At 42.6% G+C, this 115,343-nt stretch carries 93 protein-coding genes, 1 tRNA gene and 1 pseudogene (2 of these 95 running past the window's edge); 53 read left to right on the top strand and 42 right to left on the bottom strand.

The genetic code is table 11. The annotated features are described in order from the left end of the window. The 3 genes in view from FEK29_RS04400 to FEK29_RS04390 are tightly spaced (at most 25 nt apart) and all read left to right on the top strand, a layout consistent with a single transcriptional unit that may run on beyond the window. Positions 1-1,617, top strand: the 3' portion of a protein-coding gene (locus FEK29_RS04400) for a hypothetical protein (protein WP_138257157.1). Its footprint begins 30 nt before the window's first position; the window shows 1,617 of its 1,647 coding nt (coding positions 31-1,647); its start codon lies off the left edge, out of view; the stop codon is at positions 1,615-1,617. A gap of 25 nt (positions 1,618-1,642) precedes the next feature. Beyond that, entirely contained in the window at positions 1,643-3,130 is a 1,488-nt protein-coding gene (locus FEK29_RS04395; RefSeq protein WP_138257156.1) for an APC family permease, read from the top strand. Between the two features lie 3 nt (positions 3,131-3,133). Continuing rightward, on the top strand, positions 3,134-4,585 hold the full coding sequence (locus FEK29_RS04390) for an aldo/keto reductase (RefSeq protein ID WP_138257155.1): 1,452 nt from the start codon (positions 3,134-3,136) through the stop codon (positions 4,583-4,585). A 5-nt stretch (positions 4,586-4,590) separates the two neighbouring features. Here the strand turns inward: FEK29_RS04390 and FEK29_RS04385 are convergent, their stop codons facing one another. Continuing rightward, entirely contained in the window at positions 4,591-7,716 is a 3,126-nt protein-coding gene (locus tag FEK29_RS04385; protein ID WP_138257154.1) for a WD40/YVTN/BNR-like repeat-containing protein, read from the bottom strand. Between the two features lie 90 nt (positions 7,717-7,806). After that, a complete protein-coding gene (locus tag FEK29_RS04380) occupies positions 7,807-9,843 on the bottom strand; it encodes a helix-turn-helix domain-containing protein (protein WP_240042659.1) in 2,037 nt (678 codons plus the stop codon). Between the two features lie 252 nt (positions 9,844-10,095). Between FEK29_RS04380 and FEK29_RS04375 the strand changes: the two genes are divergently transcribed. The 11 genes from FEK29_RS04375 to FEK29_RS04325 all read left to right on the top strand — a co-directional run bounded on the left by FEK29_RS04375 (position 10,096) and on the right by FEK29_RS04325 (position 21,325). After that, positions 10,096-10,701, top strand: a complete 606-nt coding sequence (locus FEK29_RS04375) for a hypothetical protein (protein ID WP_138257153.1) — start codon at positions 10,096-10,098, stop codon at positions 10,699-10,701. Between the two features lie 29 nt (positions 10,702-10,730). Beyond that, a complete protein-coding gene (locus FEK29_RS04370; RefSeq protein WP_138257152.1) occupies positions 10,731-11,321 on the top strand; it encodes a hypothetical protein in 591 nt (196 codons plus the stop codon). Further along, positions 11,318-12,013, top strand: coding sequence for a DUF4386 domain-containing protein (locus FEK29_RS04365; protein ID WP_240042658.1), 696 nt, complete (start codon positions 11,318-11,320; stop codon positions 12,011-12,013). Before FEK29_RS04370 ends, FEK29_RS04365 begins: the two co-directional genes overlap by 4 nt. Before the next feature lie 167 nt (positions 12,014-12,180). Further along, positions 12,181-12,945 (top strand): DUF6090 family protein, encoded by a 765-nt coding sequence (locus FEK29_RS04360; protein WP_138257151.1) that lies wholly within the window; start codon positions 12,181-12,183, stop codon positions 12,943-12,945. A 108-nt stretch (positions 12,946-13,053) separates the two neighbouring features. Next, positions 13,054-13,917 (top strand): alpha/beta hydrolase, encoded by an 864-nt coding sequence (locus FEK29_RS04355; protein ID WP_138257150.1) that lies wholly within the window; start codon positions 13,054-13,056, stop codon positions 13,915-13,917. 370 nt (positions 13,918-14,287) lie between these two features. Then, on the top strand, positions 14,288-14,881 hold the full coding sequence (locus FEK29_RS04350) for an ankyrin repeat domain-containing protein (protein WP_138257149.1): 594 nt from the start codon (positions 14,288-14,290) through the stop codon (positions 14,879-14,881). Between the two features lie 19 nt (positions 14,882-14,900). Beyond that, the gene (locus FEK29_RS04345; RefSeq protein ID WP_138257148.1) at positions 14,901-16,037 is read left to right on the top strand and encodes an acyltransferase family protein; all 1,137 of its coding nucleotides are present in this window, start codon (positions 14,901-14,903) and stop codon (positions 16,035-16,037) included. 15 nt (positions 16,038-16,052) lie between these two features. Then, entirely contained in the window at positions 16,053-17,090 is a 1,038-nt protein-coding gene (locus FEK29_RS04340) for a serine hydrolase domain-containing protein (protein WP_138257147.1), read from the top strand. Positions 17,091-17,100: 10 nt separating this feature from the next. Further along, entirely contained in the window at positions 17,101-17,526 is a 426-nt protein-coding gene (locus FEK29_RS04335) for a hypothetical protein (protein ID WP_138257146.1), read from the top strand. Between the two features lie 192 nt (positions 17,527-17,718). Further along, positions 17,719-18,354 carry a transglutaminase-like domain-containing protein gene (locus tag FEK29_RS04330; RefSeq protein ID WP_138257145.1) on the top strand — a complete coding sequence of 212 codons (636 nt, stop codon included), beginning with the start codon at positions 17,719-17,721 and terminating at the stop codon, positions 18,352-18,354. A gap of 106 nt (positions 18,355-18,460) precedes the next feature. Further along, the gene (locus FEK29_RS04325; protein ID WP_205123386.1) at positions 18,461-21,325 is read left to right on the top strand and encodes a PQQ-dependent sugar dehydrogenase; all 2,865 of its coding nucleotides are present in this window, start codon (positions 18,461-18,463) and stop codon (positions 21,323-21,325) included. Between the two features lie 58 nt (positions 21,326-21,383). Here FEK29_RS04325 and FEK29_RS04320 read toward each other — a convergent pair whose 3' ends face one another. Continuing rightward, the gene (locus tag FEK29_RS04320) at positions 21,384-22,286 is read right to left on the bottom strand and encodes a helix-turn-helix domain-containing protein (RefSeq protein WP_138257144.1); all 903 of its coding nucleotides are present in this window, start codon (positions 22,284-22,286) and stop codon (positions 21,384-21,386) included. A gap of 159 nt (positions 22,287-22,445) precedes the next feature. Here FEK29_RS04320 and FEK29_RS04315 point away from each other — a divergent pair, with 159 nt between their 5' ends. The 11 genes from FEK29_RS04315 to ablB all read left to right on the top strand — a co-directional run bounded on the left by FEK29_RS04315 (position 22,446) and on the right by ablB (position 32,325). Then, on the top strand, positions 22,446-22,919 hold the full coding sequence (locus FEK29_RS04315) for a cupin domain-containing protein (protein WP_138257143.1): 474 nt from the start codon (positions 22,446-22,448) through the stop codon (positions 22,917-22,919). 15 nt (positions 22,920-22,934) lie between these two features. After that, entirely contained in the window at positions 22,935-23,711 is a 777-nt protein-coding gene (locus FEK29_RS04310; protein WP_138257142.1) for a hypothetical protein, read from the top strand. A 314-nt stretch (positions 23,712-24,025) separates the two neighbouring features. Further along, positions 24,026-24,589, top strand: a complete 564-nt coding sequence (locus FEK29_RS04305) for a DapH/DapD/GlmU-related protein (RefSeq protein ID WP_138257141.1) — start codon at positions 24,026-24,028, stop codon at positions 24,587-24,589. A gap of 17 nt (positions 24,590-24,606) precedes the next feature. After that, positions 24,607-25,845, top strand: a complete 1,239-nt coding sequence (locus tag FEK29_RS04300; RefSeq protein ID WP_162850206.1) for an esterase — start codon at positions 24,607-24,609, stop codon at positions 25,843-25,845. A gap of 29 nt (positions 25,846-25,874) precedes the next feature. Continuing rightward, positions 25,875-26,882, top strand: coding sequence for an amidohydrolase family protein (locus FEK29_RS04295; protein WP_138257140.1), 1,008 nt, complete (start codon positions 25,875-25,877; stop codon positions 26,880-26,882). 208 nt (positions 26,883-27,090) lie between these two features. Beyond that, positions 27,091-27,951 (top strand): sigma-70 family RNA polymerase sigma factor, encoded by an 861-nt coding sequence (locus tag FEK29_RS04290; RefSeq protein WP_138257139.1) that lies wholly within the window; start codon positions 27,091-27,093, stop codon positions 27,949-27,951. Between the two features lie 8 nt (positions 27,952-27,959). Continuing rightward, a complete protein-coding gene (gene rpsU, locus FEK29_RS04285; protein WP_138257138.1) occupies positions 27,960-28,157 on the top strand; it encodes a 30S ribosomal protein S21 in 198 nt (65 codons plus the stop codon). 424 nt (positions 28,158-28,581) lie between these two features. Beyond that, entirely contained in the window at positions 28,582-29,397 is an 816-nt protein-coding gene (gene proC, locus FEK29_RS04275) for a pyrroline-5-carboxylate reductase (protein WP_138257136.1), read from the top strand. Then, entirely contained in the window at positions 29,390-30,178 is a 789-nt protein-coding gene (gene proB, locus FEK29_RS04270) for a glutamate 5-kinase (RefSeq protein WP_138257135.1), read from the top strand. The genes proC and proB overlap by 8 nt, the downstream gene beginning before the upstream one ends. Continuing rightward, positions 30,175-31,374 (top strand): glutamate-5-semialdehyde dehydrogenase, encoded by a 1,200-nt coding sequence (locus FEK29_RS04265; RefSeq protein WP_138257134.1) that lies wholly within the window; start codon positions 30,175-30,177, stop codon positions 31,372-31,374. The genes proB and FEK29_RS04265 overlap by 4 nt, the downstream gene beginning before the upstream one ends. Positions 31,375-31,476: 102 nt before the next feature. After that, the gene (ablB, locus tag FEK29_RS04260) at positions 31,477-32,325 is read left to right on the top strand and encodes a putative beta-lysine N-acetyltransferase (protein WP_138257133.1); all 849 of its coding nucleotides are present in this window, start codon (positions 31,477-31,479) and stop codon (positions 32,323-32,325) included. A gap of 10 nt (positions 32,326-32,335) precedes the next feature. Here ablB and FEK29_RS04255 read toward each other — a convergent pair whose 3' ends face one another. The 4 genes from FEK29_RS04255 to FEK29_RS04240 all read right to left on the bottom strand — a co-directional run bounded on the left by FEK29_RS04255 (position 32,336) and on the right by FEK29_RS04240 (position 37,339). Then, positions 32,336-33,595 (bottom strand): NAD(P)/FAD-dependent oxidoreductase, encoded by a 1,260-nt coding sequence (locus FEK29_RS04255; protein ID WP_138257132.1) that lies wholly within the window; start codon positions 33,593-33,595, stop codon positions 32,336-32,338. Position 33,596: 1 nt separating this feature from the next. After that, positions 33,597-34,604, bottom strand: a complete 1,008-nt coding sequence (locus FEK29_RS04250) for a 4-hydroxyproline epimerase (protein WP_138257131.1) — start codon at positions 34,602-34,604, stop codon at positions 33,597-33,599. 69 nt (positions 34,605-34,673) lie between these two features. Continuing rightward, entirely contained in the window at positions 34,674-36,398 is a 1,725-nt protein-coding gene (locus FEK29_RS04245) for a DUF885 domain-containing protein (RefSeq protein WP_138257130.1), read from the bottom strand. A gap of 11 nt (positions 36,399-36,409) precedes the next feature. After that, positions 36,410-37,339 carry a dihydrodipicolinate synthase family protein gene (locus FEK29_RS04240; protein ID WP_138257129.1) on the bottom strand — a complete coding sequence of 310 codons (930 nt, stop codon included), beginning with the start codon at positions 37,337-37,339 and terminating at the stop codon, positions 36,410-36,412. Between the two features lie 140 nt (positions 37,340-37,479). Here FEK29_RS04240 and FEK29_RS04235 point away from each other — a divergent pair, with 140 nt between their 5' ends. Continuing rightward, positions 37,480-38,325 (top strand): AraC family transcriptional regulator, encoded by an 846-nt coding sequence (locus FEK29_RS04235; RefSeq protein ID WP_138257128.1) that lies wholly within the window; start codon positions 37,480-37,482, stop codon positions 38,323-38,325. A 74-nt stretch (positions 38,326-38,399) separates the two neighbouring features. Then, positions 38,400-39,095 carry a head GIN domain-containing protein gene (locus FEK29_RS04230; RefSeq protein ID WP_138257127.1) on the top strand — a complete coding sequence of 232 codons (696 nt, stop codon included), beginning with the start codon at positions 38,400-38,402 and terminating at the stop codon, positions 39,093-39,095. Here the strand turns inward: FEK29_RS04230 and FEK29_RS04225 are convergent, their stop codons facing one another. From FEK29_RS04225 to topA, 15 genes and pseudogenes are all read right to left on the bottom strand, one after another. Continuing rightward, positions 39,096-39,278 carry a CPXCG motif-containing cysteine-rich protein gene (locus FEK29_RS04225; RefSeq protein WP_138257126.1) on the bottom strand — a complete coding sequence of 61 codons (183 nt, stop codon included), beginning with the start codon at positions 39,276-39,278 and terminating at the stop codon, positions 39,096-39,098. A gap of 12 nt (positions 39,279-39,290) precedes the next feature. Further along, positions 39,291-39,962, bottom strand: coding sequence for a hypothetical protein (locus FEK29_RS04220; RefSeq protein WP_138257125.1), 672 nt, complete (start codon positions 39,960-39,962; stop codon positions 39,291-39,293). A gap of 32 nt (positions 39,963-39,994) precedes the next feature. Beyond that, positions 39,995-41,356, bottom strand: coding sequence for a TolC family protein (locus FEK29_RS04215; protein WP_138257124.1), 1,362 nt, complete (start codon positions 41,354-41,356; stop codon positions 39,995-39,997). Continuing rightward, positions 41,356-44,631 carry an efflux RND transporter permease subunit gene (locus FEK29_RS04210; protein ID WP_138257123.1) on the bottom strand — a complete coding sequence of 1,092 codons (3,276 nt, stop codon included), beginning with the start codon at positions 44,629-44,631 and terminating at the stop codon, positions 41,356-41,358. Before FEK29_RS04210 ends, FEK29_RS04215 begins: the two co-directional genes overlap by 1 nt. Beyond that, complete coding sequence (locus tag FEK29_RS04205) at positions 44,631-45,761, bottom strand: efflux RND transporter periplasmic adaptor subunit (protein WP_138257122.1); 1,131 nt, start codon at positions 45,759-45,761, stop codon at positions 44,631-44,633. The genes FEK29_RS04210 and FEK29_RS04205 overlap by 1 nt, the downstream gene beginning before the upstream one ends. Positions 45,762-46,314: 553 nt before the next feature. Next, entirely contained in the window at positions 46,315-46,446 is a 132-nt protein-coding gene (locus FEK29_RS18155; protein ID WP_262710125.1) for a hypothetical protein, read from the bottom strand. Between the two features lie 780 nt (positions 46,447-47,226). Beyond that, complete coding sequence (locus FEK29_RS04200; protein WP_138257121.1) at positions 47,227-48,102, bottom strand: leucine-rich repeat domain-containing protein; 876 nt, start codon at positions 48,100-48,102, stop codon at positions 47,227-47,229. 155 nt (positions 48,103-48,257) lie between these two features. Beyond that, entirely contained in the window at positions 48,258-50,168 is a 1,911-nt protein-coding gene (locus tag FEK29_RS04195) for an ABC-F family ATP-binding cassette domain-containing protein (RefSeq protein WP_138257120.1), read from the bottom strand. Between the two features lie 161 nt (positions 50,169-50,329). Continuing rightward, positions 50,330-51,382 carry an NAD(P)/FAD-dependent oxidoreductase gene (locus tag FEK29_RS04190; protein WP_138257119.1) on the bottom strand — a complete coding sequence of 351 codons (1,053 nt, stop codon included), beginning with the start codon at positions 51,380-51,382 and terminating at the stop codon, positions 50,330-50,332. 77 nt (positions 51,383-51,459) lie between these two features. Then, on the bottom strand, positions 51,460-52,347 hold the full coding sequence (gene porN, locus FEK29_RS04185; RefSeq protein ID WP_138257118.1) for a type IX secretion system ring subunit PorN/GldN: 888 nt from the start codon (positions 52,345-52,347) through the stop codon (positions 51,460-51,462). 63 nt (positions 52,348-52,410) lie between these two features. Continuing rightward, positions 52,411-53,970: a type IX secretion system motor protein PorM/GldM gene (gene porM / locus FEK29_RS04180; RefSeq protein ID WP_138257117.1), complete on the bottom strand. Its 1,560-nt coding sequence runs from the start codon at positions 53,968-53,970 to the stop codon at positions 52,411-52,413. A 59-nt stretch (positions 53,971-54,029) separates the two neighbouring features. Next, entirely contained in the window at positions 54,030-54,680 is a 651-nt protein-coding gene (gene porL, locus FEK29_RS04175; protein ID WP_138257116.1) for a type IX secretion system motor protein PorL/GldL, read from the bottom strand. Between the two features lie 78 nt (positions 54,681-54,758). Next, a pseudogene (gene porK / locus FEK29_RS04170) lies at positions 54,759-56,124 on the bottom strand (type IX secretion system lipoprotein PorK/GldK). 120 nt (positions 56,125-56,244) lie between these two features. Then, positions 56,245-57,402: a formimidoylglutamase gene (locus tag FEK29_RS04165; protein ID WP_138257115.1), complete on the bottom strand. Its 1,158-nt coding sequence runs from the start codon at positions 57,400-57,402 to the stop codon at positions 56,245-56,247. A gap of 67 nt (positions 57,403-57,469) precedes the next feature. Next, positions 57,470-59,959 carry a type I DNA topoisomerase gene (gene topA, locus FEK29_RS04160; protein ID WP_138257114.1) on the bottom strand — a complete coding sequence of 830 codons (2,490 nt, stop codon included), beginning with the start codon at positions 59,957-59,959 and terminating at the stop codon, positions 57,470-57,472. 175 nt (positions 59,960-60,134) lie between these two features. Between topA and FEK29_RS04155 the strand changes: the two genes are divergently transcribed. Next, positions 60,135-63,281 carry a VPS10 domain-containing protein gene (locus FEK29_RS04155; protein ID WP_138257113.1) on the top strand — a complete coding sequence of 1,049 codons (3,147 nt, stop codon included), beginning with the start codon at positions 60,135-60,137 and terminating at the stop codon, positions 63,279-63,281. 195 nt (positions 63,282-63,476) lie between these two features. Here FEK29_RS04155 and FEK29_RS04150 read toward each other — a convergent pair whose 3' ends face one another. Then, complete coding sequence (locus tag FEK29_RS04150) at positions 63,477-64,745, bottom strand: LVIVD repeat-containing protein (RefSeq protein ID WP_138257112.1); 1,269 nt, start codon at positions 64,743-64,745, stop codon at positions 63,477-63,479. A gap of 229 nt (positions 64,746-64,974) precedes the next feature. Between FEK29_RS04150 and miaB the strand changes: the two genes are divergently transcribed. The 14 genes from miaB (at position 64,975) to rodA (ending at position 79,985) form a co-directional block, all read left to right on the top strand. After that, complete coding sequence (gene miaB, locus FEK29_RS04145) at positions 64,975-66,420, top strand: tRNA (N6-isopentenyl adenosine(37)-C2)-methylthiotransferase MiaB (RefSeq protein ID WP_138257111.1); 1,446 nt, start codon at positions 64,975-64,977, stop codon at positions 66,418-66,420. 113 nt (positions 66,421-66,533) lie between these two features. After that, positions 66,534-67,805 (top strand): sigma-54 interaction domain-containing protein, encoded by a 1,272-nt coding sequence (locus FEK29_RS04140; RefSeq protein WP_138257110.1) that lies wholly within the window; start codon positions 66,534-66,536, stop codon positions 67,803-67,805. A gap of 71 nt (positions 67,806-67,876) precedes the next feature. Beyond that, positions 67,877-68,398, top strand: a complete 522-nt coding sequence (locus FEK29_RS04135) for an LptE family protein (protein ID WP_138257109.1) — start codon at positions 67,877-67,879, stop codon at positions 68,396-68,398. Positions 68,399-68,400: 2 nt separating this feature from the next. Next, on the top strand, positions 68,401-69,303 hold the full coding sequence (locus FEK29_RS04130) for a hypothetical protein (RefSeq protein WP_138257108.1): 903 nt from the start codon (positions 68,401-68,403) through the stop codon (positions 69,301-69,303). Between the two features lie 5 nt (positions 69,304-69,308). Next, entirely contained in the window at positions 69,309-69,668 is a 360-nt protein-coding gene (secG, locus tag FEK29_RS04125; protein WP_138257107.1) for a preprotein translocase subunit SecG, read from the top strand. A 144-nt stretch (positions 69,669-69,812) separates the two neighbouring features. Continuing rightward, positions 69,813-70,091: a co-chaperone GroES gene (locus FEK29_RS04120; RefSeq protein ID WP_138257106.1), complete on the top strand. Its 279-nt coding sequence runs from the start codon at positions 69,813-69,815 to the stop codon at positions 70,089-70,091. A gap of 117 nt (positions 70,092-70,208) precedes the next feature. After that, on the top strand, positions 70,209-71,840 hold the full coding sequence (gene groL, locus FEK29_RS04115) for a chaperonin GroEL (protein WP_138257105.1): 1,632 nt from the start codon (positions 70,209-70,211) through the stop codon (positions 71,838-71,840). 491 nt (positions 71,841-72,331) lie between these two features. Next, positions 72,332-72,781 (top strand): GAF domain-containing protein, encoded by a 450-nt coding sequence (locus FEK29_RS04105; protein ID WP_138257104.1) that lies wholly within the window; start codon positions 72,332-72,334, stop codon positions 72,779-72,781. A 91-nt stretch (positions 72,782-72,872) separates the two neighbouring features. Further along, positions 72,873-74,405, top strand: coding sequence for a bifunctional phosphoribosylaminoimidazolecarboxamide formyltransferase/IMP cyclohydrolase (gene purH, locus FEK29_RS04100; protein WP_138257103.1), 1,533 nt, complete (start codon positions 72,873-72,875; stop codon positions 74,403-74,405). 56 nt (positions 74,406-74,461) lie between these two features. Then, positions 74,462-75,490 (top strand): rod shape-determining protein, encoded by a 1,029-nt coding sequence (locus tag FEK29_RS04095; protein ID WP_138257102.1) that lies wholly within the window; start codon positions 74,462-74,464, stop codon positions 75,488-75,490. A gap of 39 nt (positions 75,491-75,529) precedes the next feature. Next, the gene (mreC, locus tag FEK29_RS04090; protein ID WP_138257101.1) at positions 75,530-76,351 is read left to right on the top strand and encodes a rod shape-determining protein MreC; all 822 of its coding nucleotides are present in this window, start codon (positions 75,530-75,532) and stop codon (positions 76,349-76,351) included. Continuing rightward, the gene (mreD, locus tag FEK29_RS04085; RefSeq protein WP_138257100.1) at positions 76,341-76,850 is read left to right on the top strand and encodes a rod shape-determining protein MreD; all 510 of its coding nucleotides are present in this window, start codon (positions 76,341-76,343) and stop codon (positions 76,848-76,850) included. The genes mreC and mreD overlap by 11 nt, the downstream gene beginning before the upstream one ends. Continuing rightward, positions 76,847-78,715, top strand: coding sequence for a penicillin-binding protein 2 (mrdA, locus tag FEK29_RS04080; protein ID WP_138257099.1), 1,869 nt, complete (start codon positions 76,847-76,849; stop codon positions 78,713-78,715). Before mreD ends, mrdA begins: the two co-directional genes overlap by 4 nt. Continuing rightward, positions 78,705-79,985: a rod shape-determining protein RodA gene (gene rodA, locus FEK29_RS04075; RefSeq protein ID WP_138257098.1), complete on the top strand. Its 1,281-nt coding sequence runs from the start codon at positions 78,705-78,707 to the stop codon at positions 79,983-79,985. The genes mrdA and rodA overlap by 11 nt, the downstream gene beginning before the upstream one ends. Here rodA and FEK29_RS04070 read toward each other — a convergent pair. Continuing rightward, positions 79,982-80,794: a DNA/RNA non-specific endonuclease gene (locus FEK29_RS04070; protein WP_138257097.1), complete on the bottom strand. Its 813-nt coding sequence runs from the start codon at positions 80,792-80,794 to the stop codon at positions 79,982-79,984. The genes rodA and FEK29_RS04070 overlap by 4 nt on opposite strands. A gap of 65 nt (positions 80,795-80,859) precedes the next feature. On the opposite strand from FEK29_RS04070, the gene FEK29_RS17875 reads away from it, so the two are divergent. Genes FEK29_RS17875 through msrA form a run of 3 tightly spaced genes read left to right on the top strand, consistent with a single transcriptional unit; the run spans position 80,860 to position 82,037 of the window. Then, positions 80,860-81,030, top strand: coding sequence for a hypothetical protein (locus tag FEK29_RS17875; RefSeq protein WP_161595308.1), 171 nt, complete (start codon positions 80,860-80,862; stop codon positions 81,028-81,030). A 13-nt stretch (positions 81,031-81,043) separates the two neighbouring features. Then, positions 81,044-81,505, top strand: coding sequence for a peptide-methionine (R)-S-oxide reductase MsrB (gene msrB / locus FEK29_RS04065; RefSeq protein ID WP_138257096.1), 462 nt, complete (start codon positions 81,044-81,046; stop codon positions 81,503-81,505). Beyond that, positions 81,498-82,037: a peptide-methionine (S)-S-oxide reductase MsrA gene (gene msrA / locus FEK29_RS04060; protein WP_138257095.1), complete on the top strand. Its 540-nt coding sequence runs from the start codon at positions 81,498-81,500 to the stop codon at positions 82,035-82,037. Before msrB ends, msrA begins: the two co-directional genes overlap by 8 nt. Before the next feature lie 46 nt (positions 82,038-82,083). On the opposite strand, the gene FEK29_RS04055 is transcribed toward msrA, so the two are convergent. Further along, positions 82,084-84,228, bottom strand: coding sequence for a carboxy terminal-processing peptidase (locus tag FEK29_RS04055; RefSeq protein WP_138257094.1), 2,145 nt, complete (start codon positions 84,226-84,228; stop codon positions 82,084-82,086). Between the two features lie 189 nt (positions 84,229-84,417). Here FEK29_RS04055 and surE point away from each other — a divergent pair, with 189 nt between their 5' ends. From surE to FEK29_RS04030, 5 genes are all read left to right on the top strand, one after another. After that, positions 84,418-85,194: a 5'/3'-nucleotidase SurE gene (gene surE, locus FEK29_RS04050; RefSeq protein WP_138257353.1), complete on the top strand. Its 777-nt coding sequence runs from the start codon at positions 84,418-84,420 to the stop codon at positions 85,192-85,194. Beyond that, on the top strand, positions 85,191-85,475 hold the full coding sequence (locus tag FEK29_RS04045) for a hypothetical protein (RefSeq protein WP_138257093.1): 285 nt from the start codon (positions 85,191-85,193) through the stop codon (positions 85,473-85,475). The genes surE and FEK29_RS04045 overlap by 4 nt, the downstream gene beginning before the upstream one ends. A 1-nt stretch (position 85,476) precedes the next feature. Next, positions 85,477-86,595 (top strand): lipid-A-disaccharide synthase, encoded by a 1,119-nt coding sequence (gene lpxB / locus FEK29_RS04040; protein ID WP_138257092.1) that lies wholly within the window; start codon positions 85,477-85,479, stop codon positions 86,593-86,595. 69 nt (positions 86,596-86,664) lie between these two features. Then, the gene (locus tag FEK29_RS04035) at positions 86,665-87,240 is read left to right on the top strand and encodes a C40 family peptidase (RefSeq protein WP_138257091.1); all 576 of its coding nucleotides are present in this window, start codon (positions 86,665-86,667) and stop codon (positions 87,238-87,240) included. A gap of 1 nt (position 87,241) precedes the next feature. After that, on the top strand, positions 87,242-89,260 hold the full coding sequence (locus FEK29_RS04030; RefSeq protein ID WP_138257090.1) for a ComEC/Rec2 family competence protein: 2,019 nt from the start codon (positions 87,242-87,244) through the stop codon (positions 89,258-89,260). Positions 89,261-89,262: 2 nt separating this feature from the next. On the opposite strand, the gene FEK29_RS04025 is transcribed toward FEK29_RS04030, so the two are convergent. Continuing rightward, entirely contained in the window at positions 89,263-90,762 is a 1,500-nt protein-coding gene (locus FEK29_RS04025) for a peptide MFS transporter (protein ID WP_138257089.1), read from the bottom strand. A gap of 26 nt (positions 90,763-90,788) precedes the next feature. Beyond that, the gene (locus FEK29_RS04020; protein WP_138257088.1) at positions 90,789-92,954 is read right to left on the bottom strand and encodes a S9 family peptidase; all 2,166 of its coding nucleotides are present in this window, start codon (positions 92,952-92,954) and stop codon (positions 90,789-90,791) included. A gap of 207 nt (positions 92,955-93,161) precedes the next feature. Here FEK29_RS04020 and FEK29_RS04015 point away from each other — a divergent pair, with 207 nt between their 5' ends. Continuing rightward, positions 93,162-94,478 (top strand): hydroxymethylglutaryl-CoA reductase, degradative, encoded by a 1,317-nt coding sequence (locus FEK29_RS04015; protein ID WP_138257087.1) that lies wholly within the window; start codon positions 93,162-93,164, stop codon positions 94,476-94,478. Beyond that, positions 94,479-95,384, top strand: coding sequence for a GYDIA family GHMP kinase (locus FEK29_RS04010; protein WP_138257086.1), 906 nt, complete (start codon positions 94,479-94,481; stop codon positions 95,382-95,384). Positions 95,385-95,431: 47 nt separating this feature from the next. Here the strand turns inward: FEK29_RS04010 and FEK29_RS04005 are convergent, their stop codons facing one another. From FEK29_RS04005 to FEK29_RS03935, 14 genes are all read right to left on the bottom strand, one after another. After that, positions 95,432-97,552, bottom strand: a complete 2,121-nt coding sequence (locus tag FEK29_RS04005; RefSeq protein WP_138257085.1) for a peptidylprolyl isomerase — start codon at positions 97,550-97,552, stop codon at positions 95,432-95,434. Between the two features lie 143 nt (positions 97,553-97,695). Continuing rightward, entirely contained in the window at positions 97,696-98,982 is a 1,287-nt protein-coding gene (locus FEK29_RS04000) for a hemolysin family protein (protein WP_138257084.1), read from the bottom strand. A gap of 198 nt (positions 98,983-99,180) precedes the next feature. Then, entirely contained in the window at positions 99,181-99,786 is a 606-nt protein-coding gene (gene lptC / locus FEK29_RS03990) for an LPS export ABC transporter periplasmic protein LptC (RefSeq protein WP_240042657.1), read from the bottom strand. A gap of 1 nt (position 99,787) precedes the next feature. Further along, entirely contained in the window at positions 99,788-101,158 is a 1,371-nt protein-coding gene (locus tag FEK29_RS03985) for a tetratricopeptide repeat protein (protein WP_138257082.1), read from the bottom strand. Between the two features lie 39 nt (positions 101,159-101,197). Continuing rightward, positions 101,198-102,484, bottom strand: a complete 1,287-nt coding sequence (locus FEK29_RS03980) for a porin family protein (protein WP_138257081.1) — start codon at positions 102,482-102,484, stop codon at positions 101,198-101,200. Further along, positions 102,485-103,213 (bottom strand): type III pantothenate kinase, encoded by a 729-nt coding sequence (locus FEK29_RS03975; RefSeq protein WP_138257080.1) that lies wholly within the window; start codon positions 103,211-103,213, stop codon positions 102,485-102,487. A 44-nt stretch (positions 103,214-103,257) separates the two neighbouring features. Beyond that, on the bottom strand, positions 103,258-104,991 hold the full coding sequence (locus FEK29_RS03970; RefSeq protein WP_138257079.1) for a hypothetical protein: 1,734 nt from the start codon (positions 104,989-104,991) through the stop codon (positions 103,258-103,260). Then, positions 104,981-107,194: an NfeD family protein gene (locus tag FEK29_RS03965; RefSeq protein WP_138257078.1), complete on the bottom strand. Its 2,214-nt coding sequence runs from the start codon at positions 107,192-107,194 to the stop codon at positions 104,981-104,983. Before FEK29_RS03965 ends, FEK29_RS03970 begins: the two co-directional genes overlap by 11 nt. After that, a complete protein-coding gene (locus FEK29_RS03960) occupies positions 107,191-108,465 on the bottom strand; it encodes a BatA domain-containing protein (RefSeq protein WP_161595307.1) in 1,275 nt (424 codons plus the stop codon). Before FEK29_RS03960 ends, FEK29_RS03965 begins: the two co-directional genes overlap by 4 nt. Before the next feature lie 9 nt (positions 108,466-108,474). Beyond that, the gene (locus tag FEK29_RS03955; protein WP_138257076.1) at positions 108,475-109,371 is read right to left on the bottom strand and encodes a DUF58 domain-containing protein; all 897 of its coding nucleotides are present in this window, start codon (positions 109,369-109,371) and stop codon (positions 108,475-108,477) included. Positions 109,372-109,378: 7 nt separating this feature from the next. Continuing rightward, positions 109,379-110,383: an AAA family ATPase gene (locus tag FEK29_RS03950; protein ID WP_138257075.1), complete on the bottom strand. Its 1,005-nt coding sequence runs from the start codon at positions 110,381-110,383 to the stop codon at positions 109,379-109,381. Positions 110,384-110,399: 16 nt separating this feature from the next. Beyond that, complete coding sequence (locus FEK29_RS03945) at positions 110,400-111,020, bottom strand: DUF4159 domain-containing protein (RefSeq protein WP_138257074.1); 621 nt, start codon at positions 111,018-111,020, stop codon at positions 110,400-110,402. A 97-nt stretch (positions 111,021-111,117) separates the two neighbouring features. After that, on the bottom strand, positions 111,118-112,434 hold the full coding sequence (locus tag FEK29_RS03940; RefSeq protein ID WP_138257073.1) for a TldD/PmbA family protein: 1,317 nt from the start codon (positions 112,432-112,434) through the stop codon (positions 111,118-111,120). Positions 112,435-112,460: 26 nt separating this feature from the next. Continuing rightward, positions 112,461-114,101 carry a TldD/PmbA family protein gene (locus FEK29_RS03935; RefSeq protein ID WP_138257072.1) on the bottom strand — a complete coding sequence of 547 codons (1,641 nt, stop codon included), beginning with the start codon at positions 114,099-114,101 and terminating at the stop codon, positions 112,461-112,463. A 374-nt stretch (positions 114,102-114,475) separates the two neighbouring features. Between FEK29_RS03935 and FEK29_RS03930 the strand changes: the two genes are divergently transcribed. Further along, a tRNA-Phe gene (locus FEK29_RS03930) sits at positions 114,476-114,548 on the top strand. A gap of 777 nt (positions 114,549-115,325) precedes the next feature. Here the strand turns inward: FEK29_RS03930 and FEK29_RS03925 are convergent. Next, a protein-coding gene (locus FEK29_RS03925; RefSeq protein WP_138257071.1) for a hypothetical protein crosses the window boundary here: on the bottom strand, positions 115,326-115,343 show its 3' end. The gene runs 285 nt beyond the window's last position; 18 of the gene's 303 nt are visible here — the last part of the coding sequence; its start codon lies off the right edge, out of view; the stop codon is at positions 115,326-115,328.

Below are 115,343 nucleotides of genomic sequence, written 5' to 3'. Positions count from 1 at the left end.
TTTTCCTTCCTACTTCTAACCACATTTTTTGTTCTCTCTTTACATGCGCAAGACTCCGGCAGTTCATACGAGGATTTGACCGCTTTTTTTAAGGAGTGGAGAACCTTTGAAAACCCTCCTTTGCGGGATGGCGCACCGGATTACACCCAGGAAACCTTTGACAAAAGATGGCCGGCATTCCAAACCCTACATAAAAAGTTGCAGGAGATGGATACCACAGGCTGGTCCATACCCGATCAAGTAGATTGGCGTATCGTAAACGCAGAGATGAACGGCTACGACTTTAACCATCGCATCTTGAAACCCTGGCAGCGCGACCCCGCCTTTTATGCCACCATTTGGACGGCACGAAGCGATGTTCCCGCACACGAAGGGCCAACGCATCACGCCATCATAGATCTTTGGACCTATAATTTTCCGTTGGATAAGGAACAACGCACCAAATTATTGGCGCAGCTAACGGTCATTCCGCCCTTGAACGAACAGGCCAAACTTAACCTGACCGGGAATGCCAAGGACCTTTGGATTGCCGGAATTCGCGATATTAAAACCCAGAGCAAAAACCTGGAAGATATGAAGGAGCTCCCCGGAATATCAAAGGACCGAAAAATAGTAAAGGCCATAGAAGAAGCCATTGCTTCTACGAACAATTTAGCAAGTTGGTTGGAGGCCGAGGCATCCAACAAAACCGGGCCATCCGGTATTGGGAAGGAAAATTATACCTGGTACCTACAAAACGTGCATTTGGTGCCTTTGACCTGGGAAGATGAAGTCATGATCTTAAAACGGGAACTTTCCCGAGCTTGGTCGGCCTTAAAACTCGAGGAGCATCGCAATAGAAACCTACCCAAATTGACCGATGCCAATTCCCCCGAGGAATACGACCGTCGTGCCAAAGCTGCCGCAAAAAGCCTTCTGGATTTTCTGGACAAAAACGAAATGGTCACGGTAAAGGATTATTTTGAACCCGCATTAAATGCACATCTTGGCGGTTTTGTACCCCGGGAAACCCGCAACTTTTTCTGGATTACGGCGCATTATGACCAACGGCCCCTATACTCCCATTTTTACCATTGGTTCGAGCTGGCACGTATGGATACTGAACCGCATGCCAGTGAAATCAGGCGAACGCCCCTCTTGTACAATATTTTCGACTCCCGTAACGAAGGTACGGCCACGGCCGTAGAGGAGATGTTCATGGATGCGGGACTGTATGACGATTCCCCTCGCTCTAGGGAAATCGTTTATATTATGATAGCCCAACGAGCCGCAAGAGGACTTGGTTCCCTGTATGCCCATGCCAATATGATGACCATGGAAGAGGCCGGGGGCATTCATTCTGAATATACCCCACGCGGCTGGATGAAGACTGAAAAGGAATTGTTGCTTTTTGAACAGCATCTCTACCTGCGGCAACCTGGCTATGGCACCAGCTACATTACCGGAAAATATCTCTTGGAAAATACAATGGCCGAATACGCCCGAATGAAAGAAGCCAAAAATGAACCTTTTGAAATGCGCGCCTTCTTTGATGAATTGAATTCGGTGGGAAGTATTCCCATTTCCTTAGGCCGATGGCAAATGACCGGTGTAGAAAATTACTTAGGGCAAGAATAGCGATAACTGTAAATTTCCTATCGTAATGTTCAATGCCAAACCAAAGAAACTGGCCCGCCAAATGGGACTATTGGCCCTTACGGCCACGGGTGTATGTTCCATGTTAGGTGCTTCCATCAACGTGGTGCCCTTTATGATCCAACGAAATGTTCCCGGTATTGGGCCCTACGTTTTACCAGCCTTTGCCTTTGCTGCCATACCCGCATTGTTTGCCGCTTTGGCATATGGAATTTTGGGTTCGGCCATGCCACGGGCCGGTGGCAGCTACATTTACGCCAGCAGGGGTCTCAACCCTTACCTAGGTTTTATTGCCAGTTTTTCGCAATGGTTCGGGCTTTCGATTGTCATTGGGGTCATTGCCTATGTCACCGTTCCCTTCATCAGGGATGTCACCTTGGCCTTGGGTTGGGAAGGAACCTCCCAAAGTTTGGAAATTGGATGGATCAGGGTGACCATCGCCTTGAGTCTCATTTGGGCCTTTGTAGCTATCAACATCCAAGGCATTAAGAGTTACGAGCGCATTGTCCTGCCTATGATGTTCCTCATGTTCGGTTTGGGAGGAATTGTCATCGTTGCAGGTTTGATTTATGATGCATCGGATTTCCTGCTAGCGCTTGAAAACAACACGGGAACAACTTTTGAACCGACCGAGCATACCGATTTTGACTGGCGCATATTCCTATCGGCCGCAGCCCTATTATTCTCCAGTTTTATCGGTTTCGACTCCATCGCCCAGGCAGGTGGGGAGGCCAAAAACCCGACAAAATCCCTTCCCACGGCCATTCTTCTAGCCATTTTTGGTGTGGGGTTGTTTTACTTTTTGTTCGCCGCATCGGTATACCATATCGTTCCTTGGAGCTATGTGGCCCAGGAAGCCATGGGTAAGGACATTTCCGCGCCGGGCCTTTTAAGTTATGTATTGCCCTCTGGTCTGGGAATCGCCATTTTGGCCGGAGCGGCTATTGCCTTGATCAATGACCTGCCGGCAATGCTTTTGTCCGTCTCCAGATTGATGTTCGCATGGGCGAAGGACGGTATTTTTCCCAAGGCCGTTTCCAAAATACACCCTAAAAAGCAAACCCCGCACGTTGCCCTTTGGGCGGCAGGAGGCATGGCCAGCATCGGGGTTTTGGGCTCCCATTTTGCGGGCGATTTCTTTTTGGGCATCGATATCATGGTCACTTCCATGATGGTGAATTTTTTATTGATGTGCATTACTTTGGTTTCCATCGGAAAACTAAATCCTGAAATCGCAAAGCGAATTGGTGTCCTGAAAAATAGAACGATGCAGCTTCTCATAGGCTGGATGGGTATTGGATCGTTATCGGCCTTTTTGATCATCCATACCTATAAGGATATGATGGCGGAGACCAAAGCTTGGTATTTTCACTCCACCCCCATTTGGGGCATCGTCATGGGCGTGGCAAGTGCTATCTTTGTCTATAATTGGGTCCGACTGAAAAAAAATGAACCCCTTTTGAAAGAACGATTTTTACAACTTCCCGAAGAATAAAACATGCAAAAAACGATAGCGTTAGCGGATGGTCTGGAAATTTCACGTGTAGTGACCGGACTTTGGCAAATTGCCGATATGGAACGGCACGGAACTACCTTGGATCCCGTGGAAACGGCTAAATACATGCAACCATATCTGGATGCCGGACTGACTTCCTTTGATATGGCCGACCATTACGGCTCCAGCGAAATCATTGCAGGTACTTTTAAAAACAACCTTACAGATAAAAACGCTGTTCAACTTTTTACCAAATGGGTACCCAAACCGGGGAAGATTACCCGAGCGGCTGTCCGTGAAGCGGTCAATACGGCCCTGGAAAGGATGCAGCAGACTTCCATTGACCTCATGCAATTTCATGCATGGTACTATCCAAATCCCAGTTGGTTGGACGGGTTGATCTATTTGAAGGAACTAAAGGACGAAGGGCTCATAAAACATTTAGGCGTTACCAATTTTGATGCGGCCCATTTGCGCATTGCGCTTGCCAGCGGCATTCCCATTGTGAGCAATCAGGTATGTCATTCCTTGATAGACCAACGTGCCCTAGGAAACATGGCCGCGGTCTGTAAGCAATACAATGTAAAATTATTGGCCTTTGGCACATTGGCTGGCGGATTTCTGTCGGATAAATGGTTAGGAAAACCAGAACCTAAAAACGAAGAGCTAAAGACCTGGTCACAAATGAAATACAAGCGCTTCATAGACGCCGCCGGAGGATGGGAAGCCTATCAGCACGTGCTAAAAACCGTACGCACGGTGGCGGACAAACACAAGGCCTCCATTGCCAATATCGCTACTAGGTACATCCTTGAGAATCCGGCCGTGGCCGCCGTAATCGTTGGCGCACGTTTAGGCGAAAGCGAACACATACACGACAACCGAAACATGTTGGAAATCACCTTGGACAGCTCCGATATGGAAACCATCAAAAATGCTTTGAAGAGGTTAAAAATGATTCCTGGCGACTGTGGGGACGAATACAGAAAACCACCATTTTTAACGGCATCCGGCGACCTCAGCGACCACTTGGAAACCATTCCAAAGGCATTTACCCCAGTTAAAACCGGACACAATCGCGAACAGATTTTTAGCGGCACGGAATGGGAGGAATATGCGGGATACTGCAGGGCCGTAAAAGTGGATAACAGGATCCATGTATCGGGGACGACCGCCACCCATGGCAGCCTGAGAATAGGCGGAAACGACCCAGCCGCTCAAACCCATTTCATCATCGATAAAATTGAAGGCGCCATCACCTCTTTTGGGGGTACCTTGGCCGATGTAATCCGTACCCGAATTTTTGTAAACGAGTTATCCGATTGGGAAGCTGTGGCCCGCGCGCATGGGGAGCGGTTTAAAGACATCAATCCAACAAATACCTTGGTGGAGGCCAAATTGGTAGGCGAAGGCTATATGGTGGAAATTGAGGCCGAAGCGGTTTTAACTAGATAAGACCACTACTCCATTTCCCATTTTAAATCGGATTTTTTTATTTCCGATACAAAGTCCTGCCACTCGGTTTTCATAAAATCGTCCACCTTTGCAGAAAAGTCGGAAATTAGGTTCGTAGCCTGTTCCAAAGTCTCCCAATGTTGCTTTGTAGGCACCGTGGTCTGTGCCGCCGCAATCTGTAGGACTTCCCGAATTTTTGAATAGGCCGATGTTTCAAAGGATTGCCAAGCCCCCACCTGGCGTTCCGGTCGCGGGGTCTGCCCTTTTGCTTTTAAGGCTTTTAAACCCGTATTCATTCGGTCGATTTTTCGTTGTAAGGAAGCGTTCGATTTCCCCGATGCATCTGAGACTAGCTTAAGTAGCTTTTCCACCTTTTTCTGCTTTTCATTAATGGATGTAAGTTTCCCTGAAATCCGTTTTACTTGCTCATCGGCCCCTTTTCTGTAGTTGTACAACTGCCGGTCTACTTCCTCGTCCAAATCGAAACGTGGATCAGAGATTACCCTTACTTTTGTAGTATCGGATACATTTCCATACTTCAAGACGATGGTATAGTCTCCCGGCAGCACGGGGATATCCCTAGAAAAATCGTCCGTCCAGGAACCTGGTAGGGAACTTGACTTTTCGTCCAATTTCCAGATCACGTAATTCAATCCAACTTTGAAATCTTTGGTTTCCACCGAATTGATGTTATTGCCTTGATGATCAAAAATATCGGCCTTAATTATTTCACCCTGCTTGGGTACTTCCGAAAGGTAAAAGGGGATTTCGGTTTTTTGAAAGACCTTGTTCTCGCCCTCAAAAGTGGTGTGGAACCCGGTCCAAATATTCCCGGGCGGATTTATAAATAGTCCTTTGACCTGTACGGCATCGTTCATGGGTAGGGCGGTCAATCCCTCTTTCAATCTGTTCCCGGCAATTTCACGTAAAGACAACAAATCGTCCAGCACCCAAATGGCCCTTCCAAAAGTTCCTACAATTAAGGCGGATTCCGTTTCCTGAATTTTTAAATCCATGGTGGAAACTGAGGGAAAACCGTTTTTAAACTGTGCCCATGTTTGGCCTTCATCGGCACTGATCCAAAGTCCATGCTCCGTCCCCAGAAAAACCAGATTGGGTTCAACGGGATCTTGGATAACGGTGAGGGCATACCCACGTACCGTTTTACCGTTTACCATTCGCTGCCATGTCTTACCAAAATCATCGGTCCTAAAAAGATAAGGCGCATAATCGCCCTTTCTATAATTGTTCACCAACATCCAAGCGGTTCCTTTGTTATAGGTCGATGCCTGAATCTGTGCAATCCACCCTTCTTCTGGCAAATCGGTTACATTGGAAGTGAGATTGGTCCATGTCTTTCCACCGTCCGTGGTCAATTGCACCTGACCGTCATCGGTACCTGCCCAAATCAATTGCTTGTCCAGCGAACTAGGGGCAATCGTTAAAATAGAAGAATAGCGTTCCGCCCCGGAAATATCCAGGGTGAGTCCGCCGTAATCTCCTTTTTGGTATGCCGGATTATTGGTGGACAGGTCCGGTGAGACAACCTTCCAAGTGGACCCTTTGTCCGGAGTAAAATGCACGAACTGGGAACCGTAGTAGGCCGCATTGGGGTTGAACGGGTCCCGTGCAAAACCAGCGTTCCAATTAAAGCGCAGCTCAGTTTTTAGATCGGGGCCGGGCGGTTGAATGCTTACGTAATAGCCTGTCAATTTATCGTACCGATACAAATTTCCATTCTGTGAGGAACCGTAGCCAAATCGGGAGTTGTCCAAATCGGGCGAAATGTCAAAGCCATCGCCCCCCACTAAATATTGCCAATACAGGGTACGGATGCCCCCGCGTTTCCAGGTATAGGCCGGTCCGGACCAGTTGCCATTGTCCTGCATGCCACCATAGACATTATAGGGGCGGTCGTTATCCACACCTACATGGTAGAACTGTGCCACGGGAATGGTCTCCGGAAAATACCAGCTTTTGCCATGGTCATGCGTAATACCTAAACCACCATCGCCCCCAATGATAAAATGCTTTGCATCCTTGGGATTGACCCAGAAGGCATGAAAATCGGCATGGATTCCCTTGGTTTCGTCGGCAGGAATCATGGGAATCGTATCAAAAGTCACTGCACCATCATAACTGACGGATAAGGGCTGATAAATATTATAGACTCTATCTGCATCCTCTGTATCCACCGCCAAATCCTGAAAGTAAAAAGGTCGGTTATTGGCGAATTTGGGCGTATCATTGATGATTTCCCAATGCACTCCTCCATCATCGCTGCGGTAAATGGCATTTTTTTTCGCCTCTATCTTGGCATACATCCTATTGGGGTTGGAAGGGGCGATCGCCAGCCCGATTCGTCCCAAATCGCCAGAAGGCAGGCCTGCATCCGCACCCAATTTCCTCCAGTTTTTTCCTGCGTCCTGGCTCACAAAAAGTCCGGAACCTTCCCCTCCCGATGTAAAATAATACGGGGTGCGTTCGTGCTCATACAGGGCCACGAACAACTTTTTGGGATTCCTGGGATCCATAACCATATCCGCAACGCCCGATTTTTCATTGGTATACAGTATTTTTTTCCAATGGGCACCGCCATCGACGGTTTTGTATAGCCCCCTATTTGGGTTGGCGGTAAAAGGGTCTCCCATGGCACCTGCGTAAATAGTATTTGGGTCGTTAGGGTCAATGATAATCCTGTGGATGGTCTTGGTAGCTTCCAGTCCCAAATGCTTCCAACCTTTTCCTCCGTCCTCGCTTTTGAAAATTCCCATGCCCAAGTTCATGGAATTTCTAGGATTTCCTTCACCCGTACCTACCCATACTATATCGGGATTGCTTTGCTGTATGGCCAAGGCCCCAATATTCTGTGTTGGCTGGTCATCAAAAACGGGTTTCCATGCAGAACCGCCATTCTCGGATTTCCATACCCCACCGGAGGCGGCCCCCACATACATGATATTTGGATTTTCGGTTACCACATCAATGGCCGTTATCCTGCCACTCATATTTGCAGGCCCCACGTTCCTAATTTTTAGTTTCTGGAGTTTTGAAAAATCGATTTGTTGGGCAATGCACGTAACTATAAAAAAAGTAGAAAAAAGAAGCGTAAAAAGTGATTTGTTGGCCATTGGAATTATTGAGTTAAAAATCAAAAATAAACCATCCAAAACAATTCAGATGCACATTATTGATCTCCTAAAATAGGATTTCAGATTTAACTAAAGTAGACCTTCGCTTTCTAAGGTTTTTTTGAGTTTTGACTGGTTATCCCAAAATCGATCTTTTATCTTTTGCATAATGACTTGAAAATCAGAATGATTTTTCAGTGGTTGAATCAGTGGTTCATCTTCAATTAATAAAAACCAATAGAGATAATTCTCTGCTTTGGAAAATATTCTAAGCTCTTCGACTGCCTCATTGATCTTACCTTCATAAGCGTATTTCCAAACGAGATTTACACTTTTATAAGTTGATTGATCCCCTTCGCAGTATTCAGAGAAATCATTAAACAGTTTCTCAGCTTCCTTGTCCAACCCCATCTCTTTATAGACCTGTGCGATTTTGACGTTTTCCTGCTGATAAATATCCAGTCCATTTGCTTCCCTGGCTTCCACAAATTTTTTAAAATAGGAATAGGCACTGTCATAATTTTCCTCAATGTAGTACAACTTCCCTATGTCCTGTAAAATATCCAGACGGGTAGTATCCTTCTTCCATTCGTTTAAAAGTAAATTCCTTGTACGCTTAATATTACCATCTTTGGCAAATAGAATAAATGCCTTTAAGTGCGGAGCAAAGTAGTTTTCAGCATTATAATCCAGCGACTTGTTGATATATTTCAAGGCTTCATCTGGAAATCCTGACGATACAAGGGCATTGCTTAGCTGTAAATACGTGTAGCTCTGGGTAATGGAATCACTCGCAACGGTAAGCTGAACCCCTTTTAAGGCATATTCCAGGTATTTATTGGTATTGGGAAGCATATGTGAGTAAAATTCCGCCAGCATTTGTACCGCCAGCGATGAATTAGGATTATACTCCAATGCCTTATCAAGATGTGGCAAGGCCAAATGGTACTCCTTTGTTTGTATATAGTAGAAGGCCTTGGCGACCAAACTTTCGGCAGATTTTGAATCATATAGCAAGGCCTTATCCGCAAAGCTGTTTATCTTTTCGGTGTACTGTTTCTCAAGTTGCGACATTTCGAGCAGATAGTATGAAATAGCGATGTTGGCATAGGCCAGGGCAAACTCCGGATCCTGCTCTATGGCTTTTTCAAATAATGCAATGGCCTCTTCCAACCCTTCATTAGTGCGCGAATAATAAGGATCCAATGCTTGTAGATAGTAATCATAGGCCAATAGATTGTCAGTTGGTATTTTTTCAATCTGCTCCAATTCGGCCGGTGTCACGATAGCTTCAATGGCATCTGCGATTTTCTTGGCCACATCGTTTTGCAATTCAAAAATGTCCTCAACTTCACGACTGTACTGTTCGGACCATATAGGCGTGTCCGTTGTTGCATCTATCAATTGTACATTTAGCAAAACGGTATTTCCAACTCGTTGACCACTACCCTCTACCAAATAGTTCACATGGAGTTCCTGTGCAATCTCCTGCACATTTTTTTGGGTTCTTCTATATTTTTCGACGGAAGTTCTACTGATAACCCTCAAATCCTCAATTTTTTGAAGATTGTTCAGCGCCGATTCCATAAGCCCGTTTACAAAATAAAGGTTAGTAGAATCACTACTCTCATTATTAAAGGGAAGCACAGCAATGGATTTCTCCAATATCACCGATTGATTTTGCTCTTTTTTGGAAATAAAAAAATAAGCGGCCATGATTAGCAAAACTCCAACAATGGCAACAACCGGCCAAAAATAACGCCGTTGCCGACCGGTATCTTGTTGTGGGGGCAAGGACAACTCTGTCTCTTTATGTATTTCCCCTGGAGAAAAACCATATTGTTCCCTAAAGCATTTTATAAAGTATGAGGTACTTCCAAAACCTACTTGATACGAAACCTCGGATACCGTTGAATCGGATTCGTTTAACAAGTTCATGGCCTCTTCCAATCTAATTTTACGTATAAATTGACTTGCAGATAATTGGGTTTCCTTTTTTATTTTCCGAAGCAAATTGGACCTGCTCATGTGCATGGCATCCGCCAGTTCGGATACCCCAAATTGTTCATTAGATAGGTTTTTGAGAATTATGTCCCTTGCTTCTTCTAAAAAGGTTGACCTGTTCACAGATTGGATACAATACTTGTTTTTACTGCCCCTAAATTAGAAAAAATGTAGGGAACCAAGGTATTTCCTTGAATCGCCTATCATCACAGGCCAAACACCATATTGCGTCATATTTTATACCGTTGCGCCATAGTTTTTATACCCTCCTGAAACTTGATATGTTCTTCCGCATAACTAGTAAACCTTGCATCACAGCCTCATCGACCTTTGTAATATCAAAGAAATCATATAAAAACCTTTAAAAATTTATGCATGAAAACAATCAAAAAACAAATTATGTTAAGAATGGCCATTACTGCCCTTACCTTAATTACTACAATTTCTTATGCTCAGAAGAATTCAGCTTCTCATAACAATTTTACCAGAGATGGCTTTATGTTCGAATTTGGCCTTGGAGGTGGTGTTATTAGTATTGAAGATAGTGGTGGACTCCGAAACTTTGATGATAGTCAAGGTGGTGGTACTTTTCCGGAATTAAAGTTTGGTTACATGTTGAATAATAGTTTGGCGATTACCATTTCTTTACCTGGAATGATTTACACGCTTGATGAAAATGATAGGGACTTTGGTGGTATAATACCTTCTGTTCAGTATTGGATAAAGGATAGATGGTGGGTACATGGCGGCGCTGGTTTAGCCATAGATTCTCCTGCTCTCTACGATATCAAGGAAAATGTTAATGACGATTGGAATACAGGTATAGCGGCAATGGTTAGTACGGGTTATGAAGTCTACAGAAAAAACAAATTTGCATTAAATGTGCAATCCAAACTGCTTGTTGGTGGTGTAAAGCTAAACAATGACATTGACAGAGAGGTTGTGCAATTTAGTTTGGGAATTGGTTTTAGCTGGTTTTAATTAATAAGGAGTTTTAAAAAGTAAAGAAAATGAAAAGTCTATTTGTAATACCATTGGCATTAATGATTCTTTGTGCCTGCAATGACCAATACAATACAAAAACCGAACAACCAACACCGGCTGATTATACGGCAGGTGAAAAATGGATCTGGAAATACAAGGGTGTGACTACTGAAGGAGAAGTACGCTCAGAAGGAACAGATACAAGGGTAGTCGTAAGTTATGATGGAGTTTTAGGAATGACTATCGGTAAAGATACCATTCCAATTGCAGAAATTGCTAAACCAGATGACAGTGAAACACCAAAGTACGACTGGCCTCTTGAAATTGGCAAAAAGTGGAAATATGAGAATAATTGGACTAGTCAGGATGGAACTACCGGAAATCAAAGTCAAACTGCCGAAGTACTATCATTCAAAGAAGAAACAGTGGAAGCTGGAACTTTTATGGCATACACCATTAAATATTCTGGCAAGACTACCAATTCCAGGGGTTACAATGCAAATGAAACAGAAGTTTGGTTGTATGCTCCTGCCGTGAAAAATTTCATAAAACTAACCCAAGACCAAGGTGAATTTCACTACGTAGAGGAATTAATCGAATACTCAAAACCTAAATGAAAGCAAAAATGATTGTAAATAATGAACAAACACGTATGATTAAGATAGCGAGAACAACCGGTATATGGTATTTAATGATGGCTATTACAGGAATTCTAGGATTTATGGTCTTTCATTCTCAAATATTCGTATCCGGTAATCCTGAACAAACGCTATCGAATTTGGTAGCATTGGAATCGACTGCAAGAATTAGGTTACTGTTAGAGTTTGCTATCGTACTATCACAGGCACTCACCGCTGTTTGGTTTTTCAAATTATTTAAGGACAATTATGAATGGGAAGCTTGGACGCTAGGTATATGGGGCATGGTGAATGCCATAGCCATAATGATAAGTGCAATTTCAATAGCCTCAGCAATAGGTATTGCAAATTCCGATATGAGTATTACGGAAGACAAAGTTCTACTAATTCAGATACTTCAACATATGATTTCAAATGCTTGGGGAATTGGTGGTCTATTTTTTGGGCTTTGGTTATTTCCAATGGGATACATTGTTATTAAGTCAAAAAGGTTGCCTATCTGGTTAGGAAGAGTTCTTATTTTAGGAGGTATAGGCTACCTGATTAGCACTGTTATACGCTACGCAGGAATTGATTTTAGCTTCAATAGATTTCTTATGCTACCCGCAACCATTGGAGAATTCTGGATGATAGGATATTTACTAATTTTTGGAATAAGGCCAATCAACTAGAAAAATTAAACTAAAATGGCATATAACATTGGTTAAAAAACAAACGGTTGAAAGTTTTAAGTAAAGATTGTGACATTCGACAAAAATCAGTTCTCGGATGAAAGATTTACGGTTCTAAAACCGCACTTTTCTTACTAGAGACCATTGCGGCTAATTTGAGTTAACCTATGAAATTATTTAGAAAAATTCGGCATAGGTTAATATTAGACAATAAGAAAACGCAGTATCTGAAGTATGCGTTAGGCGAAATCGTTCTAGTAGTCATTGGAATTTTAATTGCCATACAGATAAACAATTGGAACCAGTCAATTAAGGATAAGGATTCCTTACATGAATATTTGACTAAAATTAAAACTCATACGGCTGAATATATAGAACAACTAGCAGGATTAACAAAAGGTCGAAAACAAGTTGCAGATATCTGTAAAGAAGCCCGCAATAGCATTTTAAATAAGACCGAAAAAGAAAATCTTTTTTTATTCAAAGTAAGTGGGGCTGCTTTTGCCGATTTCTATTTCAAACCAAATTCAGGGGGGTATGAATCTTTGAAAAACTCTGGTTTTTATGGAAAAATAAATAATACCAAACTTGATTCACTATTGGCTAAATATCATGGTTTAGTGGATATCATAGCGGAAAATGAGCGAAATTACAATCAATATGCCGTGTACCAAGAAAATTATCTCGATTCGCAATTCGATAGGTCACTTATGTTGGCTTCTGCGTTTATGCCATTGGATTCCTTAGCAACCAAAGCCACACCTCTATCTGAATATGACGAAGCATTTATCGAGTTTACAGCAGAACCTGCTTATAGAAATGTTATAAGTCTAGCTGCGTGGCAGTTTGATACGATGATTGAACAATATAGCGAGTTAACAGAACTAGGACATCTCATAATAGAAGAAATTAATACGACAACCGGTGACTAAAAAAGAAAATATAATCCTAAAAAAATGGGATACTGGCCACAAATTGAATACAATCTGTTGAATTATAAAAAACAACAACTGTATTGATGTAGCAGCCTACAAAAAATCATGAAGACACTCTTCAAAACAGAACAAGGAAAACAAGCTATTTTAAGTCTATATGATGAAAAGCTAAAGGAACTCAAAATTGCGCATAAATTTCTGAAGGTGAATACATCTTTTGGCGAAACAAACGTAATTGCAACTGGCAATTCAACTAATCCACCAATAATTTTGGTGCATGGCTCAAATGGCTGTGCACCAATAGCTTTAGAAACGTATCCAAACTTACATAAAACACATCGAGTATATTCTATTGATGTTCTGGCTCAACCAAATAAAAGTGCTGGCACCCGTTTGAGTATGAAAGATGATTCTTATGGAAAATGGATGATTGAACTAATCCAAAATCTAAATTTAGACTCAGTAGCAATGGCAGGTTTCTCCTTTGGCGGATTAGTGATTTTGAAAACGCTTGAATACAATGAAAGTAGGATTACCGGAGTCTATTTGTCCGCCCCAGCTTACATCGTAAATGGCAATCCATTAATAGCATTGTTCAAAATTTTCATTCCGATAAAACGATACATAAAGACTAAAAAACCAAAATACATTGAGAAGTTTTTAACGGAACTATTCACCGAAAGGGATGAATTTGCTTTCAAATTCCTATCAAAAGTGTTTTTGGAGTTTGACATGGACTTCACACCAGTACCCGTGATTGATGCTAAGAATGCTGCCAATATTAAAACGCCGATTACAATTTTTGCTGCCCAGCATGATATTATTTTTCCCGGTAAGAAAATGCTAAAAAGAGCAAAAAGGATTTTTCCATCCTTGACATTGGATAATTTACTAATTGATTCAAAACACGTTCAGAGCGAAAACCAAAACCGAATCATAGAAGAAGTAATAATTAAAAATCCAATTTAATTTACTTTGACCTATGCCTTTCTGGACGTACAGTATGGCTTGACCATTAGCATCGTATTAATTCAATTGGCGCTCAAACGAAAGAAACATTTAAATCATCAATCATACCGAATGTAGCAGAAGTGAAAAAAGACACTATCCCAATAAGTGTGCAAATAGAAAATTATGGGTAATTCCAGTATTTCCTCTAATAGCTTACCACTGGGTCATAAATCCTGCATTGCGTCATAATTTATATGAATTCGCCATAGTTTTTATCCCCTCCTGAAACTTGATATATGATTCCGCATAGCTTGTAAACCTTGCTTCAAGACCTCATCGACCTTTGTATCATCAAATAAATCGATTAATAATCTTAAAACAAAAAGTCATGAAAACAAGTTCTTTCAAATCGTTTAAAAACAGAGTAGGTATCTCCGCTCTTATGTTAGTATTCTTAACAGGATGTGGCGAATCGGCCAACAAGGAAAAAGTAACAACAGCTGTTACCAATGAAAAGAGCGTCCCTAAACCTACTATGGACCTACAGACGGCCATATTATCGAATAATGCAGAAGTAGTTGAACAGCACATTGCTTCTGGAACGGACATCAACAAAAAAGACGCCATGAGTGGTTCCACACCGTTGATTACCGCAATAACTTTTGACAAGGGAAACATTGCTGCAAAACTAATAGATGCGGGAGCTGACCTGTCCCCAAAAAATAACGATGGTGCTTCTGCGTTACATGTTGCCGCCTTTTTTGGACGGGTAGAAATGGTGCAGCTTTTATTGGACGCCAATGCGGATACATCCCAACGAAATAACTTCGGAGCTACCGCTAGGGAATCTGTAATGGGTCCTTTTAAGGAAGTTAAGCCCATTTATGAAATGTTACAGCAACAGTTGGCTCCCATGGGCCTACAGTTAGATCTTGCCGAAATAGAAAAAACACGTCCAGTCATTGCAATAATGTTGCAATAGGACATTTTAATCCACTACAATGAAAACACAAAGAAGATACGACATTGATTGGTTACGGGTCATTGCTATAGGCCTACTTCTAATCTATCACATAGCGATTGTTTTTCAACCTTGGGCCATGTTCTTGGGATTTATTAGAAGTGAGAATTCATGGGAGGGTCTGTGGAAGCCCATGAACATGCTAAATGTCTGGCGCATTCCATTCTTATTCTTCGTTTCCGGTATGGGTGTTTATTTCGCTATGAAAAAACGTACTTGGAAGCAATTAGTTTGGGAACGTTCCAAAAGGATTCTTTTACCTTTTCTCTTTGGAATCGTGGCCATTACACCGCTTCACATGTATATTTTTCAAAGCTTTTACAAAATTTCCCTAAACTATTTTCCACATATGGGCCACTTATGGTTTTTAGGAAATATCTTTTGTTATGTGCTACTGCTTATGCCGTTATTTTTTCTGCTAAGAAAACTCGAGAATGGTACGTTTCAAAAAGTACTGTCCAAAGTGATGAATCATCCTTTGGGACCACTAAGCATTGCCCTTTTCTTTATGTTGGAAACGTATATACTACAACCTCAACCCTTTGCGATGTACGCCCAAACTTGGCATGGCTTCTTTTTAGGATTGCTCGCTTTCCTTTTTGGTTTTATGTTTATGTACAGCGGTACTAGTTTTTGGAAAACCGTCTTACAATGGAAATGGGGGTATTTTGGCTTGGCTGCCATATTATATGCGATTCGATATTCCGTTTTTGCCACCGAAGCACCAGGGTATTTAATGTCCCTTGAATCTATAAGTTGGATTCTATGGGTATTTGGAATGGGTTATGGCTATTTAAATAAACCTAGCAAAACGCTTATATATTTAAGTCAAGCTGCATATCCAGTCTACATTGTTCATATGTTCGCTTTGTATTTGGGAGCATTATTAATTCTACCGCTGGATATACCTGTATCCGCTAAGTTTATTATCATTACAATATTCACTATGGCGGTCTGCTTTTTAATCTTTGAATTCCTAATACGTAGAATTCCATTCGTAGGGCCTTTATTCGGATTGAAATGGGATATGAGACCAAATCCGAACAAAAAGCTACCTGAAATACAAAACACTTTCGATAACGAGAACCTTAAAACGGGAAATGAATCCCTATCTTAAAGACTTATAGTTAAAATGATGAAAAAAAAGGCTCATACTATTTTTAGAATCGTATTGCTTACGAGTACTGCAATCTCCTTGTTTTTCGTACCATGGTCTATTGTTTGGGCCTGGATAGTTCCATTACCAAATTCGGTACAGGAACAAGTGGAAGAGGCTTTGGATAGAGGGTTCGATGGCATCATAGTCTATGTGGATAAAGCCGGTGAATTACCAAAAACGTATACGGCCGGTTGGCATGATTGGGACCATACTATACCTGCACGAAAGGATGCCTTGTTTAAAATTGCGAGCGTAAGTAAGCTTTACCATGCCGTAGCAATCGCTAAATTGGCAGAAGCCAAGCAGCTATCCTTGGATAAAACCTTGGCCGATTACTTTCCAGAATTAGAGGGCAGAATCGAATATGCCGATAAAATTACCCTGCGCATGATGGTCCAGCACAGAAGTGGCATTCCCAACTACACCGATACATTTAATTATTGGGCAAACCCAAAAGAAACATCCGAAGAAAACCTAGCGTTGATCTTGGATCAACCGGCTACTTTTGAACCCGGAAAAGGCTACGAATACAGCAACACCAACTATTTGTTACTATCGGAACTGATTAAAAAAATAACCGGAGAAAGTGAGTTTCATTATTTCAAAAGGGAAATCTTAAACCCTCTAAAACTTAAAAATACCTTTGCATCTGTTAATAATGTCGATCTCGATGATGTTATGAGTGGTAGGTATGAGGGTTATAATACCGACTTAAAAACGGATGACCAAGGTATGGTCGCAACAGCGGAGGATGTGGGTATCTTTTTAAGGGCCCTAAATGACGGCACGGTATTTAACGGTGGAGAGCTTGAAATCTATGCCTCTATTTATGAATTTGACCATACCGGATTGGTACCAGGATACCAGACCATAGCTAAATATTATGAAGATATGGATGCCGTAATCGTACAATTCACCAATACCACTAATTTTAAAGGGTATAATTGGAATATTTCCGAAGTCATATATAATCGAATCGTAAAATTAGTGCGTCGTGGACATACCGAATAAAACTTTGAAGATGATTACGGCTATTGTTTTTGTTCTAATAGCGATAGTATTAGGAATCATTTTTTACCTGGACGTAGAATTTCCTACTGGGCTATCAAGCTATTTTAAAAGGGAATATTATGGTCAGTTTGGGCCTTTGGCACTATGCGTAGAATTGTTGGTCGCAGGAATTTATCTATTTACCGGTAACAAAAAGGTTAATTTTACCTTGGCCCTATTTGGTTTCTCGGTCCTGATGGATTTTCTTTTTAATGTATTTGGTGTCTTTCCAAGTATATTGCCTATGTATGCCAAAATCATGTTTCTTATTTGCGCGGCTTGGTCCTTTTGGTTGGCTTTTACAGATAGTTTTGATCTTGGACGTATTTCATTTTGGGGTGCTTTGATGAGTTTTATATTAGGTAATATTGTGGAACTATTTTTTAATTTTTGGTGAAACAAAAGATTAAATTATCACGATAGATTAAGAAAATAGTCTTATCAAAAAGTATCCCACTACCCCACGATTCCAATCGTGGGGTGAAGAAATCTGCTTGTGTAAATCTGTGGACAACCAAAAAGCGTTCGCATGGGAGCTTGCGGTCTTTGGAACCTAACTTGCTTACTTTTTTTAAATTTACGGATGCTTATGAACTACCTAAATTCGTCCTACTTCTTTGATTTTAATCACGATATCATCCAAGGTATCCTCAAGGAATCCCTTGCTGACGGACATTCCAATAGGGAAAAAGCCATTACCTTGTATACCCTTGTCAGGGATGGGTGGAAATACGACCCGTATCACATAAGCCTTTCAAAAGAGAATTATAGATCCAGTATCATAGCACAAAAACCCACCGGGAACTGCGTAGAAAAATCCATTCTATTGATATCGCTTTTACGGGGGGCCCGCATTCCGGCCAGACTGCATTTGGGCAAGGTGAAAAATCATATTGCCGTAGAGCGTTTGACCCAAAAATTTGGTTCAAACGAATTGACACCCCATGGGATGGTCAATGCCCTTCTTGATGATACCTGGCTTAAAATGTCCCCTACCTTTAACAAGTCGCTCTGCGAAAAATTCAATGTTCCCCCATTGGAGTTTGACGGTGAAAACGATTCCTTTTTACAGAAGTACAATAATTCTGGGAACTTGTTCATGGAATATACGGAAGATTATGGTCATTTTGAAGACGTTCCCTTGCATTTCATGAGAAGGAATATTGAGGAACATTACCCTCATATCTTCAAGGCAATTGAGGGTAAGACCGAGTTTAAATTATAAAACTTTCATAAATCTTTGTTAAACCAAGTGTTTACAGGTTAAACAGAAAGTGTTCCAAATACATCTTTTATTTACATTTAGTCCTTACCAACTCAATTCATAACCGATGCAAAAAGATTCAAAAAGCTGTAAAACCATGGTTTTCGCGTGGTTTAAACTCTCGTTAAGTTCCTTTGTTCTATTGGTTGCCTGCAATGAAAAACCGGTTGCGGACCTTTCAAAACCGGAAGAAAACAGGTTTACGACCACCGTTTTAACGGAACCCGGCGAATTGGACGAGCCCATGGCATTCACCTTTATTAACGATACGGAAATGCTTTTGGTAGAGCGAAAAGGAGGCGTCAAATCCTTCAATACGGATACCAGAATCGTCAAAACCGTGGGGAATGTTTCTGTGAATACCATCTACACCAACAAGGAAGGCCAGACCAGGACCGCTGAAGAAGGCTTGATGGGCATTGTCGCCCATCCGGATTTTGCGAACAATCACTGGATTTTTATGCTCTATGCAGACCCTGTTGAACCCAAACATGTTTTGGCTCGATGGGAATACAGGGATGGAAAGCTACTGGACGATACCAAAAAAGTGGTACTGGAATACCCTGCCCAACGCGAAGTATGCTGCCATACGGGGGGTGGAATGGTATTCGACAAAAATGGTAACCTGTTCATGACCATCGGTAATAATACGGCAAACCCGCCGCAAGGTACATCCAATCTGGACGAACGTCCTGGACATGAAACCTCGGACGACCAAAGAACGGCCGGAAACTCCAACGACCTACGAGGGTCTATTATCCGCATTCACCCAGAAGATGATGGTTCCTATACTATACCTGAGGGCAATCTCTTTCCGGAGGGTACGCCCAAGACCCGCCCAGAAATCTACACCATGGGGCATAGAAACCCATGGAGAATTTCCATCGATAATGAAACCGGATTTATTTATTGGGGCGAGGTAGGTCCGGATGCCTCCGAGGATTTGGACCAAGGACCCAAAGGTCATGATGAATTCAATCAGGCCAAAGGTCCAGGATTTTTCGGGTGGCCTTATTTTATTGGGGACAACAAGCCGTATGCCGACTATGACTATGAAACCGATTCCATTTACGGCTATTTTGATGTTGAAAAACCGATGAACACCTCTCCAAACAATACGGGTATTACCGAGTTGCCCCCACCACAAAAGGCATTTTTCTGGTATCCTTATGGCTATTCAGAGGAATTTCCACTATTGGGCAGTGCCGGTAGGAGCGCTACCGGTGGGCCGGTGTTCCGCCAAGCGGATTTCCCTGCATCGGACAAACGCTTCCCCGCCTATTATGAAGGCAAATGGTTGATTACGGAATTTATGCGCGGGTGGATCATTGCCGTAACGATGGATGAAAATGGGGACTATGTATCCATGGAGCCTTTTTTACCCAAAGAGAATTTCTCAAGTGCCATAGACATGCAATTTAGTCCGGATGGGGACCTGTACGTATTGGAATATGGCTCTGCATGGTTTCGAGGCAATGAAAATGCCCAGATCAAAAGAGTACAGTACAATGGAGGCAATAGGATTCCGATCATCCAGGCCAGTGCGGATAAAAAAGCAGGTGCGGTACCACTTGAACTAAATCTTTCCTCGGAAGGCACCATGGATTATGACAACGACGCGTTATCCTATCAATGGACAGTGTCCTCGGATAGTGGCTTTTCCCAAAGTCTGGATGGCCCAAATCCTAAAATCACCTTGGAAGATGCAGGTATCTATACCGTAAACCTACAAGTGACGGATAGTGAAGGTAACAGTAACGAACAGCAGTTTAAGGTGACCGCGGGTAATGAACCGCCAACCATTGAATTGGTAATTGTGGAAGGGAATCAAAGTTTCTTCTTTCCGGACAATCAGCTTACCTATACTATCAAGGTTTCGGACAAGGAAGATGGCTCCGTATCGGATGGTGGCATCAAGGAGGAAGAAGTAGCCGTCAACTTCGACTATGCACCGGAAGGTTTTGACCCCATTGAAATTGCGCAGAACCACGTGAGTACGGATGAATGGATCACCCTCTCAAAAGGAAAGGCCCTGATCGATGAAAGTGACTGTCTTTCCTGTCACCGCGTGGATATCCGCTCCATTGGGCCCAGCTATCAGGAGGTTGCGGCCAAGTACAAGAACGATATCCAGGGGCAAAAGGAAATTGCCCAACGGATTATCAGTGGTAGCGTTGGAATCTGGGGCGAGCATGCCATGAGCGCCCATCCGGACCTGAGTGAGCAAGATGCGGCATTGATCGTGGACTACATAATGGGCCTCAACGATCCGGAACAGGAAGTTAAAAGGATACCGTTATCGGGAAGCTATATCACATCTGTACCGCAAAAAGAAAATGGAAAAGGTAGCTACCTCTTGCGCGTAGCCTATACGGATAAGGGAACGGAAAAAGTGCAATCGCTCACTTCCGAAAAGATCATCGCCTTGAGAAATCCCGTCATAACCTCGGAACAATATGACGAAGCGGAGGGTACCAAGTTGTTGATAACACCTAGCAGGGCCCTGAAGATGAACAGGAACGGCGGATGGTTATCCTATAAAAACATCGATTTTACAGGTATTGCAGAAATGGTCATCAATGCGGAGGCCTCCACCCGTACCAAGGACATTGGCGGTATTATCGAAGTACATTTGGATGCCCCGGACGGACCTTTGGTCACGACCACGGAAGAAATAGCGCCGTTGGAACTGAACTTTAGGGAGGAATTACAACGCCTTAGAAGCGAGTGGGAAGCTGGAGGGAAAAAAGGCCCGGAACCCAGTTTTAGGTCCGTAATGGCCCTTGCCCAAAAAAGCATCCCGGTGGATGTGAAGGATATAAACGGTTTCCATGACCTCTATTTGGTGGTCAAGAACCCAAATGCCAAGGAAGGGGAAATGCTCATGCAGATAAATACCTTGGAGTTCAAGAAAAGTACAGAGGCTTTGTGAAGGAAAAAAGTAGATCAATAAAAAAGCAAGCTTTCCAGCTTGCTCTTTTTTTTGGTCGTTAATTTAACGACCGAAATTCCTTTGGCGAATACCCTACTTGCTGTTTGAACAAACGGCTAAAATGTTGCGGATACTTAAAGCCCAGTTCGTAGGCAATTTCACTCACCGATTTGTTTGGGTCAAAGACCTTGCTTTTTGCGACGTCAATCATTTTTGCCCGAATGTACTCTTGTGCGGACTTCCCTGTTTCCTTTTTGACCAAGTCACCAAAATAGTTGGAGGATAAATGCAACTGATCCGCAAAATATCCTACCGAAGGCAATCCATATTTTTGGGGTTTTTCAGAGGTCAAATAATCGCGAAGCAAAGAATCGAACTTGCTTAGGGAACTTTGATGCGGAACTTCTCGGGTCAAAAACTGTCGGTCGTAAAAACGAAGGCAATAATCCAATAACAGTTCAATATTGGAAACGATCAATTTTTTACTGTGTTTGTCCATATTTTGCTCCAGTTCATATTGAATTTTGTCAAGCACGCTCAAAATTAGTCCGCGCTCCCTCTCAGATAAATGAAGCGCCTCTTTAACGGAGTAGGAAAAGAAATTATATTCGTTCATTTTTCGGCCCAATTCGCTTCCTAGTAGCAAATCAGGATGAAATATCAGCGCATAACCTTTGGGAACATAGTCCGGGTCATACGTGAGCTCCACCTCTTGCCCCGGTTCCATAAACACCATAGAGCCTTCATCAAAATCGTATTGGCCGCCACCATATTTTATCTTGCAGTTTTGGGCCATTTTCAAAAAAACGGCATAGCAATCAAAGCGTAAACGATTGAAAGAATAATCTGGTTGAGAAGCAGTTTTCTCATAGTCCAAAATACCAACCAAGGGGTGATCAGGTTTGGCACTGCGCCATTTGAAATAATCTGCCACAGTTTTGATTTCAAGTATGTTTTCCACGGAATTAAATTTTAGTTAAAGATAAACGATTGGTTTACAGATAATCAAGTGAGACTACCAAAATCAGTAATACGGGTATGTATATCCGTAATTTTGGTAGTACTTGGCTTGCCATCCTTAGATATTTTTGCACTGATAGAAAAATTAAATTCTAGAATTATGAAAAAAATAATTTCCTTCTTCATCTTTTGTGCCTTTGCAAGTATTAACGCCCAAAATTCAACGTATTCCATTTCTTCTTACCTCAACGAGGGGAATAAGGCACCAAATACCCATTATATTGGCGAAGCCTGGTTAAACGGAATCATTCACGATGATGCTGATTTGGGCTACAACATTACCAAGGCAACCTTTAAGGCAAATTCAACTTTGGATTGGCATAAACACGCATCTCCCCAAATATTGATTTATGTAGAAGGCGAGGGGTACTACCAAGAAAGAGGGAAGGAACCTGTGGTGCTTAATAAAGGTGACATTATAAAATGTGATAAAGATGTGGAGCATTGGCATGCTTCTACCAAAAATAGTGATGTAACCTATTTGGCACTTTATGGAGGTGATGCACCTACCACTTGGACCGAAGTGCTGACCCAAGAATATTATGATATGGTAGCCAAAAAACTAAGTAAATAAGTCCCAGTACTAAGGATGAAAAAAATCTGTAACCTGTTCATACTTTATTTCCTTTTTGCCTTTTCAAAAGTCTTCTGCCAAGAATCCAAACCTTTTTTGGACGAGGTACGGGGGACTATAAGCCTTACCCATAACGGTATTGCCCTAGTACCTTCCTTCTCATTGGGAGAACCGGCCTTGCTGGTCGATTTAAAGTTCAGAAAAGGTCGCTTTAGTATAGAACCGGATCTGCGTTTTGCACTCGAGGGCAAACCTTGGAGCATGCTTTTTTGGTTTCGGTACCAGGCCATTGAAAAGAAACGGTTCACCTTGCGCACGGGAATCCATCCGGCTCTCAATTTTAGGACCATTGAAATCCTACGGAACGGAGCCTCAGAAAATATTTTGGAGGCCAGAAGGTATTTGGCCGGGGAGCTGGTGCCCAATTACCAGATTAATGACAACTGGAGTGTGGGCATGTTCTATTTACACGGTCGCGGTTTTGACGAGGGCACAAAGCAGATCAATTTCCTGGTTTTGAACACATCGGTTTCCAACATTCCCATTTCGAACGACCTGTATCTCAACTTCACGCCACAGGCGTATTACCTCACCCAAGACGACTTACAGGGGTTTTACACGGCCGGATTCCTTACCCTGGGGAAAAAGGATTTTCCGTTATCGGTTACCGCCATCGTAAACAAGGCCATAGATACTGAAATTTCGCCCGAAGATGATTTCATCTGGACGGTACTGCTGAATTACAGTTTTGATGGTTCCCGAAAGAAAAACCAAAGAAACAGGGGTTTTTAACCGTACATTCAATGGCGATACATGTACCAGCGTGGTCCCATTTTTCTTGGGCTTTTTTTTGTATCGTACTTTTTATTGTCTCAAATTGAGACTTTAACATGGAATTGACCTAGATTCTTTAAATTAATCACTACATTCCCCTAATTTAATTTGTAAACTGACCGATTATTTCAATACAAACCGACAAGCTTTCAATCTTTTAACAATTTGAAAGTCATTCGGATACACTTAGGTAATGAACTATTACGGGGATATCCGCATCCACCTTCTTGGGTGCTGAACTTGTTTGAAGTACGAACACTAGCAAAGGGAAAATGAACAAAAAAAACATATTCAAACGATTGACTTCCGGCGAGGTTATCCCCATGGACGACCCCGATTATGGTGCTATACGGGAAATGGTCAACAGAACCAAAAAACTGTCGAATCAACTGAACCGGGCAGACCATGTGGACGATATCCGCAGTATCCTAGGCGAAATCATCGGTAAAAAAGTAGATGACAGCACTACTTTGTTCACCCCCTTTTACACCAACATAGGTATCAATATTACGTTGGGAAAAAATATCTTCATAAACCACGCCTGTAGCTTTTTGGATTTGGGCGGTATCGAAATTAAGGACGATGTGATGATCGGTCCCCGGGTAAACATCACTTCGGAAAACCATCCCACGGAAATTGCGACTAGAAAAAGCATGGTTCCCAGTAGAGTAATCATCGAGGAAAATGTATGGATCGGTGCCGGAGCTACCATCCTACCTGGGGTAAGGGTAGGAAGGAATTCTGTTGTGGCCGCCGGCGCTCTGGTAAATAAGGATGTTCCTCCCAACACGGTTGTGGGGGGCATACCGGCAAAAATTTTAAAGAACTTAAATTAACCCATAAACCTTTAAAAATGAAAAATGAAAATCAAAAACCCAAGGTTGCATCCGAGGTAAAATCCCTTAGAAGATACATGTATTTTTTCATGGGAATCTTGATGACGGTCCCTTCCCTGATTCGTTCGCAAGAAGTAGGACAAACCGAACGATTGGTATCCCCGGAGCTAAATGAAGATCGCTCCATTATGTTTAGAATTAAGGCGCCACAAGCCGAAAGTGTTAGCTTATCAGGGAATTGGATGCCCATGGTACCCAATGGGGAACAAGGCATGACACGACAAACCGCACAACTTACCAAGGACACAAATGGTGTATGGTCTGTGAAATTGGGCCCTCTGGAACCTGAACTCTACACGTATACCTTTAACGTAGACGGGGTTACCACTATAGACCCATCCAACCTTAAAGTGGCCAGGGACGGTATTTTTAGAACCGAGAGCGTGTTGTATGTGCCCGGGGAAGCATCGGATCTTTATTGGGCAAAAACAGGGCCCAAGGGAAGTGTTCACCAAATTTGGTACGATTCCCCTACCCTTGAACTTACACGACGTATGTTCGTCTACACACCGCCCGGATATATCAGTTCCAATGAAAAGTATCCCGTGCTGTATTTATTGCACGGTGGCGGGGGTGACGAGGAAGCGTGGCCTACCCTTGGTGTGGCCCCAGTAATTTTGGACAACCTTATCAACAGTGGAAAAGCGGAACCCATGATCGTAGTCATGACCAATGGAAACCCGTCACAGGCATCGGCACAGACCATCACCCCCAAATTGCCCAATGTGGATGTTTCCGGAAGGGGCATGGCCAGCATGCTGTTCGAAAAAAGTTTGGTAAACGATGTCATTCCTTATATCGAAGCTAATTTCAAGGTCAAGGCAGATAAAGAAAATAGGGCGCTTACGGGTCTTAGTATGGGCGGTTTGCAGACCATGAATACTTCCTTCGCCAATCCGGACCTTTTCAATTATATCGGCGTGATGAGCATGGGTTTTGCGGATTTAAGCCGATTTGGCATCGAAGTGGACCACTCCAAACGTGCCGAGCAAATCTTGGCACTAAAAGAAGCAAACCCAAAATTATATTGGATCGCCTGTGGAAAAGATGATTTCCTATACCAAAGCGTGGTCACCATGCGCGACGAATTGGACAAGCATGACTTTGACTATATCTATAGGGAAAGTACCGGAGGACATACTTGGACCAACTGGAGAATATACCTTTCAGAGTTTGCCCCGATGCTATTCAAATAATTGAACCTTATAACCTTTACACCAAAAGTATGAATACAATATATAAAAATTACAATCCTAATTTACTTGTCCTATGTTTTGTTCTTGTATGCTACACAGCAGTTCTAAATGCACAAGAGACAAAAAAAAGATTGCCCATTATTGATGTCCATGTCCATGCCATGAAGGCAAATCCCAATTTCGCCTCTGAAATGTGTCCATGGTTTCTCAAGAGTATGCCGGGGAGTGGCCCCAACCAAGATGGACCATCGTTCATAAGTACTGGATGTGTGGCTCCACTAAAACCTGCTAAAACCGATGCCGAAATGCAAGAAGCCATTCTTAGGGCGAACAAAGAATTGAATATTACCATGGTAGTAAGTGGCGATGCCGATATCATCCATAGATGGCACAGTGCCGCACCGGACAGAATTATTCCGTCCTTGGGAATAAGCAATGCCGAACAAATGTCGGTGGAAGCCTTCAGGGATTCGCTCTCCAATGGTTTTTATAAGGTTATGGGCGAGGTAGCTCCACAATATCAGGGAATGTCCCCAAGCGATATGTCCTTGGATGAATATTTTGGTGTTGCCGAAGAACTCGGTATTCCCGTAGGCATCCATATGGGAACTGGAGGTAACGGCATGGCCAATATCACTTCGCCTAAATACAGGGCTTCTCTCGGCCAACCCTTTTTATTGGAGGATATGCTGGCAAGGCATCCAAAGTTAAAAATTTGGGTCATGCATGCGGGTTATCCAATGGCAGACCAGATGATCGCTTTGATGGGTGCCAACGCCTACGTCTATGTAGATCTGGCCGGCTTCATTTGGAGCTATCCGCTTGAGGAAATTCATGCCTATTTAAAAAGATTGGTACAGGCAGGTTTTGCCAAAAGGATTTTATACGGTACGGACCTTATGATATGGCCCGGTCTGCTGGAAACTTCCATTGGGGTTATCGAAAACGCAAACTATCTTTCTGAAGAACAAAAGCGAGATATCCTATTTAATAACGCCGTTCGCTTTTTCAATCTGGACGCCACAATGTTTGAATAATGTAAGCTATTTTTAAAAGAAGCCAAAACGCTTCCCTATAAACAAAAAAAGATCAGAATTCAAAATTTCTGGTCTTTTTCATTTAAAACGTGCCATTATCATTTAATTATTGACTGATTTGGGTCAATTTCAAAGGTTTTTCACCATTTATTTGGATTTTTTGATAAAAGGTGTAGGTTATAAAGAAGTCATAATCTAAAACACTTTTATGCGTCAACTAAAAATCACAAAGCAAATCACCAACCGAGACACCAAGTCGCTTGAAAAATACTTTCAGGAGATCAACAAGATCGATTTGATTACGGCGGACGAGGAGGTGGAATTGGCCCAGCGAATAAAGCAAGGGGATCAAGAAGCTTTGGAAAAATTAGTAAACGCCAACCTTAGATTTGTCGTCTCCGCCGCAAAGCAATATCAAAATAGGGGCCTAAGTCTAACGGATTTAATAAATGAAGGAAATCTAGGTCTGGTCAAAGCGACCAAAAGATTTGACGAGACCAGAGGCTTCAAATTCATTTCCTATGCAGTATGGTGGATCAGACAGTCCATCTTACAGGCACTTTCCAAAAATGGGAAATCCATAAGGCTGCCCCAGAATAAAATCGCGACAAATACCAAAATCTATAAGGTATATTCCTCCTTGGAGCAAAAATTGGAACGCCCACCAAACTCCTCCGAAATTGCTTCGGAACTGGATATGAGCGTACGTAAAGTGGAAAGCTCCATCAAAAATTCAGGTCGGTCATTATCCTTGGATGCCCCCTTTAAGGAAGAAGAATCATCTAACCTTTACAATGTACTATCATCCAAGGATGCGAATAAACCGGATGAGAAAATGATGGAGGAATCCCTCCAAACGGATTTGAAAGATGCGTTAAATAGCATACCGGATAGACAAAGAGACGTTATTAGGCTATTCTATGGTATTGGAAAGGAACCGCCTATGAGTCTTTCGGAAATTGGCGATTTGTTTGATATCACCCGCGAGCGGGTACGACAGGTACGTGAAAAAGGATTGCGTGCACTCAGAAATAAGTCCAGAAATAAAGTATTAAGAACCTATTTATAAAAAAGAATATGCTAAAGATTGAAGTAAAAGAAGGAGAATCCATTGAGAGAGCCCTAAAACGGTATAAGAGAAAATACAGAAGAACCAAAGTATTGGATAAAATTAAAGAAAATCAATATTATACCAAACAATCTACCGAAAGGAGAGAAGCTCTACAAAAAGCTGAATATAAGCAACAATATTTATTGGAGAACGAAGACCAATAACACATTTTTGTCAATTGTCATATTTGTTTGTTTACCTCAAAATAATTGACAACCTAATAACTCCAGCGGGTAATAATTACATATTAAGTACCTGAAAATCAATATAACAAAAGCTTAACATGGTCAATTTGTATAGACCGTGCAGAATCTTATGTTATATCTGAACTTATATCAAAGAATACAATTATAATGAAGATTATTTACATAAAAAGAGAAAGTAATGTGAAAGAAGTATATAGGACCAGATTGGGTAGGTTGAATTCAAAGGTAACCTGTATAAAAAAGTATTTTTTAGGGATGCCTTTTAAAACCGTTCACAAGTATACCCATACCTTTTTTACAAAGAAAAATAGCAATGTAGAAAGAATGCTATTTGTTTAACCGGAATATCCAATTAACAATTTTATAAACAACAAACTATCTTATGAAAATTTTAGTCATTGGAGCTGGAAACATGGGACTTACCTATGCAGAAGGCATGTCCAAATCCAAACTTTTGAAAAGGAGAAACATCATGGTATTGGACACCTCCGAGGAAAAACTGGAAGAATTACGGAAAGAAGCCAAATTCGACATTTTTAAGGAATTGTCAGCTTGTGTGCCGCAGGCAGATATAATTTTTATTGCCGTAAAGCCGTATCATGCAGACGGTCTCATGATGAAAATGGAACCTTTGGTAAACGAGGGCCAAATAGTCATCTCAATAATGGCCGGGGTAACCATCAAAACGATTAAAGACTTAACAGGATTAAAAAAAGTGGTACGTGCCATGCCCAACCTACCAGCCAAAATAGGGAAGGGCCTTACCTCCTTTGTAGCATCAGAAGAAGTATCCAAAATAGAACTTTTAACGATTGAAAGCCTTTTGGATACTACTGGAAGATCCATTTTGGTAAGCGACGAAAATTTCATCGATGCCTCAACAGGAATATCAGGTAGCGGACCTGCCTATGTGTTTTATTTTATGCAAAGCATGATGGAGGCAGCATTGAAAATGGGATTTTCAAAAAATGTATCCAAAGTTTTGGTAAGCCAAACCTTTACGGGTGCCATTGAACTATTCAATCAAAACGACCTATCCCCAAATTCTTGGATGGACAAGGTAGCCAGCAAGGGAGGAACTACCCGGGCCGCCTTGGACAGTATGGAGAACAACAACGTAGGTGAATTGATAAAAGAAGCGGCATTCGCTGCATTTGACCGTGCCGTGGAACTTGGAAAAGAAAAATCGTATGTATAAAGAGTTAATAGTGGTAAAAGTTGGTACCAATGTTATGACCAACAAGGACAATAGAATTGTGCGACCGGTTCTGAGAAACTTGGTTGAGCAAATAGCGACATTGTATGAGAGGGATATCATTACGGTACTTGTTTCCTCCGGATCAGTAATTGCCGGAAAAGAGGTTCTGGGAAAATCCAATATTGAGGACAGGACTCAAAGACGGCAGGTGTATTCTGCCATAGGGCAGCCCAGGATGATGCGTTTGTATTATAATATATTTCACGATTATGGAATGAAATGTGCCCAGGTATTGCCCACAAAAAGGGATTTTAGCCCAGGCGTACACAGGCAAAATATGATCAATTGCTGTGAAGGTCTACTTTCAGAAGGGGTGATTCCTATCGCAAACGAAGATGACGCGGTATCTGTGACCATGAGCATGTTCTCAGACAATGATGAACTTGCAAGCCTTATTGCCCAATTGTTGAATGCGGACAAGTTAATCATACTTACCGATATAGACGGTCTCTATACTGGAGATCCAAACGCCCAGAACAGTAATCTTGTGGAACACGTAAAACCGGAAGAAAATCTGGACAAGTATATAAAGGACAATAACAAACGGGAAGAGGAAGGCCGTGGCGGTATGGGTTCCAAACTGGATTACGCGCAGCAGGCGGCTGCCAAGGGCATACCCACCTACATTGCAAACGGAAAAAAGAACGACACGATCATAGACATCATCGATGGTAAAAATGTAGGTACCAGAGTAACCTTAGAAGAAGAATTAATAAAATGAAACTTTTGACTACAGATAAAATAAACAACGTTTTGGACAGCATGATGCGACTGTTGGACCAAAATAGGGAAAGCATCATCGAAGCAAATAAAAAAGACCTGAGTCTCTTTCAGAAAGAGGACCAAGCCATGTTTGATCGACTTATTGTTACCAACACCAAAATTGACGGTATGATCCAGTCGATTCGTGAGGTACAAAGTCAGGAAGATCCAGTCAACAAACCGATTTCCACAAAGGTTCTGGACAACGGTTTGGAGATCACCAATAAAACGGCCCCTTTTGGTACCATTATGATTATTTATGAATCCAGACCAGATGTAACCATTGAAGCAGCCGTGCTAGCGTTCAAGGCAAGTAATAAAATACTCTTGAAAGGTGGAAAGGAGGCTTTGCACAGTAATACTATACTGACCCAATTATGGCACCAGGCCCTGGAGGAAAACGGCCTTCCAAAGGATTATATTCAATTGATGACCTTGAATAGACAGGAAACCCAGGAATTCTTAAAAAACCCTACGGAAAAATTGGACCTCATCGTACCACGAGGTGGCGAAAGGTTGATCAATTTTGTGAAGGAGCATGCCAACTGCGCCGTCCTTGTCAGCGGACGAGGAAACAATTTCCTGTATGTGGACGCTACTGCCGACTGGGAAAAAAGCATCAAGGTAATCATGAACGCGAAGACCGATAAAATTTCGGCGTGTAATGCCTTGGACAAAATATTGGTTAACCAGAAAATCGATAACTACGAACAAAAACTGACGGAGCTGTACAATCTATTGAGCTACAAAGGTGTTGAAACGTGGGTGGACAAAACGGTAGGCAAGACCTTGACATCTGCCAAACCTATTACGGACGAATCCATGTGGAAAGAAGAATTTTTGGCCATGAAATGCTGCTTGGCAGCCGTGGATTCCTTAACCGAAGCAGTATCCAAAATCAACGAACATTCCGGAGGGCATTCCGCCACCATCATGACCAATGATAAAGGAAGTGCCATGCGATTTATGGAGGAGGTGGATTGCGCGGCGGTCTATCAAAATGCTTCCACAAGATTTACGGATGGCGGTCAGATGGGCGTAGGGGCGGAACTTGCCATCAGTACGGACAAGCTGCACCACAGGGGACCTTTGGGATTGGAACAATTGGTCACCAATAAATATTACGTTTTTGGCGACGGTCAAATAAGGGAATAAGAAAAAATTCAAGTTCAAAGTTCAAGTTCAAGTTCAGGTTCAAGTTCAAGTTCAAAGTTCAAGTTCAAAGTTCAAGTTCAAAAACATAATTAAATCCTACAAATGTTTGAAACAATAGAGAATATTGAGGGCGCGACCATTTATCATGGGGAAATCCATAATCGGATTTATTTATCGGAAATAAATTCCGCAAAAATCGATGCGATTTTGCCAAAAATGACGGAATTGGCAAAACAGCGGAAGTATGATAAAATCTTAAGCCGCGTCCCTGAAAATGCCATCACGCATTTTAAATCAAACGGTTTTACTATAGAAGCAAAAATACCCGGATTGTACAATGGAAAGACCACAGGCTATTTTTTGGCGGACTATTTGAACAAGAACAGGCTCCAATGTGATAAAAAACAGTTGAAGACCATTGAAACCGTAAAGAGAATAGCGATGGCCGCCAACAAGCCCAATGAAAATCCGCAAATGGGTATCCCCGAAGGCTATGCCATACGAAAACTTGGGACAGCGGACTTTTCCGACTTGGCAACCTTACATGAAAAGGCCTATAAATACCATCCGAAGCATATAAAAAAAGTACATGATTTTGAGGCATTGGAGGAAATGGACCATCAATTTCATGGGCTGTTCGTTAAGGGTGAACTTTTGGTGTGCGCGATTTTGAGGGTACATACCACAGAGGCAAATTTGGAGATTGTAGATTTTGCAACGCATCCTGACTATAGGGGCCAAAACCTTTCCTATTACCTGGTGCAGGAAATCAAAAAACTTATGAACGTCGAGAATTGCACCACCATTTACGCGTTGGCAAGAGCCACTTCGTACGGGTTGAACATTACATATAGCAAACATGGTTTTAAGTTTGCCGGCACCCTTACCAACAATGCTTTTGTTAGGGACGCAATGGAGAGTATGAACGTTTGGTACTACAATCGGCTTTAAATTTGTAAGCCTATCCAAACTTCCTTTCCGGATCAAAAGGCTTTATATCCATGGAGGTCCCCTCGCCTTCCATAACTTCCGAAATCAGTTTTCCCGTGGCCGGGCCCAAACTCCACCCCATCATGGCATGGCCTGTAGTGATGAAAAAGTTATCGAAGGCCTTCATCTTGCCTATGTAGGGCAATCCGTCGGGCGAGACGGGACGCAGACCACATTTGGCACTGTTGATTTCGGCTTTGGTTATTTCAATAGAAGGATAAAATTTCCTTACAGCTTCCGCAATGGCCTCTACCCTATCCAAATTAATGTCGTAGTTTACACCCGAAAACTCCATGGTCCCGGCAAAACGGGTAAATCCGTCCATAGGCGTAATCGCCACTTTGGCTTCCATTAAAATCGCCGGCAATTTTATTCCCGTAGGCCGATGCACATCGATGCAATACCCTTTTCCCGCCTGTACCTGTAGGGTTAGGCCCAGTTGTTTTACCAAATCATTGCTCCAGGACCCCGAAGCCAACACCACGTTATCGGGTTGATAGGATTGCTTGTCGGATTGAACGGTATGGATTTTACCGTTTGTGTAATCAAACTTGGTTACTGCTTCCCCATAGTTTATTTGAACACCGTTTTGTAAAAGATAGTCCTTCATTTTGGCCATGAAAACCGTGGGCGTGGTGTGGGAATCGCAAAAATAATGCAGGGCTCCCTTTCCTATGACTTCCGTGTCCCCATGCAACTTCCTTAAGGCATCGGTTTCCAAGTGGGTAACCTCCAACCCAAAGCCTTTGGCGGTTGCCGCCACTTTTTTCTCGGCATCCCCATAGGCATCGGTCTGATAGATCATGAGTAGCCCCTTTTTCTCCAGATGGAAGTCCCCCAAATCCCCGGATTCCTTTATTTCATCGTACAACTTGGAACTCAAAAGATTGATGTCCTTGATGATGGGCGCGGCCCTGTCTACTTTTTCTTTTGTGGAAGATTTATGAAAGGCCCAGGCCCATTTAAAGAAATCGATATCCCAGCGCGGCTTGATATAGAACGGGCTTTTAGGATCCAACATCATGGACAATCCTTTGGTAATCACCCCGGGTGCCGCCATGGGAACAATATGACTTGGCGTAAGGTATCCGGCATTTACAAAGGAGGCCCCTAGGCCGCCCATGGACTGTTCCAAAACCGTGACCTGATGCCCTTTTTTGTGCAGGTAATAGGCCGAACAAAGCCCCATTACACCAGCACCGATAATCAATGTCTTTTTCTTCTCCGCCATATTATATTACTTGGAATCCAAAAGCATAGGGGTCCGCTTCATCAATGGTAATTTCATTATAACCATACTGTCTCGCCCACCCTTTTATGCTTGGTACGATGCCCGTAAAATTACCAATTTTACATTCCTTTTCAGCCATGCCGATGAATTTTGAACCGATGATACTTTCATGCACAAACTCCGCTCCAAGCTCCAGTTTTCCTTTGGCATACCACTGGGCCATGCGCGCCGAGGTACCGGTACCACAAGGGGAGCGGTCAATCGCCTTATCGCCGTAGAACACGGCGTTTCTGGCCGTGGCATCGGGTGAAATGGTGGTGCCCGTCCATAGCACATGGCTCACATCCTTGATGGACGGATTCTCTGGATGCACAAATTTTCCAGGATATTTCAAGTTGATATTCTGTCTGAGCTCCCGGGCCATTTCTATCAATTGGGAGGCCGAATAATCCTGCAATCCAGAAAAGTTCTTCTGTGGGTCAAAAATCGCGTAGAAATTTCCGCCATAGGCCACATCAAAAACAAGTTCTCCCAAGTAACTGGAAGAAACTGTCAAATCCGATGCCGCCAAGTAAGAACCTACGTTGACCAATTTTACCCACTCCACTTTATTTCCGTTCTGTTGGTAGGTCACCTCCACCAAACCTGCCGGGGCTTCCATGCTAATCTTACCGGGCTCTTTGGGAACCACAACGCCCTCTTCAATGGCCATGGTTATCACGCCGATGCTGCCATGCCCGCACATGGGAAGGCAACCACTTGTTTCTATAAAGACGATGCCAAAATCATTATCAGGATTGGAAGGCGGATATAAAAAGGCACCGCTCATCATATCATGTCCCCTGGGTTCGTACATCAGTCCCTTTCTGATCCAGTCATACTCCTTCATAAAATGGAGTCGCTTTTCGCTCATATTCGCCCCCACCAAAGTAGGTGCACCTTCAACGACCAGCCTAACGGGGTTCCCACAGGTATGGCCGTCAATACATTTAAAAACATGCTCTTTCACTCAATTTCTATTTTGTTGGATATGCTGGAATTTGTACCCTCGAAGTTCGTTCAAATTTATGGTTCGCTCCTAGGATTTTTTACTTTTGATATAATCGTTTACCCTTCTTTCCAAAATGGGCAAGGTCACCGTACCCTGACCTAAAATTACCTCGTGAAACTCCCGGATGTTAAAGTCGGGACCAAGCTCTTCTTCCGCTTTGGTTCGCAATTCCCGTATCTTCAGTTCGCCCATTTTGTAAGATAGGGCCTGCCCGGGCCAAGCGATATATCGGTCGGTTTCTGTATTGATTTCATGTAAGGAGAGTGCCGTGTTGTTCTTCATAAAGTCCAGGACCTGTTGCTTTGTCCATCCTTTGGCATGAATGCCCGTATCCACGACCAAACGGGTTGCGCGCCACATTTCATAGGTGAGCTTCCCGAATTTTTCGTACGGTGTCTTGTACATACCCATTTCATCACCCAAAAACTCCGTGTACAGGGCCCATCCTTCCCCAAAGGCGGAGAGATACATGTTTCTTCTAAATTGGGGAATACTATCGGACATTTCCTGATTGAGGCTCCCCTGCAAATGATGTCCGGGAACCGCTTCGTGAAGGGTCAAGGACGGCAAAACGTACAAAGGCCTACTGTCCAACTTATAGGTGTTCACCAAATAATACCCCGGTTCCGTGGGACTGCGAGAGCCGGAATACCTACCGCCCGTATATTTGGGTGCCAGGGCATCGGGTACTTTTTTGACCCCGTAAGGTTTTCTGGGCAAGGTGGAAAAATAGGCGGGTAATTTTGCGTCGATTTGCTTTGCGATGTTTCGGGCCTCCTTTAATAAGTCCTCGCCATCGGTCACGTAAAACTGTGGGTCGGTTCGGAGAAACTCCAGAAAATCGGCAAAACTTCCCTTGAAACCGACGGCCTTTATGATTTCCTCCATTTCGGAACGAATCCGAGCTACTTCTTTTAGACCGATTTGATGCACGTCCTCAGCGGTATAGGTATCGGTCGTGGTGTAATAGTTTACCCTGTTCTGATAGAGTTCCGCTCCCCCGGGCGTATCGGAAATACCAAACGTGTTCCGAGTATTGGGCAAGTATTCCGATTCAAAAAAGTCCTTTATTTTTTTGAAGGTTGGTACGACCGATGCCTCAATGGCCACTTTGGCGGCATTCAATATGGAATCCTTTTGTACTGTTGTCAGCGATGATGGGAGGTCCTTAAAGGGGCCGTAAAATGCATTGTCCGAAGTGTTTTTAGTGATATGTTGGTTGTAGGTGGATTCATAACCCTCAAAAATCACCTTGGGCTGGGAAACCTTTTTTTCTAGGGCCATTCGCAATACCTGAAAATGCTCCTCCGCAAAGCGTGGCATATCATTAAGCGCGTTCAAATAATGCCTGGCACTTTCATAATCCCGTATTGGCCGAATACGATAATTGAGACTGAGATGAAAACCTTGGTCGGCTTGAATGGGGTTTAAATAAAGTCCGTGTTTGTACTCGTCTACCCTATTTTGGAGACTAAATTTCAGCAGTTCCAGGGAAATCATTTCGGTTTCGGAAAGATTGTCCGTTTCTATCGATTCCAGTTTTGCCAGTTGTTCCGATGCAAAATCGGCATCCTTTTTAAAAACTTCGGGCAAGTATCGGCCTAAGGGAAATTCGGTTCGGTCATACAGTTCAAACGCCTCCACCTCCCCGATGATTTTTTCCAAGGCTTCCTTTTGGGCATACATCGGACTTGCATACAATACGATGCAAAAAACCAAGATTAAGATTCGCCTAACAGATTGTATTGCCATAACCCCTATATTTAAACCATTGCTTCTTCCAAGTGCAAATAGTCCGGCAATTGGGGCCTGTTTGCCATCCCGATCTCGATAATTTTCAGCACTCTTTCCCGCTCCGCACCCTGTAAGGGTAGTCGGGGCGCCCTAACGTTCTCTGTGCCTATTCCCGTGGCAACTTCGGCCAACTTAATATTCTGTACCAACTGTGGATTGATGTCCAATTCCAGTAAGGGCAGGAACCATCGGTAGATTTCGAGGGCCTCCTTAATCCTTCCGGCTTTTGCCAATTTGTAAATGGCGACCGTTTCCGCGGGGAAAGCACAAACCAGTCCGGCTACCCAGCCTTCGGCACCCATTAAGAGACTTTCAAGCCCAAGGGTATCCACCCCGGTCAGAATTTTGAGTCGTTCTCCAAACCGATACTTTATACGGGTAACATTGGAAATATCACGCGTACTTTCCTTTACGGCGGTGATGTTTTTTTCCTCCAACAAGGTGTCGAACATATCCAGGGTCACCATGATACCATAATCAATGGGGTTGTTATAAATCATGATGGGCAAATCCGTGCTACGTGCCACCTCTTGAAAATAGGTCACCGTCTCAAAATCATTGGCCTTGTAACGCATGGGGGGCAGCATCATAAGGCCCGATGCGCCGTTCTTTTCAGCCGCTTTCACGGCATCTATAGCTCCTTGGGTGGTCTGTTCCGCAATGTTGAGAATCACCGGTACTTTTCCAGCCACAATCCCAATCGTCCTTTTTAACAAGGTCTCCTTTTCCGGTCCGGTCAAGGTACTCGCCTCGCCCAGGGTGCCACCTAATATGATACCGTTTACACCGGCAGCCAATTGGGCCTCGATGTTCACCTGGAACATATCCAGGTCCAATGCTCCATCCTTTGTAAATTTTGTAGTAACCGCGGGCATTACCCCACTCCATGAAAATGCCATAACTCAATAATTTTGTTTCCTTAAAATTACATAGACCGGGTACAACGCCCTAATTGCATCTTATCCAATTTCAGTATTATATTACCCCTAAATTTAATAACGAATAGTATAATGTGGATAATTTGGACTACTTTCATAAAATGAAAGTACTGCCCTTTGTAATCCCAAAATCGCCCTCGGAGAATTTGGTCTTCCAGGTTGATGAGGAAATCCGGTTCTATGATAAACTCCATCAACATGAAGAAATACAGATAAGTTATATTGAGCGGGGTACCGGAAAACTGGTCTTTATGGACGGAATCCATCCATACAGCTCCAACGACCTTTTTGTAATAGGAAGTGCCATTCCCCACCTGTTTAAAAGTGAGGATATTAGTAAGACCCCTTCCAAAATGTACACCTTGTTCTTTACCAAGGATTCCTTTGGCGATAATTTCTTCCGTTTATTGGAACTACAGGATATACGGATGTTTTTTGACAAGGCACAACATGGGTTTAGGGTGTTGGAGGAGCAAAAGGAACTCGGTCAATTTATTAAGGGGATGGAACCTAAAAATAGATTCGACCGATTCCTAGGCTTGTTGCATCTACTGAGCAAATTATGTGGCCTTCCTAGCCAAACGCTCTCGCTATCGGCCACAACGAAGGTGCGAAGTTTGGACGAAGGGGAACGGTTGCAGCGCATCTTTGATTTGGTGATCCAAAATTTTCATAGGCCCATACCTTTGGAAGAAGTAGCTTCTATAAGCCATATGACAAAAAATTCCTTTTGTAGGTTCTTTAAAAAACATACCAACAAAAGTTTTATGGATTTTTTAATCGAATATAGGGTGTCCCATGCGTGCCAGCAATTGGTGCTTTCCACCAACCTGTCAATTGGCGAAATCTCCGAAGCCTGTGGTTTTCAAAATCAGTCCAACTTCAATAGACAATTCAAGGCCGTAAAAGGCGTATCCCCATCTTCTTACAAAAAGAGCTTTGAATAGCAATTTTACATTGAAAAATCACCGTTACCATTTTTGGGTAAATAATCTTAAATTACCCTTTGAAAAATGACCTTATGAACACCTTAGAAATGAAACAATTATATGCGTTCGCCATCCTTTTATGTATTGGCTCGTTAACATTCGCCCAAAAGACCAATACCAAGACCCTTGAAAAGTTTACGGAACTGAAGATCTACGACCGAATTGTAGTTTCCTTGGTAAAAAGCAATGAGAACAAACTAGTAATCACGGGAGACGACCGTGACGAAGTGGAAATATCCAATAAAAACGGACTTCTAAAAATCAAGATGGAGTTTGGCAATTTCATGGACGGCGATGAGGCCAAGGGCACCTTGTACTATACAGAAGACTTGACCTTGTTGGATGCAAATGAAAATGCAAAAATTATTTCTGAAGAAACCTTCAAGGGTTCCAAAGTCGAAATAAAAGGGCAGGAAGGTGGAATCATTGACCTAAAGGTAGATTTGGAGGAGGTCTATGTACGTTCCGTATCCGGAAGTGAAATAACCCTAACGGGAAGCAGTAAAAAACAGGAGGTTTCCGTAAATACGGGCGGAAAGGCCTATTGCAAGGATTTGAATACGGAGATGACCGAAGTAACCGTGATGGCAGGCGGTAGGGCCGATGTCAAAGCCACGGAGGAAGTAAATGCCAAAGTGAAGGCCGGTGGATCCATTTACATCTATGGAAAACCGAAAAATGTGAAAAAGGATAAAGTCTTCGGGGGTAAGATTCAAGAAATGGATTAGTTATTGTCCGATTTCCCTGGCTTCAAAACCCACCAATGCATCGCCCTGAAATTCCGGGGTCACTTCAATGGGGTTACAACATACCTCACAATCCTCAATATAGGTCTGTTTAGATACGGAAGGATCCATAAGCATGGAAACCTTTTCCCAACAATAGGGACATTGAAAAAAGTGTTCGTACAGAACTTGGTACGATTAATTCCCTTTAAGTCTTTTGGTCAATTCCTCCAAGGTCATCCGTTGCACCAGACTTTCCGCATTGGAACTGAAAATAACCTGATTCCCCAATTTAAGCTCCAATTCATCCTCCTCCCTATCCAAGAATAGGTCTGAAGCTTTGGCCCTGATTTCCTCAAGTTTAATATCAAACCGCTTTTTTAAGGTAATATCGCCATCCGTGCGCGCCAGTTCAAAGCCACTGTAGTCGAACAATCTTTTTAGGCCACTAAAGAATTTGATGCCAACAAAAACGAGTCCCGCCATGGCAAACTTGACGGCCAGGGTAAAAACGTCTATTTCATCGCCATTCACAAAGGTCATTACGAGGTTCACGACACCGTTGACGCCCAAGAAGAAAATAATGAGCCCCAAAATGACCGCAAAGACATCGGTCAAGGTCGCGGTTTGGGTCCTGGTTACCAAAAATTTATTGTCGGTTGTTTCGGCCTTAAAACCAAAATCCTTCAAAAATTCAAAATTTTTAATTCGGGAAATCTTGTCTTCTATAGCGGCATCGAGTTCCGAGGTATCTGCAATAAGACCTCTCGTACTGATTTCGTCCTTTAAACTTAGTTGGGACTCGAATGTTAATTGGGAATATTGTTCCAACACCTCCAAAAGTTCTTTGTCCGTTTTATCCTTGTACATGGTACTTTACTTTATGATTTGAACTGTGCCGTTTATATTTCAACATTCAGTAACTGCCCCGTGAGTTGGAGTAATTGCAATTCCGCCAATTTGGCGTCATATTTAGCCAAATTTTTATTGGTCTGGGCGTTTAATAAATTTATTTGAGCCTGCCTAAATTCAATAGAAGTAATCCTACCTAATTGGAATTGTTCCCTAGATCTCTCAAAATTATTTTGGTTCGTCACTACATTCTGCTCCTGAATTCTAAAAATCCTTAGTCTGTTTTCATAAATGGCCATAGCGTTCTGCATATCCCTATTCACTTCCAATTCAATCTGTTTTCTAAGGAGCTCTTGGTTCTCATAGGCTATTTTGGCATTTTTCACGCGCACAGCAGTTCCTCCACCATCAAATAAATTCCATGTCAAACTTGCTCCTAATCCGAAGCTAATTTGAGTATTGTTCGTTCCAGGAAATACCTGACCTGTGAAAAAGACCTGATCTGGGTTTTGACTTCTATTCCAACCATAGGAACCTGTTAACCCAATCGTAGGAAGATAACCTGACTTGTTTACTTTTATATCGTATTCATTAATTTTAAGGTTACGCTCGGTTTGTAGTATAGCCACATTATTGGATATCGATTGATCCATATATTCCACCAAACTAATTCTAGGGACAAAAGTCACCAATGTATCAACCACATAATTATAGCTTAAATCCTGATTCAAAAGAACATTCAAGTCTCTTTTGGCGTTAGCTAATTGTTGCTCAGTATTTAAAAGATTTATACTATCATTGGTCACATCAACTTGGGCATTTAGAATGTCCAATTTGGTATTTTGTCCGAATTCAAAGGAATACTCCGCTCTGGTGATTCGCTGTTTGGAAATTTCCAAGGCTTGAAGCTGAACATTCCTGTTTTCAGTCAAACGAGCAATTTCAAAATAGACGCTAAACATTTGAAGCATCGTATTTTCTATGGTTTCGCGAGCCTGTAATTCTGATAACTCATATTGCTCCTTTAGCCTTTTATAATTGTAAAACCTTCCTAAACCATCAAATAGAGTATAGTTAATATTCAAACCCGCATTATATCGCTGGCTTTCGAGACCTGTCAAATTAACATCTGCTTGAGGGTTTCCTATACTATCAAACCTTCCTGGAAATTCTTGGGTATTATTATTACTGGCATAATTAGCCCCTGCTGTTCCGGTCAATGTTGGTAAATATCCAGAATTGAGAACACTTGCGTTATTTTCTGCAATATATATTTGATTTTTGGCTATTTCTATCCCAAAATTATTTTCCAGTGCCTTGGCTATTGCTTCTTCCTTGGAAAGAAGGTCTTCCTGCGCAACGACTAATAAAGAAAAAAGTAAAAGGAACGTTGTTAATCTAAATCTTGTCATTATATGGTTTCTTCTAATTCTTTATGGTGTGGTTTTTCCTCGATTAGATTACCGTTTAGGCCATGGTTCTTTTGTCCTTCCAGATGTTCGGACTCCCTTTTTTCCAAAATAGCTCTTTCTACCTCTTCCTTGGTAATCTTATGACCGCTCGCCAACATTTTGTTCTTTGATTTCAATTTATTCCCAAAGGATAGAAACAATGGTAACATCAATAGGGTCAAAACCGTGGCGATGCCAATACCATATGCAATGGATATGGCCATAGGCTTTAGAAACTGTGCCTGTCTGCTTGTCTCCAACATAAGGGGAGCAAGTCCTGCAATGGTCGTTACAGAGGTCAAGAAAATTGCCCTAAACCTTGATTTACCTGCTTCATATATGGCTGCATCAAAGGTCATACCTTCTCTAAGGTTATTATTGAACTTACCGATAAGCACCAGACCATCGTTCACCATAATTCCTATCAAGGCGATGATACCCAAAATGGAAAGTACGTTCAAGGGGAAATCATGTATCCAGTGTCCCCAAGCTACCGCCGTAAAGCTAAACGGTACCAACAATAATAGCATCAAAGGCTGACTAAAGCTTCTAAACGTGAATGCAATGGTTATATAGATGAGCAATAGGACGGATAGTCCCACGACCTTTAGAGAACCAGTGAGTTTGCCCAATTCCCTGTTCTGACCTTCGTAGGAAGCGGTAACGGTAGGATATCTGGACTGAATATCGGGCATAATCACATTTTGGATTTCTGCCATAATTTCCGTTGGGCTATCCTTAATATCCTTCATATCTGCAGAAACCTGAATCTCCCTGCGGCCTTCCAACCTATTGATGGCGACATCACCACGTTCAATGGAATATTCCGCTATTTCCTTCAAGGGCACCCGATCACCGGAAGGCGTAACGATGCGCATCTCGTCCAAATTTGTAATGGACGACCTGTCTTCCCTATCATATCTGACCCAGACCCTAATCTCGTCCTGTGACCTTTGAAAACGCTGAGCCTGTACGCCGAAGAATCCGGCTCGTACCTGATTCATGACCGTTCTCAGGTCCAGCCCCAACAAATAGGCATTTTCCTTTAACTGCAATCTAATTTCCTTGATACCCGCAGGGTCGTTGTCCGAAATATCCTTTAAACGGGTATTGTTCTGCAAAATACCTTTAAGCTCGTTCTTGGCCGCCTTGAGCTCCTCAATATTGTTCCCCAATAGGGATACGGAAACGGGCGAACCGCCAAAATTTCCCCCGGAACCATAAATGAGGCTTTCCACGCCAATCACTGGCCCTACCAGTTCCTCTATTCTTCTCGTTACGACATCGGCCACAACGGCATCGGGGCGTTCCTCACCGGGTAATAAGTTGATGGTCAATTGCGCCGTTGAGGAACCAGGTCCCAGTCTACGGATCATGTTTTCAAACATCATCTTATCCGAATTGGGCAAAAATTCCTCCGTAAGTTGCTTATTGACAATTTCAGCCTTTTCCTCAATGAGGCTTATGATGGAATCGGTAATTTTTTCGTTGGTACCATTGGGCATCTGCAATTCAATACTAACCCTGTCACTGGCAATCCTAGGAAAAAAAGCTGTGCGTATGATACCACCTCCAAGAGACCCAAAAGTGAGCACCAGAGCCATGGCAAAAAAGCTGAATGTAAGTATTTTGTAACGCATGGCAAATCTTAGCGATGGCGCATAGAGCTTGTCGCGCATCCAAACCATAATCTTATCCCCGAAATCATTGATGACCCGTAGCTTGGCAAAAGCGCTGGCTGCTCCTTTCTTGGGCTTGTCATCCAAGGGCTGAAGTGCCTTTGAATGTGCCAAGTGTGCTGGTAGTATAATCAAGGCCTCAATAAGGGACACTACCAAGGTTAGAATAACGATGACAGATACCTCTCCAAAAAACTCCCCAATCCTACTATCGAGGAACAAGAAGATAGAGAAGGCCAAAATGGTGGTAATGATGGCCGATATAATTGGGGGCAGTACTTCCATGGTACCATCTACGGCTGCTTGTACTGGGGTTTTCCCCTTTTCATAATGCTGGTAAATATTCTCCGCGATAACGATACCATCGTCTACCAATATCCCGATCACGATAATCATCCCAAACAGGGACAACACATTAATCGTGACGTTAAAAAATCCGGCGAATACGAACATTCCAAGAAAGGCTACGGGCAATCCAAAAGCTACCCAAAACGCTAACCTGGTATTTAAAAAGAGTGATAGGAATATCAGAACCAAAATCATTCCCATAATGGCGTTTTCGGCGAGTAATTCGGTCCGTTGCACCAATGTTTCGGATTGATCGGAAACAACATCCAATTCCACATTGGAGTACTTTTGGTTGAATTCCTCCACATAGGCCTTAACATCGGTGGCAGATTGTATCAAATCCTCCGTATTGGTACTGGTGATGGATACGTTTACGGACAGATTACCGTCAAAGTAACTGGCGTTGGGGTCTTCTGCGAACCTATCGCGAATTTCCGCAACATCCTTCAAACGCACGGTACTACCGGATACATCAGCACGAACGATCAGATTGGAAAGCTCATCGCCATAATAAGACCGATTGTTGGCGCGAATCAGGTACTCCTCCGCATCCGTTTTTATATTACCACCGGTTACCAAAATATTGGCATTTCCTACTGCAGTAGCGACTTCCTGAAATGAAATACCATAGGCCAATAGGTTATTTTCGTTAACAGCAATTTCAATTTCTTCCTGCGGAAACCCAGAAATCTCTATCTGGGAAATTCCGGGTATGGCCCTTAAATCGTTCTCAATCTGCCTACCCACATTTTTCAAAGTGGCCAAAGGAATATCCTCACCACTAATGGCGAAGGAAATCGTTTGCCGAACCGCTTCCAATTTGGACACTATCAAAGGCTCCATGCCGGTTGGAAAGGTAGGTACCCTGTCCACGGCATTTTTTACCTCAAGCAGCATGAAATCGATATCCCTTCCTTTTTCTATTTCGATGTTAATAGTACCACTATTTTCCCTAGATGTGGAAGTGACACGATCCACCCCTTCCAAACCTTTTAGGTTATCCTCTATTTTAAGTACGATACCTTCCTCCACCTCTTGTGGCGAGGCACCCGGGTAGGTAATGGTAATGGAAATGTTCTTGGAATCAGTTAATGGAAAAAAAGAGGATTTCAGGGACTTGTACCCCACGATGCCAAAAAGGGCAAAGGAAATAACTACCACGTTTACGGCGACATGGTATCTAATAAAGTATTCAATGATCTTTCGCATTATCCTTTAGAGTTATCTGGTTGGTCTTCGTATACCTTTACGGCCATACCCGTATATGCACCGATCAATGGCTTGGACATAATTGTCATTCCATTGGGAACATCCTTCAAAACAACACTTTTTTCAGAAAAATAGACCGGCTTTACATCAATAAGGTCCAATACGGAATCACGAACTACGAATATTTTATTACCTTCCAAAAGCAGGCTTCTATCTATTTCGATGGCATTTTCTTCCTTTTTGGCATCCAGATTCGCCTCTAGGTACATACCTTCCCGTAGTTTGTCGTTGTCCACTTCTATGTAGGCCTTAATTGTCTGGGAAGCCTGATCAACCCTTCCATTAATTCTGGTAACCTTACCTGTATAAACTTCTTCGCCGTCCAAACTGGTCAATTCCACGGATTCGCCCACCTTTAATAAATCAGTGAACGATTTGCTTACCGAAACTTCCAATTCGTACACTCCGGGATTAATGAATTCGCCCAATTTCTGACCGGATCTGACCAATGTACCTTCCGTTACCAGAGCTTCTGTCAAAACTCCGGTAAAAGGAGCGACTATCCTATATTTTGATAGCCGTTGCTCCAGGTTCTTTACATTGTAGTAACTGGAAAGAATACCTCTTCCCGTGATAAAGAAACGCTCACTTTCTGAAGTCATTTCGGGCAATTTTGGTGTACTCTTGGAAAGGTCGAAACCGTTTAGGTACTTCTGCCATTTTGGATAAAAATCCGGGTAGTCCAAGCGTAAATCCGGCATAATGGATGTTAGCTCATTGTAAAGGTTACTCTTGGCGGATTGTACACTTGCAGTGTATTCATCGGCATCAATACTGATGATGGTTTCACCTTGGTTATAGGCCTGACCTTCCTTGAACAATTTGCTGCCCCTTCTAAAGACACCCTGCACTTCGGCATACAATTCAACCCGCTGTTTTGCCCTAAGATTTCCGTTAGCGGATATAACGATGGGAATGGTCTTGTTTTCAACTACTTCAGTAAAAACGGTCTTTACTACCTTTTGGGCGCGTGGCTTAAAGACCTTTTTATTGTCTATAATGACTTTCGCCAAAAAAAATGAAGCTACTATTAATACGATACCTAGTCCGGTAAAGATGATTTTTCGCATTTTGGTTTTGGTTTTAACAATTGATTTTTTAAAACGACTACAAATATATTTCTGTCTATGTGAAACAATTATTTTATGTACATGAAACGTCCAAATTGATTTGTGAAATGACCTTAAGCTTTACCCAATTTTTTGGATTATGGTTCAAGTACGCTTCAATATTCTCCAAACATGAATAGTAACCCTATAAAAAGTTAACTAGATTAAATTCAGTGATTTAGGATGAAATTAAACGGTTTTAAACGGCGAAACTACAAAAAATCGGTTCCCGTATATTCTTTACAGGAGGTTAAAAATTTCATAAAACTTGAAAAACTGCAACTGAAGTAAATGAAACTTACGTGTAGACGATTAACGTAAAAACTAAAAAGAGGTGCTTTAAGCACCTCTTTTAAATAGTTTAGTTCGTAGATTTTAATTTTTTGAGTCATCAAATTTTGTATCTGCCATTCTTGGTTTGCTAAACCCGATCTTATCCCTAATTTGAATATTCATAATCAAGTCATAACTGTCAAAGCTAACCAGACCTTAGGATTTTGAGATCTAAAAGCCCTTATGAAATAAGATTGTTCCTATGCAATTGTACCAATTCAAAGTGTTCCAAATTAGTGATACTTTCAGGTAGGTTTCCCTCAAAGCTATTATAGGACAATACCAATTCCTCCAAATGCACCATATTTTCCATTTCAAGTTTGATTTCGCCAAAAAGCCCATTTCCAAATAACTACACCTGTTCCAATTCCATAAGGCAGAAAAGACCTTGGAGCAGGGAACCGGTAAAATAATTACAGGAAAGGTTTAGTATTTTTAATGCCTTGGCATTCCCAATTTTACCTGGAATAACTCCTTCCAATTAATTATTAAAAAGGCTCAATTCCGTTAGCTTGCAATCCATAGAAATCTCTTTGGGCAATGTACCTGAAACGAATTCATTTCTAGTCGTAATATTCTTAAACACGAAGTATTGAAAAGGAAAAAAGGAAGCGTACCATTTAAATCGTTAAAAGCTAGATTTAGGCTATCTAAGTATGGTAGGTTCTGAAAATTTTTCGGTAGTTCGCCTTTTAGTCAATTATAATAAAAATTTATGGAAATGACATGACCATTTTCTACCCGAATTCCTTGCCATGACGATACTTCTTCCTGCAAGTTCTAAGTGATTGCCCAAGATTCATCAGATGTTCTAACATAAAGTTCCTCCAAGGCTTTGCGCGCCTGTCTAGGGACTCGCGGATGAAGAATGTTATTGAAAATATGAGGACTACACCAAAGCTTAGCTTACATAGGAGTCTTTTTTTTTACTATAATATTGAACCAACCGTTGTCCATTTTCCTAATCTTTTGTAAAAGCTACTGAATACATCTAAAGCTCGAAATCAGAGGCTTTTATTTTATCCAAAAAAACAAAAAGAGGTGCTACCAACACCTCTTTTTTCACCAAACTAACTAAAAGTGTAAACTACTCTTAATTTTCTACGTCTTCGTATTTTGTATCGGCCATTCGAGTCTTATCCAACTTAAGCTCCTTAAAATCAAGGTTTTTATCGAACCCATCATAGTCGAATACCAAATACTCCCTAGTCTTTAATATTTCAAGATTCTTAAAGGATGAAAAATTGTTATTCTGTATTTGAAAAATCTGGAGGCTTGCCAATTGATTGAATTCTTCTGGAATTTCACCGTTCAAGCTATTATTTGCCAAGACCAGTTCCTTTAATTTTGTCAAACGACCAATTTCCCCGGGAATAGATCCTTCCAAGGTATTTTCGAAAAGTCCCAGTGTTTCCAATTGTGTCAATTGTCCAAGAGATTCCGGAATGGTTCCATTTAGGGAGTTACTGGAAAGGTTAAGAATTTTTAAATTACTTATGTCACCAATACTCTCCGGTATACCTCCAGAAAGAAAATTATTGAAAGCGGTCAGTTCCACTAAGTTCGATAGTCCGCCAATATTAGTTGGAATTCCTCCCTTTAACCTATTCATCTCCAACTTTAAAACCCTTAAATGTGACAATTGTACCAAGTCCCCCGGTAATTCCCCCGTAATTGAATTAAACGCCAAATTCAACACCTTGAGATTTTCCAATTTAGATATTCCAACCGGTAAGGGACCCATCAAATTATTATGGAATAAGTTGATTTCAACGACCTTGTCGTCTTCAATCTTAACACCGTACCATTCTGAGACTGGCTTTTTCAAATCCCACTTTCGAATCCAATGTGCCCCGTTTGTGCTATTATAGAGCGCAATCAAAGCCTTTTTTTCAGTTTTTGAAACTTTGGCCATACCAAGACTGGAAATTAACATGAATATGGATAACAGTACGTATAGATTCTTCATATATGATGAAATTATGTGTTCTTAACTAGAATTAAGAATTATCTTACAAATCTCTAACATAAACGATAAAGAGCCAAAAATTATCGTTCAACGCATACATTTTGTTGTGAAACTTCCGGAAAACGTTGTGAAACTACGAATGTAGTAGGTCAAGGTTATTGTATACTTTCAATTTCCAAGGTAAGGCTTTCCCATTTATCCATGTGTTTTTCAAGCTTTGCCTTTTTAGCTTGATATTCATCAAAAAAGTTGGGCTTGGCAATGGTGGCGTCATAATTCATCAACAACTCGTGATCTATCTTTTTTATCTCCTTCTCAAGAGTGGAAATTTTACTTTCCAATCCGCTGAGTTGGTTCTTAAGGCTCTTTAGTTGTTTTTGGTCATCAAAAGAAGTGTTTTTCCGTTCCATGGGTTTCACTTCCTTTTTTTCCTCCCGCTTTTCTATACTTCTAAAGTCATTGACCTTACGCTGTTCCAGATAAAAATCGATATCCCCAAGATACTCCTTGATTCGCTTGTCCTTAAACTCATAGACCTTGTTGGTCAATCCCTGAAGAAAATCCCGATCGTGGGAAACCAGAATAAGCGTTCCCTCAAAATTTAGACAGGCCTGTTTCAGTACATTTTTTGATTTGATGTCCAGGTGGTTGGTAGGTTCATCCATTACCAAAACGTTGAAAGGCTGTAAGAGCATTTTGGCTAGGGCGAGTCGGTTTCGTTCCCCACCGGAAAGCACCTTCACGTATTTTTCAACATCATCTCCCCGAAACAAAAATGAACCCAAGATATCACGCACCTTACTTCGGTTAGACTCATTTGCAGCATCTATCATGGTATCCAAAATAGTCTTGTTCCCATCCAAATATTCCGCTTGGTTCTGGGCAAAATAACCTATCTGGACATTGTGCCCCAGCTTAAGATGGCCTTTATGCTCCAGTTCCCCCACAATAATTTTGGCCAAGGTGGATTTTCCCTGTCCGTTCTGACCCACAAAGGCCGTCTTACTATCACGCTCCACCAGCAGGTCCACATTTTCCAGAACCTTTTTTTCACCATAGGATTTGGATAGGTTCTCCATCTCTACCACCACCTTGCCCGGCATTACGGAAACAGGAAACCGAAGGCTCATCACACTGTTATCATCCTCATCGACTTCGATGCGTTCTATCTTATCCAGTTTTTTTATGAGCGATTGGGCCATAGAAGCTTTAGTGGATTTGGCCCTAAATTTCTCTATGAGTCGTTCTGCCTGTTGTATTTCGCGATCCTGGTTCTTTTGTGCGCTTAACTGTTGTTGGCGAATCTCTTCCCTAAGGACCAAATATTTTGAATAGGGCTTATTATAGTCGTAAATCCTTCCCAAGGAAATCTCAATAGTTCTGTTGGTGACGTTATCCAAGAACATTTTATCGTGCGAAACGATCATGACCGCTCCGGTATAATTGTTCAAAAATTGCTCGAACCAGATGATGGATTCAATATCCAAGTGGTTGGTAGGCTCATCCAGGAGCAGCACATCGTTATTTTGCAACAACAATTTTGCCAGTTCGATACGCATGCGCCACCCCCCGGAAAAGGTTTCGGTCTTTTTGTCAAAATCGGCTCTTTTAAAACCAAGGCCCTGTAATATTTTTTCCGTTTCGCCCTGATAGTTGTATCCGCCCAAAATTTCATAGTGGGAAGTTACATCGCTCAAATCGATGATGAGCTGGTTGTAGCCTTCGCTTTCATAATCGGTACGTTCCGCCAGTTGATGGTTGATTTCGTCCATTTTGGCCTCCAGTACCTTTAGTTCCTCAAATGCCTGGTAGGCCTCCTCCAGGACAGTCCTTCCCAGTTCAAAGTCGATATCCTGACGCAAAAACCCGATCTTAATATCCTTTTCAACGGCAATGGTACCTGAGTCTATCGGCATTTGCTTGGCCAGTAATTTAAGCAGTGTAGACTTACCCGCGCCATTTTTTCCTACGAGCCCTACCCTATTTCCTGCATTTAACCGAAAGGAGATTTCCTCAAATAAATATTCCCCGCCAAATGAAACGGATAAGTTGTGAATGTTAAGCATTCTATCTAATTTTTAATATCGACAAGAAACCGGCATATTAGGTTTATATACTGTCCTTTTTTTGGATGTGCAAAGGTCAAAAAAAGGATTTTAACTCGATAGAAATTTATAAAGAAGTTCCCGTATTATTTAAGTATTGTACTATGGATACGCCCATGTGATTAGTTTGACAGCAAACTAAGAAATCTATGGATATCAACTTCAGGGTCCAATGATGTTCCTTTTTCAATAGAATTAAATAATTCCAAGGCCGCCCAAGGTGCGATCATGACACCATGGGAACCAAAACCATTGATAATATGTAGATTTTTGTGATTTGGATGTTTTCCTACTAAGGGTCTCCTGTCCTTGACCGTAGGCCTGACCCCTGCAACATGCCCTACCACTTCATAGGAACAATTCACTATACCCTCCAGTTTTTTGAGCAGTTCTATCTTGGTTGCTTCCGATGGTCTGTTGTCCTTGTCTACCGGATTATAGTTTGCCCCTACCAAATACCGATTATTCCCTAGTGGTATTACAAAGACGGATGACTTTACGGCGTTTTTTTCCGATAATTCCTTGGATTCGATGATGAGATACTCCCCCTTTGAGCCTTGTACCGGAAGATAATTAAAGAAGGGATTTTTCGTTACCCCAAAACCTTCGGCAAAAACAAGGTTCTTGGCCTTTACACCTTTATATTCCAAATGCTCCAACCTTTTCTGCAGCTTAGAATAATCAAATGTTTCCAATGAGAATTGATCCGATGCAAGTATTTTTCTTTGATAGGCAGTTAGGAATTCTTCGGTCCTTAATCGGTACGCACCGTTCAATACACCAAAATTATAGGGAGCGTTCAACGCTGGATTGGTATTCCTTAAGAGTTGGGAGGATAAAAATTGATTTAAATGTTCCTTGTCCGATGCTTCAAACCATAAATTTTGCTCCTCAATGGAACTGAATTTGCGCAAAATGGGTTGCTCGATCAGAAAGGATTTTCCCAATTCACTTTCGATTTCCTCATAAAACCTTTTGGAAAACGGTAATAGACTATGGGCTCTCCAGGCCAAATTGAACCGCTTTAAAATAACAGGATTGGACAGGCCCGCAGCCACTTTTGAGGAAGTCTGGGATTGGTCGCTAAAGACATGAAAACTTTTTTGATTGCGTCTAAGGGTCTCACAAAAAGCGGCTCCTGCCAAACCGAGGCCTACAAGGATATAATCTACCATTTGGCAAAAATAGCCATAAACAAAAAGCTCCGATACTTATCGGAGCTTATATTGTTGAATTGGAATTTTTTTTTGACCTAGTAGGCCCACATATCTTGTTCCCTGTCCCTAATGGTTTCCTTGATACGTTTTGCTTCCAGCAATTGGAAAAGCGCATTGTCCGCAATGTAATCACTGACCTTGCGGTCTCCGTGAACGTTATCCTCTTTATAGATAACGGCATTAAACCTTCTTGCGTTCAACAACATATCAAAAGAGATGGGCTGGGCGGAATTTTGCTGGTTGAAGACCTTGGCCTCGTGCAAAATTTCACGGGCATCCGGGTACCATACCCAGAACAGCTCCACCATATCCGGATTATCATCGTCGATGAAGTTTACGTCCGGAGCAACCGGGGCAATCCCCAACAAACGATATTTTAACTCTCCCTGCCTTTTATCAAAATACCACATGCCTTTAATATGGTATTCCTCAATTTCACCTGCAGTTATGTTTCTTCGGGTAATGTACTCTGCAGAAACCTGCTCCCCGGCATTCATTTGCTCATACCCATAGTCCAAAGTATCTACGGATTGCAATGCACCTGCAAGGTCATTATAAGTTCTTTTTTCTGTAAAATAGGAATCCGTATAGGCTTCCAGTTTACCTTCCCTAAGATTTTTGATCAATACATGGTATAGGGACCTTCTATTTTTTCCGATATCCATCGTATCCGTAGGATAGTAAAGCGGGAAATTTACCCTTTCGTCCAAATCAATGGTTTCCCATAGCGTCTTGGACCAAAGAATATCCCTATCGTCCACATAACCATACTCTAAAGGAGCGTCATTATCCACAGCTTTCTGTTCCTCGGTACGAACTCCTATATCCTCAGGTTTTTTAGCGTTAAGGATATTGGCCTGGGCTATCATGGAGGCAGGCAACAATGTTACCGCACCCATTATTAAAACATTTTTCCAATTCATTCTTATAAAACTTTAAAATTAACCGGGCAACCATTTGCTGGTTACCCGGTAGTATTCATTATTTTAATTTGTAATCTCCACAACAACCGGAGATACTTTCTTCAACTTGTAACTTTTGTTATTTGTAATGTAAGCCTCTATATCAAAGATTTGTACCACATCACCTCGACCTGCACGTTTAAGGGCGGCTTTGGCTCTACCATCCAACTTGTCACCGTTTACAGTAACTGTTGGTTGACCAGGCACCTTGAATTTAAATCCGCTAACAGCAAGGTTCAAGTCAAAATCAAAGTCATCCAACATAGCGCCAATGGTAGCAATCTCCACATTTGCCCTAGGAAGTTTAATACTACCTGCCTGTCTGCTAAGAGTACCTTCTGGTCTTGGAATGTCCTTAATTCTAAATTCAGATTTGGAGGAAACAGTCTGCCCATCAGGTAATGTACCAGAGGCAGAAATCGTTACCGTTCTACCAGTACCTGGGTTCATTACATAGTTGCTGCCTCCTACTGATTTTAAACCTGGAGCAGATGCAGTAACTTTGTTATTTGGAATACCAGGGATGGAAATTGACATTGGGTTTGCCACGCCACGATACACCACGTTCATTTTATCCGCAGCGATCAAAGCGGCGTTTGGCTTGGAAATAGTTGCAAAAGAGTTACTAACAGGTACCTCGATTTCCTCACCATCCTGCATAAAATAAATAGTACCTTCCACTTTGTGGTCTCCTGCATTTCCTGCACCGATTAACATTTTCACGCCACCTGCTTCCAATTTATAGTCCGTCCCTTCGGAAAGTTTTCTACCGTCCAAAGTCAATTCAGCTCTCACTGGAGTTGAGGTGTTATCCGTTTTGCTTATGATGATTTTACCATCGTACTTTTCACCGGCATAGTATGCAGATTTAGAAGCCGAAAGTGAAGTTGCAAAGTTCTTTAAGGAAACTTGGCTTGTCAACTCACCTTCCAACATGGATTTCAATGCAGCTTCTTCCGTAGCCTTAACATCGGCCTGTAAAGAAGTCAACTTGGCCAAAGAGGCGACCAAAGGATACCCTTCATAGTGATAGTTGATCCAATCTTGCTTGGTCCCGTCCCTTTTCTCGACCTTACCGTTTTCATCGCCGGTTTTAAAACGATCGATAACGGATTGCTTTAGCGTAGCTGGAACGATTGCGGCTACTTGATCTCTATATTCGGTCAATCTATTCATAAATTCCTGACCACCTTCGGATAGATTGTCACCCTGAAAGAATTTTTGATCCAAATAATCTGAATTGTCCATACGGGCATAATCTGTGGGATCTTCCAATCCTTCGGTCATACCGTCCTTAAGGGATTCCAAATAGTCGAAATACTCTTGGGACATTGCTTTGATCTTCTGTGCATTCTGATACAGCTTTTCATATTTGGCCGCATCTTCAGATGCCTTAGTTTCCAGACTACCCAAGAACGCTTCGTTACTTGCGGTCGTCTTTTCGTTAGAAGTCTCCAGCTTTTCGTTCATAATACCGAATGCCGCTAGTACTTCTTTACTCATATTTAACGCCAGCATTGCGATGAAGATCAAATACATAAGGTTGATCATCTTCTGACGTGGTGTTGCTTTTCCTCCTGCCATGGTTTTTTTAATTAGATTTTAATTAATACTGATTTGGTTTGGTTTTAATAAAATCCAATTTAGTTTCTGTTCATTGCGGACAACATGCCACCATAAACACCATTCAAGGAAGAAAGGTTTGTAGACAATGAAGCCATCTGCTCTTTAAGTGCACTTGCATTTTGTACTACTTCCTCGTTTACGGAAGCTTGTCTGCTAGCACTCTCTAATTGTACTTTATAAAGACTGTTCAAAGATTCCATTTGAGCGGCAGCCTGTACCATTTCCTCAGAATACTTTCTAGTAGATTCCATAGCATCTACGGTTGGTGCAATACCTTTGGCGGCACCTTCAAAGTTCTTAATACTGGTACCTAAACTTTCCATTAGGTTGGCATCTACACCTGCCTCTTTTAACAAATCATCCAATTTTTTGGACAAAGAAGTTTCGGCTTCCTTAATTTCGGCCACTTCATTTTTTCTAGCCTTGGCTTCACCTCCAGCTAATTCTGGGTATACCAAAGACCAATCCAATTCGTCGTCTACAGGTTCAAATGCACTGATCGCAAAGATTAGGGCTTCCGTAATAAGACCAATGGCCAAAAGAAGACCACCTGTTAAAGGTCCAAATTCCCAGTGAAGGATTTTAAACAATGCACCTATAATTACGACTGATGCTCCAAGCCCGTAGGCCATGTTGAATAATTTTTTTGTTGATTTTGACTGTGCCATGATTTAATTTTAATTTAAAGGTTTAATACTAAAGATTTGGTTACTAATTAATTAATTTGATATGAATAGTTTACTTGTTTACTGTGTTGAATCTTCCTCGCCCATGTAATCCTGTACTGTCCTGAAGCCTATGTAACTACGTGCGGAATCTGCATATTCGTAATCCCTTGTACTTACTTGTAAGAAGTAGGCAACATCCTTCCAAGAACCTCCTCGTATTACTTTTCTAGTATTTGACTGGTCTCCACCGTTAGGATTCATTGTGGACACGTAGTCGTAAGCACTAGGGTCATAACTAGAGTTTGTCCACTCAGATACGTTACCGGCCATATTGTAGAGATTAAAGTCGTTTGGCTCATAGGATTTGGCTTCTACGGTGTATAGCGCTGCATCCGCTGCATAATCTCCTCGCTGAGGTTTAAAGTTGGCCATAAAGCAACCTGTATCACTGATTACATAAGGTCCGCCCCAAGGGTATGTTCCACCTTCGATTCCGCCTCTGGCCGCATATTCCCATTCGGCTTCGGTTGGCAATCTAAACTGGTTTACGAACTGTTTACCGCGACTTTTCTGGTCATCATTCTTGAACTTGGTCCTCCAGTTGCAGAAAGCTTTTGCCTGCTGCCAGGAGATACCTACTACAGGATAATCGCTGTAGGCATCGTGCCAGAAATAATCGTTGTGCATTGGCTCGTTGTAGGAGTATTCGAAATCCCTGATCCAAACGGTCGTATCAGGATAGATTTCCCAATTCTTCCGTACGGATGAAATCCTTCCTACTTCCCTTACCTTTTTTGGCGGCACGGGCAGCAGCCTCAATATCCATCCAGCTATACTTGTATTTTAACTTTGTTACGTCGATGCTTCTTTGACCATTATAGGACTCCTCTTCTGGTATGTATAGGGAATCCATAACCTCTGCATAATATTCATCCGGATATTCAGAAGTGTCCCAAATAAGATCTTCATCCTTATTCAAGGCCCTTCCCTCATAACCAGTTTCACCCATGCCGGAATAGTTGTCCAACATATATTTGTCATAAACCGATGATTTTGTGGTATCCGCATCCTTAAAGGCATACTCGCCAATTCCACCATCTTCCGGTCCAATTCCCAATTCATCGGCCAAAATCGCCAAACGGGTTCTTGTAATGGAATCCTTTACCCATTCTACGAACTGACGGTACTCACTGTTCGTAATTTCAGTATCGTCCATGTAAAAGGAACGTACCGTTACTGTTTTGGTAGGGGCGTTTAAAACTTTGGCTTGGTCTTCTTCGCTTTTACCCATAATGAAAGAACCCCTTGGGATAAGTTCCATTCCATATGGTTTTTCGGGATACCATTTTTTGCCCTGGACGCCGACTAGCTCTCCTTTAGTCTTTGACCCACAACTCGTGAGCAAAAAAACAAACGCTATAGATGATAACAATAGCTTCTTCATACTTTAGGTTAAATTTCGATTATGGTTAAAATGCAAATACTATAATGTTATTCTAACTCTTAAAACTATCTTTTGAATAAATTATTGTATTATTAATTTTATGTCTTACTAATTTTTCAATTAATTAAAGCCCTTTTTATAGGCCTTAAACCACCGTTCGGGAATTTTTTGGTCACATGCGTCCAAATAATCCTGCTCTGTGCAAGGTAATAACGCAGGTGTACCTTCTTTAGTATGTGAAGAAAAAATAGATGGCACCTCTACCCACCATCTTTCGGTAAGAAGGCTCTTGTAGAAAATAAGCTCCTCTTCCTCATTGGGTACATTGTACTTGGTAAAGTCGTCCGTTTTTGAATAGGGAGACTCCTTGATTCTGAAATTGATACCCTCAATAAAATACCATATTATTTGTGCCAGAAGTTGTTGGCACTGGATGTTGTTTTCCATTTCAAAAATACCGAATGCCATGACCCGCTCACTGATACCGGCGTATCTGGCAATGGCACAGATTTCCCTTCCCGTAAAACCGTTTGGGGAAAAATTACCTGAAAATCCAATTTCACTGGCTTTGATAGCCCTGGCGTCCAAACTTACCATATGGGCGTTTCTAAGCACCGGCTCTGCCAAGGAAAGTTCGTGGGCAATCTCACCCAACCTGTAGGAATCAAAAAATAGCCGCTCCATAAGATCCACTTCCTCTTGGGCATTGAAGTAGCTCTGATAACCAATATTGGAAAAGTTGAAAAGGTTGTTCGGTTTATCGGTAATGATCTTGCTCATGTAGGAATGGGAAGAAATCAGCTCGTCATCGATGCCAAAATCGAATCGACTGTCAACGGCGACCATATTAATCATATCCTTGATACCGTCAAAAGCCCGGTAAACAGGATAGGTGATGTCCTGTGTGGCACCCAATAGTATAGGTATCACATTTTCTTCCAACAGGCCAGCTGTCACTTCCTTTACTACAAAATATGTATCCTCAACGGTTTCTCCTTCTTCCAGATCTCCAAGGTCTACAATGGTAGTATCCCAGTTACCCAGCATCAATTTGTACAATTGTAATCGAATGCCCGATACATCCAAAGTTTCCAGTTTTTTCTCGTAAGCATTTCTGGACTCCTTGACTCCAAATATGGCGACGGTGGCATTTGCCAAAACCGGCAAACCATCCTTTTCCGTATGTATATGGGTATTTCTACCAATGGCCTGTGCGGGCAGTAATTCACAATGGGCAAGTACCTTATCTTCTACTGGGACTAAAAAATCAAAAGCCATGTGGGTTACGCGGTATTAATTTTGATGATTGAAAGTGATTCGCTGCTTCACTATTTTCAAAATTATACTACTTTTTTGATTTAGTTTTCGCTTTGGTCTTTTTTTTGGGTGTCTTTTTTTCTATGAGTTCGGCAGCTTGTTCCAAGGACATTTTGGAAACGTCTACCGTTTTGGCCAGCTCCACCTTAATCTTTCCTTTAATAATGTTATGGCGACCCCATCGTGCCTTTTCGATTCGGATACCTTTTTCCGGCCAGTTCTGCACTACCTTTTCCCGTTCCTTTTTCTTTTTGTCTTCTATCAATTCCTCAATATCATCCTGGGAAAGATTATCAAAATCATACTTTTTGTTGACATTGATAAACATTCCGTCCCATTTGATATAGGGGCCAAAGCGGCCAACACCTTTTGTAACGTCCTCACCCTCATAATTGGCAATAGGCGCATCGGCCTTTTGTTTCTCCTTTATGAGTTCAATGGCACGCTCCATTTCAACTTCCATGGCACTTTCATCCTGGGGCAGGGAAATAAAGGTTTTGCCAAAGCGCACATAAGGACCAAACCTGCCCACGTTCGCTTCTACTTCTTCCCCCTCATAAACTCCTAATTTTCTGGGAAGTTTAAAGAGGTCCATGGCCTCCTCGTACGTTATGGTATTTAGGGACTGGTCCGGCAAAAGACTTGCAAAGAGCGGTTTTTCCTCTTCCTCCACGGTACCAATTTGCACCATGGGCCCAAACCTTCCTAAACGAACTGACACCTGTCTGCCCGTTTTGGGGTCTTTGCCCAAAACGCGTTCGCCGCTGGCCCTATCCGCATTTTCCTCAACGTCTAGGACATTGGGATGAAAATCCTTGTAAAAGTTTTTCATCATTTTTTTCCAATCTTCCTCGCCCGTGGCAATTTCATCGAAATCCTCCTCTACCTGTGCCGTAAAGTTGTAATCCAGAATGTTTCCAAAATTGCTTACTAGGAAGTCTGTGACGATGGTACCAATATCCGTGGGTACCATTTTACCCTTATCGGAACCTACATTTTCTGTAAGGTTCTTTTCCTTTATTTTATTTGCCTCAAGAACCATCTGGACATATTTTCTTTCCGTACCTTCAATGGTTCCCTTTTCAACATACCCCCTATTTAATATAGTAGAAATCGTTGGCGCATAGGTGGAAGGTCTTCCTATTCCCAATTCCTCCAACTTTTTGACCAAAGAAGCTTCGGTAAATCGATACGGAGGTCTTGTAAACCGTTCCGTGGCGGTGATATAATTATTATACAGGATTTCGTTTACCTTCATGGCCGGTAGCATACCGTCCTGCTCTTCGGCCAAATCCTCATCATCAACACCCTCCAAGTATACTTTTAAAAAACCATCGAATTTGATGACCTCACCATTGGCGGTGAATTCCTCGGAATGTTTATCTGCCTGGATACGAACATTTGTACGTTCCAGCTCGGCATCGCTCATTTGTGACGCGACCGTCCTTTTCCATATAAGGTCATATAATTTTTCCTGATCCCGTTCCAGTGAAGGGGATTGGTTGGACATATCCGTAGGTCGGATGGCCTCATGCGCTTCTTGGGCTCCTTTGGATTTTCCTGTAAAGTTCCTGACTTTACTGTATTTTTCGCCGTAGTTTTTTATGATGGCATCTTTTGCCGAATTTATAGCTTCCCCTGATAAATTCACGCTGTCCGTTCTCATATAGGTAATAAGTCCGGCCTCGTACAATCGTTGTGCCACCTGCATGGTTCTTCCCACTGAAAAATAAAGCTTTCGCGAAGCTTCCTGTTGCAAGGTTGAGGTTGTAAAGGGTGCCGATGGGGATTTTTTGGCCGGTTTTTTGTCCAATTTGGCAACTGAAAATTCGGCCCTGATATTTTGTTCCAAAAAGGCATTTGCCTCTTCCTTGGAATCAAAGGCCTTGCCCAACTTCGCCTGAAAAACGCTGCCCGATTCCGTTTTGAATTCCGCAGAAACCTTGAACGAGGCTTCCGGTGTAAAGGCCTCGATATCGCGTTCCCGCTCAACAATCAGCCTGACCGCTACGGATTGCACACGACCGGCGGACAAGCCTGGTTTTATCTTCTTCCAAAGCACGGGCGATAGTTCATATCCCACCAAACGGTCCAAGACCCTTCTGGCCTGTTGGGCATTTACGAGATTGTAGTTTATATCCCTGGGGTTTTCAATGGCCCGCTGTATGGCCGCTTTGGTGACCGAGTTAAAAACGATTCTTTTGGTCTTCTTTTTGTCCAGGCCCAATTCTTCGGCCAAATGCCAGGATATGGCCTCTCCCTCCCTATCTTCATCACTCGCCAACCAAATGGTTTCCGCTTTATTGGCCAAATCCTTTAATTTTTTGACCAGGGCCTTTTTCTCCTTGTCAACGATATATTTTGGTGTAAAGTCGTTTTCCACATCTACGCCCAATTCCTTGGAGGGTAAATCGGCAATATGTCCAAAACTGGATTCTACCTTAAAATCCTTTCCTAGGAATTTCTCAATGGTTTTTGCTTTTGCCGGGGACTCGACGATAACTAAATTCTTGGCCATGCATTGATTTTTATGGATACAAATGTATACTAAAATTTATACTTTAAAATTTGAGTCCTTTTATTTCAGGGTAATTTCAAAGAATTACATGAAATCAAAGAATTGATGATTAGCTATGAATTGGAAAGATTTGTTTTCTTATTTTTAGAAGAATTAATTCAAAAACCGACCTAAAATGAAAAAGAACTACTTCCTAGTTGTATTGTGCTTGCTTTTTTATCTACCCGCAAAGGAAGCATTTGCCCAGCGAAAAAACAACAAAGTAAAGGGCGTGCAGTTTGACCAGTCACTATATCAAGGGATGGAATGGCGTTTGGTGGGACCCTTTCGCGGTGGTAGGGCCGGAACGGTAACCGGTGTTATCAATGACCCAAATCTATATTATATGGGGACCGCGGGTGGTGGTGTCTGGAAAACAACCGACGCTGGTAATTCATGGGAATGTATTTCAGATGGCTTTTTTGGAGGTTCCATAGGGACCGTTGCCGTATCCGAGTCCGATCCTAACATTATATATGTAGGAGAAGGGGAACAAACGTTGCGGGGGAACGTTTCCTCAGGCCATGGTATGTGGAAAAGTCTGGATGCCGGGGAGACTTGGAAGTTTATTGGATTGGAAGGGTCTGAACACATTGCGCGCATTAGGATACATCCAACAAATTCGGACATTGTCTATGTGGCCGCTCTAGGAAACTTGTGGAAACCAAACGAAACAAGGGGCGTTTACCGCACACTGGACGGCGGCAAGAACTGGGAAAAAATACTTTATATAAGCGACAAGGCAGGTGCCGGCGATCTTATCATGGACCCCAATAACCCAAGAATTTTGTATGCCACAACTTGGGAAATGAAACGAAATGGCTACCGTATGGATAGTGGGGGCCCAGATAGCAAAATGTACAAAAGTATCGATGGTGGGGATACTTGGACGGATATCTCAACAAATTCTGGTTTACCTGGATTTCCCTGGGGCATTGTTGGAATAACGGTATCACCTGTAGATTCAAAAAGGGTTTGGGCCTTAATCGAAGCGAAAGAGGGCGGTCTTTTCCGATCGGACGATGGCGGTAAGACTTGGGACAAGATAAATGAAAACCGTGCCCTAAGACAACGCGCCTGGTATTACACCAGAATATATGCGGACACACAAAATGTGGATAAACTATATGTAATGAACGTAAGTTACGGGGTATCTACGGATGGAGGGAAAACCTTTACTTTAAAGAACGCGCCCCACGGGGACCATCACGACCTTTGGATAGATCCCAATAACAATTTGAGAATGGCCATTGCCGATGATGGGGGAGCTCAAATCTCAAATGATGGCGGAAACAATTGGACTACCTACCACAATCAACCCACTGCACAATTCTACAGAGTAGCAACGGATAGTGTATTTCCCTATCGCATATATGGTGCGCAGCAGGATAATACGGCCATCCGAATAGCGCATAGAACCGCGGGAAGTGCCATTACGGAAAGAGATTGGGAACCTACCGCCGGAGGCGAAAGTGCTCATTTGGCTCCTGATCCAAAGAACAATGATATTGTTTACGGTGGAACCTATAAAGGATACATGAACAGATTAGATCATAGCACAGGTCAAGAAAGGTCTACAAACGTATGGCCGGACAATCCTGCGGGTTCCGGGGCGGAGGTTATGAAATACCGATTCAATTGGAACTATCCCGTTACTTTTAGCATGCACGATTCAAACAAACTCTATGCCGGATCCAACTATTTACATATGACCAGGGATGGAGGACAGTCCTGGGAGACCATATCCCCGGATTTGACCAGAGGTCTCCCTGAAACCATACAATCAAGTGGTGGTCCCATTACCCAGGACAATACGGGTGCGGAATTCTATTCGAATATTTTTGTGATATCGGAATCGGCATTGGAGGAAGGGGTACTATGGACCGGTAGTGATGATGGACTTATCCATGTAACAAGGGATAATGGGGAGAATTGGGAGAACGTAACCCCTCCTGCCGAAATGTCCCCAAAACTGAATATGATCAATTGTATCGATGCAAGTCCCTTTAAAAAAGGAACGGCCTATGTTGCCGCTTCGTCCTATAAATTTGGCGACTACACACCTTATCTCTACAAAACAGAGGATTATGGAAAAACATGGGAATTGATTACCAATGGAATACCTGGAGAATATTATACTCGGGCCATACGTTCGGATAAAGTAAAGGAGGGTCTCCTCTATGCCGGAACGGAATGGGGCATGTACATTTCGTTTGACGATGGCAAATCTTGGACCCCTTTTCAACTGAATTTGCCCATAACTTCCATACGCGATCTTCATGTTAGGGATAATGACCTCATCGCCGCAACCCATGGTAGAAGTTTTTGGATGATAGACGACCTCACCCCATTACACCAATTGTCCCAAGAAGTTGCCAACAGTGATTTTTACATGTATAAACCCGATAGCTCCTATAGGATGTATCAATCTGGTGATGGGGACGACAGAAATGTAAAATTGGAAGGGGAAAACCATCCAGATGGTACCATCATAAATTATTACCTGAAAGACCTCAAAGAGACAGATTCCGTACAAATCGATATTCTGGAAACCAATGGAGATATCATACAAAGTTTCTCTAACAAGGCCATTGCCGATAATTTGAATCCTTCGGCCACTAAAACTTTAAAAGTAAAATCCGGTGGCAACCGACTCGTTTGGAACATGAGATATCCCGGTTTTGATGCCTTTAAGGGAATGATTTTTTATTCATCGCCCAACATAGGCCCAAAAGCCGTGCCCGGAAACTATAAGGTAAGGCTAACCTATAATGGACTGGTGCAGGAACGGGACTTTACCATTCTAAAAGATCCAAGACTGGAAATAACGCAAGAAGAACTACAAGATCAGTTCGATTTTCTGATTAGAGTACGGAATCAGGTTAGCCGTGCGAACAATGCCATCATTTCAATCAGAAAGGTAAAAAGCGATTTGGATTATTTGAAGGAGAAAACCAAAGAGGATACCGCAATGCAGGAACTCATCAAAGAATTTGAGTCGAAATTAACGGTAATCGAAAACAACATCCATATGACCAAAAACCAAAGTAGACAGGACCCTTTGAATTATGGAATCCGAATAAACAATCGGCTTGCGTTTTTATTGGCCGATTCCCAAAGAGGTGATCAGCCTCCAACAAAACAGGCCAAAGAATTCTTTGAGGTAGTAACAAAAGAATTGAATGTTGAAATCGAAAACCTGAATAAATTGATGCAGGAATACGTGGAAAACCTAAATAACAAAGTGCAAGAAAGCAAAATCAAAATGATTTCATTGGAGTAAACTAACATAGGGCAAGCCCACGAGGGGATCGTAGGAAACGACCTTTTAATTTCGAGACCTGCCCGACAAGCGTTCAGGCAGGCAGGCCTTGGCATATTAAATCATTTGGCGGTGCCAATAACCGGTTACATACTATTTTAATTAAAAAGGGAAGCTCTATGTGCTTCCCTTTTTATTATTATTATTATTTGTTGATTACAACTCAAAAGTACTTATCAACTGGATATCATTTTCCAAATATTCATATTGCCGTAACGTACCTCCTCCAATCATCAACAAGGTGTTTTCCAAAGGAATAACATCATAGGCTTCGATATCAGGGAAATGGTTGAGTTGGGTAATGTTGGGAGCATTACTCTTGTCAAAGACCTTAAGCCCATCGCTTCCATCACAAATAAAGAGTTTGTCCCTTTTTATACCCAGTCCATTGGGACCGAACATAGGATAAATCACCTTCAAATCAGGATTTTTTAAATCGGATATATCCACCACATAAAGACCGCTCTCGGTATTGCCACAAAAATCCCCGCCTTTTAAGGTCACATAGGCAAAGTTACCGTCCACTACCACAGGGTCACACGCAGTTCCATGTCTGAATTCAGAAACGAATTCAGGTTTGGCAGGGTCTTTAATATCATAGATGTACATGCCCTGTCTTCCACCTATGAACAAAATTTCACCTTGGTTAAATATCGTTTCTATGTCCCAAGCTACGGATACATCTTCCAAAGCGGTAGGGGTCTCCAAATTTGAGATATCAAAAATATTCAGGTCGCTATAATCCACTACATACAGATAGTCGCCCACAATCTTGAACCGAGCGAGGGAACCACCTTGGCCCACATCACTTTCTGCAGTGTTTACAACGTTATCGAAATTTCTAAATTCACAGTTATCGCATCTGAATTGTTCTTCATATTCAGAAACCGGTCTTCGCTCCATTTTCACTTCCCAACCAACGACCACATACCTGTCGTAATCGATAGTGCCGTAGTCATAAATATCGGCCTGGGGAAACTCCACATTCTGTATCCAAACATCATAGTTCTTGTATATGGCATTTACCATACGGCTGGTCAATTGAATGTTATTGATATCGGAAATATCAAAAATGACGAGATCCCCATAGCTATCGGCAAATAGTTTATCGTCCTTAATGGAAATATCGTTGTTTCCTTCCAATTTAATGAAGGCAATATTTTGTGGGTTGGAAGGGTTCTGATTGTCGATGACGTGAAATCCGCTACCTACATCATTAATAAAAATATAATTCTTGTAGGCATAAATTTTCCCCGATGTCTGTATAGGAATTGGGTCGATAATATCTATGGCTTCGGCCTTAAAAGAAATGGCATCTTCCAAAATGGGGCGTGCTACCAAATAGTCCTCATATGGACCATCGTCATCACAGGATACGAAAGGTAGCGCAGCCAATAAAAGCAACAGTAGTATACTCTTTTTCATTGCATTAGCAGTTTATTTGTTTCAATTATTAGATACAAAAAGGGCTTTCTAGTTGCGTATTCCATAATAAAAAAATTTGCACCCATTTCTTTCTACATCTAAACGAATGACATTCCATTTATAATAATTCAAACTATAAATTAAAGCTAAATTAAACTGTCATCTTGTCATATTTTTGAATATAATGCTATCTTTGCCCACCCAATATTTAATGGTATTTGGAGGCATTATGGAGAAAATAATTGACGAAAGCGTGCAAGGTTCCGCGCTAAGGACCCAAGCTAACATCAAAAACAAAAGGAATTTATACATAGAGAGTTATGGCTGTCAGATGAATTTTTCAGACAGTGAAATCGTAGCCTCCATTCTGGCCCAGGAAGGGTTCAACACCACACAAAATTTGGAGGATGCGGATTTGGTGTTGGTGAACACTTGTTCCATACGCGAAAAAGCTGAACTGACCGTTCGCAAGCGACTTGAAAAGTTCAACGCCATCAAAAAGGACCGGCCGCATTTAAAGGTGTGTGTCTTGGGATGCATGGCGGAACGATTGAAGCATCAGTTTTTGGAAGAGGAAAAAATTGTGGATATGGTGGTTGGTCCGGATGCATACAAGGACTTGCCAAACCTCATTCAAGAAATTGATGAAGGTAGGAATGCCGTAAATGTCATACTCTCCAAGGACGAGACCTATGGGGATGTCGCGCCTGTGCGCTTGAACTCCAACGGAGTTACCGCCTTTGTTTCCATTACCAGGGGGTGCGACAATATGTGTACCTTTTGTGTGGTTCCCTTTACACGTGGAAGGGAACGAAGTAGAGATCCACAATCCATTATTGAAGAAATCAACGATCTATGGGACAAGGGGTTCAAGGAAGTGACCCTATTGGGACAAAATGTGGACAGTTATCTCTGGTACGGTGGAGGCTTGAAAAAGGACTTTAAAAAAGCCACAGAAATGGAGCAGGCCATGGCGGTGAACTTTTCCCAGTTATTGGAAAAAGTGGCGTTGGCACAGCCAAAAATGAGAATCAGGTTTTCCACTTCGAATCCGCAGGATATGACCTTGGACGTCATCCATACCATGGCAAAATACGAAAATATTTGTAATTACATCCATCTTCCGGTGCAAAGCGGAAGCAATCGGATTTTAAAGGCGATGAACCGCCTGCATACCCGGGAAGAGTATTTTGAACTTATTGATAACATCAGGAACATAATTCCCGATTGTGGGATTTCACAGGACATGATCGCGGGATTCCCCACGGAAAACGAGGAAGACCACCAAAATACCCTTACTCTGATGGAATATGTGAAATATGACTACGGATTCATGTTCGCCTATTCTGAAAGACCGGGAACCTTGGCAGAACGTAAGCTAAGGGACGATGTACCCGAAGAGACAAAAAAACGTAGGCTAACGGAAATCATCGAATTGCAAAGACAGCATTCCTTGGAACGGATTAAGGCCAATCTAGGGAAGACAAAAGAGGTGTTGGTCGAAGGCACTTCCAGGAAGTCCGATGCGCATTGGATGGGAAGAACCTCGCAAAACACCGTGGCCGTTTTTCCCAAGGAACATTATAAGGTGGGGGAATATGTAATGGTGGAAATGCAGGATTGCACATCAGCTACCTTATTGGGCAAAGCCGTTGGATACTCACACAATAATTGAGTTGAAAACGGAATAGCATAGGTATTCTGGGCAACCTAAGGGAGAACCTATAAATAATTCAAGTTTTATTCCGACTGAAATATCGGAATATTTTAATCTCGATTATCGAGTTTATGGAAAGTATACAAAGTATAAAACAACGATTTGAAATCATTGGTCAGGACCCTAAACTGAACCGCGCAATTGAGAAGGCTATTCAGGTAGCGCCTACGGATATATCCGTTTTGGTAACGGGAGAAAGTGGTGTGGGCAAGGAATCCATTCCCAAAATCATTCACTCCCTCTCGCACAGAAAGCACGCCAAGTACATCGCCGTAAACTGCGGGGCCATTCCTGAAGGTACAATCGACAGTGAACTGTTTGGACACGAAAAGGGCGCCTTTACCGGAGCTACCCAAACAAGGAGCGGTTATTTTGAAGTGGCGGACGGAGGTACTATTTTCCTGGATGAGGTTGGTGAACTTCCCCTAACGACACAAGTGCGATTACTTCGGGTTTTGGAAAATGGCGAATTTTTGAAGGTAGGTTCCTCCCAAGTCCAGAAAACCAACGTTCGTATTGTGGCCGCGACCAATGTGAACATGTTCGAGGCCATAAAAAAGGAAAAATTTAGGGAAGATCTATATTACAGGTTAAGTACGGTGGAAATCAATATTCCTCCCTTGCGGGAACGGCAGGAGGATATCCATCTGTTGTTCCGAAAATTTGCTTCGGATTTTGGACAAAAGTACAAGATGCCCACCATCCGTTTGGAGGACAGTGCCGTAGATTTGTTGTTAAAATATAGATGGCCGGGAAACATCCGTCAACTTAGAAACATAGCGGAACAGGTCTCCGTATTGGAAGAAAACCGCTCCATAGATGCTGCAACGCTCCATGGTTACCTGCCACATAATGTGGGCAATAACCTTCCGGCCGTTGTCAGTAATAAAAAGTCCGAAAGCGATTTCAGCAATGAACGTGAAATTTTGTACAAAGTGTTGTTCGACATGAAGGGCGATCTCAACGACCTTAAAAAGTTGACCATGGAACTCTTGAAGAACAATGACAGCCAAAAAGTGCAAAAGGAAAATGAAAACCTCATACGCAAGATCTATGGCGATAAACAAGAGGAGGAAATAGAGGAACAGGAAGTCTCTTCCCTGGAAGTGCTAAGTCTTCCGGAGCCCAAGGTAGACAGGACCTACACTCCTATGCCCCAGGAGGACAAATATCATTTTGCGGAGGAAATTGAGGAAGAGGAAACCTTATCTTTACAGGAAAAGGAAATTGAACTGATAAAAAAGTCCCTGGACAGAAATAGGGGCAAAAGAAAGGCCGCTGCCTCGGAACTGGGAATATCGGAACGCACCTTGTACAGAAAAATAAAGCAATACGATCTTTGATTTGAGAAAGCAAGGAAAAACGACCGAAGAAACGGAAACCTGAAACCTGAAACCTGAAACAAATTAAAATCTTGGACACACTTAAAAAATTAATTTGGCTCCTACTGCCCTTCTTTTTGGCGAGCAGCTGTGGTATTTATAATTTCACGGGGGCAGGACCCATAGACGCGGAAACCTTTCAGGTAAACTATTTTCAGAATTATGCCACGCAAAGTCCAGGTTCCATATTTGAGCCGGGAATGGACCGGGATTTCACCCAGGCCTTACAGAATAGGATATTGGATCAGTCGAGTTTGGATCTGGTGAACAATGGGAATGCCGATTTATTGTACGAAGGTGAGATAACGGAATATCGAATTTCGCCCATGGCGGCCACGGCGCAACAGACCGCGGCCCAAAACCGACTTTCCATAAGGGTGAAAGCAAGATTTTACAACAGGAACAATCCGGATGCGGATTTTGACCAGAGTTTTTCCTTTTTTTATGACTATCCCGCCAACGTACAGTTAGCTGCGGTAAAGGACGAAGCTCACGAAGTCATTTTTGAACGTATCACCCAAGATATTTTTAACGCTTCCTTGGCAGATTGGTAACCATGACAATTACGGATTTTACATATTTCCTTGAGCATCCCAACAAAGTTGTGGACCCGTTGCAGACCAAGCAATTGGAAGATATCATTGCGGAATATCCGTATTTTCAGGCGGCCAGGGCACTGCATTTAAAGGGGTTAAAAAACCTCAACAGTTACAAATACAATAAGAACTTAAAGATTACGGCGGCTTATACTGCGAATAGGGACGTACTTTTTGATTTTATAACCTCTAAGGACTTTCTAAACTATGATGCGCCTACCCCCAAGGAGGCTGCCGAAAATGAAGCGTCTTATGAACTGCCTGTTATATCCAAAAATGAAAAACAACTGATCGAAGAATCAGAAGATAAACCCTTACCACAGGATATCCATGACGCGGAACACATTTTAGACCCCGATATTTTCACCACCAAGGAACCCTCAGAAGAACTAAAAAAAGAGGCCAAGTCCTTGGACATGGGCAAGCCACTTGACTTTGACAAAAAGGAAAAATATTCCTTTACGGAATGGCTTCAATTAGCTTCCAAGAAAAAAATCGACAGGGAAGAAAGAGTAGGAACGTCCAAAGAAAAGGAACAAACAAAAGAAACTACACAGGAAAAGCCCGCCAAAAAAACCGACCCTAAAAAACATAAATTCGCACGCATCGATAAGTTCATTGCGGAGAATCCAAAAATAGTTCCCAAGGAAGATATCAAGACAACCTTCAATCCCAAGGACTCCATCAAAATCGACAAAAATGAATTGATGACGGAGACTTTGGCAAGGGTCTATCTGGAGCAAAAAAAATACAAAAAAGCCATACAGGCCTACAAAATTTTAAGTTTGAAATATCCGGAAAAAAGTAGTTTCTTTGCAGACCGAATAAAATCGGTGCAAAAAATTCAACAAGAAAACAAGTAATTATAATGAGTACATTTTCAATATTCCTGATACTGATTATCATAGTTTGCTTTTTATTGGTATTGGTAATTATGGTACAGAACCCCAAAGGTGGAGGGTTATCGTCTTCTTTTGGTGGTGGTGGAAATCAAGTTGTGGGAGGCGTAAAGAAGACCGGTGACTTTTTGGACAAGAGCACCTGGACGTTGGCCGGCTTGCTGGTGGTATTGATTTTGGCTTCCAACATTGCCCTAAAAGGAAACTTTGGCGATGCGGATTCCAAATTGTTACAGGGCGATGATTTTGAGACTACCGTTCCGGAGACATTGCCGGAGGAAGTTACCCCACCTGCCACAAATGAGCCTGCAGCAAACGACAGCTTGTAATCAAGACTCAAAAAATAGATATAAAATGCCAGCTTTGTGACAAGCTGGCATTTTTGTTTTTACAATGTGTCAGTTTTTAGGCAATGGCATAATTTCTGCCTATACTGTGTGAAACTTAAAAAATCAATTTAAAATTTTAATATTATGGCTAAAATTAATATCAAACCATTGGCTGATAGAGTTCTTATAGAGCCAATGGCAGCTGAAACAAAAACTGCGTCAGGTATATACATTCCGGACACGGCAAAAGAAAAACCACAGAGAGGTAAAGTAGTTGCCGTTGGACCTGGTACCAAGGACGAAAAAGTTACTGTTAAGGTTGGTGATACCGTTCTTTATGGAAAGTATGCCGGTACGGAATTAAAGTTGGAAGGTTCCGATTACCTGATGATGCGCGAAAGTGACATTTTAGCGATCATATAAATGACACCCTCGCCAATGGCCATTGGCCTTTGGCCCAATCAAAGAAAGTTTAATAGAAAATTTTAATAAGGTTTGAAGGCAAATGGCCTTTGATCAAAAAGCTAAAAAAATAAAGACATGGCAAAAGACATAAAATTTGATATCGATGCAAGAGACGGACTCAAAAGAGGCGTGGATGCATTGGCGAATGCTGTAAAGGTAACTTTGGGACCAAAAGGAAGGAACGTAATTATCAGTAAATCCTTTGGAGCTCCACAAGTAACAAAAGATGGTGTGACCGTAGCAAAAGAAATTGAATTGGAAAATGCCCTAGAGAATATGGGTGCCCAAATGGTAAAAGAGGTCGCTTCCAAAACAAACGATTTGGCCGGTGATGGGACTACTACCGCTACCGTTCTTGCCCAAGCAATTGTTAAGGAAGGACTTAAAAACGTTGCTGCCGGAGCAAACCCAATGGATTTGAAAAGAGGTATCGACAAAGCCGTGGAAGCTATTGTTGAAAACTTGGCAAAACAGGCCAAAAAAGTGGGAGATTCATCTGAAAAAATCAAGCAAGTTGCATCTATTTCGGCCAATAACGATGATGCTATCGGGGATTTGATAGCACAGGCTTTTGGCAAAGTTGGTAAGGAAGGGGTAATTACTGTTGAGGAAGCCAAAGGAACGGACACCTATGTGGATGTTGTAGAAGGTATGCAGTTTGACAGAGGATACCTGTCCCCATACTTTGTAACCGATTCAGAAAAAATGGTTACGGAATTGGATAACCCTTACATCCTATTGTTCGATAAGAAAATCTCTTCCATGAAGGATTTGCTTCCTGTATTGGAACCAGTTGCCCAGTCTGGTAAACCTCTTTTAATCATTGCCGAGGACGTTGACGGTGAAGCTTTGGCTACCTTGGTAGTGAACAAATTAAGAGGATCTCTAAAAATTGCCGCAGTGAAAGCACCAGGTTTTGGAGACAGAAGAAAAGCAATGTTGGAGGATATCGCCATCCTAACAAAAGGTACCGTTATTTCAGAAGAAAGAGGCTTCTCCTTGGACAATGCAACCATCGATATGCTGGGTACTTGTGAAAAAGTACAGATCGATAAGGACAACACGACTATCGTAAACGGTGGTGGTGTTGCCAAAGATATCAAAGCAAGGGTAAACCAAATTAAATCTCAAATCGAGACCACCACTTCTGATTACGATAAAGAAAAGCTACAGGAGCGTTTGGCAAAATTGGCTGGTGGTGTTGCCGTTCTTTACGTAGGTGCAGCTTCCGAGGTTGAGATGAAAGAGAAAAAAGACCGCGTGGACGATGCCTTGCACGCTACAAGGGCTGCCGTTGAAGAAGGTATAGTAGCCGGTGGTGGTGTTGCTTTGGTACGAGCGAAATCGGTGCTGGCAAAAGTTAGCACTGAAAACGACGACGAAGCTACTGGTCTTCAAATTGTAGCCAGGGCCATTGAAGCACCACTAAGGACCATCGTAGAAAATGCAGGAGGTGAAGGATCCGTTGTAGTCGCCAAAATCTTGGAAGGAAAAGGTGATTATGGATATGACGCCAAGTCGGATCAATTTGTTGAAATGATGAAAGCAGGTATCATAGACCCCAAAAAAGTGACAAGGGTTGCTTTGGAAAATGCAGCTTCTGTTTCAGGAATGATCTTGACTACGGAATGTGCCTTAACTGACATTAAGGAAGATGCTCCTGCAGGTCCTCCAATGGGCGGCGGCGGTATGCCAGGCATGATGTAATAAGCCCCTAAATCCCAAAAGGGGACTTAGATAACCAAAAAAAGCCGTTCAAAAAGCTAAGTTTTGAACGGCTTCTTTGTTTCTAAGCCATAAAAAAACCACCTTCTTTCTTTACAGAAGGTGGTTTCTTTTTCCAAAGGTAAGGGCCTATCCCATAGGTCCGAACACGGCTACTTCTTTCTAGGAGCAGCTTTTGGAGCAGCCTTTTTGCCAGCCTTAGCTGGTGAAGGCTTTGCAGCTGGCTTACCAGCTGATTTTGCTTGTGCCATTGAAATCTAATTTATAGAAATTTACACGAATGTATTTCAGATTCTGATCCATAATATTTTTGTTAAGAAAATATTAACTAAAATTGATTTATCTCACTGGAAACACACTTTTAAGATTTTGATTTACTGTTATTTATATAGCATTTTAATGTTTCAAAAAATTAAGCCAAATCGATTGTAATTCTAATTGTTTAACCCCAATTTTGCCAAAAAAAGTCGAATATGTTTACTTCTTTACAACCCAAGGTCCTATCAATTTTAAAATCCAAAAATGATGTGGATGCAAAACTTCAGGAAGTGTGCGAACTACTAAAAAAAGAAGTAGCACATTATGATTGGGTGGGTTTTTATTTTAAGAACGGTGATAAAGAGGAATTAAAGTTGGGGCCCTATGCAGGTGCACCTACGGACCATACTGTCATTCCTTTTGGAAAGGGCATTTGTGGACAGGTGGCAGTAAGCAACCAAAACTTTGTGGTACCCGATGTAAAGGCCCAGGACAATTACATTGCCTGCAGCATCACCGTCAAATCAGAAATCGTTGTACCCTTGTTCGTCAACGGCAAAAATATTGGGCAAATCGATATCGATTCCAATACCTTGGATCCCTTCACCGAAGATGATGAACGATTTTTGGAATTCGTGAACGGGGAGGTCGCTAAAATTCTTTAAAACTTTCCTTTTTTTGTTGATAAACTCGACCTCTTTTTACTCCTAAAAAGGGTACTTTTGTTGCCTTAATCAAACCCATAAGTATCCTATAATGAGTCGCTCAAAAAAAGCCTCCTCGGCCTTAATTTCAGTATTCCACAAAGATGGTCTGGAACCTATCGTGAGAAAATTTCAAGAACTTGGTATTACCATATATTCCACGGGAGGAACCGAAAAGTTCATAAAGGATTTGGGAATCGATGTCATACCCGTTGAGGACGTGACGAGCTATCCTTCCATATTAGGCGGAAGGGTCAAAACCCTGCACCCCAAGGTTTTTGGTGGGATTCTCAATAGACAGGACAATGAAAGCGACGTGGCACAACTGAAGGAATATGACATTCCCCAATTGGATATCGTAATCGTGGACCTGTATCCCTTTGAAAAAACGGTGGCCAGTGGCGCATCGGAACAAGATATCATTGAAAAAATTGACATTGGAGGTATCTCATTGATAAGAGCGGCTGCCAAGAACTATAAGGACGTAATATGTGTTTCTTCCATGGAGGATTATGCCGAGTTTTTGGAAATTATATCCAAAAACGAAGGGGCGACCACGTTGGAAGATCGCAAGAAATTCGCAGCAAAGTCGTTCAACGTTTCTTCCCACTATGATTCCGCAATTTTCAACTATTTCAACAAGAACCATGATATTGCAGCCCTAAAAGTAAGCGAGACGCAAGGAAAGGTATTGCGGTACGGGGAAAACCCACATCAAATAGGATTCTTCTTTGGAGATTTTAATGCTATGTTCTCCCAGCTGCATGGCAAGGAACTCTCCTACAATAACCTGCTAGATGTGGATGCGGCGGTAAACTTGATGCTCGAGTTCATGAACGAGGCCCCAACATTCGCTATTCTAAAGCACAACAATGCCTGTGGATTGGCACAAAGGGAGACCTTGCACCAAGCCTATATCGATGCATTGGCCGGAGATCCGGTTTCCGCTTTTGGCGGTGTATTGATCTGCAACCAAAAAATAGACAAGGATACTGCCAAGGAAATCCATGAACTTTTTTGCGAAGTGGTTATTGCGCCAGGCTATGATGCGGATGCTTTGGAAATACTTAAGGGAAAGAAGAACCGAATCATTTTGGTACAGAACGAGGTAGCTATGCCAGAAATGCAAGTGCGCACTTGCTTGAACGGAATCCTACTTCAGGAAAAAGACCATAAAACCGATACAGCATCGGATTTGACAAACGCTACCCATTCAAAACCAAGCGAAAGGGAACTTGAAGACCTATTGTTCGCCTCCAAAATCTGCAAACACACAAAATCGAACACAATCGTTTTGGCAAAGAACAAACAGCTATGTGCTAGCGGAACGGGCCAGACCTCTAGGGTGGATGCCCTGAACCAGGCCATTCACAAGGCAAACTCCTTTAATTTCGACCTAAAGGGAGCCGTTATGGCCAGTGACGCTTTCTTCCCGTTTCCAGATTGTGTGGAGATAGCGGACAAGGCCGGTATTACCAGCGTAATACAGCCTGGTGGCTCTATTAAAGACCAGCTAAGTATCGATTATTGCAACGAAAATGGAATTTCAATGGTGATGACCGGCACACGTCATTTTAAGCATTAATTTTACTACTTTTGTCGATGTATTGCACCCCCTAATCCATAACCAAACAGTATTATATGGGATTTTTTGACTTCTTGACCGAGGAAATAGCCATCGATTTAGGTACGGCTAACACCTTAATCATCCACATGGACAAGGTCGTGGTAGACAGTCCTTCTATCGTTGCAAGGGACAGAATCAGTGGAAAAATAATTGCCGTTGGTAAAGAGGCCAACATGATGCAAGGAAAGACCCATGAAAACATAAAGACCATTAGGCCCTTAAAGGATGGTGTGATTGCGGATTTTGATGCATCTGAAAAGATGATCAATATGTTCATAAAGAACATTCCGGCACTTAAGAAAAAATGGTTCCCACCTGCCCTAAGAATGGTCATTTGTATACCATCGGGCATTACGGAAGTTGAGATGCGGGCCGTAAAGGAGTCTGCGGAAAGGGTAAACGGAAAAGAGGTTTATTTAATACATGAACCTATGGCTGCGGCGATAGGTATCGGTTTGGACATCATGCAGCCAAAGGGCAATATGATCGTGGATATAGGTGGAGGTACCACGGAGATTGCAGTGATTGCTTTGGGTGGAATCGTTTGTGATAAGTCCGTAAAGATTGCAGGTGACGTCTTCACCAATGACATTATCTATTATATGCGAACCCAACATAACCTGTATGTGGGCGAAAGTACAGCGGAGGCCATAAAAATTGAAATCGGTTCGGCAACGGAAGACCTTCAATCTCCCCCTGAGGAAAAATCCGTACAGGGAAGGGACCTTTTGACTGGAAAACCAAAACAGGTACAAATCTCCTATAGGGAAATTGCCAAGGCCTTGGACAAGTCCATTTTGAGGGTGGAGGATGCGGTCATGGAAACCTTATCCCAAACACCACCGGAATTGGCGGCCGACATCTACAATACTGGAATTTACTTGGCCGGTGGCGGGTCTATGTTGCGAGGATTGGACAGAAGACTTTCACAAAAGACCGATTTGCCCGTGTACATCGCAGAAGATCCACTACGGGCTGTAGTTCGCGGAACCGGTATCGCCCTAAAAAACCTGGAAAGATATAAGAGCATATTGATAAAGTAATTACCAATTTAGAATCCTTAAGTGAAAATTTAGAAGTGAATGCAACAGATTATAAATTTTCTGATTCGGTATAAGATATTCCTGTTATACCTTTTGTTGCTATTCATTTCCCTAGTTTTTACGTTTCAGTCCCATTCCTATCATCAATCCCGGTTTCTGAACTCGGCCAATTACGTTTCGGGCACCATCTACGCTTTTTTTGATAACACAACCTCATATTTTGGCCTAAGGGAGGAAAACGAGAGGCTTTTACGGGAAAACCAGCGATTGCGCTATCAGCTTTACAACAAAAAACCCGAAGCCATCCAACCTTTGGATTCCTTGGAGCGTAATTATTTGGTGGTACGTGGAAGGGTTATAAAGAACAGCTATGCTGACCAACGTAACTACATTACCATAAACAAAGGCAGGAAGGATAGCGTGGAACAGGATATGGGCGTTATCACTACCAGAGGGATACTTGGTATCGTAGAAAATACATCCAACGGATTTTCTACAGTTCAGAGCATCCTGAACGAAAAATCCAACATCAATGCCAAAATCAAAAATTCCAACCACTTTGGTTCCTTGATATGGGATTCCAAGGACTATAACACGGTGCAGCTTATTGATATTCCAAGATTGGTTCAGCTCACCATTGGAGACACGATTGTAACAGGGGCTATGAGCAGTATTTTCCCCGAAAATATTCCCATTGGGATTATAAAAAAATTCGACTTGGACACCTCCAAGAACTTTTATCGCATAGATGTTTCCCTCTTTAATGACATGACCAATATCAACAATGTCTATATCATAAAAAACCTGAACAGGGAGGAAATTTTGGAACTTCAGGAAGAAACGGAATCAAATGATCAATAGCACTTTCTTTATAAACGTTTTAAGGTTCGTGCTATTGATTTTGGTACAAGTACTTGTATTCAATAGGTTGAACTTCTTTGGTTTTATAAATCCTATGGTCTATGTTTTGTTTCTTTATTGGTACCCTATAAAAAAGAACAGGACTACCTTTATTTTGATTTGCTTTTTACTCGGTCTTTTAATCGATGTTTTCTCGGATACCATGGCCTTGAATGCAGCGGCTACGGTCACCATAGCCTATTTAAGACCTTCAATTATGCGGTTCGTTTTTGGTGTGAATTATGAGTTTCAAAGTTTTAAGTTAAATAGTGCTACCAAGGCACAACAATTCACCTTTTTAGCGTTATTAATTGTGGTTCATCACGTTATATACTTTACGCTGGAGATTTTTAGTTTTGCGAATGTCTTGCTGATCTTCAAAAAAAGTATCGCTATTGGGACGGCATCCATTATTTTGTGCTTATTGTTTAGTTCATTGTTCAGTACCAGGAAGGAATGAGAAGAGTCTTACTTTCATCGATTATCGTAATCATAGGAATTACCTTTTTAGGTAGGCTGTCCTATTTACAGATATTCAGCTTCTCTCCCGATCAGGTTATTGAAGACCCAAGTATAAAAAGGGTTTACACCTATCCAGAAAGAGGTTATATCTACGATAGGAACGGTAATCTCCTGGTAGGTAACGACCCTGCTTATGATGTCATGGTCATACCCCGTGAAGTACAACCTTTGGATACCCTTGAATTCTGCGAAATGCTGGGTATCGATACCGATACATTCGTAGAAAAGCTGACCAAGGCCAGGGTATATTCCCCCAGGCTGCCCTCCGTACTGGTCCCTCAACTCTCAAAGGAAGACTATGCCAAATTGCAGGAGAAAATGCGCAAGTACAAAGGCTTCTACATACAAAAGCGTTCCTTAAGATATTATGATACGCCCAGTGCGGCAAACGTGTTGGGCTATATCAGTGAGGTAAACGAAGGGGACTTGGCAAAAAACAAATATTACATACAAGGGGAGCTTAGAGGTAGAACCGGGGTTGAAAGGTACTACGAGGAACTATTGAGAGGAAGAAAAGGGGTGCAGTATATTCAAAAAGATCGATTTAACCGTGACATTGGTCCGTACAAAAATGGTTCACTGGATACCCTTCCAGAGCAAGGAAAACAGATAAGCGTTACTTTGGACAAGACCCTACAGGAATATGGTGAACGATTGATGGTAGGCAAACGTGGTGGTATCGTTGCGCTTGAACCTGCAACGGGTGAAATATTGACAATGATTTCGGGGCCTACCTATGATCCGTCCTTACTGGTAGGTAGACAACGTTCCAAAAACTATACGGAACTCTACAACGACACCATTGCGAATCCAACATGGGACAGGTCCATTCACGCGCAACAACCACCAGGATCCCCCTTCAAGACTTTGAATGCGCTTATTGCCTTACAGGAGGGGGTTTTGGACGAATCCACCACCATTCAATGTTATAATGGTTTTTACGTAGGTAAAAAGAAACGCGGCTGTCACTGCGGTGGTGGGCTTCGTAATTTGAACAGTGGTATTTACCAATCCTGCAATGCCTATTTCGCAGGTACCTTTCGCAAGATTTTTGAAAAGTTCGATACCACGGATGATGCCATGGATGTTTGGGAAAACCATATGAAGAGTTTCGGACTGGGCGATTACCTAGGGTATGATCTGCCATTTGGGCAAAAAGGGAGAATCCCCAGTAAGGAATATTATGACAAGTGGTACGGGGACAATAGATGGAGCTCTTCTTACATCATTTCAAATTCCATTGGTCAAGGTGAAGTCCTGGCGACCCCAGTGCAATTGGCCAACATGACAGCGGCCATTGCAAATCGTGGTTTTTACTATACACCCCATATCCTCAAAAAAATAGAAGGGAAGGATATTAAAGATCCAAAATTCACGGAGCCCAAGTACACCACAATAGATAGGGAACATTTTGAACCCGTAGTGCAAGGTATGGCAGATGTTTACAAAAAGGGGACGGCACGATGGTTACAGGTTCCAGGTATCGAAATCGCGGGAAAAACAGGTACTGCAGAAAATTTCACCAAGATTGACGGAGTACGCACCCAGTTAACGGACCACTCGGTATTCGTGGCATTTGCGCCGGTAAACGACCCCAAAATTGCCATTGCCGTTTACATTGAAAATGGATACTTCGGTTCTAGGTATGCCGGTCATATAGCCTCATTAATGATAGAGAAATACCTGAAAGGCGAAATTACCAGAAAGGACTTGGAGAAGAAGATGTTGGAGAAGACCTTGGAACATGAATATGCCAAACCTTATAGTGGTGAGGAATTTAAAATAAACGAACGTGTTTGGTAAGGTTCTAAGGAGAATAGATTGGCTTACGATTCTTATTTACTTAGCACTGGTCTTTATCGGCTGGATCAACATATACTCCAGCACCTTTAGCGATGAACAAACCTCCCTTCTTGATTTAAGTACGCGATCTGGGAAACAGCTTTTTTTTATAATTGTTAGCTTAGTAACCATTATCGTGGTACTAGCCCTAGAAGCAAACTTTTACGAGCGCTTTGCAAGTCTATTCTATCTTTTGACCATGGTATCCCTCTTGGGATTGTTCGTGTTTGGCAAAACCATTGCGGGAGCCACCTCATGGTACGACCTGGGTTTTTTTAATTTTCAACCTTCGGAATTGGCAAAAGTCTCCACCGCTCTTGCCCTTGCAAAATACCTAAGCGATATCCAGACCGACCTAAGGCGAGTAAAGGACCAATTGTATGCATTATTGATTATACTTATTCCAGCGTTGCTTATCATTCCCCAACCGGATCCAGGAAGTGCCCTCGTATTCTTTTCCCTTGTATTCGTGATTTTTAGGGAAGGACTCCCGCTTTATTATTTGGGCATAGGCTTTACACTGATTTTGATCTTTATAATCACTCTGATGTTCGGGACCATTTGGTTGACCATTGGGCTATCGCTGTTGATCGTTTTGTTTTTTCTTTTAAAACGAAAAACCCTAAAAGTTCCCATTATTCCCATCATAATAGGATCTATTGTGGTTATTCTTTTCTCACTGTCGGTGAATTTCGTTTTCAATAATCTTTTTGAACAGCGGCACAGAAATCGATTTAGCCTATGGTTGCGATTGGAAAAAGACCCAGAAAAATTGGAGGAAATACGAAAGACCATTGGCTATAATACCTATCAGTCCGAAAAGGCCATAGAATCTGGAGGTCTATCAGGAAAAGGTTTTTTGGAAGGAACTCGTACCAAGGGTGATTTTGTTCCGGAACAGGACACGGATTACATTTTCACTACCATTGGGGAAGAATGGGGCTTTGTGGGTACCGCTACGGTAATCATTTTGTTTTCAATCCTCTTTTTACGACTGATTTACTTAGCGGAACGTCAAAAAAATGGGTTCTCCAGAATGTACGGTTATGGTGTGATATCGGTTCTTTTGGTACATTATTTTATCAATATAGGTATGGTGATAGGAATTCTACCTACCATAGGTATTCCCTTACCCTTTTTCAGTTACGGGGGCTCCGGACTTCTTTTCTTTACCCTTTTGTTATTTATATTTTTAAAGTTGGACACCAACAGATTGAAGGAAAATTTTTAAAACTTCCAATCGTGGCTGGCCACGGAACTTTCCAATGTTTCCGCAAGTCCCGTATTCAACTCCTTGAAAAAGTCGATTCCGGTTAAGGATTCAATACTATCCACCGCCACACAAAAGCTTTCCAAGGGCCGTTGCTGTTCTACCCCGGGAATCAAGAACCCAAGAATCTTAAGTCTATCCCCTTCCTTACGAGCTACTATTTTGTAAAACTTCTTGGGAACGTCAACAGCTTCCTCCCCTATTTCTTGTAAACCAGGTTCCAGAACGCCGCCCGTTATAACGATCACTTTTCCGTAGCGTTTCGTCCATTGACGTATTTGCATCTCCAAGCGGTTCCAAACACCGGCATTGAAGTCCTTGTCCTGCGGACTTATATTACTGGTATAAAATGTTTCATTATACGCTTGTTCCGAAAACCTACGGTCACCGGCCGGACATAAGTGGCCTCTATCGTACCCTGAACCCCTATAGTTGCGCCAATCTGCCGACTTGGATTTTACATAGGGATCTTCAATGAAGTAGGGCCTGTCCCTATCATCATAGGTCAAATGTTTCTTGTCCAATTCATAGGCCACCCATTCCGCTTGCTCAAAAGGTTCGTTATAGGACAGCGAGTAATAGGAATGGTGTACGATGTCGCCGGTTGTGGAACTGGGCAAATACTCCAAAGGAAAGGAACTTGCGCCATTTTCATCATTGTTTCTTGAATAGGTATCCGGGGTGTAAAAGTTCTCAAATACCCAAAACCCAACGATGCATATCACTATTAAAATGGAGTAAATAGTGCTATTTTTACGATATCTGGACATCCTTCAAAGGTAACCACAAATTTGTAAGATTTTCAAGTTTAGACCGACCTATAAAACATCTAATAATGAAGTGGTTTAAACTTTTTGGATTGAAGCGAAAATTGAAAGCATTGTGCCCATATGAAGGCTTTTTTGAGATTCATAGCTGGGCTATGGAGCAAGAAAAAGACGAAATATGGGTGCAATTCTGCGATTTTTTAGCCAGTTTTAAAAGTTTAAACCACTTCAACGACTAAAGAAAGGACACTTATGGCACTTACGTGGAAAGATGTAATTCATTTTTCAGTAAAAGGAAATCCCGTTCCGGATAATCGGGTAGAAAAATCCGAGAAGGAATGGAAAGAACTATTGACACCGGAACAATTCAGGATTACCCGAAAAAAAGGAACGGAAGCCCCACATTCCGGAGCCTTGTGTAGCGTACACGATGCCGGAAAGTACGAATGTATTTGCTGCGGAACGTCCCTATTCGATTCCAGCATCAAATTTGAATCTGGGACGGGATGGCCAAGTTTCACACAGCCCATAAAGGAAAACGCAATCAAGTATAGTAAGGATACTTCTTTTGGCATGACCCGGGTGGAAGTACTATGCAACACTTGCGACGCACATTTAGGACATGTTTTTCCAGATGGTCCTCCACCAAGCGGCCTACGATATTGCATCAATTCGGAATCCATGAAAATGACAAAGGAAAACGATAATGGGTGACATTAAATTGGAAACTATTACCGTAGGCGGAGGTTGCTTTTGGTGTACCGAAGCTATATTTCAAGAAATTAAGGGAGTTCGATCCGTAGTATCTGGATATACGGGAGGAAATGCACCGGGCAAGCCCACCTACAGGGAAATCTGCTCCGGTCTAACCGGTCATGCGGAGGTGGTCCGTGTAACTTTCGATAATTCCATGATTACCTTGTACGATATATTGCACATCTTTATGACAACACATGACCCAACAACCCTGAACAGGCAGGGCGCCGATGTGGGAACGCAATACCGATCCGCAATCTATTATACCAATGATAATCAGAGAAAAATTGCGGAGCATGTGCTGGCAGATGTTGCCGGACTTTATGAAAATCCCATTGTTACGGAATTGACCCCAATGGCTATTTTTTATGATGCCGAAGAGTATCATCAAGACTACTATAAAAACAATCCCTCCCAAGCATATTGCCAAGTTGTAATCGACCCAAAATTGGCAAAATTGAGAAAGTTACATGCTAATAAATTAAACTAAAAAGCCCCTATTTAAGGGGCCTTTTAGTAAATGTAAGTTTTGCTTCCTAATTTTTTGCGCTACTTGCCAATTTGATATTTTTCAAATTGTTCATTTTTAAATCCTCAAGAACATTCACCGCTTCTTCCACGTAAACGTCCTTTGCCAAACTTTTGTGCCATCTATCCCTTTTCTCCCGTAATACGGAATCCTGGGTAAAGAGTTCCTGTTCGTACTTCAAGGACTCGAAAGTCAATTTCGAATCATAGTCGGATAGATTCTTGAAGTAATCGGACTGCTCCTTGTCTTTTTCCTTTTCTTCCTTGTAGGTGGCGTAATTCAACGAGATTTCAGTTTCGTCCTGTTCGGATTTCAACCATTTGGCATTCTCCTCTATCAATTTTATCTGTGGATTGCTCGCCATTCGCTTTTTAGACTTGGCCACGGTTTGTTCATAATCCAAATATCCGTTCCAAACCTCATAATCAGCTGGTGTGATTTTATCCCATTTTAAAGGATTTGCCTGATCGCGTTCCCCAAGGTCTATGTAACTGTACTTATCCGGAACCACAACGTCACTCTTCACTCCTTCCAACTGGGTAGAACCTCCATTGATTCTATAAAACTTTTGGGTGGTCAATTTAATGGCTCCCAAATCCCCGTGTTCATTGCTTCGAACGATATTGTCCAACGGAATTACATTTTGTACGGTTCCTTTTCCAAAGGTTTGCTTGCTTCCTATTACAATGGCCCTTTTATAATCCTGCATGGCGGCGGCCAATATTTCAGATGCTGATGCGGATAGTTCGTTGACCAATATTACCAAAGGTCCGTCCCACTGGATTCGCTCATCGTTATCGTCATACACTTCTTTTTGCTTGTTGCCCGATCTTACCTGTACAATGGGTCCGTCCTTTATAAACAGGCCGGCCATTTCAACCACCGTTTTTAAGGATCCGCCACCGTTATCCCTGAGGTCCAAAATAAGCCCCTCTGCACCTTCTTCCTTAAGTCGCTCTACTTCCTTGGCAACATCCGTAGCCGCATTTCTTTCGTTATAATCCTCAAAGTCCACATAGAATTTGGGAAGATTGATGATTCCGAATTTTTGATCGCCTCGAATTATGTTGGCCGATTTTGCATAGGACTCCTCCAGTTCAACCACGTCCCTTGTCAAGGATATTTCCTCTAAAGATCCATCCACTTTTCTCACCGTTAGATCGACTACGGTTCCCTGTGGGCCCTTTATCAATTTAATAGCGTCATCCAAGCGCATTCCAACAATGTTGATGGGTTCTTCCCCGTTCTGTCCTACTTTGATGATCTCATCACCAACCTCCAAACGCTGGTCCCTCCAAACGGGTCCTCCAGAAATAATTTCAACAATTTTCGCCCCTTCCGGCTTCTTCTGAAGCCTGGCACCTATTCCCTCAAATTTCCCGGACATGTTCATGTCAAATTTCTCCTTGTCGTCCGGCGCAAAATAAAAGGTATGGGGGTCGAACTCGTCCACTATGGTGTTGATATACTGCACGAACCAATCCTTGCGCTCCAAATCGTCCACAAAATCGAAAAACTCGTCCAAGGTGGCCTCCGTAGATTTTCTGGATTCGATTTCTGCCTCCTCGGGGGTATGTGCGCTGTGATCATGGTCATCGGCCGCTGCCTCGTCGGCCGGTTTCTCGGCATGTGAAATCTTGGAATCGTATGTTCCAAGAGTGGCATATTTGAGTTGTTTCCTCCAACGCTCCTTCAATTCTTCCTTGTTGGAGGCAAAAGGTTCATCCTCGTACTTGATACTGATACTTTCGTTTTGGGTATAATCGAATGGTTGTTGAAGCACCTCTTTATAGATTTCCTTGGCATCGCCCATCCTTTTTATCAACCTTTCATACACCAAATTGAAGAAGGAAATATCCGTATTCTTGATTTGATCATCGATTTGAAACTTATATTGTTCAAAATCGGCTATGTCCGAAGCCAAAAAATAACGTTTGGTGGGATCCAGCACATCAATGAAGTCCTCAAAAACACTAACGGAAAAATCATCATTGATGTCCTTTGGCTCGTAATGGCCTTTTTCAAGAACGTATGTAATCAAATCTAATAACAGTTTGTCCTTGTCGTCATTCTCAAACGACTTATTGGTAAAACTACAGGAGGCTACCGCCACCAGCATCACCGTAAGAACATAGGCTAAATTTCTTTTCATAAAAATATTTTTAAATCTATTTTTCAAAACCTTTGAATTTGAAGATTATGTGGACAACTTTTGTATCGAAATCCTCTAAGATAAAGAAAAAACCATGCCAATTGGGGGACTGGGAATTAATTTTTTGTTAAACGGGCCCAGCGGCAAATCCTATTTAAAAACGTATTTTTGACCCGGAAAGTATGTACCATGGGAAAACCTTTGATATTGGTAACCAATGATGACGGAATAACGGCCCCAGGGCTTCGTGCTTTGGTCTCCTACATGAAGGAGATAGGGGACGTTGTGGTTGTCGCTCCGGACAGTCCACAATCCGGTATGGGGCATGCCATTACCTTGGACAGCACCCTATATTCAAAAAAAATGCAAGTGGACCTTAGCCATACGGGTACGGAGGAGTATAGTTGCAGTGGAACTCCGGCGGACTGTGTAAAATTGGGTCTTCAGGAACTTTTGGAACGAAAACCCGATATCTGTGTCAGCGGTATCAACCATGGGTCCAATTCTTCCATAAACGTGATATATTCCGGTACCATGAGTGCCGCCATAGAGGCAGGAATAGAAGGGGTGCCCGCCATAGGTTTTTCCTTGTGCGACTATAATTGGGAGGCGGACTTCGCCCCTTCGGAGAAATACGTTAAAAAAATTGTACGCGAGGCGTTAAAGTTCGGTATTCCAAAAGGAGTGGTTCTCAATGTGAACATACCCAAATTACCAAAGAAGGAAATAAAAGGAATAAAGGTCTGTAGACAGGCAAAAGCAAATTGGAAGGAAAAGTTCGACAAAAGGACGAATCCAATGGGCAAGGACTACTATTGGTTGACGGGCGAATTCGAACTCTTGGACAAAGGCGAGGATACGGACGAATGGGCCTTGGCCAACGGCTATATTTCCGTGGTTCCCACACAGTTTGACCTAACAGCCCACCATGCGATACAGGACATTAATAATTGGAATCTGAAATGAACATAAAAAAGGAGCTTACCATTGGATTTTTAGTCGGTATCATAGCAAATACCCTTGGAACCTTGGCTTATATCGTTTTATTTTCTGACCTGAGCATTTCAGAAACATATCAGGCGGCAGTTTCACAGGGGCATGTGGGCAGTCTATTGGCCCTAGGTGCGATTTTAAACCTGATCGCCTTCTTCGGGTTTTTGAGGATCAAGAGGGACAACCGCGCCAAGGGCGTGCTGATTGCCACTATTTTGACAGCTTTGTTAATCCTGTACTACAAAGTTTTCTAGCATGCGGTACTACATCATAGCGGGAGAGGCCTCCGGAGACCTGCACGGTTCCAACCTCATCAAGGCCATTAAGGTAGAGGATCCGGATGCTCAAGTGCGTTGTTGGGGCGGTGATTTAATGCAACAGGCCGGCGGAACCCTTGTAAAGCATTACAAGGAAATGGCCTTTATGGGTTTTCTTGAGGTAGTGATGAACCTACGTTCCATTTTTAAAAATATCAATTTTTGTAAAGCCGATATTGAAAGTTTCCAGCCAGATATCCTGGTTTTTATAGATTATTCCGGTTTCAACCTACGGATTGCCAAATGGGCCAAGGAGAATGGTTATAAAACCAACTACTATATTTCCCCACAGATTTGGGCCTCTAGGGAAGGCAGGATCGAAAAGATCAAAAGGGATATCGATGCCATGCATGTCATACTTCCCTTTGAAAAGGAGTTTTACGAAAAGAATCATGGCTATCCCGTAAATTTTGTTGGCCACCCGTTGATCGATGCCATTACCGATCGGCCGGAACTGGACAAAGCAAAATTTAGAAAATCTTCTGATATCGATCAAGGTAAACCCGTAATAGCTTTGTTACCGGGAAGCCGAAAACAAGAAGTACAAAAAATGCTTTCCGTAATGCTGTCCATTACAAAGGACTTTCCCGGCTACGAATTTGTAATCGCGGGCGCTCCCAGTTTGGAACCCGAATTTTACGTACCCTTTTTAGAAGGGAACAATGTGAAAATGGTAAAAAACAGTACCTACGACCTGCTTTCCATAGCATCGGCAGCATTGGTCACCAGTGGAACGGCCACCTTGGAAACAGCGCTTTTTGGGGTGCCCCAAGTGGTTTGCTACAAGGCCAATTGGATTTCCTACCAAATTGCAAAGAGGATCATCACATTAAAATACATCTCCCTTGTGAACCTTATCATGAACAAGGAAGTGGTAACAGAATTAATTCAAAACGACTTAAATACCGTAGGACTCAGAAAAGAATTATCAGCCATATTGACCGGAACAAAACGAGAAGAAATCCTGAAGGATTACAAAGACCTTAGGCACAAATTGGGCGGGATCGGTGCCAGCAAGAATGCCGCACAGGCCATAGTGGCGAACGCCAAATCCTAGTGCAAACCAGTCCGTTACAAAATAATTCTCTAATTTTGATCTTCAAGTAAAAGATGCTACTTGAAATCCATGCGCTACTTCTCCACCTTATTGCTACTTATTTTATTTGCCAGTTGCGGCAGTTCCAAAAAAAAGGCGACCCCAAACGAACGTACCATATCCGTTGCTGCGGCGTATGGGGCCCGAAGAAACGGTACCGAAATTAAAGAGGAGGACACTCCAAAAACTTCCTATCCTATTGAAACTCCAAAGGGAAATGCTACCAAAGCCGATAATATCATCAATACCGCATTGACATTTTCCGGTGTGCGTTACAAATATGGCGGAACCACCCGAAAAGGTATGGACTGCTCCGGACTTTTATATGTGTCCTTCAGCGAACATGATGTGGAGCTGCCAAGAACCTCAAGCCGCATGGCAGAAAGAGGTACAAGAATCCGGGTGAAGGATATTGAAAAAGGCGATTTGCTTTTTTTCAAGACTACCCGTGGTTCCAAACGGATCAACCATGTGGGTATGGTGGTAACCGTTGAAAATGACGAAATAAAATTCATTCACGCCTCCACATCTAGGGGCGTGACCATTTCTTCGCTGCGCGACGGTTTTTGGAACCAAGCCTTTGTAAAGGCCACCAGAATTTTATAACATGAGATTGTTGGCGTTTGTCCCGATCAAGGGTACGCTACTGCTGATTCTGGGCATTCTTATTGGATTTTTCTTTCCCCTACCCTTGGAATATTGTTTCGGTATTTTGTTGGTAAGCTTCGCCATTTTGGGGTATCTATTCATTCGAAAGGATACTAAAGGTTCGAGATTCGAAATTATGGCAGGGGTGTCCGTCATACTACTCGGCATGTTTTCCTACTTGCAATACCAGCCGATTCACTACGACCATCATTTTAGTAAGATTGCTTCGACCGATGCTTCGCAACTTCATATAAAAATACGGGAGACTTTAAAGCCGAATGCCTATTCCCAGAACTACATAGCATCGGTTTTGACGGTAGACAATAAGAAATCCATAGGGCAACTACTGGTAAATCAGCCATTGGACAGTGCTTCAAAGCTCTTAACGGTAGATCAAGAATTGGTGGTGCGATCTCATGTATATGACATAAAACCGATAGTAAATCCATATCAGTTCGACTTTAAAAAGTACATGGAGCGAAACGGCGTGTATCATTCCCTGAGACTTTCGAATCAAAATTTTGTCACCTTACCTAATCCATCTAGGACCTTGATCGGTTATGCACAAGAAATCCGAAGCGATATCATCCAAAAACTGAAAAAGGAAAATTTTGGCACCGAGCAACTTTCTATTATCCAAGCACTGCTTTTGGGCGAACGAGTCAATATTTCAGAGGAAACGTATTCCAACTATATCGATGCCGGTGCCGTGCACATTTTGGCCGTCTCCGGACTTCATGTGGGCATTTTGTTACTGCTCATTCAATTTCTTTTAAAACCGTTGCATGGCATCCCTCACGGTAAAAAAATAAGTCTGCTTCTTACGGTTTTATTTCTTTGGGCGTTTGCGTTTATTGCGGGGCTTTCACCTTCCATCATACGGGCATGTGCCATGTTCACCTTTGTAGCCTATGCCATGTACCTGAACAGGCCCTCGAACAGTTTCAACATTCTGGCCCTGTCCATGTTCTTTATATTATTGGTCATTAATCCAAACCTGCTGTTCCAGGTCGGTTTTCAAATGAGCTATGCCGCCGTATTCGCCATTGTTTGGATATTTCCACTCTTACAGCGTTGGTGGTATCCAAAGAACAGGATCGTGCGGTATCTATGGCAATTATTGTCGGTAAGTATCGCCGCCCAATTGGGGGTATTGCCTGTAAGCCTGTTCTACTTTCATCAGTTCCCGGGCTTGTTCTTTATCGCAAATTTATTGATCGTCCCTTTTTTAGGGGTCATATTGGGAATGGGAATCTGTATCATTTTCCTGTCGCTTTTGGACATTGCCCCAAGTCAATTGATTTCGGTTTACAATGGGATTATTGGTCTCATGAACCGAATCGTTGGCTGGATTGCCGATCAGGAAGCCTTTGTTTTTAAATCCATTTCCTTTGACAGTGTACAACTGCTCTTGGGATACCTTCTTATAGGCTCCCTGATATATGCTTTCTCCAAAACAAACTATAAACGCCTTATGTTGTTTTTGGGTTTCCTTTTGATGTTCCAAGGATACACGATGTATCAGGAATATAAATCGGACAACATTAAAGAAATCCTCCTGCTACATCAGATAAAAAATTCGGTGTTACTAGATAGGAAGGGAAAAAACCTGCATGTGTTCACCACGGACACTACCAATGCAAAACAGTTGATAGCGAATTACCGCGTACAAGAACGCATAACCCAAACCGATTACCTTCCCATTAAAAACAGCTACCTTATCAATGGGACTTCCTTACAAATAATCGATAGCTTGGGCGTTTATCTGCCACTGAATTCCAGTTCCATAATGCTACTGACGGCGTCGCCCAAAATAAACTTGGAACGCCTTATTTTGGAAACCAATCCCATGGAAGTCATTGCAGATGGAAGCAACTACCCAAGCTTTATCGAATCCTGGAAAGCGACCTGTAAAAAATACGATATCCCATTCCACTATACAGGTGAAATGGGATATTACGCTTTTGATATTGAATAGGCTTAATTTACATCGCCCATCCATTTTTTGATAAAGGGTCCGGCTACCAAGAAAATAATTCCGGCCCCAACGGAAACCCAAACGACGTTCAAGAAAATATTGGGCATTTCAAGGACATTTTCAGGATCAAAATTGCCACCTATCAATCCGGCGATCAAATTGCCCAGGGCCGCCCCAACAAACCAAATTCCCATCATTTGGCCCAAGTATTTGGCCGGGGACAACTTGCTTGTAGCACTCAGACCAACGGGACTAATGGTCAACTCTCCAATGGAGTGCAGAAAATAGGTGAGAATTAAAGCGAACATTCCAGCCTTGGTACCACTTGCCGCAACATTGGCGGCACCAACCATCACCCAGAAACCGGCACCTAATAAAATAAGTCCAACAGCGAACTTTAATGGCGTTCTTATATTTATATTCCTTGCTGCCAGTTTTACCCATAATGCCCCTATGATGGGTGCAAAAATTATTATAAAGGCGGAGTTCACGGATTGCAACATCCCCGCTGGCATTTCCCAACCTCCTATAAACCTGTCGGTAAAGTCCCTAGCGAACAAATTCAAAGAAGAAGCCGCCTGTTCAAAACCGGACCAAAATATAGCTATCCCTACAAAAAGTATAAAAATAACCCCCACCTGTTTCTTCTCGATAGTGTTCAAACCCCCATTGAACAAAATGTTTATGAAGTAACCCATGGTTATCAAAACGATGATTAGACCAAGTGCCTGTGCAATGCCCGTAGCTGTTGTCACATCAATATAACCTAAGAACTGCAACAGAAAAAGGGAAATCAAGACTATCGCAATAATTAAAATGGATATTGAGGTATTGGAGGATGTTTTTTCTACTCCTGCAGATTTGACTTTGGGTTCAACGCCAATGTCGGCCAAATACTTTGGGGAGTATACCTTAAAGGCAATCAATCCAAACAACATACCAACAGCGGCAAGTCCAAAGCCAAGATGCCAGTTATACTCTGCCAATAATGGCACAAAAATCTGACCTAAGAAAGAACCCAAGTTTATTCCCATATAGAATATGGAAAATCCTGCGTCCCTTTTTGCACCACTGTCCTTTGAGTATAATTCCCCAACCAACGTACTGATATTTCCTTTCAACAACCCGGTTCCCAAAGCTACAAAGGCCAATCCCGTAAAAAATATTATGGGAGAACCTGGGATGGCCAAAATTAGATGGCCAATCATGATCAGGACACCGCCATAGAAAACGGCTTTTCGTTGCCCGAAAATGTTATCGGCCAACCATCCACCGGGTAAGGTCATCAAATAAACAGATGCGGTATAAAGGCCGTATACCGCGCCCGCAGTTTCTGTGGTCAACCCCAAACCTTCATATGCTACGTCCGTAGTCATAAAAAGTATCAAAATGGCACGCATACCATAATAGCTGAAACGTTCCCACATTTCTGCGGTAAAAAGTACATACAATCCTTTTGGATGTTTGAAGCTATCATTGCTGGGTTTTGAAGTAATATCCATAGTTCTTGGTTTGGTTTATGGGTTGCTTATAAATGTTGCTTTACAAAATTGGTCATCTTGTTGAATAAATGGATTCTGGTATTACCACCATAAATACCGTGGTTCTTATCTGGATAAATCGCCCATTCAAATTGTTTGTTGGCCTGCACCAGCGCTTCTATCATCCGCATGGTATTCTGAACATGAACATTGTCATCGCCAGAACCATGTATCAACAAGAAATCCCCTTTTAAAAGTTCAGGATAATTAAAGGGCGAGTTGTCGTCATATCCACTAGGGTTTTCCGCTGGGGTCCTCATAAAACGCTCTGTATAGATGGTATCATAGAAACGCCAGGAAGTCACTGGTGCAACGGCAATGGCCATTTCGAAGGTTTCATTTCCCTTAAGCAGGGAATTGGTTGCCATGTGACCGCCAAAACTCCACCCCCAAATACCCGTTCTTGCTGCATCTATATAAGGCCTTTCACTTAATTTTTTGGCTGCTGCAATCTGATCTTCGGTTTCGTACTTTACCAAATTCAAATACGTGGTCTTTTTAAAATCCCTTCCCTTGAATCCGGTACCTCGGCCGTCCACACAGGCAACAATATAACCTTCTGCAACCAGCACCTGATGCCAATAATCCCTGGCACTATACCATGTATTGCTCACACTTTGGGAGCCGGGACCGCTATATTGGTACATCAACAAGGGATATTTTTTGGAAGCATCAAAATCCTGCGGCTTGATTATGTACATATTCAAATCGTTACCATTGATATTGATGGTGGAAAACTCCCGTGGGTTTAAAACATAGCCTTCCATCTTTTCCAAAAGCACGGTATTATCCTTAATGTGCTTAAGTTTTTTGCCCGTTAAGGCCTTGTGCAGGGTGTAGACGGGAGGTGTGGTAGCGTTGGAGAACGTGTTGATGAAGTAACTGAAGTCCGCACTAAAGGATGCACTATTGGTCCCGTCGTCAATAGCCAAATCCCGCTTATTTTTCCCATTGCTCTCCACACTGTAAACGCCCCTGTTTATAGCCCCATTTTCGGTGGATTGATAATATACCTTGTCCTCATTTTGATCGTAGCCATAGTAACGGGTAACTTCCCATTGGCCTTTGGTGATTTGGTTCATCAGTTCACCATCGGAATTGTACAAATAAATATGGTTCCAACCGTCCTTCTCGCTCGTCCAAATAAAACTGTCATCGGCCAAAAAAGTAAGGTCGTCCGTAATATCTACGTAGGCCTCATCCGTTTCCTGTAACAGTAATCGAACCGCTTTCGTATTGGCGTTTACCTCATGCAAGCGCAGATTGTTTTGATGCCTGTTAATGGTCTGCACACTCAAATAGTTGGGATTGTTCATCCATTTTATTCGAGGGATATAATAAGGATTCCCTAGATCAACCTCGGAAATTATTCCACTGGCAACATCCAACAAATAAAGGCTCACGATAGCATTGTCCTCGCCGGCCTTTGGATACTTGAACACGTTTTGGGAAGGGTATTTTTCTGTACCGTATAGGTCCATGGAAAATTCCGGCACCTTGGTTTCGTCAAACCTTAAAAAAGCGATCTTGGTCCCGTTACTGTTCCATGCAAAGGCACGCACGAAGGCAAATTCCTCCTCATAGACCCAATCCGTTATACCATTGATAATTTCATTCTTTTTGCCGTCCTTGGTAATTTGTTGGGTGTTCCCTGTCGTCAGGTCCATCACATACAGGTTGTTATCCCTAACATAGGCCACCTTTTCACCGTTGGGCGACAAGGCAGGTTCCTGAATTTTCATTTCACTGATCTTTACCAGCTCCTTGGTTTTGATATCAAGGACATAGAAAACCCCCAATGTGGACCTTCTAAAAATCGATTCCACTTCCGTGGCCAATAACACCTTTGACTCGTCATTGCTGAATTCATAGGATGAAAAGTAGGGGACACCGTCCAAAGCATCCGAGGAAACGATGGTTTCAACTTTTTCCAAGGTTTTATAATCGTATTTGTCTATTGTAGAAACCTTTCTGGCAGGGTCAAAGTTCAGCACGGTATATTGTCTGCCATTATTCATGGAGCGAAGCACATCAAGACCTTGGGTACTAAAGGTCCCGGAGTAAATTTCGGCTACCGTGATTTTTTTTTGTTGGGCGATAACAGCCGATTGAAAACCGATCAAGAAAAGTACCAGCACGTAAAATTTTCGCATGAAATAATGAAATATGTTAAATTCTCCAAGTTTACCACTAATTCTCTAAAAAACCTCAGAATCCATTCAAAAAGACCTGATTTTTAACGATGCTTTCACGTTGGTTTGCATTAGGTCCATTATGATTATCTTTACCCTAGAAACTACCGTTTCACGGCCTGGTTTAAACTAAAAAAGTTACCCGATTTACCCAAGAAACCCTAGAGAATGAAGAAGCCCATTGCAGGTTTTTCCAAGCTATCCAAATCAGAAAAAATCGAATGGATCGCCGCCAACTATACCCAAAATCCCAAAGAATCAAAAAAAATCCTAGAATCCTACTGGAATTCGGATTCGCAGTTGCAGCAACTCCATGACGAGTTTATAGAAAATACCATTAGTAATTTTTATATGCCGATGGGCATTGCCCCAAATTTCTTGATCAACGATAGGCTTTACGCCATTCCCATGGCCATTGAGGAAAGCTCCGTAGTTGCCGCCGCCAGTAAGGCGGCCAAATTTTGGGAGGGCCGGGGAGGTTTTAGGACCACCGTCTTGGGTACGGAAAAAGTGGGCCAGGTACATTTCATGTACCAAGGGAATGCGTCCAAACTATTGGATTTCTTCAAAAATATTAAACCAACGTTGTTGTCCGAAGCAGAACATTTGACCCAGAGCATGCAAAAGCGAGGAGGCGGAATCAAGGACATTGTTCTAAAGGACAAAACTAGTGAGCTCCTAAATTACTATCAACTGCATTGTACGTTTGAGACCCAAGATGCAATGGGCGCGAACTTTATCAATAGTTGTTTGGAACAGTTTGCCGAAACACTTAAAAAAGAGGCTTTGGCACATCCCGATTTTTCGGAGCAGGAAAAACAGTTGGAGGTCGTGATGAGCATTTTGTCCAACTATGTGCCCAATTGCCTGGTAAAGGCCGAAGTGCGTTGTCCCATTGACCAATTGGACCTTACCCAGGATATATCGCCCAGGGATTTCGCCGAAAAAATGGTGCGTGCCGTGGAAATTGCCAAAGTTGAGCCGTACAGGGCCGTAACCCATAATAAGGGTATCATGAATGGAATCGATGCCGTTGTATTGGCCACGGGAAACGATTTTAGGGCCATTGAGGCCGGCGCGCATGCCTATGCCGCCAAGGACGGAACTTACAGCAGCTTGACGCATGCCAGAATCGAGGGTGATGTATTCTCTTTCTGGATAGAGATTCCCTTGGCAGTGGGCACCGTTGGCGGACTCACAAAGCTGCATCCTTTGGTGAAACTCAATCTGGAGATACTACAGCAACCTTCGGCGGTAGAGTTAATGCAGATCATGGCCGTGGCGGGTCTTGCACAGAACTTTGCGGCGGTAAGCTCCTTGGTTACCACCGGGATTCAAAAAGGTCATATGAAAATGCATTTGATGAATATCCTGAACCAACATAACGCGACCGACAAAGAAAAAGAAGCCATCTTAGCTCATTTCAAAACCCATACGGTAACCCATAGGGGTGTTTTGAACGCCCTTGAAAACCTACGAAAATAGATGACCGAGTTTTACAGCAACGGAAAATTGTTGCTTACTGGCGAGTATGCCATTTTGGATGGTGCAAACGGACTTGCAATACCCACCAAATTTGGTCAATATTTATCCGTAAAAAACGCGACTACGGGACAAATCAACTGGCAAAGCCTGACAGACAAAAACACCCCATGGTTTACGGCGGACCTATCCTCAAAAAATTTCAGCCTTCTCGCCACCTCCGACGTACAATCTGCCGAGAGATTAATCACTATTTTAAGAGAAACCAAAGCTTTGAATTCTTCCTTTTTGGATGCTAGCAACGGCGTTTATGTCGACACGAAATTGACCTTCCCCAAAGATTGGGGCCTGGGATCCTCATCTACCCTCATCAATAACATTTCCCAATGGGCACAAGTGGATCCCTATAAACTTCTGGAAGCTACTTTTGGCGGCAGTGGATACGATATTGCTTGTGCCCAGAACGACACTCCCATCGTTTATCATAAAATGGGGAGCGATCCTAAAGTAGAAAAGGTAAATTTTGACCCAATTTTTAAAGACCGGCTTTTCTTTATTTATTTAAACAAGAAACAAAATAGCAGGGATGCTATTAAGGCTTATCGTCAATTAAATATTGATAAAAATGAGCTTATTGCCCAAATAAACGGTCTTACCACTCAACTTATAGCAGCGAAAGATCTTGGAACATTTGAAACTGTAATAAATAGGCATGAGCATTTACTTTCCAAAACATTAAAAGTCGAAACGATTAAAAACCAACTTTTTCCCGACTATCAAGGCTGTATCAAAAGCCTGGGAGCTTGGGGCGGGGATTTTATTTTGGCAACCGGAACTATGGACGATATGCAATATTTCCGCCAAAAGGGATACGATACCATACTACCCTATTCCAGCATGGTATTATAAAAAAAGCCCTCCAAGTGGAAGGCTTTCAATTTTATAGATACGAACTATTAATAAAAGGTAGCTCTTTTATCCTCAATTTCAGAGGACTCCTTTAGGGCATTGTACACATCAGAATTCACCCTATTGGCCGAATTGGTCTTTAAGGTATTCGCATATGTAGCGTAGTTGTCCAATTTAGGGGCCTCGGTTTTCTTGGTTACCTCAATTTTAAAAATACCTGTGTTCCCTTCCAAAAGACCTGAAGTTTCGCCTTCTTTCATTCCGTAGGCAGTACCCACGATTACCGGTTCGCTACCCGCACCAGGAATGGTAGGCGACTTTACGGTTAGGGCACTTGCCGTTGAAACCGTTGTATTGTTGTCCGAAGCAATGGCATTCATGTCCTTACCTTGGTTAGCGGCCATAATTTGCGCTGCTTTTCTTTCCTTTCTAATAATAGGAAGTACGGTGGCCGAGGCATCCTCGGCACTCATTAGTCCTTCTTTGTATATAGCCGTTAATTGTACTATGGCATAACCATCGTTGATATTGAATCGCTTGATGTCACCAACTTCGGTATCTTCATTAAAGGCCCACTGAACAATAGCTCTTTGGGCACCCAAACCTGGAAGGTTCTCGTCCAGTTGTTTTATTTTGTTTACGGGACGAACCAAATACTCGCTTTTCTGTGCTATTTCGGAGAATGCGCTTTCATCGGCAATTGTTTCCATTTCAAACTTGGTGGCATCGGTAAACAATTTATTTGTCGTTTCTTCGGATGCCGTTACCTCTCTGGACAAGGTGGCGATTTGAACCAAATCTTCCTTATCATCGACTTTTATTACATGGAAACCAAAATCGGTCTCCACCATCCCAATAGTTCCAACGTCATTCCCAAAGGCAAAATCGTTGAAAGCGGGCACCATGGTTCCTTGTTGGAAATATCCCAAATCACCACCGTTGGGTGCAGATGGGCCATCAGAGTTATCCCTAGCCAATTCAGCGAATACCACTCCAGATTTTTTTGCCTCTGCCAATAAACGCGTTGCTTCCTTTTCTGCCTCTTCCTTGGTTCTGGTAACTTCTGGATTGGCTCTTGTGGCACCTTCATAGGCAATCAAAATATGGCTGGCCTTGACGGAGCCATTGGGCCTTCTACCCATCATTTTGGAAACCTTATAGGAACCGGCATCTTTGTAAGGCCCGTAAATCTCACCCACATTTATAGCAAATAAGGTATCGGCCACACTGGAAGGTAGGTTCTTTTTCGCTTTATAAATAGTATCGAATTTGATATCGGAATTCCTATCAAGGAAAGCTTCCATATCCTGCGTATTTCGAAAGCCAGCAATGGTATCGTTTCTATCGGTCTGCGCATTGTACTCCACTGTGTCATCCAACAACTTGGTAATCGCTTCCTTCACGGCCAAATCATCCGCATCCGATGGTTTTTCACTAAAATAAACAAATTGGATATCACGGGCAGGGTCCTGTTTAAAATCATCCTTATGTTCGTTCACATAGGCCGAAATCTCGCTCTTGGTTACCGTTATAGTACTGTCCGGAATTGAGGAATACGGAACCCTCACATACCGAATATCCATTTTCTCGTTGGCCAATTTATAATCCAGTTCCCCTTCCTTTAAAGTAGCGCCCACACCTGCCTTGATAAGGTCAAAGTATGTTTGCTCCTTTGCCATTTGAACGATTTCCTTTTCGGTCTGTAACCAAAAATCGTACTGGGCCGGGTTGTTGTTCTTCCAATCCAATACCGTGGAGCGGAACCTGTTAGGGTCAAAAACCCCGTTCTCGTTCTGGAACTCGGGATTTTGGGCGTATCCGGTAGTTCTTAAAAAATCTACGATTTGGTCCTGCTCGATGCCGATTCCCAAATCCTCAAATTGTTCTTCCAAAATGCTCCTTCTTACCTCTTGATCCCAGACCTGGTTCATTGTCTGCATGGAAGAAACCGTTGGTCCCATTCTTTGGGAAGCCGTTTCCACCTTCTGCCTGAACTCGTCTATGGATATTTCCTTCCCATTGATCTCGGCTACGGACGAACCTATTTTACCTCCGGCCCCAAAATTACTACTTGTGAATACCCCAGAAATCACAAAGGCGAATAGTGCCAGACCTATAATCAGTATCAATACCGTGGTACGCTTTCTAATGTTTTCTAAAACTGCCATCCTATCGAATCAAAAAGTTAAAATCAGTTGGCGAAATTACCATTTTTAATTGAAATAATAAAAACTAAAATGGCACGTAAAATATGGTTGCTTCGGCTCCCAATATTTTGATTTCCACCACTTGGAATATCCGAGTAAATCTGTTAATCCTCCTTTAAAAGTTCCAGGGAAACCAAATCTATTTTGGTGTTTGAAACCTCCAAAACGATGAACTTAAAATGATCAATCGTTATTTCCGAATCCTTTTCAGGAATTTCCCCAACTTGATGCACCAAAAGACCTCCCAAGGTCTCAAACTCATCACCAATGGGCAGTTCCAGTTTGTAGTTTTCGTTGATGTAATCCACTTCCAATCGAGCCGAGAACAAATAGTTTCGTTCGTCGATTTGTTCCTCCTTCAGGTCGGTGGTATCATGCTCGTCCTCAATTTCCCCAAAAAGCTCCTCTACAATGTCCTCTACGGTCATTAGACCGGAAGTCCCTCCATACTCGTCCAAAACAACAGCTATACTTTTCCGCTTTTTAATCAGCACATTTAATATATCCTGAATGAGCATGGTTTCTGGAACAAATTCCACAGGAAGCAGTATACTCTTAATGGTCTTGGGCTTTTTGAATAGTTCATAGGAATGTACATAACCTATGACATTGTCAATAGTATCCTTGAAAACCAATATTTTGGAATAGCCGGTTTCCGTAAACAACTTGGCAAGATTTTTAGGCGTTTCATGTATTTCCACAGCGGTAATTTCAGTTCTGGGAACCATGACCTCACGGGCCTTGACCTCTGCAAACTCCAACGCATTTTGAAAAATTTGGATTTCGGAATCCACCTCATCGGCCTCTTCAACCGTTTCCATTTGTTCCGTAATATAATCCCCCAGTTCCAATTTGGTAAATGCCAATTGGACCTCGTCTCCAGAGGTACGAAAGATGTATTTCAAAATGAAATCCGAAACATAGATGACAAAATCCGATACCAAACTAAATGCCAAATAAAACAGATAAGCAGGAATGGCAAGTAACTTCAATAAACTGTTCGCATAGATTTGAAACAGTACTTTGGGGAGAAACTCGGCCGTAATCAAAATAACCAAAGTTGAGATGATGGTTTGGGTCAATAGACTGAAATCCGTCAAAAAGACCCTAACGATTTCATTTTCAGGATGCATACCCAAAAACCAGTTCATAAGCACTTCACCCATAAAAAGACCATACACCACTAGGGCTATATTGTTACCAATTAGCATGGTCGCAATAAACTTGGAAGGCCTTTTGGTGAGCCTTGTCAATACCTTGGCGAGAAATCCAGCCTGCTTTTTCTCAATTTCAATATGGATTTTGTTCGCGGATACAAAAGCGATTTCCATTCCAGAGAAAAAAGCTGAAAAAAGTAAGGAAAGTACAATAATTACGATACTACTGTCCACCGCTATTTTTGATTATCCTTTGAGCGCTGCTCGAATTTTTTGCGATAATTTCTTCGGAATAGAAACATCCCTATGGAAACGACAGCAAAAAAAATGAAAATGTAGGCCATACTTCTATCTGTATTCCAATCCGTATAAACCCTGTAGATCGAAAAAACAGCTACCAAAATGTATAAGTATTCCGTATAACGTAAAATCTTAATCATCCTTTTCTTCTTTAATCAACATTAGACCGTAGGTTTTATGGGCGTTCAAGAAGGTGAGGTCCTTTTTTATGTCCATCCCCTCGCCGTCCATAACGGTACCATCCTCCGGATTTGTAAACTTAAACTTTTCCTGGGTAAAAGCCCACTCGTTTTCTTGGTCGTAGTACAACTGTGGGGCTTCCAACATTTTACCATCATGGCCCTTGATCACCACGTTTCCCTGAAGATCAATGACGTCCGTTGCCGTGAAATAAATACCTTGATCGGCCTGTATGGTCGTCCTTTCATTCCTCTCATTGAATATCTCCACCAAAACCCCTTCAGGAAAGGTCTGGTGTGGAAATTTCAAATTGTCAAAGTCATTGCGAAGAGGCCCGGAAATTACGGCCAACACCTTAGAACTCCCTGTATCCTCAGCACTCAGGTTTTCTGGAATTTCCGTATAGGTCAACACAAAATTCTTTGCGACACCCTGCGGAAAAATTTCCTTCTTGGCTTCTTCGCCAACCCGTTTGTAATTATCCTTGCATGAAAAAAAAAGCATTGCCATGGAAACCATGGCAATGCCCTTAAATATATCTACAAAATGTATTGTCATTTTATAATGAAGGTACCTTTACACTTCCTCCTACCCAACAAGAGAAAGATACCGATTGTCCTGCCATCCCGGCACTGAAAATCATCTCCTTGGTTGGTGCTTTTGCGTTGTAACTAGCCGCAGCCTGGCCGGCCCTTCCACTTAACGCAGGGTCTACCCTACCAGCCTGTCTTGCCATATCAGCTGCCTTCCAATAGATGGCACGCTTTTCAAATGGGGTGTTCCCACATTCGTTGGCACTACCAGCATACAAGCTTGCAATCAACAAATAAGCTCTACCGTTCGCCGGATTGGCATCAATTGCCTTTTGGGCGTAACTTCTTGCAGTGGATCTACTTGATTTAGTATAACTAGTCGCAATTTTGTAAGCGATATTCGACTTCTTTTTAGCATCCGTTTCCAGTTCCAATGCTTTGTTGTAATCCGCTACAGCACCATTGGTATCGCCACTTGACTTTTTCAAGGAACCTAAATATACATAGGTATCCGCTGATGGTGCGAGTTGTGCTTGTACCTCCACCAATTTTTTAAACATCGGGTCTTCCGTACATTCCTTATTATACATTCTTCCCACTGCAGCTTTTACCCACTTCACGTCACCTTTCTTTTCCTCAAAACTCTTTTCGTATAGGGGAATTAGGTTTTCACAATCTGCCAATTTTCCTAATTTAGAATCGATGCTCCCGGCAATTTTACCGTAGTTTTCTGAGTAGGAATTGTAAACTTTAAGAGACCTTTGCTCCTTTGAGGTCAACGTACCGGCCTCTTCCTTTGGAAGTAACTTAGCAATGTTATCCGTAAGCTTTTCGTTCTCCTCATCGATTTTTGCAGTTACGTCATCATATACGTCAAAAACCTCTTGAAGTTCCTTTTTACCTGCTTCGTGCAAATCCACTAAACTTGAGAAGTATAGATACAAAGCTTTTGGGTTGGTGAAATTCTCCCTATCCTTGCTGAAAGCTTCAGACAACATGCTGTACATTTTGGAATCGTCGGCCATTTTGTTATCATACATTACCATTGCCTTATCCACCATAGTTTCTCCAGGACTGGTCTTTGAGGAAAAGTGGACAAGCTTGTTGTCATAAAGCCCCATAAGCTCATTGATATACCCTTCCTTTTCAGCTCCGGTAGATTTTTCAATTTTATCGTTCAGGATGCGCTCACCATAGACATAGATCGCATTGTTCAACTGAGGACAGGTCTCATATGTCTTTTTCCATGGCTCATAAGCCGCATCATAATTTTTAACTTTTGCATGCTCTGAAAATATAGACAGGTTCGTCATACATTCAGGGTTTTGCGCCTGTGCATTACTTACTCCCATCATCCCAAGGAACACAATTGCCGCGAAGTAAAGTTTAGTTTTCATCGTTCTAATTTTAAAAGTGGTTAATGTACTAAAAATTTATCAATTAATCTTTCGTTTTTGGAACCATCGATCGTTTAAAGAAAGGCCTACATTGACCTTAAAGTAACTCTCCTCTATCAAATTCGCCCTGGTGGTTCCCCTTCTGCCCAGCTCAAAACCAACATTGAGATTGGAGAAACTTCGTCCCAATGGTAACCCTAATCCAAAAGTTATGCCAAAATTATTTATATCCACATCGTTTACCACCATTCCGGTCTTGTCCAAACGCACGCCTGCTCGATAGGTAATTCTTTTTAAGTAGCTATCAAAAGACCTTGCATCAGGTGTTATAAAACCACCCAAGGCCAAGGAACTGGCGTCGTTGTATTCGATATTATTAGTTCCTAAAAAAGGATTTTCAAAGGAACCCAACCCCTGAAAACTATATTCTGCACCTAAAAACCATTTAAAATCCATTCCATAACCCAACCCTAAAGTAGTGGTAGTAGGAATCTTAAATTCCGTATTTCTGAGGTTGATTGCCTCCAGATCAACCTCTAAGTTCTCGATATTGGTGCCGCTGGCGACTGAGAACGAACCGATATTCCTATTGTTCCTTGAAACCAAATTTCCTTGGGTATTTACCCTAACGGAAGTATGTAAGGTATGATTCTCATTGATCTGTGGGGTATACAAGAGGGCATAATTAAAATCAAACCCGTTTATTTGGGAGGACCTTCTATCAAAAGTACCAAACTGCACACCCTCGACTTGTTGGAGCCTTTCATTGGACAAAGTGCCATAATTATAGTTTATGGTCACACCCAGGCTAAGATCCTTTATAATTTGATAGCCCACGGAATAATACACCTTAGTTAAATCCCCTTCCCCGCTGAAGATGTTTGTCAATGCTTGACCACTGCTGGAAGTTTCATCCACAAAATTATAGCCAACCGAAGAATAGGGCATAATCCCAAATCCCATTCCAAGACCTTTTCCCAGACTAAAACCTAAAGATAGATAGTCCAACGTGGTCAGGGAGCTACTCTGTTCTTCCTCAAAACTTTTGAGCCGCACCTGTTTGTTGGAAATCCCGGCCGTATACGTCACCAGACCCACTTTATCCATTACGTCCAGGCCTAATTCTCCATAGGCCGCAGGGTTCTGTAAATTTAGATGAATACTATCCGCATAGACCCCAATATGACCCATCATTTGGTTTTCAACCGTTGCCGAAGTCCTTAAGTCACCAATACCGAAAAACGAATAGGGAGAAACCGTACCATTTTGAGCATACATGCCCGCGGAGGCCATGCACACTATTGCAATTACAATTTTCTTGATCATCTAGTGCTTATTGTATTCCAGCAAATAATTAAGTCCCTTTAGCAGGAATTTGGAATCCGCAAAGATGGTATTTTTTAGTCTTTTAGACAAAAAATGACTATCACCCCCTGTTAAAATAACTGTTAAATCTTTAAAACGGGTTGCATATTGATCGATTATTCCGTCCAATTCGGCACAAACACCATTGACGACACCGCTGTGCATACTGCTGTTGGTGGTATTTCCTATTAAATCCAGTGGTGCCTCCATAGGAAGCAGCGGCAATGCCAAAGTCTGTTGGTGCATGGCCTTGTAGCGCATTTCCAGTCCTGGGGAGATGGCCCCTCCAAGGTATTCGTCAAAATCGTTCACCATATCATAGGTGATACAGGTACCGGCATCTATCACTAGCGTATTTTTATGGGGCGCATGATAAAAAGCGGCCGTTACCAGGGCAATTCTATCGATTCCCAACGTTTGGGGCGTGGCGTAACTGTTCTTAAATGGGACTTTGGATTCATGGGAAAGCACATGTACCTTACAGAACAAGGTCAGAACGGTAATGTAGGTTTTATCGGTGGCACCTACGGATGCATAGATGGCCCTTTCTATGCCCGGGTAACGCTTAAAAAGTTTTTTGACCCTGGCCGTAAACTCCTCCAGTTTAAACCGTTCGTCAAAAATCAAGGTATTTTTGTCAAATACGGCAAACTTCACGAAGGTATTCCCTATGTCAACGACTAGATTCATGGTGTAAATTTATAGAATGGCTTTTGCATTGAAACAATTGTAACCTATTTTATCTTTGGCAGGAGCCATAAAAATCCCATGATCAAAAGAAAACCCATAAAAAACCAAATGGTAGGAATGCTGTGGGGCAGGAATTTTTCCTTTTGGTCCGTAACCGTAGAATCAAAGAATCCCTTGTTCCGTTTTAGGGTATTTTGGGCGGTCAAGGAATTCCAGTTTCCCGCCTCCATAACATAAAAATTTTGGGACGCCTCACTATCCAGTTCCGATGCCAATTCATGCCAACCCTTTTCCTTAGGATAGACCCTTCCTTGCCATTCATCATGAACCACAGTGTTTTTTAATAATGGAACCCGATACTGATTTTCTAAGGTCACTACCGGGATTTCTTCCGATGTAAAAAACGAAAAATCGTAAGGTTCGTCAATAAATGCCCAGTTGGATTCCGACCGAAATGCGCCCGTATTCTGGGTTTGCTTCCGAAGTCCGTTGATCAAGGATGTCCAAATTTCCCTGTATTCTGCCTGCTTACCGTCCAGCAGCAATTCATACGTATTCTTCAAAGAAGTGGTCCCGATAATCCCTTGGCCCAATCGTTTGGAATATCCGTAATTTCCGATGGCCATTTCCGTCAGTCCTGTGGCCGGGAAGCGTATCGGATATTTTTCCATCAATGGTTCTGCCCCAACCGCTACGTTAAGGGTGTTTTCAGTATCGGGCTGCACTTCAAATGCTCCCAGTTTGTTTTCGACTTGAAACCGATTTCCCGTTTGTTGCACAAAAACTCCGAGTCCGTACTGCTGTATCGCTTCGGTCAGAACGGTCCTTTCCGAATTGGAAAGCATGTTTAATGAAACATCGTCAAAAACAATCAGATCCAAAGCCGATAGGTTTTCAGAATTCAAGGAATACACAGGTTGCCTTTCCGTATTGAAATATTCATACTTGTACTTCTGTTTGGTCAGTTTCGTCTTTACGATGACCCGATGCCCCTCTTCGGCTAAAAAATTCTTCAAATACTTGGTTTCAAAAGAGGGGAATTCATTGACCATTAAAACTGTCAAAGGCGTTTTCGCGTCCACAATTACCGGTAACGGTTCTGTCTTAGAAACAGTACCGGAACCATCCTTGCTCTGTACGAAAAATAGGAACTTTCCGGGTGCCTTTAGGTTGGTCCTTAATCTAAATTGATGTTCTTGATTATGGGAAAAAACAATCGAATCCAATGGGCTTCCACCGGGCCCTTGAAGTACCAATTTGCTTTGATTGACTGGGTTATTATAAATTCCCTCTACCACTAGGTCTGCTCCCAAAATGGCCTTTTGGTTATATTTCAACTGTACGATTCCCTCGGAAATAGCTTCCGGAATAAATGAGACGGAACTTTGCTTAAACTGCCAAAGATCGTAATCCCGGACTCCATGTCCCACAATCAGCAAACTTTCAATGGAATCCAATGTGGAAGAAAGGTCCATTCCTGGTGCATACTCCAGAACGGAAATCCTTCCGTTGCTTTTTTTTAGACTGTCCAAGGTTTCCGCTTGGTATCCATTGGTCAAAAGAACGGCCTCCTTCCTGACCTTTTGTAGGTACGTTGGTTTCAGAACCAACAAGGCCAAACAAAGAATGGCAAAGAACCCAAGGAATGTCTGTAGATAGAATCGCCTATCCGCCGTTCCGGTCCAGGCCTTCCAAATGAAAACGGCGAACAACAGGAGTCCGGTCAGCACAACGGCCAACATCCAATTTTTATTTTCAAAAGCAAGGTTACTCAACATTCAAGGATTCTATAAACAGATGGTTCAGCTCGTTTTGATAACGCCCACTGGAATTGGGCAGCAATTGCTTTTTGGGCAAAGCCCGATATAAGCCTTGTAACGCGTTTTTTATTTGCTGCGAGTCTATGTTTTCCGATTCCGATAACCATTTGACGGTCTGCAGGGTTTCCAGATATTTTCCCGGTTCCTCAATGGCCTTCCGCGCCAGTTCGTTGCCCGCTTGATGGAACAGGTCTCGATCGGCTTTGGTGATTTTTAAATCGGCATCCAACAAAATTTCTAAACGTGCCACCGCCCTTCGCATGTTTTCGTAATCGTCTTCCTTCTCCAAGGTTTCCTTCTTGGAATAGTTCCCAATCTCCTTCAGGTCGCCCGTCAAACGCTTGTCCTCTTTGATGGGCGGGGGATCAAACCCGATTCTGTGTACATAAATCCGTGCACTGTTCTTAATATCCTGAATCAATTTTAGGGCCTTGTACTGGTAGGGCAAGGATTTTTCCGGTTGAAAAAGTCGCAAATACAATTCGGCATCCCACATCTCCGCCATGGCCTGCTTCAATTTACTTTTTAGGGATTGGGCGAAGAGCGTGGAGGCTTCCGGATCTTCATGATTATGGACATACGCCTCCAGCGGATTTTCGGCCTCCCCTACATTACCATCTTCTTCGTGGTGGTGGTCTTCGTGCTCATCGGCCACCAAATTGTGCTCATTGGAACCATCATGGTCATGGGTATATTCCGCCAACGGATCTTCCGCTGCAGCTTCAACTTCGGTAACGACTACCGGGCCGCCCTCGCTTTCGTCGCCCATAAATTCACCGTATTTAATGCGCAGTGCCTTTTGGTCAAAGCCCAGCTCGTTGCTCCTAAAGTTGAACTCCTTGGTTTCTATGACCGGTGTCTCCGCAATCAACTTTTCCGTATCGATGATCAATTGGCGTTGGCTCCTAAAATAATCCGGCATTAGGTCGGCACCCAACGTTCCTTCCACCGCAAATTGATTGGTTACGGTATCCTTTATGACGGAAAAGTAAGTTTCCGTTCTTGAAATATTGGGTCTGGGCTGTTTGTTATCAATAGCCTCTACATAAAAATAGAGTTCATCTCCCGGTTCCATCTTCAGCTCCCTTAAATTAAGGGTCTTGCTAAAATCCTGACGTTTTGTTCCCGGACTCAGTTCTGTATCGAAGCCCAAGCGTTCCTCCCTAAATTTGACGGACTCCCCGCTTCCCTTGCTTACCGTGGCTATAATGGCGACATCGGCAAGCCCAAAATCATCCTTTAATTGGGTGGTGAACGTCAGTTTTTGGGGGTCTTCAAAGTCAAAAGAGCTGAACTGCGACAAACCTTCCATTTCAATAATGGGCGGTTCATCCTTATAGGTCTCCAAGGCGAACAAATCGGACACGTAGGAATTGCCCAAGGAATCCTCAAATTTGATGGCATAAAAATTGGCATAATCAGCCACCAGCGATTTTGAAAAGGAATCTTTGGTACCGTCCATCTGGAGCGAATCTGCACCCATTTGCAATTGGACCCCGTTGACCGATTGGTCAAAGGCAATGTTCCAGGATATATGGGAACCTTCCAGGACCCGCAGGTTCATTTGGGTGGTGTATGCATCGGGTTTTTGGGTGTACTTTGGGTAGCTGATGCGGATTTCCTGTCTGCTTATTTTTGGAGGAAGGATTTCGAGATTCGTTGTATCCAGTGCCTGAAAGGTCACCACATCGGCCTCCGGAATATTTTCAGTAGTGCGGTCCAACTGAAAAACTCCCGATGCATGTATCAACCACGCTAACAAAACAACAAACAGGGAAACACCGGCAGTAGGTACTAGGGCATGTTCGATTCGTATGTCACTTTGATGGTTCTTAAGGCTTTCACTGGCCCTTGCCCGTTGGATTTTGGAAAGCAGCGGCAATTGGTTTTCATTTTCCAGAATCAGGCCCGTACTGTGTTCCATGGGAGGTATGGTTTCGTCTACCTGGAAACAGATTTGGGCCATGGTAAACTTCCAAGGTCTAACAAACCATAGACCGACTAACAACGAAATCAAAAAGACCATTACTGCCACCCAAAAAGAGGAAAAAAGTAAATAAGCGCTCCCCCCAAGAGCCAACGCTACCAGCAATGGCTCCGCACTTTTCAACAAGCGCCATTTGAGCAAAGCCCCATGTAAAATATCCTGCGCCTCCTTCATTGCTTTCTTGTTTTTGAGAGTATTCGCTCTGCCACGAGCACTAAAAAAACGGCCAGCCAGATCCATGGAGAAATATCCAAGGTACTGACCTTCAGTTTAGATTTTGAGGTGGCTACATTTGGGATAAATTCCGTCTCGGGCAATACACGTTGGTCTTTTTTTATCAAATTATCTTCCATGGTGCGGTTGAACAACAGCAATTTTACCAGAGAATTTGTGAGGTTTTTCGTGATGGCATTTTCTATATTCAATCGTTCGGTCAAATGAAAAAGATTTTTGGACTCGGCAGGTTCTATGAGGGAATTGGCCAAAGAATCGGGTACCATCGCAAGGGTAATCTTACTGATATCGGGGACGTTGCCATCCTTTAACCAGACCAATACATCCAACGGTTTTCCTTCTTTAAATTCGGTATCGGCGTCCATCGTCTTTATATTGATTTTTTGCATCCCATACGTGCTTATGGCTTTTAAGGCCGATGTAACATACCGCATTTCCCTTTCATAACTTTCATCGAATGCTACGGTCACGTGCAGGGTATCGTTCTGTAAAATAGGGGTTCTGGACGTTTTCCCCGATGCGTTCCATACCAGGTTATCCGAAGTTAGCGAGACAACGCTTGCATCATTTTTGGGGAGCACCTTTACCTGTAAATCGGTTATTTGGGAAGAACTCTTTGCTTTGAATAGCATTATAGAATCCCCGATAATTTTTGCACCAACCGGCTCAACAACATCCGATTCATTTTCAACAATAATCCAATGCACATTTGGGTCCACCGCAGGTCTCCGGCCTTTTATTCCTTGAATTAGACCCTTTGTAAAGACCACGATACTATCCGAAAGTATTTCAGGTAACCGTTGCGCAAGCTGCCAATAGGTAGGTACGGTACCACGGTCAACCTCAGCTTCCAAATCGGGAAAACCAGTGGCAAACCATCGCATATCGTTTTGGGGAAGGGAATCCGCAAAGGCTATGAAAGCCTCATTGGACGCCAAGGAAGGCTCTATAAGATAGGTCAGGGCAGCCTTTTGTACTTTGGTCTTCCACCGTGGTTCTGCCAAATACAGAATAATAAGGCCTAATAAAAGCATCCTGAGGAACAACAGGAACACTTCGTGCAACCTGATTTTTCGGGACTGTTTGGTGTCGGATTCCTTTAGGAATTTCACACTTCCTACCTTCACCGTTTTTACATCCCCCTTGTTCAACAAGTGGATGAGCAAGGGAACGGTCAAGGAAAAAAGGGCCCAAAGATATGTAGGTTGCAAAAATGTCATTTATCTCAACGCCATCCGTTTTTTTAAAAATAATTGCAAGGCCTCTTCCATCGTATTATGAAGACGGAACAGTTCATAGCTGATGTTCTTGGAAAGGAAGTCATTCTTTAGTTCCTCCAGATTCGTTTCCATCAATTTCAGATATTCCTTTCTGGCATTTTTTGCCTCCACCTTCACCTTTTTTCCCGTTTCCAGGTCTTCAAATACCAGGGCTCCTGAATAATTGAACTCCAATTCATTTTCTCCCAAAACATGCAAGACGACCACCTCATTTCTAGAGGTTTTTAGATTTTGGATCCAACGGGTAAGTTCGGTACCCGCTTCGTGCATATCGGTAATGACGAACAATAGTTCCTTCTGGGTACGCTGGTGTATCTTTTCCAGATCGTTCAGATTTTTGGGCCACTCCCCACCCACTTTGATTCCGATCAGTTCATGCAAAATGCGATTATAATGCTTATTATGTGCTGCAGGATATACACTTCGCAATCCGGAACTATTAAGTGCATACAGTCCCACCATATCCCCTTGGTTGTGTGACAGATAGGCCAAGGAAGCCACCAATACCTTTACAAAATCGATTTTCTGTAGCCCAGCTTCCTCGTGTAGCATGGAGGCACTGCTATCTACAATGAACTTTACGTTTACCTGGGTATCAATGTCCGATTCCTTGATGTAATACCTTCCGGAACGGGCCAACATTTTCCAATCCAACAGCCGCATATCATCCCCGGGTTGATAGCCCCTGTACTGGCTAAATTCCTGGCCAGGGCCTACCCGCCTACTCTGGTGCGACCCGGATAAAAATCCGTCCACGATCGCACGTGCAATGAGTGCCAAGCCAGATACACTGTTGATGATCTGCGGTTGAAAAAGTTCCTTGTAGTCCGTTTTCAAAGGGCAGTTATTTTACGTTCAACTTACTTTTTTCCAATAATTCCTTGGTAACGGCGTCCGAATCGATTCCTTCGGCCTCTGCCCTAAAGTTCACGATGACCCGGTGCCTCAATACGGGGAAGGCGACATGTTTTAGGTCTTCCAGAGTGACCGAAAAACGACCTTCCTGCAAGGCCCTCGCCTTGGCGGTCAAAATCATGGCCTGCCCTGCCCGGGGTCCCGCTCCCCAACCTACCCATTGTTTTACAAAGTCGGAATTGGAGGTTTCCGGGCGGGTGGCCCGTACCAAATCGCTTACATAGCCAATTAGGTCATCGCTGACATATACCTCGCGTACTAGTTCCTGCAAACGGATGATTTCCGGTCCACTGATGATTTTTTCCACCTTGGGTCTGTGGGTCCCGGTCGTATTCCTTAAAATGGTTTCCTCTTCGGATGCGGTTGGATACCCAATTTTGATATAAAAAAGGAAACGGTCCTGCTGCGCCTCAGGAAGGGGAAACGTACCCGATTGTTCAATAGGGTTCTGGGTGGCCAAAATGAAAAAGGGTCGGTCCATTTCATAGGTCTTCCCAGAATAGGTGACCTCAAATTCCTGCATGGCCTCCAACAAGGCGGCCTGGGTCTTTGGTGGTGTTCTGTTGATTTCATCGGCCAAAACGATGTTGGCAAAAATGGGTCCCTTATTGAACTTGAAGAATTTTTTGCCCGTGCTATGGTCCTCCTCTAAAATTTCGGTTCCCACAATATCCGAGGGCATCAAATCCGGCGTAAATTGAATCCTATTGAACTTGAGGTCTATCGCTTGTGAAATGGTCTTGATCAGCAAGGTCTTGGCGAGTCCGGGCACCCCTTCCAAAAGGGCATGGCCGCCTGCGAGAAAAGTAATGAGCATGTGCTCAATGGTTTCTTCCTGGCCCACAATGACTTTTCCGATTTCTTTTTTTAGTAAGGGTAATTTATCCGTCAATTGTTTTATATCCTGCTCCGCGGCCACTAATTGTTTGTCCATGTATTCTAAATTCTGCTTAAGATGTTAATGCGTACATGACGATATTTACGCCAAATCTTGTATTATCATTTTTATACCACCGTTTGTTTCTAAAATCATAATCCCATTCACAACCATAGTCCTTGTTACTGTACAATACCCCGATCCTTCCTTTGATTTCGATCGCCTTTAGGTATTCATGTACCAAGTCGTCGCCCCATCCGTTCAATTCCTGAGAGGTGGTGGGCGGTCCATCCTCAAAATCGAAAAATATCGTGTAGAGTTCATGATCATTGGGCAATTTCACCAAGGCTTCGTTCCCGAACAACTCCCCCATTTGCCGTTCGAAGGATTTTGCAAAAAGTCCGTCGATATCGTGGTTACAATCGTCCACGAAAACGAATCCGCCGTTATCCACATATTTTTTAAAGTTTTCCCCTTCCTTTTTGGAGAATTGTACCAATTTATGTCCGGATAGGTAACAAAACGGACATTTAAAAATATCGTCACTGGCCAAGGGAACAATGTTTTCCACCGTATTCACCTGGAGGGTGGTATACTCTACCAAGGAGTTGAGCAGATTGGAAGGCATACGTTGGTCCACGTCCCAATCGCCGGACTCATATTGTAATCGGGTAAAGAAAAACTCGTTGCTCAACGGTATTCAAAAGTTTTTTAAATTTTAAATTACAGTGAAAAGAAAAACTGGTTGCAATGATAAAGCGTATCGCAACCAGTTTTTAAAATTTCAAGACCTATACGGCATCAGACAAGCTCGTAAAGGTAAAGTCCCTGATTTTCATGTAGGGAATCAAGTTGCCGTTGATGCGGACCTGTTGTCCCAAAGCTTCCAGGTTGTTCAGCATAATGACCGGACTCTCATTAAAGCGGAAGTTCTTCACTGGATGTTTTATCTGTCCGTTTTCGATATAAAAGGTTCCGTCCCTAGTAAGACCGGTATACAATAAAGTCTGGGGATCTACCGTACGGATGTACCACAAACGGGTCACCAAAATCCCTTTCTTGGTTCCCTTTATCAAGTCCTCCAAGGAGGCATCACCGCCTCCCATGATAATATTGTTGGGAAATGGCACAGGCTCCACACCTTGTTCCTGCGCCCAGAAACGATCATAGGCCAAATTTTTGACCACCCCGTTTTCAATCCAGACCGTTTTCTTCAAAGCCTGACCGTCACCGCTCCATGTACTAGTGGGAACGTCCGGATGTAAGGGATCTGACCAAAGGTTGACCCTTTCGTCCACGATTTTTTCCCCCATTTTGGTACCACCACCTTCCTTGGACATAAAACTCCTGCCTTCATCTGCTGTACGGGCGTTAAACGAATAGGCCATATTTCCAATTAGATTTTCAGCTGCGGCAGGTTCTAAAATAACCGTATATTTTCCGGGCTCTATGGCCTTTGCCTCTTTGGACATGACCGCCTTGTCAATAGCTACCTTGGAGGCCTCGGATGCGTTGAATTTTCTTATATCGTTGAAATCCCTGGACACCCAACCGGAACCTGTACCGTCATTGGTTCGCATGGTCACCGTAAAATCTACGTTGGAGGATTTATTGTATGCGAAAAGGCCCTTGGAATTCATCATTGCACTAAAGCCATAGGAGTCGTCCAAAAACCCAGCTGCGGTAACATCCTTTGCGGCCGCGGGCTCGATACTGTCATTGGCTACGGATGCTCTGTACTCTGGCGTTATGTTCGCGGTCGCTTCCACAAAATTAACGGCCCGGTCATAGCTTTGCTGTTCCAAAGGCTCCACAAATTCTGGATTCTCCGGTGAAAGCTTGGCCAGTTCCTCTGCTCTTTTCACCACCTTTTCCAAGGAGGCATCATCAAACTCGTCAATGGTGGCAGTACCGGATTTCTTCCCAAAACTGGATTGTACCACCAAGGACTGGTTGGACCTGTGGCCTGCCGTAGAAACTGTATTCCGGGCGTACCGTATGTTACCGCTCTCCTCGCCACTTAAATTTATTTCACATGTATCGGCCGTGGAAAAGCTTAATGCCTTTTCCATAATTTTTCTGGCCTCTTCTTCTGTATATATTGCCATTTCTAAAAATTTGTATTGCGTAACCTTTAAATGGTACGACCCGTGTTAATTACATTGATATCATTGAATCTGGTGGTAGAACTACCGTGGGATACGGCGCTCACTTGGGACGGCTGCCCCTTTCCATCAAAGAAGGACCCGAACATGCGGTAATCCCCCTCATCACAAATCTTAGCACAGGAATTCCAAAATTCCTGGGTATTGGATTGGTAGGCCACATCGTTCAGCATACCTACAATTTCCCCGTTTTTGATTTCATAGAACACGGTTCCTCCAAACTGGAAGTTGTACCGTTGCTGATCAATGGAATACGAACCGCGTCCGGCAATATAGATTCCTTTTTCCACATCCTTGATCATATCCTTAATGGAATACTTTTCGGTTCCCGGTTCCAAGGATACGTTTGGCATGCGCTGAAATTGGACATCGTTCCAGCTTTGGGCATAGCAACATCCGTGGGACTCATTTTGGTCAATGATGTTCACTTGATCACGAATGGCCTGATAGTTCACCAGGGTACCGTTACGGACCAAATCCCATTTTTTGGTCTTCACGCCTTCGTCGTCATACCCAACAGCACCTAGACTACCTACCTGGGTCTTGTCCGCCACCAAGTTTACGATCTTGCTTCCGTAATTGAAATCGCCCGATTTCCATTTGTCCAAGGTAGCAAAACTGGTACCTGCATAATTGGCCTCATAGCCCAATACACGGTCCAGTTCCAATGGGTGGCCAACCGACTCATGAATGGTGAGCCCCAAATGGTTGGGCTCTAGCACCAAGTCGTATTTACCGGGATCCACGGATTTTGCCGCAAGCATTTCCTTGGCCTGGTTGGCCGCTTGGATGGCATCTTCCACAATATCATAACTCTTTCGGTAGAGGGTGATTCCGGCAGGACCTTCCAACTTTTCCGAAGCAAGTCCGTCCATATATTCGTAGCCCATTCCCATGGGCGCACTCATCGCCTGGCGGGTCTTGAACTTGCCCGCCGCCCGATCTACGGCCGTTACGCTAAAAGTGGGCCAAATCCTATGTACATCCTGATCTATATAAGAACCATCCGTAGAGGCAAAATATTTTTGTTCGTTGACCATGAACAAGGCCGAATTCACAAAGTTGGCCCCGTTTTCCATGGCGGCGGCATTGGCACTCAATAAGAGGTCTACTTTTTCAGAAACGGGTACTTCCTTAAAATCCTTGGTCAAAGGGGTCTTCCAAGAAACCTCTCCATGCGCCTGTACCGGAGCCAGCTTAACGGGCTCCTTCTGGATTTTGGAGTTGGCCTTGGCAATGGCAACCGCCTGTTGGGTCGCCTTTTTTATACCGTCTTCAGTAACATTATTGGTGGAGGCAAAGCCCCAAGTCCCGTTGGCAATTACTCTTATGCCAATTCCAAAAGATTCCGTGTTCACCACGTTCTGCACCTTGTCCTCCCTTGTAAATACGTATTGATTCAAGTACCGACCTATGCGGGCATCGGTATAGGTAGCACCCAAGGATTTGGCGGTATTCAGGGCCACATCGGCCATTTTCTTTTTTAGGACGACGTCCATACCCGGTTCCAGGAGGGCTTCTGTTTCAATCACATTGCCCATCATACTGGCGGGCACCAATAAAGAGGCCGCGCCCATGCCGGACAATTGTACAAAATTTCTTCGTTTCATTGTTTCGTCTGTTCGAGTTAATTTTTTACTTAGTCAGTATCCCCTAGGCCCATATTTTAATGGTTTGCCCATTTTGACCCTATTTTTAGGAGTAGCTCCTAAAATAGGGAATTATACTTGTAACATCCTTGGGTATTTGGATTTTATTAAGAAGATTTTATGATATTCACATTTTTTAAAGGCACCAAATAGAAACCCTGAAACCATGGATGTCGTTTTCCGAGGTTACTATTGTGCCCTATGAAAACATTGCAAATAGTGGTATTGAACAAGAAGCGCAGAACAAAAGGGTGCTTTTTTTGTTTTTTAGTTGGTATATGTAAAATTAGAAATTATATTTGCAGCCGCATTCCCCATAGCTATGGGGGCGAAAAGGTACCTTAGCTCAGTTGGTAGAGCAACGGACTGAAAATCCGTGTGTCCCTGGTTCGATTCCTGGAGGTACCACAACAAAACCCCTTTTTTAAGGGGTTTTTTGTTATTCGTATACCACATTCGTATACCACATTTTCCGTCAAAGCTATATTTACATAATTGGGCATTATGCTACTCTATTCAGGTATTCATAATACAATTATGTAAAATAGCCCCTTAAAACTCCCGCTTTTATAGCACTTCATAGTATTAGTTTCGGTAAGATTTGGGTAAAAGCGTGTTTTCCCCTACGTTCCGACAAATGACGGTACTTGTTTCCGGCATTTGGTGGAATGAAACAACCAAGCAACGCTTGGGCGTTAGTTTTTCAAAATCAAGCTGCGTGCAACGCAAAATAAAGGCGTAGCCTAGGCGAAGCGTTGAGGCCGACACGGGCACAATGGCAAGCTACGCATTGCCGTGAACGTGCCACAAGCTAAATCTTTGGCGGTGTAATTGTAAGATAGCACCGTTTTGGTGCTTTCTGAATGCCTGGATAAACTTTTGCCAATTAAAGGCAAGTGTTTTAAGGCATCAATTACAATGACAAAGACATTTAGTGAAGTAGGCCGAAGCACAAGCGGCGAAGCCCCATGAAGCAACGGTTTAATTGCCATAGGCATTTAAAGAAAGTTGCGGGTGAACGTAGCAGTATGGAAGCGAAGATTTTTACAGACTTGTAAAAACGAGCATAGAGGGGCGTAGTGAACACCTTATTACCGTCCACCGTTCGACATAATGTCGGCCAATAAAAAAGGTTCACCATAATGATGAACCCCTATCTATACCCGTTTATCTTAATGATGAACCCTACCTAAATGCAATAGG

This window comes from Maribacter aurantiacus, from assembly GCF_005780245.1.
GTDB classification, from domain to species: domain Bacteria; phylum Bacteroidota; class Bacteroidia; order Flavobacteriales; family Flavobacteriaceae; genus Maribacter; species Maribacter flavus.
Note: the sequence above shows the minus strand (reverse complement) of the source record. Positions and strands in the feature narration are given on the sequence as shown.

What these genes read in the sequence shown, in the direction of transcription:
- FEK29_RS04395 (WP_138257156.1), top strand. Translation starts at nt 1,643, where the DNA reads ATGTTCAATGCCAAACCAAAGAAACTGGCCCGCCAAATGGGACTATTG.
- FEK29_RS04390 (WP_138257155.1), top strand. Translation starts at nt 3,134, where the DNA reads ATGCAAAAAACGATAGCGTTAGCGGATGGTCTGGAAATTTCACGTGTA.
- FEK29_RS04385 (WP_138257154.1), bottom strand. Translation starts at nt 7,716, where the DNA reads ATGGCCAACAAATCACTTTTTACGCTTCTTTTTTCTACTTTTTTTATA.
- FEK29_RS04375 (WP_138257153.1), top strand. Translation starts at nt 10,096, where the DNA reads ATGAAAACAATCAAAAAACAAATTATGTTAAGAATGGCCATTACTGCC.
- FEK29_RS04370 (WP_138257152.1), top strand. Translation starts at nt 10,731, where the DNA reads ATGAAAAGTCTATTTGTAATACCATTGGCATTAATGATTCTTTGTGCC.
- FEK29_RS04365 (WP_240042658.1), top strand. Translation starts at nt 11,318, where the DNA reads ATGAAAGCAAAAATGATTGTAAATAATGAACAAACACGTATGATTAAG.
- FEK29_RS04360 (WP_138257151.1), top strand. Translation starts at nt 12,181, where the DNA reads ATGAAATTATTTAGAAAAATTCGGCATAGGTTAATATTAGACAATAAG.
- FEK29_RS04355 (WP_138257150.1), top strand. Translation starts at nt 13,054, where the DNA reads ATGAAGACACTCTTCAAAACAGAACAAGGAAAACAAGCTATTTTAAGT.
- FEK29_RS04350 (WP_138257149.1), top strand. Translation starts at nt 14,288, where the DNA reads ATGAAAACAAGTTCTTTCAAATCGTTTAAAAACAGAGTAGGTATCTCC.
- FEK29_RS04345 (WP_138257148.1), top strand. Translation starts at nt 14,901, where the DNA reads ATGAAAACACAAAGAAGATACGACATTGATTGGTTACGGGTCATTGCT.
- FEK29_RS04340 (WP_138257147.1), top strand. Translation starts at nt 16,053, where the DNA reads ATGATGAAAAAAAAGGCTCATACTATTTTTAGAATCGTATTGCTTACG.
- FEK29_RS04335 (WP_138257146.1), top strand. Translation starts at nt 17,101, where the DNA reads ATGATTACGGCTATTGTTTTTGTTCTAATAGCGATAGTATTAGGAATC.
- FEK29_RS04330 (WP_138257145.1), top strand. Translation starts at nt 17,719, where the DNA reads ATGAACTACCTAAATTCGTCCTACTTCTTTGATTTTAATCACGATATC.
- FEK29_RS04325 (WP_205123386.1), top strand. Translation starts at nt 18,461, where the DNA reads ATGCAAAAAGATTCAAAAAGCTGTAAAACCATGGTTTTCGCGTGGTTT.
- FEK29_RS04315 (WP_138257143.1), top strand. Translation starts at nt 22,446, where the DNA reads ATGAAAAAAATAATTTCCTTCTTCATCTTTTGTGCCTTTGCAAGTATT.
- FEK29_RS04310 (WP_138257142.1), top strand. Translation starts at nt 22,935, where the DNA reads ATGAAAAAAATCTGTAACCTGTTCATACTTTATTTCCTTTTTGCCTTT.
- FEK29_RS04305 (WP_138257141.1), top strand. Translation starts at nt 24,026, where the DNA reads ATGAACAAAAAAAACATATTCAAACGATTGACTTCCGGCGAGGTTATC.
- FEK29_RS04300 (WP_162850206.1), top strand. Translation starts at nt 24,607, where the DNA reads ATGAAAAATGAAAATCAAAAACCCAAGGTTGCATCCGAGGTAAAATCC.
- FEK29_RS04295 (WP_138257140.1), top strand. Translation starts at nt 25,875, where the DNA reads ATGAATACAATATATAAAAATTACAATCCTAATTTACTTGTCCTATGT.
- FEK29_RS04290 (WP_138257139.1), top strand. Translation starts at nt 27,091, where the DNA reads ATGCGTCAACTAAAAATCACAAAGCAAATCACCAACCGAGACACCAAG.
- rpsU (WP_138257138.1), top strand. Translation starts at nt 27,960, where the DNA reads ATGCTAAAGATTGAAGTAAAAGAAGGAGAATCCATTGAGAGAGCCCTA.
- proC (WP_138257136.1), top strand. Translation starts at nt 28,582, where the DNA reads ATGAAAATTTTAGTCATTGGAGCTGGAAACATGGGACTTACCTATGCA.
- proB (WP_138257135.1), top strand. Translation starts at nt 29,390, where the DNA reads ATGTATAAAGAGTTAATAGTGGTAAAAGTTGGTACCAATGTTATGACC.
- FEK29_RS04265 (WP_138257134.1), top strand. Translation starts at nt 30,175, where the DNA reads ATGAAACTTTTGACTACAGATAAAATAAACAACGTTTTGGACAGCATG.
- ablB (WP_138257133.1), top strand. Translation starts at nt 31,477, where the DNA reads ATGTTTGAAACAATAGAGAATATTGAGGGCGCGACCATTTATCATGGG.
- FEK29_RS04255 (WP_138257132.1), bottom strand. Translation starts at nt 33,595, where the DNA reads ATGGCGGAGAAGAAAAAGACATTGATTATCGGTGCTGGTGTAATGGGG.
- FEK29_RS04245 (WP_138257130.1), bottom strand. Translation starts at nt 36,398, where the DNA reads ATGGCAATACAATCTGTTAGGCGAATCTTAATCTTGGTTTTTTGCATC.
- FEK29_RS04240 (WP_138257129.1), bottom strand. Translation starts at nt 37,339, where the DNA reads ATGGCATTTTCATGGAGTGGGGTAATGCCCGCGGTTACTACAAAATTT.
- FEK29_RS04235 (WP_138257128.1), top strand. Translation starts at nt 37,480, where the DNA reads ATGAAAGTACTGCCCTTTGTAATCCCAAAATCGCCCTCGGAGAATTTG.
- FEK29_RS04230 (WP_138257127.1), top strand. Translation starts at nt 38,400, where the DNA reads ATGAACACCTTAGAAATGAAACAATTATATGCGTTCGCCATCCTTTTA.
- FEK29_RS04220 (WP_138257125.1), bottom strand. Translation starts at nt 39,962, where the DNA reads ATGTACAAGGATAAAACGGACAAAGAACTTTTGGAGGTGTTGGAACAA.
- FEK29_RS04215 (WP_138257124.1), bottom strand. Translation starts at nt 41,356, where the DNA reads ATGACAAGATTTAGATTAACAACGTTCCTTTTACTTTTTTCTTTATTA.
- FEK29_RS04210 (WP_138257123.1), bottom strand. Translation starts at nt 44,631, where the DNA reads ATGCGAAAGATCATTGAATACTTTATTAGATACCATGTCGCCGTAAAC.
- FEK29_RS04205 (WP_138257122.1), bottom strand. Translation starts at nt 45,761, where the DNA reads ATGCGAAAAATCATCTTTACCGGACTAGGTATCGTATTAATAGTAGCT.
- FEK29_RS18155 (WP_262710125.1), bottom strand. Translation starts at nt 46,446, where the DNA reads ATGGAAAATATGGTGCATTTGGAGGAATTGGTATTGTCCTATAATAGC.
- FEK29_RS04200 (WP_138257121.1), bottom strand. Translation starts at nt 48,102, where the DNA reads ATGAAGAATCTATACGTACTGTTATCCATATTCATGTTAATTTCCAGT.
- FEK29_RS04195 (WP_138257120.1), bottom strand. Translation starts at nt 50,168, where the DNA reads ATGCTTAACATTCACAACTTATCCGTTTCATTTGGCGGGGAATATTTA.
- FEK29_RS04190 (WP_138257119.1), bottom strand. Translation starts at nt 51,382, where the DNA reads ATGGTAGATTATATCCTTGTAGGCCTCGGTTTGGCAGGAGCCGCTTTT.
- porN (WP_138257118.1), bottom strand. Translation starts at nt 52,347, where the DNA reads ATGAATTGGAAAAATGTTTTAATAATGGGTGCGGTAACATTGTTGCCT.
- porM (WP_138257117.1), bottom strand. Translation starts at nt 53,970, where the DNA reads ATGGCAGGAGGAAAAGCAACACCACGTCAGAAGATGATCAACCTTATG.
- porL (WP_138257116.1), bottom strand. Translation starts at nt 54,680, where the DNA reads ATGGCACAGTCAAAATCAACAAAAAAATTATTCAACATGGCCTACGGG.
- FEK29_RS04165 (WP_138257115.1), bottom strand. Translation starts at nt 57,402, where the DNA reads ATGGCTTTTGATTTTTTAGTCCCAGTAGAAGATAAGGTACTTGCCCAT.
- topA (WP_138257114.1), bottom strand. Translation starts at nt 59,959, where the DNA reads ATGGCCAAGAATTTAGTTATCGTCGAGTCCCCGGCAAAAGCAAAAACC.
- FEK29_RS04155 (WP_138257113.1), top strand. Translation starts at nt 60,135, where the DNA reads ATGAAAAAGAACTACTTCCTAGTTGTATTGTGCTTGCTTTTTTATCTA.
- FEK29_RS04150 (WP_138257112.1), bottom strand. Translation starts at nt 64,745, where the DNA reads ATGAAAAAGAGTATACTACTGTTGCTTTTATTGGCTGCGCTACCTTTC.
- miaB (WP_138257111.1), top strand. Translation starts at nt 64,975, where the DNA reads ATGGAGAAAATAATTGACGAAAGCGTGCAAGGTTCCGCGCTAAGGACC.
- FEK29_RS04140 (WP_138257110.1), top strand. Translation starts at nt 66,534, where the DNA reads ATGGAAAGTATACAAAGTATAAAACAACGATTTGAAATCATTGGTCAG.
- FEK29_RS04130 (WP_138257108.1), top strand. Translation starts at nt 68,401, where the DNA reads ATGACAATTACGGATTTTACATATTTCCTTGAGCATCCCAACAAAGTT.
- secG (WP_138257107.1), top strand. Translation starts at nt 69,309, where the DNA reads ATGAGTACATTTTCAATATTCCTGATACTGATTATCATAGTTTGCTTT.
- FEK29_RS04120 (WP_138257106.1), top strand. Translation starts at nt 69,813, where the DNA reads ATGGCTAAAATTAATATCAAACCATTGGCTGATAGAGTTCTTATAGAG.
- groL (WP_138257105.1), top strand. Translation starts at nt 70,209, where the DNA reads ATGGCAAAAGACATAAAATTTGATATCGATGCAAGAGACGGACTCAAA.
- FEK29_RS04105 (WP_138257104.1), top strand. Translation starts at nt 72,332, where the DNA reads ATGTTTACTTCTTTACAACCCAAGGTCCTATCAATTTTAAAATCCAAA.
- purH (WP_138257103.1), top strand. Translation starts at nt 72,873, where the DNA reads ATGAGTCGCTCAAAAAAAGCCTCCTCGGCCTTAATTTCAGTATTCCAC.
- FEK29_RS04095 (WP_138257102.1), top strand. Translation starts at nt 74,462, where the DNA reads ATGGGATTTTTTGACTTCTTGACCGAGGAAATAGCCATCGATTTAGGT.
- mreC (WP_138257101.1), top strand. Translation starts at nt 75,530, where the DNA reads ATGCAACAGATTATAAATTTTCTGATTCGGTATAAGATATTCCTGTTA.
- mreD (WP_138257100.1), top strand. Translation starts at nt 76,341, where the DNA reads ATGATCAATAGCACTTTCTTTATAAACGTTTTAAGGTTCGTGCTATTG.
- mrdA (WP_138257099.1), top strand. Translation starts at nt 76,847, where the DNA reads ATGAGAAGAGTCTTACTTTCATCGATTATCGTAATCATAGGAATTACC.
- FEK29_RS04070 (WP_138257097.1), bottom strand. Translation starts at nt 80,794, where the DNA reads ATGTCCAGATATCGTAAAAATAGCACTATTTACTCCATTTTAATAGTG.
- FEK29_RS17875 (WP_161595308.1), top strand. Translation starts at nt 80,860, where the DNA reads ATGAAGTGGTTTAAACTTTTTGGATTGAAGCGAAAATTGAAAGCATTG.
- msrB (WP_138257096.1), top strand. Translation starts at nt 81,044, where the DNA reads ATGGCACTTACGTGGAAAGATGTAATTCATTTTTCAGTAAAAGGAAAT.
- msrA (WP_138257095.1), top strand. Translation starts at nt 81,498, where the DNA reads ATGGGTGACATTAAATTGGAAACTATTACCGTAGGCGGAGGTTGCTTT.
- FEK29_RS04055 (WP_138257094.1), bottom strand. Translation starts at nt 84,228, where the DNA reads ATGAAAAGAAATTTAGCCTATGTTCTTACGGTGATGCTGGTGGCGGTA.
- surE (WP_138257353.1), top strand. Translation starts at nt 84,418, where the DNA reads ATGGGAAAACCTTTGATATTGGTAACCAATGATGACGGAATAACGGCC.
- FEK29_RS04045 (WP_138257093.1), top strand. Translation starts at nt 85,191, where the DNA reads ATGAACATAAAAAAGGAGCTTACCATTGGATTTTTAGTCGGTATCATA.
- lpxB (WP_138257092.1), top strand. Translation starts at nt 85,477, where the DNA reads ATGCGGTACTACATCATAGCGGGAGAGGCCTCCGGAGACCTGCACGGT.
- FEK29_RS04035 (WP_138257091.1), top strand. Translation starts at nt 86,665, where the DNA reads ATGCGCTACTTCTCCACCTTATTGCTACTTATTTTATTTGCCAGTTGC.
- FEK29_RS04030 (WP_138257090.1), top strand. Translation starts at nt 87,242, where the DNA reads ATGAGATTGTTGGCGTTTGTCCCGATCAAGGGTACGCTACTGCTGATT.
- FEK29_RS04025 (WP_138257089.1), bottom strand. Translation starts at nt 90,762, where the DNA reads ATGGATATTACTTCAAAACCCAGCAATGATAGCTTCAAACATCCAAAA.
- FEK29_RS04020 (WP_138257088.1), bottom strand. Translation starts at nt 92,954, where the DNA reads ATGCGAAAATTTTACGTGCTGGTACTTTTCTTGATCGGTTTTCAATCG.
- FEK29_RS04015 (WP_138257087.1), top strand. Translation starts at nt 93,162, where the DNA reads ATGAAGAAGCCCATTGCAGGTTTTTCCAAGCTATCCAAATCAGAAAAA.
- FEK29_RS04010 (WP_138257086.1), top strand. Translation starts at nt 94,479, where the DNA reads ATGACCGAGTTTTACAGCAACGGAAAATTGTTGCTTACTGGCGAGTAT.
- FEK29_RS04005 (WP_138257085.1), bottom strand. Translation starts at nt 97,552, where the DNA reads ATGGCAGTTTTAGAAAACATTAGAAAGCGTACCACGGTATTGATACTG.
- lptC (WP_240042657.1), bottom strand. Translation starts at nt 99,786, where the DNA reads ATGACAATACATTTTGTAGATATATTTAAGGGCATTGCCATGGTTTCC.
- FEK29_RS03985 (WP_138257082.1), bottom strand. Translation starts at nt 101,158, where the DNA reads ATGAAAACTAAACTTTACTTCGCGGCAATTGTGTTCCTTGGGATGATG.
- FEK29_RS03980 (WP_138257081.1), bottom strand. Translation starts at nt 102,484, where the DNA reads ATGATCAAGAAAATTGTAATTGCAATAGTGTGCATGGCCTCCGCGGGC.
- FEK29_RS03975 (WP_138257080.1), bottom strand. Translation starts at nt 103,213, where the DNA reads ATGAATCTAGTCGTTGACATAGGGAATACCTTCGTGAAGTTTGCCGTA.
- FEK29_RS03970 (WP_138257079.1), bottom strand. Translation starts at nt 104,991, where the DNA reads ATGTTGAGTAACCTTGCTTTTGAAAATAAAAATTGGATGTTGGCCGTT.
- FEK29_RS03965 (WP_138257078.1), bottom strand. Translation starts at nt 107,194, where the DNA reads ATGAAGGAGGCGCAGGATATTTTACATGGGGCTTTGCTCAAATGGCGC.
- FEK29_RS03950 (WP_138257075.1), bottom strand. Translation starts at nt 110,383, where the DNA reads ATGGACAAACAATTAGTGGCCGCGGAGCAGGATATAAAACAATTGACG.
- FEK29_RS03940 (WP_138257073.1), bottom strand. Translation starts at nt 112,434, where the DNA reads ATGGCAATATATACAGAAGAAGAGGCCAGAAAAATTATGGAAAAGGCA.
- FEK29_RS03935 (WP_138257072.1), bottom strand. Translation starts at nt 114,101, where the DNA reads ATGAAACGAAGAAATTTTGTACAATTGTCCGGCATGGGCGCGGCCTCT.